The sequence below is a fragment of the Variovorax sp. Root318D1 genome, from assembly GCF_001424835.1.
Classification (GTDB): domain Bacteria; phylum Pseudomonadota; class Gammaproteobacteria; order Burkholderiales; family Burkholderiaceae_C; genus Variovorax.
Map to the genome: position 1 here is coordinate 114,657 of NZ_LMCQ01000002.1, position 103,128 is coordinate 217,784.

The 103,128-nt window shown below is 65.5% G+C and carries 98 protein-coding genes, 2 tRNA genes and 2 pseudogenes (1 of these 102 cut by a window edge); 70 read left to right on the forward strand and 32 right to left on the reverse strand.

Annotated elements, in window-relative coordinates; translation table 11 throughout:
* The 14 genes from uvrB to ASC78_RS03175 all read left to right on the forward strand — a co-directional run.
* Positions 1 to 2,085 carry the 3' portion of an excinuclease ABC subunit UvrB gene (uvrB, locus tag ASC78_RS03115; protein ID WP_055796231.1) on the forward strand. The gene continues 33 nt to the left of window position 1, outside the view, so 2,085 of the gene's 2,118 nt are visible here — the last part of the coding sequence; its start codon lies off the left edge, out of view; its stop codon occupies positions 2,083 to 2,085.
* Positions 2,086 to 2,323: 238 nt separating this feature from the next.
* Complete coding sequence (gene iscR / locus ASC78_RS03120; protein WP_007828186.1) at positions 2,324 to 2,860, forward strand: Fe-S cluster assembly transcriptional regulator IscR; 537 nt, start codon at positions 2,324 to 2,326, stop codon at positions 2,858 to 2,860.
* A gap of 88 nt (positions 2,861 to 2,948) precedes the next feature.
* Positions 2,949 to 4,169 (forward strand): IscS subfamily cysteine desulfurase, encoded by a 1,221-nt coding sequence (locus ASC78_RS03125; protein ID WP_055796234.1) that lies wholly within the window; start codon positions 2,949 to 2,951, stop codon positions 4,167 to 4,169.
* A gap of 59 nt (positions 4,170 to 4,228) precedes the next feature.
* On the forward strand, positions 4,229 to 4,636 hold the full coding sequence (gene iscU / locus ASC78_RS03130; protein WP_055796237.1) for a Fe-S cluster assembly scaffold IscU: 408 nt from the start codon (positions 4,229 to 4,231) through the stop codon (positions 4,634 to 4,636).
* A 1-nt stretch (position 4,637) separates the two neighbouring features.
* Positions 4,638 to 4,961, forward strand: coding sequence for an iron-sulfur cluster assembly protein IscA (iscA, locus tag ASC78_RS03135; protein WP_007828190.1), 324 nt, complete (start codon positions 4,638 to 4,640; stop codon positions 4,959 to 4,961).
* A gap of 153 nt (positions 4,962 to 5,114) precedes the next feature.
* Positions 5,115 to 5,633: a Fe-S protein assembly co-chaperone HscB gene (hscB, locus tag ASC78_RS03140; RefSeq protein WP_055796240.1), complete on the forward strand. Its 519-nt coding sequence runs from the start codon at positions 5,115 to 5,117 to the stop codon at positions 5,631 to 5,633.
* Between the two features lie 10 nt (positions 5,634 to 5,643).
* On the forward strand, positions 5,644 to 7,506 hold the full coding sequence (hscA, locus tag ASC78_RS03145; protein ID WP_055796242.1) for a Fe-S protein assembly chaperone HscA: 1,863 nt from the start codon (positions 5,644 to 5,646) through the stop codon (positions 7,504 to 7,506).
* A 7-nt stretch (positions 7,507 to 7,513) separates the two neighbouring features.
* Complete coding sequence (fdx, locus tag ASC78_RS03150; protein ID WP_055796246.1) at positions 7,514 to 7,852, forward strand: ISC system 2Fe-2S type ferredoxin; 339 nt, start codon at positions 7,514 to 7,516, stop codon at positions 7,850 to 7,852.
* On the forward strand, positions 7,852 to 8,559 hold the full coding sequence (gene dnaQ / locus ASC78_RS03155) for a DNA polymerase III subunit epsilon (protein ID WP_055796248.1): 708 nt from the start codon (positions 7,852 to 7,854) through the stop codon (positions 8,557 to 8,559). The genes fdx and dnaQ overlap by 1 nt, the downstream gene beginning before the upstream one ends.
* A 79-nt stretch (positions 8,560 to 8,638) precedes the next feature.
* A tRNA-Val gene (locus ASC78_RS03160) sits at positions 8,639 to 8,713 on the forward strand.
* A gap of 157 nt (positions 8,714 to 8,870) precedes the next feature.
* On the forward strand, positions 8,871 to 8,981 hold the full coding sequence (locus ASC78_RS26900; RefSeq protein WP_082517415.1) for a stereocilin: 111 nt from the start codon (positions 8,871 to 8,873) through the stop codon (positions 8,979 to 8,981).
* A gap of 32 nt (positions 8,982 to 9,013) precedes the next feature.
* Positions 9,014 to 10,117 carry an NAD(P)/FAD-dependent oxidoreductase gene (locus ASC78_RS03165; RefSeq protein ID WP_055796251.1) on the forward strand — a complete coding sequence of 368 codons (1,104 nt, stop codon included), beginning with the start codon at positions 9,014 to 9,016 and terminating at the stop codon, positions 10,115 to 10,117.
* Between the two features lie 143 nt (positions 10,118 to 10,260).
* On the forward strand, positions 10,261 to 10,557 hold the full coding sequence (locus ASC78_RS03170; protein WP_055796254.1) for a glycine zipper domain-containing protein: 297 nt from the start codon (positions 10,261 to 10,263) through the stop codon (positions 10,555 to 10,557).
* A gap of 51 nt (positions 10,558 to 10,608) precedes the next feature.
* A complete protein-coding gene (locus ASC78_RS03175) occupies positions 10,609 to 11,337 on the forward strand; it encodes a phage holin family protein (RefSeq protein ID WP_055796258.1) in 729 nt (242 codons plus the stop codon).
* 28 nt (positions 11,338 to 11,365) lie between these two features.
* On the opposite strand, the gene ASC78_RS03180 is transcribed toward ASC78_RS03175, so the two are convergent.
* A complete protein-coding gene (locus ASC78_RS03180) occupies positions 11,366 to 12,451 on the reverse strand; it encodes a quinone-dependent dihydroorotate dehydrogenase (protein ID WP_055796261.1) in 1,086 nt (361 codons plus the stop codon).
* Positions 12,452 to 12,491: 40 nt separating this feature from the next.
* Here ASC78_RS03180 and rpiA point away from each other — a divergent pair, with 40 nt between their 5' ends.
* A complete protein-coding gene (rpiA, locus tag ASC78_RS03185; protein WP_055796263.1) occupies positions 12,492 to 13,211 on the forward strand; it encodes a ribose-5-phosphate isomerase RpiA in 720 nt (239 codons plus the stop codon).
* 42 nt (positions 13,212 to 13,253) lie between these two features.
* Here rpiA and ASC78_RS03190 read toward each other — a convergent pair whose 3' ends face one another.
* From ASC78_RS03190 to ASC78_RS03210, 5 genes are all read right to left on the reverse strand, one after another.
* Complete coding sequence (locus ASC78_RS03190) at positions 13,254 to 13,898, reverse strand: glutaredoxin family protein (protein ID WP_055796264.1); 645 nt, start codon at positions 13,896 to 13,898, stop codon at positions 13,254 to 13,256.
* A 30-nt stretch (positions 13,899 to 13,928) separates the two neighbouring features.
* On the reverse strand, positions 13,929 to 15,977 hold the full coding sequence (locus ASC78_RS03195) for a M3 family metallopeptidase (protein WP_055796267.1): 2,049 nt from the start codon (positions 15,975 to 15,977) through the stop codon (positions 13,929 to 13,931).
* A 5-nt stretch (positions 15,978 to 15,982) separates the two neighbouring features.
* Complete coding sequence (gene folD / locus ASC78_RS03200; RefSeq protein ID WP_055796270.1) at positions 15,983 to 16,834, reverse strand: bifunctional methylenetetrahydrofolate dehydrogenase/methenyltetrahydrofolate cyclohydrolase FolD; 852 nt, start codon at positions 16,832 to 16,834, stop codon at positions 15,983 to 15,985.
* 76 nt (positions 16,835 to 16,910) lie between these two features.
* The gene (locus ASC78_RS03205) at positions 16,911 to 17,540 is read right to left on the reverse strand and encodes a response regulator transcription factor (protein WP_055796273.1); all 630 of its coding nucleotides are present in this window, start codon (positions 17,538 to 17,540) and stop codon (positions 16,911 to 16,913) included.
* Entirely contained in the window at positions 17,537 to 20,080 is a 2,544-nt protein-coding gene (locus ASC78_RS03210) for a PAS domain-containing sensor histidine kinase (protein ID WP_055796276.1), read from the reverse strand. The genes ASC78_RS03205 and ASC78_RS03210 overlap by 4 nt, the downstream gene beginning before the upstream one ends.
* Before the next feature lie 209 nt (positions 20,081 to 20,289).
* Here ASC78_RS03210 and aceE point away from each other — a divergent pair, with 209 nt between their 5' ends.
* From aceE to lpdA (ASC78_RS03230), 4 genes are read left to right on the forward strand one after another with little or no spacing between them, the layout of a single operon-like run.
* Positions 20,290 to 23,004, forward strand: coding sequence for a pyruvate dehydrogenase (acetyl-transferring), homodimeric type (gene aceE, locus ASC78_RS03215; protein ID WP_055796279.1), 2,715 nt, complete (start codon positions 20,290 to 20,292; stop codon positions 23,002 to 23,004).
* Positions 23,005 to 23,054: 50 nt separating this feature from the next.
* A complete protein-coding gene (gene aceF / locus ASC78_RS03220; RefSeq protein WP_055796282.1) occupies positions 23,055 to 24,713 on the forward strand; it encodes a dihydrolipoyllysine-residue acetyltransferase in 1,659 nt (552 codons plus the stop codon).
* The gene (locus tag ASC78_RS03225; protein ID WP_055796285.1) at positions 24,710 to 25,303 is read left to right on the forward strand and encodes an MFS transporter; all 594 of its coding nucleotides are present in this window, start codon (positions 24,710 to 24,712) and stop codon (positions 25,301 to 25,303) included. The genes aceF and ASC78_RS03225 overlap by 4 nt, the downstream gene beginning before the upstream one ends.
* Entirely contained in the window at positions 25,300 to 27,126 is a 1,827-nt protein-coding gene (gene lpdA / locus ASC78_RS03230; RefSeq protein ID WP_055796288.1) for a dihydrolipoyl dehydrogenase, read from the forward strand. Before ASC78_RS03225 ends, lpdA (ASC78_RS03230) begins: the two co-directional genes overlap by 4 nt.
* A gap of 98 nt (positions 27,127 to 27,224) precedes the next feature.
* Here the strand turns inward: lpdA (ASC78_RS03230) and ASC78_RS03235 are convergent, their stop codons facing one another.
* Positions 27,225 to 27,809, reverse strand: a complete 585-nt coding sequence (locus ASC78_RS03235; protein WP_055796291.1) for a C40 family peptidase — start codon at positions 27,807 to 27,809, stop codon at positions 27,225 to 27,227.
* Positions 27,810 to 28,050: 241 nt separating this feature from the next.
* Here ASC78_RS03235 and ASC78_RS03240 point away from each other — a divergent pair, with 241 nt between their 5' ends.
* Positions 28,051 to 29,181 (forward strand): PQQ-dependent sugar dehydrogenase, encoded by a 1,131-nt coding sequence (locus ASC78_RS03240; protein WP_055796294.1) that lies wholly within the window; start codon positions 28,051 to 28,053, stop codon positions 29,179 to 29,181.
* 8 nt (positions 29,182 to 29,189) lie between these two features.
* Here the strand turns inward: ASC78_RS03240 and ASC78_RS03245 are convergent, their stop codons facing one another.
* Complete coding sequence (locus ASC78_RS03245) at positions 29,190 to 29,987, reverse strand: alpha/beta fold hydrolase (protein WP_055796490.1); 798 nt, start codon at positions 29,985 to 29,987, stop codon at positions 29,190 to 29,192.
* Positions 29,988 to 30,055: 68 nt separating this feature from the next.
* Here ASC78_RS03245 and ASC78_RS03250 point away from each other — a divergent pair, with 68 nt between their 5' ends.
* The 7 genes from ASC78_RS03250 (at position 30,056) to ASC78_RS03280 (ending at position 40,310) form a co-directional block, all read left to right on the forward strand.
* Entirely contained in the window at positions 30,056 to 30,658 is a 603-nt protein-coding gene (locus ASC78_RS03250) for an isochorismatase family protein (RefSeq protein ID WP_055796298.1), read from the forward strand.
* Between the two features lie 130 nt (positions 30,659 to 30,788).
* Complete coding sequence (locus ASC78_RS03255; protein WP_268810380.1) at positions 30,789 to 32,726, forward strand: propionate--CoA ligase; 1,938 nt, start codon at positions 30,789 to 30,791, stop codon at positions 32,724 to 32,726.
* A 180-nt stretch (positions 32,727 to 32,906) separates the two neighbouring features.
* Positions 32,907 to 35,783 (forward strand): 2-oxoglutarate dehydrogenase E1 component, encoded by a 2,877-nt coding sequence (locus ASC78_RS03260; protein ID WP_055796303.1) that lies wholly within the window; start codon positions 32,907 to 32,909, stop codon positions 35,781 to 35,783.
* Positions 35,784 to 35,835: 52 nt separating this feature from the next.
* Positions 35,836 to 37,098, forward strand: a complete 1,263-nt coding sequence (gene odhB / locus ASC78_RS03265; RefSeq protein ID WP_055796307.1) for a 2-oxoglutarate dehydrogenase complex dihydrolipoyllysine-residue succinyltransferase — start codon at positions 35,836 to 35,838, stop codon at positions 37,096 to 37,098.
* Between the two features lie 14 nt (positions 37,099 to 37,112).
* Positions 37,113 to 38,543 carry a dihydrolipoyl dehydrogenase gene (gene lpdA, locus ASC78_RS03270; RefSeq protein ID WP_055796310.1) on the forward strand — a complete coding sequence of 477 codons (1,431 nt, stop codon included), beginning with the start codon at positions 37,113 to 37,115 and terminating at the stop codon, positions 38,541 to 38,543.
* A 4-nt stretch (positions 38,544 to 38,547) separates the two neighbouring features.
* Positions 38,548 to 39,648 (forward strand): cell division protein ZapE, encoded by a 1,101-nt coding sequence (gene zapE / locus ASC78_RS03275; RefSeq protein WP_055796313.1) that lies wholly within the window; start codon positions 38,548 to 38,550, stop codon positions 39,646 to 39,648.
* Positions 39,645 to 40,310, forward strand: a complete 666-nt coding sequence (locus ASC78_RS03280; protein ID WP_055796317.1) for a hypothetical protein — start codon at positions 39,645 to 39,647, stop codon at positions 40,308 to 40,310. Before zapE ends, ASC78_RS03280 begins: the two co-directional genes overlap by 4 nt.
* Before the next feature lie 50 nt (positions 40,311 to 40,360).
* On the opposite strand, the gene ASC78_RS03285 is transcribed toward ASC78_RS03280, so the two are convergent.
* Positions 40,361 to 41,131 (reverse strand): PP2C family protein-serine/threonine phosphatase, encoded by a 771-nt coding sequence (locus ASC78_RS03285; protein ID WP_055796318.1) that lies wholly within the window; start codon positions 41,129 to 41,131, stop codon positions 40,361 to 40,363.
* Between the two features lie 106 nt (positions 41,132 to 41,237).
* Here ASC78_RS03285 and ASC78_RS03290 point away from each other — a divergent pair, with 106 nt between their 5' ends.
* Together ASC78_RS03290 and ASC78_RS03295 are read left to right on the forward strand one after the other, a co-directional pair.
* Complete coding sequence (locus tag ASC78_RS03290) at positions 41,238 to 41,441, forward strand: YdcH family protein (RefSeq protein WP_055796321.1); 204 nt, start codon at positions 41,238 to 41,240, stop codon at positions 41,439 to 41,441.
* Entirely contained in the window at positions 41,438 to 43,495 is a 2,058-nt protein-coding gene (locus ASC78_RS03295) for an ATP-dependent DNA helicase (RefSeq protein WP_055796324.1), read from the forward strand. The genes ASC78_RS03290 and ASC78_RS03295 overlap by 4 nt, the downstream gene beginning before the upstream one ends.
* A 95-nt stretch (positions 43,496 to 43,590) precedes the next feature.
* On the opposite strand, the gene ASC78_RS03300 is transcribed toward ASC78_RS03295, so the two are convergent.
* A complete protein-coding gene (locus tag ASC78_RS03300) occupies positions 43,591 to 44,397 on the reverse strand; it encodes an outer membrane protein assembly factor BamD (protein WP_055796328.1) in 807 nt (268 codons plus the stop codon).
* Positions 44,398 to 44,453: 56 nt separating this feature from the next.
* Here ASC78_RS03300 and ASC78_RS03305 point away from each other — a divergent pair, with 56 nt between their 5' ends.
* The 20 genes from ASC78_RS03305 to ASC78_RS03400 all read left to right on the forward strand — a co-directional run bounded on the left by ASC78_RS03305 (position 44,454) and on the right by ASC78_RS03400 (position 64,965).
* Complete coding sequence (locus tag ASC78_RS03305; protein ID WP_055796493.1) at positions 44,454 to 45,437, forward strand: RluA family pseudouridine synthase; 984 nt, start codon at positions 44,454 to 44,456, stop codon at positions 45,435 to 45,437.
* Between the two features lie 127 nt (positions 45,438 to 45,564).
* Positions 45,565 to 46,416, forward strand: a complete 852-nt coding sequence (gene scpB / locus ASC78_RS03310; protein WP_055796332.1) for an SMC-Scp complex subunit ScpB — start codon at positions 45,565 to 45,567, stop codon at positions 46,414 to 46,416.
* Entirely contained in the window at positions 46,413 to 48,221 is a 1,809-nt protein-coding gene (locus ASC78_RS03315; RefSeq protein WP_055796335.1) for a pseudouridine synthase, read from the forward strand. Before scpB ends, ASC78_RS03315 begins: the two co-directional genes overlap by 4 nt.
* A gap of 150 nt (positions 48,222 to 48,371) precedes the next feature.
* Positions 48,372 to 48,797: a nucleoside-diphosphate kinase gene (gene ndk, locus ASC78_RS03320; protein WP_055796338.1), complete on the forward strand. Its 426-nt coding sequence runs from the start codon at positions 48,372 to 48,374 to the stop codon at positions 48,795 to 48,797.
* A 21-nt stretch (positions 48,798 to 48,818) separates the two neighbouring features.
* The gene (gene rlmN, locus ASC78_RS03325) at positions 48,819 to 49,970 is read left to right on the forward strand and encodes a 23S rRNA (adenine(2503)-C(2))-methyltransferase RlmN (protein ID WP_055796342.1); all 1,152 of its coding nucleotides are present in this window, start codon (positions 48,819 to 48,821) and stop codon (positions 49,968 to 49,970) included.
* Positions 49,971 to 49,974: 4 nt separating this feature from the next.
* On the forward strand, positions 49,975 to 50,829 hold the full coding sequence (gene pilW, locus ASC78_RS03330) for a type IV pilus biogenesis/stability protein PilW (protein WP_055796345.1): 855 nt from the start codon (positions 49,975 to 49,977) through the stop codon (positions 50,827 to 50,829).
* Complete coding sequence (locus ASC78_RS03335) at positions 50,822 to 51,814, forward strand: helix-turn-helix domain-containing protein (protein ID WP_055796346.1); 993 nt, start codon at positions 50,822 to 50,824, stop codon at positions 51,812 to 51,814. Before pilW ends, ASC78_RS03335 begins: the two co-directional genes overlap by 8 nt.
* Positions 51,811 to 53,088, forward strand: a complete 1,278-nt coding sequence (ispG, locus tag ASC78_RS03340; protein WP_055796349.1) for a flavodoxin-dependent (E)-4-hydroxy-3-methylbut-2-enyl-diphosphate synthase — start codon at positions 51,811 to 51,813, stop codon at positions 53,086 to 53,088. Before ASC78_RS03335 ends, ispG begins: the two co-directional genes overlap by 4 nt.
* A gap of 14 nt (positions 53,089 to 53,102) precedes the next feature.
* Positions 53,103 to 54,413, forward strand: coding sequence for a histidine--tRNA ligase (gene hisS, locus ASC78_RS03345; protein ID WP_055796351.1), 1,311 nt, complete (start codon positions 53,103 to 53,105; stop codon positions 54,411 to 54,413).
* Positions 54,414 to 54,418: 5 nt separating this feature from the next.
* On the forward strand, positions 54,419 to 55,111 hold the full coding sequence (locus tag ASC78_RS03350) for a YfgM family protein (protein ID WP_055796354.1): 693 nt from the start codon (positions 54,419 to 54,421) through the stop codon (positions 55,109 to 55,111).
* Between the two features lie 7 nt (positions 55,112 to 55,118).
* Positions 55,119 to 56,261: an outer membrane protein assembly factor BamB gene (gene bamB / locus ASC78_RS03355; RefSeq protein ID WP_055796357.1), complete on the forward strand. Its 1,143-nt coding sequence runs from the start codon at positions 55,119 to 55,121 to the stop codon at positions 56,259 to 56,261.
* 51 nt (positions 56,262 to 56,312) lie between these two features.
* Positions 56,313 to 57,659, forward strand: a complete 1,347-nt coding sequence (gene der, locus ASC78_RS03360; protein WP_055796360.1) for a ribosome biogenesis GTPase Der — start codon at positions 56,313 to 56,315, stop codon at positions 57,657 to 57,659.
* Between the two features lie 163 nt (positions 57,660 to 57,822).
* The gene (gene hfq / locus ASC78_RS03365; RefSeq protein ID WP_055796495.1) at positions 57,823 to 58,068 is read left to right on the forward strand and encodes an RNA chaperone Hfq; all 246 of its coding nucleotides are present in this window, start codon (positions 57,823 to 57,825) and stop codon (positions 58,066 to 58,068) included.
* Positions 58,069 to 58,122: 54 nt separating this feature from the next.
* Complete coding sequence (gene hflX, locus ASC78_RS03370) at positions 58,123 to 59,292, forward strand: GTPase HflX (protein ID WP_055796363.1); 1,170 nt, start codon at positions 58,123 to 58,125, stop codon at positions 59,290 to 59,292.
* Positions 59,293 to 59,366: 74 nt separating this feature from the next.
* On the forward strand, positions 59,367 to 60,734 hold the full coding sequence (gene hflK / locus ASC78_RS03375) for an FtsH protease activity modulator HflK (protein WP_055796366.1): 1,368 nt from the start codon (positions 59,367 to 59,369) through the stop codon (positions 60,732 to 60,734).
* Positions 60,735 to 60,750: 16 nt separating this feature from the next.
* The gene (hflC, locus tag ASC78_RS03380; protein ID WP_055796500.1) at positions 60,751 to 61,653 is read left to right on the forward strand and encodes a protease modulator HflC; all 903 of its coding nucleotides are present in this window, start codon (positions 60,751 to 60,753) and stop codon (positions 61,651 to 61,653) included.
* Between the two features lie 20 nt (positions 61,654 to 61,673).
* Positions 61,674 to 61,862, forward strand: a complete 189-nt coding sequence (locus ASC78_RS03385) for a DUF2065 domain-containing protein (RefSeq protein ID WP_055796367.1) — start codon at positions 61,674 to 61,676, stop codon at positions 61,860 to 61,862.
* Positions 61,863 to 61,906: 44 nt separating this feature from the next.
* Complete coding sequence (locus ASC78_RS03390) at positions 61,907 to 63,067, forward strand: ATP phosphoribosyltransferase regulatory subunit (protein WP_055796370.1); 1,161 nt, start codon at positions 61,907 to 61,909, stop codon at positions 63,065 to 63,067.
* A 23-nt stretch (positions 63,068 to 63,090) separates the two neighbouring features.
* Complete coding sequence (locus tag ASC78_RS03395; protein ID WP_055796373.1) at positions 63,091 to 64,422, forward strand: adenylosuccinate synthase; 1,332 nt, start codon at positions 63,091 to 63,093, stop codon at positions 64,420 to 64,422.
* An 18-nt stretch (positions 64,423 to 64,440) separates the two neighbouring features.
* The gene (locus ASC78_RS03400; protein ID WP_055796376.1) at positions 64,441 to 64,965 is read left to right on the forward strand and encodes a phosphoribosyltransferase; all 525 of its coding nucleotides are present in this window, start codon (positions 64,441 to 64,443) and stop codon (positions 64,963 to 64,965) included.
* A 27-nt stretch (positions 64,966 to 64,992) separates the two neighbouring features.
* On the opposite strand, the gene ASC78_RS03405 is transcribed toward ASC78_RS03400, so the two are convergent.
* Positions 64,993 to 65,442 carry a VOC family protein gene (locus ASC78_RS03405; protein ID WP_055796379.1) on the reverse strand — a complete coding sequence of 150 codons (450 nt, stop codon included), beginning with the start codon at positions 65,440 to 65,442 and terminating at the stop codon, positions 64,993 to 64,995.
* Between the two features lie 139 nt (positions 65,443 to 65,581).
* On the opposite strand from ASC78_RS03405, the gene ASC78_RS03410 reads away from it, so the two are divergent.
* Both ASC78_RS03410 and ASC78_RS03415 read left to right on the forward strand, forming a co-directional pair.
* Positions 65,582 to 66,775 (forward strand): cystathionine beta-lyase, encoded by a 1,194-nt coding sequence (locus ASC78_RS03410; RefSeq protein WP_055796382.1) that lies wholly within the window; start codon positions 65,582 to 65,584, stop codon positions 66,773 to 66,775.
* Between the two features lie 156 nt (positions 66,776 to 66,931).
* On the forward strand, positions 66,932 to 67,135 hold the full coding sequence (locus tag ASC78_RS03415) for a hypothetical protein (RefSeq protein ID WP_055796387.1): 204 nt from the start codon (positions 66,932 to 66,934) through the stop codon (positions 67,133 to 67,135).
* A gap of 80 nt (positions 67,136 to 67,215) precedes the next feature.
* Here ASC78_RS03415 and ASC78_RS03420 read toward each other — a convergent pair whose 3' ends face one another.
* On the reverse strand, positions 67,216 to 67,896 hold the full coding sequence (locus ASC78_RS03420; protein WP_055796391.1) for an arylesterase: 681 nt from the start codon (positions 67,894 to 67,896) through the stop codon (positions 67,216 to 67,218).
* Here ASC78_RS03420 and ASC78_RS03425 point away from each other — a divergent pair.
* Genes ASC78_RS03425 through rlmB form a run of 3 tightly spaced genes read left to right on the forward strand, consistent with a single transcriptional unit; the run spans position 67,895 to position 70,374 of the window.
* A complete protein-coding gene (locus tag ASC78_RS03425) occupies positions 67,895 to 68,617 on the forward strand; it encodes an ABC transporter ATP-binding protein (RefSeq protein ID WP_055796394.1) in 723 nt (240 codons plus the stop codon). The two genes, ASC78_RS03420 and ASC78_RS03425, sit on opposite strands and share 2 nt — an antisense overlap.
* The gene (locus tag ASC78_RS03430) at positions 68,614 to 69,594 is read left to right on the forward strand and encodes a hypothetical protein (protein ID WP_055796396.1); all 981 of its coding nucleotides are present in this window, start codon (positions 68,614 to 68,616) and stop codon (positions 69,592 to 69,594) included. The genes ASC78_RS03425 and ASC78_RS03430 overlap by 4 nt, the downstream gene beginning before the upstream one ends.
* Positions 69,595 to 69,627: 33 nt before the next feature.
* The gene (gene rlmB / locus ASC78_RS03435; RefSeq protein ID WP_055796399.1) at positions 69,628 to 70,374 is read left to right on the forward strand and encodes a 23S rRNA (guanosine(2251)-2'-O)-methyltransferase RlmB; all 747 of its coding nucleotides are present in this window, start codon (positions 69,628 to 69,630) and stop codon (positions 70,372 to 70,374) included.
* Positions 70,375 to 70,384: 10 nt separating this feature from the next.
* On the opposite strand, the gene ASC78_RS03440 is transcribed toward rlmB, so the two are convergent.
* From ASC78_RS03440 to ASC78_RS03450, 3 genes and pseudogenes are all read right to left on the reverse strand, one after another.
* Positions 70,385 to 71,497 (reverse strand): NAD(P)/FAD-dependent oxidoreductase, encoded by a 1,113-nt coding sequence (locus tag ASC78_RS03440; RefSeq protein WP_235504975.1) that lies wholly within the window; start codon positions 71,495 to 71,497, stop codon positions 70,385 to 70,387.
* A 206-nt stretch (positions 71,498 to 71,703) separates the two neighbouring features.
* On the reverse strand, positions 71,704 to 71,874 hold the full coding sequence (locus tag ASC78_RS27685) for a hypothetical protein (protein ID WP_021006995.1): 171 nt from the start codon (positions 71,872 to 71,874) through the stop codon (positions 71,704 to 71,706).
* Positions 71,875 to 71,988: 114 nt separating this feature from the next.
* Positions 71,989 to 72,300 (reverse strand): annotated as a pseudogene (locus ASC78_RS03450) (cupin domain-containing protein); the annotation flags it as partial.
* 57 nt (positions 72,301 to 72,357) lie between these two features.
* Between ASC78_RS03450 and ASC78_RS03455 the strand changes: the two are divergent.
* Complete coding sequence (locus ASC78_RS03455; protein ID WP_055796402.1) at positions 72,358 to 72,879, forward strand: GNAT family N-acetyltransferase; 522 nt, start codon at positions 72,358 to 72,360, stop codon at positions 72,877 to 72,879.
* A gap of 9 nt (positions 72,880 to 72,888) precedes the next feature.
* Here ASC78_RS03455 and ASC78_RS03460 read toward each other — a convergent pair whose 3' ends face one another.
* From ASC78_RS03460 to ASC78_RS03470, 3 genes are read right to left on the reverse strand one after another with little or no spacing between them, the layout of a single operon-like run.
* Positions 72,889 to 73,854: an aldo/keto reductase gene (locus ASC78_RS03460; protein WP_055796405.1), complete on the reverse strand. Its 966-nt coding sequence runs from the start codon at positions 73,852 to 73,854 to the stop codon at positions 72,889 to 72,891.
* A gap of 28 nt (positions 73,855 to 73,882) precedes the next feature.
* Entirely contained in the window at positions 73,883 to 74,491 is a 609-nt protein-coding gene (locus ASC78_RS03465) for a chromate transporter (RefSeq protein WP_200934253.1), read from the reverse strand.
* Positions 74,488 to 75,078: a chromate transporter gene (locus ASC78_RS03470; protein WP_055796408.1), complete on the reverse strand. Its 591-nt coding sequence runs from the start codon at positions 75,076 to 75,078 to the stop codon at positions 74,488 to 74,490. Before ASC78_RS03470 ends, ASC78_RS03465 begins: the two co-directional genes overlap by 4 nt.
* 82 nt (positions 75,079 to 75,160) lie before the next feature.
* On the opposite strand from ASC78_RS03470, the gene ASC78_RS03475 reads away from it, so the two are divergent.
* On the forward strand, positions 75,161 to 76,084 hold the full coding sequence (locus tag ASC78_RS03475) for a YihY/virulence factor BrkB family protein (protein WP_200934254.1): 924 nt from the start codon (positions 75,161 to 75,163) through the stop codon (positions 76,082 to 76,084).
* Here the strand turns inward: ASC78_RS03475 and ASC78_RS03480 are convergent.
* Complete coding sequence (locus ASC78_RS03480; RefSeq protein ID WP_055796411.1) at positions 76,081 to 76,632, reverse strand: DUF924 family protein; 552 nt, start codon at positions 76,630 to 76,632, stop codon at positions 76,081 to 76,083. The two genes, ASC78_RS03475 and ASC78_RS03480, sit on opposite strands and share 4 nt — an antisense overlap.
* Before the next feature lie 105 nt (positions 76,633 to 76,737).
* Between ASC78_RS03480 and ASC78_RS03485 the strand changes: the two genes are divergently transcribed.
* The 6 genes from ASC78_RS03485 to ASC78_RS03510 all read left to right on the forward strand — a co-directional run bounded on the left by ASC78_RS03485 (position 76,738) and on the right by ASC78_RS03510 (position 82,478).
* Positions 76,738 to 77,187: a CHRD domain-containing protein gene (locus tag ASC78_RS03485; protein ID WP_055796413.1), complete on the forward strand. Its 450-nt coding sequence runs from the start codon at positions 76,738 to 76,740 to the stop codon at positions 77,185 to 77,187.
* 123 nt (positions 77,188 to 77,310) lie between these two features.
* Positions 77,311 to 78,441, forward strand: a complete 1,131-nt coding sequence (locus ASC78_RS03490; RefSeq protein WP_443082704.1) for a patatin-like phospholipase family protein — start codon at positions 77,311 to 77,313, stop codon at positions 78,439 to 78,441.
* Between the two features lie 74 nt (positions 78,442 to 78,515).
* Positions 78,516 to 79,298, forward strand: coding sequence for a 3-hydroxybutyrate dehydrogenase (locus ASC78_RS03495; protein ID WP_055796418.1), 783 nt, complete (start codon positions 78,516 to 78,518; stop codon positions 79,296 to 79,298).
* A gap of 134 nt (positions 79,299 to 79,432) precedes the next feature.
* Positions 79,433 to 80,440 carry a tripartite tricarboxylate transporter substrate binding protein gene (locus tag ASC78_RS03500; protein WP_055796421.1) on the forward strand — a complete coding sequence of 336 codons (1,008 nt, stop codon included), beginning with the start codon at positions 79,433 to 79,435 and terminating at the stop codon, positions 80,438 to 80,440.
* A gap of 43 nt (positions 80,441 to 80,483) precedes the next feature.
* The gene (locus ASC78_RS03505) at positions 80,484 to 80,957 is read left to right on the forward strand and encodes a tripartite tricarboxylate transporter TctB family protein (RefSeq protein WP_055796425.1); all 474 of its coding nucleotides are present in this window, start codon (positions 80,484 to 80,486) and stop codon (positions 80,955 to 80,957) included.
* A gap of 15 nt (positions 80,958 to 80,972) precedes the next feature.
* Positions 80,973 to 82,478 carry a tripartite tricarboxylate transporter permease gene (locus tag ASC78_RS03510; RefSeq protein WP_055796427.1) on the forward strand — a complete coding sequence of 502 codons (1,506 nt, stop codon included), beginning with the start codon at positions 80,973 to 80,975 and terminating at the stop codon, positions 82,476 to 82,478.
* Here the strand turns inward: ASC78_RS03510 and ASC78_RS03515 are convergent.
* Complete coding sequence (locus ASC78_RS03515) at positions 82,465 to 83,427, reverse strand: bifunctional helix-turn-helix transcriptional regulator/GNAT family N-acetyltransferase (protein WP_055796430.1); 963 nt, start codon at positions 83,425 to 83,427, stop codon at positions 82,465 to 82,467. The genes ASC78_RS03510 and ASC78_RS03515 overlap by 14 nt on opposite strands.
* Before the next feature lie 148 nt (positions 83,428 to 83,575).
* Between ASC78_RS03515 and ASC78_RS03520 the strand changes: the two genes are divergently transcribed.
* Positions 83,576 to 85,954 carry a YgiQ family radical SAM protein gene (locus tag ASC78_RS03520; protein ID WP_055796433.1) on the forward strand — a complete coding sequence of 793 codons (2,379 nt, stop codon included), beginning with the start codon at positions 83,576 to 83,578 and terminating at the stop codon, positions 85,952 to 85,954.
* A 9-nt stretch (positions 85,955 to 85,963) separates the two neighbouring features.
* Here the strand turns inward: ASC78_RS03520 and ASC78_RS03525 are convergent, their stop codons facing one another.
* A complete protein-coding gene (locus ASC78_RS03525) occupies positions 85,964 to 86,638 on the reverse strand; it encodes a DUF1294 domain-containing protein (protein ID WP_055796435.1) in 675 nt (224 codons plus the stop codon).
* A gap of 270 nt (positions 86,639 to 86,908) precedes the next feature.
* On the opposite strand from ASC78_RS03525, the gene ASC78_RS03530 reads away from it, so the two are divergent.
* Both ASC78_RS03530 and ASC78_RS03535 read left to right on the forward strand, forming a co-directional pair.
* Positions 86,909 to 87,673 carry a hypothetical protein gene (locus ASC78_RS03530; protein ID WP_235504976.1) on the forward strand — a complete coding sequence of 255 codons (765 nt, stop codon included), beginning with the start codon at positions 86,909 to 86,911 and terminating at the stop codon, positions 87,671 to 87,673.
* A 78-nt stretch (positions 87,674 to 87,751) separates the two neighbouring features.
* Positions 87,752 to 89,857, forward strand: a complete 2,106-nt coding sequence (locus ASC78_RS03535; protein ID WP_235504977.1) for an esterase-like activity of phytase family protein — start codon at positions 87,752 to 87,754, stop codon at positions 89,855 to 89,857.
* Here ASC78_RS03535 and ASC78_RS03540 read toward each other — a convergent pair whose 3' ends face one another.
* A complete protein-coding gene (locus ASC78_RS03540; RefSeq protein ID WP_055796512.1) occupies positions 89,858 to 90,736 on the reverse strand; it encodes a CoA transferase in 879 nt (292 codons plus the stop codon).
* Positions 90,737 to 90,880: 144 nt separating this feature from the next.
* Between ASC78_RS03540 and ASC78_RS03545 the strand changes: the two genes are divergently transcribed.
* Both ASC78_RS03545 and ASC78_RS03550 read left to right on the forward strand, forming a co-directional pair.
* Positions 90,881 to 91,783, forward strand: coding sequence for an SDR family oxidoreductase (locus ASC78_RS03545; RefSeq protein WP_055796514.1), 903 nt, complete (start codon positions 90,881 to 90,883; stop codon positions 91,781 to 91,783).
* Positions 91,784 to 91,842: 59 nt separating this feature from the next.
* On the forward strand, positions 91,843 to 92,451 hold the full coding sequence (locus ASC78_RS03550) for a glutathione S-transferase (RefSeq protein ID WP_055796517.1): 609 nt from the start codon (positions 91,843 to 91,845) through the stop codon (positions 92,449 to 92,451).
* Between the two features lies 1 nt (position 92,452).
* On the opposite strand, the gene ASC78_RS03555 is transcribed toward ASC78_RS03550, so the two are convergent.
* Together ASC78_RS03555 and ASC78_RS03560 are read right to left on the reverse strand one after the other, a co-directional pair.
* Positions 92,453 to 92,842 (reverse strand): DUF488 domain-containing protein, encoded by a 390-nt coding sequence (locus ASC78_RS03555; protein ID WP_055796442.1) that lies wholly within the window; start codon positions 92,840 to 92,842, stop codon positions 92,453 to 92,455.
* 30 nt (positions 92,843 to 92,872) lie between these two features.
* A complete protein-coding gene (locus ASC78_RS03560) occupies positions 92,873 to 94,726 on the reverse strand; it encodes a PhoX family protein (RefSeq protein ID WP_055796521.1) in 1,854 nt (617 codons plus the stop codon).
* A 95-nt stretch (positions 94,727 to 94,821) separates the two neighbouring features.
* Between ASC78_RS03560 and ASC78_RS03565 the strand changes: the two genes are divergently transcribed.
* Both ASC78_RS03565 and ASC78_RS03570 read left to right on the forward strand, forming a co-directional pair.
* The gene (locus tag ASC78_RS03565; protein WP_055796446.1) at positions 94,822 to 95,649 is read left to right on the forward strand and encodes a crotonase/enoyl-CoA hydratase family protein; all 828 of its coding nucleotides are present in this window, start codon (positions 94,822 to 94,824) and stop codon (positions 95,647 to 95,649) included.
* Positions 95,650 to 95,913: 264 nt separating this feature from the next.
* On the forward strand, positions 95,914 to 96,225 hold the full coding sequence (locus tag ASC78_RS03570; RefSeq protein WP_055796448.1) for a hypothetical protein: 312 nt from the start codon (positions 95,914 to 95,916) through the stop codon (positions 96,223 to 96,225).
* Positions 96,226 to 96,252: 27 nt separating this feature from the next.
* Here ASC78_RS03570 and ASC78_RS03575 read toward each other — a convergent pair whose 3' ends face one another.
* Positions 96,253 to 97,395, reverse strand: a complete 1,143-nt coding sequence (locus ASC78_RS03575; protein ID WP_055796451.1) for a DSD1 family PLP-dependent enzyme — start codon at positions 97,393 to 97,395, stop codon at positions 96,253 to 96,255.
* A 123-nt stretch (positions 97,396 to 97,518) separates the two neighbouring features.
* Entirely contained in the window at positions 97,519 to 97,830 is a 312-nt protein-coding gene (locus ASC78_RS03580; RefSeq protein ID WP_157634372.1) for a hypothetical protein, read from the reverse strand.
* Positions 97,831 to 97,922: 92 nt separating this feature from the next.
* On the opposite strand from ASC78_RS03580, the gene ASC78_RS03585 reads away from it, so the two are divergent.
* Positions 97,923 to 97,999, forward strand: a tRNA-Arg gene (locus ASC78_RS03585).
* Positions 98,000 to 98,057: 58 nt separating this feature from the next.
* On the opposite strand, the gene ASC78_RS03590 is transcribed toward ASC78_RS03585, so the two are convergent.
* From ASC78_RS03590 to ASC78_RS27630, 6 genes and pseudogenes are all read right to left on the reverse strand, one after another.
* The gene (locus ASC78_RS03590; protein WP_055796457.1) at positions 98,058 to 98,588 is read right to left on the reverse strand and encodes a c-type cytochrome; all 531 of its coding nucleotides are present in this window, start codon (positions 98,586 to 98,588) and stop codon (positions 98,058 to 98,060) included.
* 231 nt (positions 98,589 to 98,819) lie between these two features.
* Positions 98,820 to 101,294 carry a heavy metal translocating P-type ATPase gene (locus ASC78_RS03595; RefSeq protein WP_235504978.1) on the reverse strand — a complete coding sequence of 825 codons (2,475 nt, stop codon included), beginning with the start codon at positions 101,292 to 101,294 and terminating at the stop codon, positions 98,820 to 98,822.
* A 106-nt stretch (positions 101,295 to 101,400) separates the two neighbouring features.
* Positions 101,401 to 101,592, reverse strand: coding sequence for a heavy-metal-associated domain-containing protein (locus ASC78_RS03600; protein ID WP_055796460.1), 192 nt, complete (start codon positions 101,590 to 101,592; stop codon positions 101,401 to 101,403).
* 32 nt (positions 101,593 to 101,624) lie between these two features.
* Entirely contained in the window at positions 101,625 to 101,885 is a 261-nt protein-coding gene (locus ASC78_RS28335; RefSeq protein WP_200934255.1) for a multicopper oxidase domain-containing protein, read from the reverse strand.
* Between the two features lie 42 nt (positions 101,886 to 101,927).
* On the reverse strand, positions 101,928 to 102,713 hold the full coding sequence (locus ASC78_RS03605; protein WP_055796463.1) for a TIGR04325 family methyltransferase: 786 nt from the start codon (positions 102,711 to 102,713) through the stop codon (positions 101,928 to 101,930).
* 161 nt (positions 102,714 to 102,874) lie between these two features.
* Positions 102,875 to 103,128 (reverse strand): annotated as a pseudogene (locus tag ASC78_RS27630) (methyltransferase, TIGR04325 family); the annotation flags it as partial.

The following is a 103,128-nucleotide window of genomic DNA, read 5'->3' on the forward strand; positions in this document are numbered from 1 at the left end:
AAGAAACTGGACCCGATCGGTCCGGCAAAACAGGGCGAATTCATCAAATACCCGGGTTCGCCTTTCGAACTTTTCCAGCCCTATCCGCCGGCCGGCGACCAGCCGAAGGCGATCGACGGGCTGGTTGAAGGCGTGCTGGACGGCGAGGTGTTCCAGACGCTGCTGGGCGTGACCGGCTCCGGCAAGACTTTCACCATGGCCAACGTGATCGCCCGGCTGGGTCGGCCGGCCATCGTTTTTGCGCCCAACAAGACGCTGGCGGCACAGCTCTACAGTGAATTTCGCGAGTTCTTCCCGAAGAACGCGGTGGAGTACTTCGTGAGCTATTACGACTACTACCAGCCCGAGGCCTACGTGCCGCAGCGCGACCTGTTCATCGAGAAGGACTCGTCCATCAACGAGCACATCGAGCAGATGCGGCTGTCGGCCACCAAGAGCGTGCTGGAGCGGCGCGACACGGTCATCGTGGCCACGGTGAGCGCCATCTACGGCATCGGCACGCCCGAGGATTACACGCAGATGCGTTTCATCATGCGGGTTGGCGACAAGATCGGCCAGCGCGACGTGATCGGGCGGCTGATCCGCATGCAGTACACCCGCAACGAGCAGGATTTCTCGCGCGGGACCTTCCGCGTGCGCGGCGACACCATCGACGTGTTCCCGGCCGAGCACAGCGAGCTGGCGATCCGCATCGAGCTGTTCGACGACGAGATCGAGACGCTGCAGCTGTTCGACCCGCTCACGGGCCGCATCCGCCAGAAGATTCCGCGCTTCACGGTGTACCCGTCGAGCCACTACGTGACGCCGCGCGACAAGGTGCTGGGCGCGGTCGAAACCATCAAGATCGAGCTCGCCGAGCGGCTCAAGGAATTTTTGTCGCAGGGCAAGCTGGTGGAGGCGCAGCGCCTGGAGCAGCGCACCCGGTTCGACCTGGAAATGCTGGCCGAGATCGGCCACTGCAAGGGCATCGAGAACTACACGCGCCACCTCTCGGGCGCCGCGCCGGGCGAACCGCCGGCCACGCTGACGGACTACATGCCGAAAGACGCGCTGATGTTCCTCGACGAGAGCCACCAGATGGTCGGCCAGCTCAGCGCCATGTACAACGGCGACCGGGCGCGCAAGACTACGCTGGTCGAATACGGCTTCCGCCTGCCGAGCGCGCTGGACAACCGGCCCCTCAAGCTGGAGGAGTTCGAAACGCGCATGCGCCAGTGCATCTTCGTTTCGGCCACGCCGGCGCAGTACGAAAAGGATCACGCCGGCAACGTGGTCGAGCAGCTGGTGCGGCCGACCGGGCTGATCGACCCCGAGGTCGAGGTGCGCCCCGCCACCCACCAAGTGGACGACGTGCTGGGCGAGATTCGCATCCGCGTCGAGAAGAACGAACGTGTGCTCATCACCACGCTGACCAAACGCATGGCCGAGCAGCTGACCGACTATCTGGGCGACAACGGCGTGAAGGTGCGCTACCTGCACAGCGACGTCGACACGGTCGAGCGCGTGGAAATCTTGCGCGACCTGCGCCTGGGCACCTTCGACGTGCTGGTGGGCATCAACCTGCTGCGGGAAGGCCTGGACATTCCCGAGGTGTCGCTGGTGGCCATCCTCGACGCGGACAAGGAAGGTTTTCTGCGCGCCGAGCGCTCGCTGATCCAGACCATCGGGCGGGCGGCGCGGAACCTGAGCGGCAAGGCCATTCTCTACGCCGACCGCATGACCGACTCGATGAGGAAGGCGATCGACGAAACCGAGCGGCGCCGCGCTCGGCAGATCGCCCACAACGAAGCCAATGGCATCACCCCGCGCAGCATCGTCAAGCAGGTGCGCGACCTGATCGACGGCGTCTACAGCGAAAAAACCGGCAAGGAAATGGCCAAGCTCGACCTGGAACGCGCCAAGGTCGAGGACATGAGCGAAAAGGACATTGCCCGGGAGATCAAGCGGCTCGAAAAGCTCATGCTCGAGCACGCTCGCAACCTCGAATTCGAGAAGGCGGCACGGGTGCGCGACCAGCTGGCACTACTGCGTGAACAGGCGTTTGGCGCCTCTGGCGGGGACAACATCGCCGTGCTGCCGTCGTAGGACGGGGTTTCGGTTTCTTCAAGGGGTTTTCGCTGGGGTTTACCCGAGCAAACCCCAGGGGCTTCTGTTATACTTGACCGAAATACTCAACAACAAAGAAAAAAGAACTTCGCGATGAAGGACCGATCCCACTGGCTGGTTCACCAGCGTCAGGGGTCGGGCAGGGCGGAGACGAAGTCACCGCGCGCCCCCGGGGCCACGGTGTCATTTCAACGGTAAGCACTTGAAGGAGCTTGCGATGCGTCTCACTACCAAAGGCCGTTTTGCGGTCACAGCAATGATCGATCTGGCGCTGCGTCAGAACACCGGTCCGGTCACGCTGGCCGCGATCAGCCAGCGGCAGCAGATTTCGTTGTCGTACCTCGAGCAGCTGTTCGGCAAACTGCGCCGTCACGAGCTGGTCGAGTCGACCCGCGGCCCCGGCGGCGGCTACAGCCTCGGCCGCAAGGCTGCGGATATCACCGTCGCAGACATCATTGTTTCCGTCGACGAGCCCATCGATGCCACGCAGTGCGGCGGCAAGGAAAACTGCCTCGGCGAAGCCGGTCGCTGCATGACGCACGAACTCTGGGCCTCGCTGAACCAGCGCATGGTCGAGTTCCTCGATTCCGTCACGCTGCAAAAACTGGTCGACGACCAGATCGCCAAGGGCGTGCAGATCGAGAATAAGCCGGTCGTCAAGCGCGCCATCTCCGCGCAGCCCGTGGTCAAGCCAATTCGCGTGAATGCGCCGAATTCGGTGTTTGCCCTGGGCAACGCGTTCGCGAAGTCCTGATGCCCTGAGTCGCAGGCGGCGCCTTGGGCGCCGCTGCGAAAAGCCGCCCAGATAAAGAAACAACCCCCCACGCCAGCCCGAGCCAGCCATGGACGTCACTCCTCATTTCCCGATCTACCTCGATTACGGCGCCACCACGCCGGTTGACCCCCGTGTGGTCGACGCCATGATTCCCTGGTTGCGCGAGCATTTCGGCAACCCGGCATCGCGCAGCCACGCCTGGGGCTGGGAAGCTGAAGAGGCGGTCGAGAAAGCGCGCGGCCAGGTGGCAGACCTGATCAGCGCAGATCCGCGCGAAATCGTCTGGACGTCGGGTGCCACTGAGTCGATCAATCTGGCGCTCAAAGGCGCGGCCCATTTCTACAAGGGCAAGGGCAAGCACCTGATCACCCTGAAGACCGAGCACAAGGCCGTGCTCGACACCATGCGCGAACTCGAGCGCCAGGGCTTCGAAGTGACCTACCTCGACGTCGAGGAAAACGGCCTCGTCGACCTGGAGAAGTTCAAGGCCGCGATCCGTCCCGACACCATCCTGGCCAGCGTGCTGTTCGTGAACAACGAAATCGGCGTGATCCAGGACGTGGTCGCGCTGGGCAACGTCTGCCGCGAGAAGGGTGTGATCTTTCACGTCGACTCGGCCCAGGCCACCGGCAAGGTTGAGATCGACATCACGAAGCTGCCCATCGACCTGATGAGCCTCGCTTCGCACAAGACGTACGGCCCGAAGGGCATCGGCGCGCTGTATGTGCGCCGCAAGCCGCGGATCCGCCTCGAAGCGCAGATGCACGGCGGCGGCCACGAGCGCGGCATGCGCTCGGGCACCTTGCCCACGCACCAGATTGTCGGCATGGGCGAGGCCTATCGCATCGCCAAGCTCGAAATGAAGGACGACATCGCCCATGCGGCCCGACTGCAGAAGCGTCTGCTCGACGGCCTGAAGGACGTGGAGCAGGTGTTCATCAACGGCGACCTCGAGCAGCGTGTGCCGCACAACCTGAACATGAGCTTCAACTATGTCGAAGGCGAGTCGCTGATCATGGGCATCAAGGGCCTGGCGGTGTCGTCGGGTTCGGCGTGCACGTCGGCCAGCCTGGAGCCCAGCTATGTGCTGCGCGCCCTGGGCCGCAGCGACGAGCTCGCCCACAGCAGCCTTCGCATGACCATCGGCCGTTTCACGACCGAGGAAGAAATCGACTACGCCATCTCGACCATCAAGCACAACGTGGCCAAGCTGCGCGAGCTGAGCCCCCTGTGGGAGATGTTCCAGGACGGCGTCGACATCAGCACGATCCAGTGGTCGGCCCACTGACGCATTGACGTACTGGCCCACCAGTGCTCCACGATTGAACAAAGTTTGAGAGGTACACCATGGCATATTCTTCCAAGGTCATCGACCACTACGAAAATCCCCGCAACGTTGGCTCCTTCGAAAAGGGCGACGACTCGGTAGGCACCGGCATGGTCGGCGCGCCGGCCTGCGGCGACGTCATGAAGCTGCAGATCAAGGTCAACCCGGAAACCGGCGTGATCGAAGACGCGCGCTTCAAGACCTACGGCTGCGGCTCCGCCATCGCCTCGTCCTCGCTCGTGACTGAATGGGTCAAGGGCAAGACGCTCGACGAAGCGGCTGCACTCAAGAACGCGCAAATCGCCGAAGAACTGGCGCTGCCGCCGGTCAAGATCCACTGCTCGATCCTCGCGGAAGACGCCATCAAGGCGGCCGTGAGTGACTACAAGGCCAAGCACGGCGTCAAGACCGCCGAAGCTGTTCACTGAGATGGCCGTCACGCTGACCGAAGCCGCTGCGCGCCACGTTACCCGCTACCTTGGCAAACGAGGCAAGGGCGTGGGCGTGCGGCTGGGCGTGAAGACCACCGGCTGCTCCGGCTTGGCCTACAAGCTCGAGTACGTGGACGAGTTCACGCCTGAAGACGTGGTGTTCGAGGACCATGGCGTGAAGGTGCTGGTCGATCCAAAGAGCCTGGCCTACATCGACGGCACGCAGCTCGATTTCGTGCGCGAAGGCTTGAACGAAGGCTTCAAGTTCATCAACCCGAACGAACGCGACCGTTGCGGCTGCGGGGAAAGCTTTCGCATCTGATGCGCCGTCGCTGACCGCGACAACAGCCGCCACCATGTCATGTGCTGGCGGTTTTTTCTTGATCCATATGAGCCCCCACGTTCGGCACTTTGTGTCCTCACTGCCCCCCGAGGGGGCGCAGACCGCCTTTGGGGCGGCCCGGCAGGCAGTCTGATGAACCTGAACGACACCGACTTCCAATTGTTCGCCGTCCCGGCCACGTTCGCGCAGGACCGCGCGGCACTCGATGCGCGCTGGAAAGAGCTGCAGCGCGAGGCCCACCCGGACCGCTTTGCCGCGCAGGGCGCTGCGGCGCAGCGCGTGGCCATGCAGTGGTCGGTGCGCATCAACGAGGCCTACCAGCGGCTCAAGGACCCGATCCGGCGTGCCAGCTACATCTGCGAACTCAACGGCGCGCCGCTGAATAGCGAGAACAACACGGCCATGCCGCCCGATTTCCTGATGCAGCAGATGGAATGGCGAGAGGAGCTCGACGATGCCGACGACATCGAAGCGATCGAGAAGCTGCAGGCCGAGGTCGAAGCCGGTCGCGCCCGCGCGCTGTCGTCGCTCGACTGGCTGATCGACGAGAAGGGCGACTATCTCGCCGCCGCGCAGCAGGTGAGAGCCCTCATGTTCATTGAGCGTTTCGGCCAGGACGTCGAAGCCAAGTTCGATCAGTTGGGACAATAGGCCCCTATATATGGCTCTTCTACAGATTTCAGAACCCGGCCAGGCGCCCGATCCGCATCAGCGCCGCATTGCCGTGGGCATCGACCTCGGCACCACGCATTCGCTTGTGGCCGCGGTGCGCAACGGTGTGGCCGAATGCCTGCCCGACGACCAGGGCCGCGTGCTGCTGCCTTCGGTGGTGCGCTACTTGGCCGGCGACCGCCGGCAGATCGGCTTTGACGCCGTGGCGGCGCGCGGGCAAGACCCCGCCAACACCATCACCTCGGTCAAGCGGCTCATGGGCCGCGGGCTCTCCGACATCTCGAACCGCGAATCGATGTCGTATCACATCGAAGGCAGCGAGGGCGGCATGGTGAAGGTGCAGACCCTCGCGGGCGAGAAGTCGCCGGTCGAGATCAGCGCCGAAATCCTCGCGACGCTGCGCTTCCGCGCTGAAGACACCTTCGACGACGAGCTCTACGGCGCGGTCATTACCGTGCCGGCCTATTTCGACGAAGGCCAGCGCCAAGCCACCAAGGATGCCGCACAGCTCGCGGGCATCAATGTGCTGCGACTGATCAGCGAACCCACGGCCGCCGCCATCGCCTACGGCTTGGACAACGCAAGCGAAGGCGTCTACGCCGTTTACGACCTGGGCGGCGGCACCTTCGACATCTCGATCCTGCGACTCACGCAGGGCGTGTTCGAAGTGATCGCCACCGGTGGCGACTCGGCCCTGGGCGGCGACGACTACGACCACGCGCTGGCCGGCTACGTGCTCGCGCAAACCGGCCTCGAGGCTGGCAGCGACAACGACAAGGCCGCCATGCTCGTGGCCGCACGTGCCGCGAAAGAGGCGCTGACCGACACCGAGTCGACCACCTTCCGCGCGGAGCTTGCCGGCAAGGCGGTTCAATTCGAACTCACTCGCCACCAATTCGACGCCGCCACCAAGCCGCTCACCGACCGCACGATTGCATCGGTTCGCAAGGCGCTGCGCGACGCCAAGCTCAAGCCCGACGACCTGAAGGGCATCGTGCTGGTGGGCGGGTCCACGCGCATGCCCCAGATCCGCCATGCTGTCGCCGAGTTCTTTGGCCGCGAGCCGTTGGTCAACCTGAATCCCGACGAAGTCGTGGCGCTCGGCGCCGCCATCCAAGCCAACCAATTGGCGGGCAATAACGGCGCGGGCGACCTGCTGCTGCTCGACGTGATTCCGCTGTCGCTGGGCATAGAGACCATGGGCGGGCTGGTCGAGCGCATCGTGCCGCGCAACCAGACCATCCCCACCGCGATGGCGCAGGACTTCACCACCTACCAAGACGGCCAGACGGCTCTCGCGCTGCACGTGGTGCAGGGCGAGCGCGACCTGGTGGCCGACTGCCGCAGCCTCGCGCGCTTCACGCTGCGCGGCATTCCGCCGATGGCGGCGGGCGCGGCGCGCATCCGCGTGACCTTCACTGTGGACGCCGATGGCTTGCTGAGCGTCAGCGCCAAGGAGCAGGGCAGCGGCGTGGAGGCCAGTGTCACCGTCAAGCCTTCGTACGGGCTCTCGGACGACCAGATCGCAACCATGCTGCAGGAGAGTTTTTCCACCGCGCAGCAGGACATGCAGGCGCGCGCGCTCGTCGAGGCGCGCGTCGATGCCGAGCGCTTGCTGCTTGCCACGCAGAGCGCGCTCGATGCGGACGGCGACTTGCTCGAAGCGCAGGAGCGCGCCGTCATCGACGCATCGATGTCGCGGTTGCGCGAGGCCGCGAACGGCAGCAACGACGCGGCGGCCATCGAGGCAGCCACCAAGGCCTTGGCCAACGATACCGAAGCTTTTGCCGCCCAGCGCATGAACGCGGGCATTGCGCGCGCGTTGTCGGGCCGCAAGGTCGAATCCCTCTAAGAACTACATGCCCACCATCAAGATTTTTCCGCATCCCGAGTACTGCCCGAAGGGTGCAGAAATCACGGCGCCGGCCGGCACTTCGATCTGCGAGGCGCTGCTGGAGAACCACATCAACATCGAGCATGCCTGTGAGATGAGCTGCGCCTGCACCACCTGCCACGTCATCGTGCGCCAGGGGTTCAGCTCGCTGAACGAAGCCGAGGAGGGCGAGGAAGACCTGCTCGACCGCGCCTGGGGCCTGGAGCCACAATCACGCCTCAGCTGCCAGGCCATCCTGGCGCAGCAAGACGTGACGATCGAGATTCCCAAGTACTCGATCAACCACGCCAAGGAAAATCACTGATGTCGCGCCAGATCGTCCTCGATACCGAAACCACGGGCCTTTCCGCCGAGAACGGCGACCGCGTGATCGAGCTCGGCTGCGTGGAGCTTTTTGCGCGCAAGCTCACCGGCAACGACCTGCACATCTATTTCAACCCCGAGCGCGAGAGCCATGAAGACGCGCTCAAGGTGCACGGCCTGACGACCGACTTCCTGCGCGACAAGCCGAAGTTCGGCGCGCTAGCCAACGACATCGTCGAATACCTGCGCGGCGCCGAGCTGATCATTCACAACGCGGCCTTCGACGTCGGCTTTCTCAACAAGGAGCTCGAGCTCGCGGGCCTGCCGCCCCTGCGCAGCTTCGTCGGCGAAGTGACCGACACGCTGGCCATGGCCAAGCAGGTCTACCCGGGCAAGCGCAATTCGCTCGACGCGCTGTGCGACCGCTTCGGCGTCGATCGCTCGAACCGCACCTTCCACGGCGCCAAGCTCGACGCGCAGTTGCTGGCCGACGTCTACATCAACCTCACACGCGGCCAGGACGCGCTCTTGATCGACGTGTCGTCCAACGAGCCGGCGCAGGGCGCCACCGTCATCACCATCGACCTGAGCCAGTTCGACCTGCCGGTGATCCTGGCGGGCGAGCAGGAGCTGGCGGCGCACGAGGCGCTGTTGTCGCAGCTCGACAAATCCAGCAACGGACGCACGCTCTTTCGCCAAAACGGCTGAAATGCTGTGGCATAATCGAAGGCTTCGCGCAACGCGATTAATTCCAAGGCACTGCACTTGCAGTGCCAAGGGGTTTGCAGGGCGGTTAGCTCAGGGGTAGAGCACAGCATTCACACTGCTGGGGTCGGAGGTTCGAAACCTCCACCGCCCACCAATTTCCTCGAAATGAAACTGCGACTTGGATTGTCCAAGTCGCTTTTTGCTTTGTGCGTGCCGCACTCAACTGTCGGCTCGTGCTGACGCCAGCTGCCGTCTCGCACCGGCTCAATTTGCTGGCGGAGCGCGTATACCCACGGGGAAGGAGACCGACCATGGCCACTCATCCCGACATCCCGCCCGACCTGCCCGTGGAACCTGACGAAGGGCCGAGCACGCCACCGGACGATCCGACCGATCCCGAGCCTCCTCCCACCACGTCGTGAATCTGGCGCGCGAGCCGCGATAAGCTCGCGCCATGGATGAACTTGATTGCGCTGTCATCGGCGGCGGAGTGGTGGGTTTGGCCGTGGCGCGCGCGTTGGCGCTCGCAGGCCGTGAAGTGGTGGTACTGGAGGCGGAAGGTGCCATCGGCACGGGCACCAGTTCGCGCAACAGCGAGGTAATTCACGCGGGCATCTACTACCCGAAGGGTTCGCTCAAGGCGCGCCTTTGCGTCGAGGGCAAAGAGGCGCTCTATGCGTACGCAGAGGAGCGCGGCGTGCCGCACCGGCGCTGCGGCAAGCTCATCGTGGCGACCTCGCCCGAGCAGGTGGGTGAACTCGAAACCATCCGCGCCAAGGCTGCAGCCAACGGCGTCGACGACCTCGTGCTGCTGACGGCGGAGCAGGCCATGGCGATGGAGCCGCAACTGCATTGCGAAGCGGCGCTGCATTCGCCGAGCACCGGCATTGTCGACAGCCACGCGCTGATGCTGAGCCTGCTGGGCGACCTGGAGAACGCGGGTGGAATGCTGGCGCTCAAATCACCCATCGCGCGAGCGGAATGCGGTACGGACGCCATCGTCCTTGCCGCGGAAGACGGCACGGCATTGCGCTGCAACTCTGTGGTCAATGCGGCCGGTCTTGGCGCCCCCGACCTCGCGAAGCGGTTTGAAGGCCTGCCCGCCGCGGCCGTACCGGCCGCCTACTTTGCCAAAGGCAGCTATTTCACCTTGTCGGGCCGCGCGCCTTTCAGTCGGCTTGTCTACCCGGTGCCCGAGCCGGGCGGCCTGGGCGTGCATCTGACCATCGACCTGGGCGGCCAGGCCAAGTTCGGTCCCGACGTGCAGTGGGTGCAGTCGGCGGACGACCTCGTGGTCGACCCGGCGCGCGGCGACGGCTTCTACGCCGAGGTGCGCAAGTATTGGCCGGCCTTGCCCGATGGCGGCCTGATTCCCGGCTATGCGGGCATGCGGCCCAAGATTTCGGGTCCGGGCGAGCCTGCGCGCGACTTCATGATCGCCGGGCCAAAGGAGCACGGTGTGCGCGGCCTGGTCAATCTTTTCGGCATCGAATCGCCGGGGCTCACGAGCAGCCTGGCCATCGGGCGCTACGTGGCGAGCCTGCTCGCGGATACTTGAGGCGAGCAATGAACGCCCTGTGTGCAGAAGTCTGCAGAACTGTCGCGCACGAGGGGCTTTTGTGCCTGTAACATGACACCACGCCATCCGATGGCGTGAAGCCGCCGGCGCGGTGCCGGTGTCATCACGGAGGAAAGATTCCAATGAGTGCATCCAACAACATTGAAGCGGCAGCCGAAGATATCGCGAGCGACGTGCGCGGCGTGCTGGCCAGCAAGGACCTGGATTCGGTTCCCCACATCAAGGCGCTGCGCCAGCGCATCGACACCAAGCTCGCCATTGCGCGCGAGCTAGCGGCAGAGAAGAGCAAACTTGCAGCCCAGAAGGCCCGCGAAGCGGCCAACAGCGCCAACGCCTATGCCCACGACGAGCCGTGGCAGATTGCCGGCGCAGCGCTGGCCGTCGGTGTGCTGGTGGGTTTGCTGCTTGGCCGCCGCTGACCTGAGCGCACACCGCCGCCGCGTCATCCATCGCCGACCGGGAGCCGGCGCATGAGGTTGCTGTCCCTGTTCGGGCTCGATGCCCGTCTGCGACGGCTGCGGATTGCTGCAGCCGAAGGCGCGCTGGCCGCCGAAGACCGTGTGCAGTTGCTGCGCATGGCCTGGGAGGACGAGAAGCAGCGCCTCAAGCTGATGCTGGTCCTCGTGGTGGCCGTGCTCGGCCTGACCACGGTGGCTGTGGCCCTGTTGTCGATGGCGGTGGTGGTGCATTTCTGGGAAACGCCTCACCGCATCGCGGCGGCGTGGGCCGTGGCTGGCGTGTGGATCGTGCTTTGGCTGGGCGCCGCATGGGGCCTGTACCTGAGCCTTCGCAATGCCTCGAACAGCTTCATGCCGGCCCGGCACGAGTTCGAACGCGACTGGGCCTGGGTTCAGGACAGCTTCGGGCTCGGCAAGGACCCGGACCAGGACGACGAAGCGCCGCGTCCGCCGCGGCCAGCCACGCGCGAAGAGCTGCTCGCGCGCATGGAGCGCCAGCGCGAACGCATCGCCACGATGCAGGGCGCAGGCGCGGCTCAGCAGTCTGCGGGCGCAGCAGGGGGTGCTTCTTCCGAAGCGCCTCCCGCCGATGAGTCGGCTGCCGCCGCGGCATTGCGCATCGCGCGGGAGCACCCGGTTGCTACCGGCGTGGTGGCCGCGGTCGCCGTGGTGGTGATTCGTCCCAGGCGGCTGCTGCGCTGGGCCGCGTTCATCGCGCCGGTGCTCTGGCGCATGCGCTGAACGAGAAGAAGAAGCGCCGAAAGAAGGCTCAGGCGGTGCTGCGGCTTTGCTGCAGCAGCGCCTGCGCCACATCGCGCACGAGGGCCGGGCCTCGATAGATGAGCCCGGTGTAGATCTGCACTACGTCGGCGCCCGCGGCAATCTTGGCCTTGGCATCGGCCGCGCTCAGGATGCCGCCAACCCCGATGATTGGAAAGTCCGGCCCCAGTGCGGCACGCAGCTGCGCAATCACTCGGTTGCTGGCCTCGCGTACAGGTGCGCCCGAGAGCCCGCCCGCTTCGCCGCCATGCGGCAGGCCCGCCACCGCATCGCGCGCCAGCGTGGTGTTGGTGGCAATCACGCCATCCATGCGGTGGCGCTGCAGCGCGGCGGCAATCACGTCGACCTGGGCCTGGTCGAGATCGGGAGCGATCTTCACGAACAACGGCACGCGCCTGCCGCTGCGTTCGGCCAAGGCTTGGCGGCGCTCGGCAATGGCGCCCAGCAGGGCATCGAGCGCCTCGTCGCTTTGCAGCGAGCGCAGGTTGGCCGTGTTGGGGCTCGAGATATTGATGGTCACGTAGTCGGCGTGCGCATACACGCCGTCCAGACAGGCCAGGTAGTCGTCCACCGCCCGCTCGATGGGCGTGGCGGCGTTCTTTCCGATGTTGAGCCCGAGCAGCATCGGCTTCTTGCCGGCGCTGCCGCCGCCGTTCTTGCGAAAGCGCGCTTTCTGCACGTTGGCAAGAAAGGCATCGAGCCCCTCGTTGTTGAAGCCGAGCCGGTTGATGAGCGCGTCGCGCTGCGGCAGGCGGAACATGCGGGGCTTGGGGTTGCCCGGCTGCGCTTTGGGCGTCACGGTGCCGACTTCGACGAAGCCGAAGCCCATGGCGGCAAAAGCGTCGATGCAGCGGGCGTTCTTGTCCAGCCCGGCCGCCAGCCCCACGCGGTTCGGAAAATCCAGCCCTGCCAGCGTGACTGGGTCGTCGACACGCGGCGCGGCGTAGGCGCAGGCGAGCGGCGTGTTCTGCGTACGGGCCAGGCCGTCTAGCGTGAGTTCGTGGGCGTGCTCCGGGTCGAAGCCGAACAGAAAGGGTCGGGCCAGGCCGTAGAGCGAAGAGGGGAGCAGGAGCATCGGATAATTCTCGACTTCAATGAGCCAAGGATTCTCCGCGATGACCGCACCCGTTTCTCCTTCTTCCGCTCCCGGCGCCGCCGCCATCTCCCAGGACGAGCTCAAGGCCCAGGTCGGCCGCGCCGCGCTGGCCTACGTGGTGAAGGGGGAAATCGTCGGCGTCGGCACCGGCTCGACCGTGAACAAGTTCATCGACGCGCTGGCCACGATCAAGGACCAGATCAAGGGTGCGGTGTCCAGCTCGGTGGCTTCGACCGAACGCCTCCGGGCACTCGGCATTCCGGTGTTCGACAGCAACGAGGTCGAGGAGCTCGGCGTCTACATCGACGGCGCCGATGAGATCGATCACCGCGGCTTCATGGTGAAGGGTGGCGGCGCTGCGCTCACGCGCGAAAAAATCGTGGCGGCGCAGTCGCGGCGTTTCGTCTGCATCGCCGATGCGTCCAAGCTGGTCGATACGCTGGGCGCCTTTCCGCTCCCCGTGGAAGTGATTCCGATGGCGGCGCGCCGCGTCATGCGCCAGTTCGAGGCCATGGGCGGCATTGCGCAGGTGCGGGAAAAAGACGGCTCGGCGCTCGTGACGGACAACGGCCAGCACATCGTCGACGTGACGGGACTGCGGATCAGCGATCCGCTGGATTTCGAATCCGAGGTGAGCCAGTGGCCCGGCGTGGTCACGGTCGGCGTTTTCGCGCACCAGAAGGCCGACGTGTGCCTGCTCGGTACGCCGACTGGTGTGCAAACGCTGCAGTTCGACTAATGCAAGTCCGCCGACGCGGACCGGCGGCCGCTTACAGATCGATCAGAACTTGATGCCGGCCGGGTTGCTCGGACTCAGGCCGCTGGGGGCGGGGGCGGTCTGCTGTGGCGCAGGCGCTGGTGCCGCGGGCTCGGGCGCAGCGGGTGCTGTCTGCTGCGCAACCATCGGACGAGCTGGCGGATTGCGGTAGCCCGCAGGCAGGCTGTTGCTCTTTGGGTAGCCCGCAGCATCGAGGTATTGCGACCATTCGGCGTCCGAGAAACCCTTGAGCTGCTGGGAGCCGATGGTCAGCAGCGGCAGCGAAGCCCGGCCGGTCAAGCGCTGCAGCGCCTCGACGTCCTGGTCGCTCTTGACGGTGCGTTCCTCGAATGGAATGCCGCGCGTGACGAGCAGCGACCGGGCCGTGCCGCAGGGCGCGCACTCCTCGCCGCTGTACAGCGTGACGGGGTAGCGCTGCGCTACCTGCCGCAGCTCATAAGGCAGCCCGGCGTTCGAGGGCTCGGCGCTGGCGGCCTGCGGCCCCTTGGCCGGCTCGGTGCTGGCGGCGGGCGCGCGGTCCGAGAAAGTGACCTTACCGTTCTTGTCGACGTTGCGATAGATCGGCTGGGCCATGGCACCCGCGGCAATCAGCAGCAGGGCGGTGGCGGACAGGCGATGCAAGGGAAATTTCTTGTGGATCGAAGGCATCGCCCGAGTATCGCAAGCTTCAGGCCCGCATCAAGCGGGCTGCGCCTCGGCCATGCCCTGGTGTCGCAGCAATGCATCAAGCTGCGGCTCGCGGCCGCGGAAGGCCTTGAACGAATCCATGGCGCTGCGGCTGCCGCCCGCTTCGAGAATGGCTTGGCGGTAGCGGCGGCCAGTTTCGATATTCGGCTGGCCGTCGGCGCCCACGGTTTCCTCGAACGCCGCATAGGCGTCGGCGCTCAGCACCTCGGCCCACTTGTAGCTGTAGTAGCCGGCTGCGTAGCCGCCCGAGAAGATGTGGCTGAAGGTGTTTGGCGTGCGGCTGAAGGGCGGCGAGGGCATCACGGCCACCTCGGCGCGCACCTTGCCCAGCAGCGCCAGCACACCGCCGGGCTGCGCGGTGGCGGCTTGGTATTCGGTGTGCAGCAGCATGTCGAAAAGCGAGAACTCGATCTGGCGCAGCGTCTGCAGCCCGCTCTGGAAGTTCTTGGCGGCGGTCATCTTGTCGAACAGCGCGCGCGGCAGCGGCTCGCCGGTGTCGACGTGGGCCGTCATATGCGTAAGCACGTCCCACTCCCAGCAGAAGTTTTCCATGAACTGGCTCGGCAGCTCGACGGCGTCCCACTCGACGCCGCTGATGCCCGAGACGTCGCGCTCGTTCACCTGCGTGAGCATGTGGTGCAGGCCGTGGCCGAATTCGTGGAAGAGGGTGGTCACGTCATCGTGCGTGAGCAGCGGCGGCTTGCCGTCCACGCCGCTCGCAAAGTTGCACACCAGCTGCGCCACCGGCGTTTGCAGCGCGCCGTCGTCCGGCCGCAGCCAGCGTGCGCGCACGTCGTCCATCCAGGCGCCGCCGCGCTTGGCGGCACGGGCCGAGGGGTCGAGGTAGAACTGGCCCACCTTCTGGCCGGCACGCTCGATGCGGTAGAACTCGACGCTCGAATGCCACGTGGGGGCGCTGTCGCGGCGAATGCTCACCTCGAATAGCGTCTCGACGATCTTGAACAGGCCGGCCATCACCTTGGGGGCCGGGAAATACTGCTTTACCTCCTGCTCGCTGAAGGCATAGCGCGCTTCCTTGAGCTTCTCGCCGATGTAGCTCCAGTCCCAGGCTTGTGGATCGGTGATGCCCAACTGCTCCGATGCGAACACGCGCAAGTCGGCCAGGTCGCGTTCGCCATAGGGCTTGGCCTTGGCCGCGAGGTCGCGCAGGAACTTGATCACCTGCTCCGGCGATTCGGCCATCTTGGGCACGACCGAGAGTTCGCCGAAATTCTTGTAGCCGAGCAGCCTGGCTTCTTCTTCCCGCAGCGCAAGAATCTCGTTGATCAGCGCCGTGTTGTCGAAGGCCGGATCACCGAGTTCGCTGGCGCGCGTGACGTAGGCGCGGTAGAGCGTTTCGCGCAGCGCGCTGCTTTTGGCAAACTGCATCACGGGCAAGTAGCAGGGCATCTTGAGCGTGAGCTTGTAGCCTTGCTTGCCTTCGGCTTCGGCGGCCGCGCGGGCAGCGCTCACCACGTCTTCCGGCACGCCCTCGAGCTCGCCCAGCGCTGCGTAATAGGAGAAGGCGTCGGTGGCGTCGAGCGCGTTCTCGCTGAATTTCTGGCTCAGCTCCGCCTGGCGTTCCTGGATCTCGGCAAAGCGCTTTTTCGCGTCGCCTTGCAGTTCCGCGCCGCCGAGCACAAAGTTGCGCACCGCATTGCGATGCGCCTGGCGCTGCTCGGCGTTGAGGGTGGCCACGTCGATGGCCTTGTACTTCGCATACAGGCGCTCGTCCGAACCCAGGCGGGTCCAGAAGGCCGTCACGCGCGGCATGGCTTCGTTGTAGGCGGCGCGCAGCTCGGGCGTATCGGCCACGGCGTTGAGGTGGCCAACCGCACCCCAGGCGCGGCTGAAGCGTTCGGACGCGACGTCGAGCACCTTGGAAATCGCATTCCAGTCGGCAGGAAAGTCAGCCGCGGTGACGGTCTGCAGCGCCGCCTCGGCATCGGCCAGCAAGATATCGACCGCGGGCGCAACGTGCTCGGGCTTGATGCGGTCGAACAGCGGGAGATCGGCGAAGTCGAGGAGGGGGTTGGTCATGGAAATCACTTTGCGGCGCGTTCCGCAGCTTCAAGGGTGTTGGCGAGCAGCATCGCCCGGGTCATGGGGCCGACGCCGCCCGGCACGGGGGTGATCCAGCTGGCGACTTCCTTGACGCCGTCGAAGTCGACGTCACCGGCGAGCTTGCCGTCTTCCTTGCGGTTCATGCCCACGTCGATCACGACTGCACCGGGCTTCACCATGTCGGCCGTGAGAATGTTGCGCTTGCCGACGGCGGCAACCACCACGTCGGCCTGGCGCGTGATGGCGGCCAGGTCTTGTGTGCCGCTGTGGCAGATGGTCACGGTGGCGTTTTTGGCCAGCAGCATCATGGCCATGGGCTTGCCGACGATGTTGCTGCGGCCGATGACCACCGCATGCTTGCCGCGCAGGTCGTAGCCAATGGATTCGAGCATCTTCATGCAGCCATACGGCGTGCAGGGCCAGAAGCCGGGCGCGCCGGTCATCAGCGCGCCGGCACTGGCCACGTGAAAGCCGTCCACGTCCTTGGCGGGCGAGATCGTCTCGATGACTTTCTGGCTGTCCATGTGCTTGGGCAGCGGCAGCTGCACCAGGATGCCGTGCACCAGCGGGTCGTCGTTGAGGGCGCGAATGCGGGTCAGCAGATCGGCCTCGCTCATATCGGCGGGGTAGCGTTCCAGCGTGGCCAGGAGGCCGGTTTCGGTGCTGTCGTTGACCTTGTGCTTCGTGTAGACCTGGCTGGCCGGATCTTCGCCGACGAGGATGATGGAAAGAGCCGGGTTCACGCCGCTGGCCTTCAGTGCCGCGGTGCGGCCGGCGACCTCGGCGCGGATGGTTTTGGCGAGGGCGTTGCCGTCGATCAGTTGGGCGGTCATCGGTTTCGATTTTCCAAGTAAAAACGCCCGCTTGCGCAGGCGTGGTGGACATGTATTGCTATCGGGACAATAGCTTCTAGGCTTTGGAGGGCGCCGCCTGCCCGAGGGCGATCTTGAGCAGATCGGCCACGGTGTTGGCGTTGAGCTTTTCCATGATGTTGGCGCGGTGCGCCTCGACCGTCTTGATGCTGATGCCCAGGTCGTCGGCAATCTGCTTGTTCAGGCGGCCGGCCACGATGCGTTCGAGCACCTGGGCTTCGCGGCCGGTGAGCTTGGACAGCAGCGCGTCGCGGCTGGCCGATTGCTGGTGCTGGGTGAAGGCGCCGCGCGCATGCTCGAGCATGCGCTCGACCAGCGTGACGAGTTCTTCGTCGTTAAACGGCTTCTGGATGAAATCCATCGCGCCCTTCTTCATGCTGTCGACAGCCATCGGCACGTCGCCGTGGCCGGTGATCACCACGATGGGCAGCGGGGAGCGCCGCTCGATCAGCCGGTCCTGCAGTTCGAGGCCTGTCATGCCGGCCATGCGGATGTCGACGATCAGACAGGCGACTTCGCGCGGGTCGTAGCGGGAAAGAAAGGATTCGGCGGAATCGAAACAGCGGACCCTGTAGTCCTTGCCTTCGAGCAGCCATTGCAGCGAATCTCGTACCGCCTCGTCGTCGTCGACGACATAGACAGTGCCCTTCTTCGGAATCAAACTCATGCAGGTACCTTTGCCTCGTCGCTTGCTACGGAACTGGGAGCATCCAACACCGGAATCCAGAAGGAAAAACGGCATCCGATCACATCCGGGCCATTGTAGATGTTCTCTGCCTGCATACGGCCGCGATGCGACTCGACGATGGTGCGGCAGAGATTCAGTCCGATGCCCATGCCTTCCGGCTTGGTAGAGAAAAATGCTTCATACAGCCGGTCCATCACTTCGGGCGCCAGGCCCTTGCCGGTGTCCTGCACCGAGAACTCGATGGCGTTGTGGCCCTCGATCACCTTCGGCAGCACGCGCAACTCGACGCTCCGGCGCGCCAGCGGGCGCTCGGCAATGTCGATCGCCTCGGCTGCGTTCTTCAGCAGGTTGACCATCACCTGCTCGATCAGGATCGGGTCCACCTGCACCACCGGCAACCGAGCCGCCACGTAGTGGTTGAGCCGCACATTGCGCCGGCGCAGCTCGATGCCCGCGAGCTCGACCGCTTCGCTCACCATGGTGGCGACGTCGGCGGCGGTGCGGTTGGGCTCGCTGCGTTTCACGAAGGAGCGGATGCGCTGGATGATCTGGCCCGCGCGCTGCGCCTGCTTCGAGGTTTTTTCCAGCGCCGCGAGCAGTGCATCGGAATCGATCGCCTGCCCCTTGATCCGCGACATCATCCCGTTGCAGTAGTTGGTGATGGCCGTCAGCGGCTGGTTGAGTTCGTGCGCCACGCTGGAGGCCATTTCGCCCATCGTGATCAGGCGGCTTGCGGCCTGCGCGCGGTCGGCCTGTGCGGCGGCCTGCTCCTCGGCGTCGCGCCGGGGCGTGATGTCGGTAGCAATCACCAGCTGGGCGAGCCGGCCGTCCACCCAAGTGAGGTAGCGCGAACGCACTTCGAGCCACTTGCCCAGGTGCGGCACGAAGATCTCGTTGTTGGCGGCCTGGGCGGCGGTCAGGGTGTCGATCGGCAGGCCGGCGTAGGGGTCGACGTCGTCCAGGCCCTCGTCGTGCGCATTGGAGGTGGGCACGCCGGCCTGCGCCACCATGCCCAGGTGGCCCACGGTGTCGGAGCCGAACCATAGGCGGTACAGCTTGTTCGCGAACAGCAGTTCCTCGCTGCCGATGGGCGCCACCGACACCGCGGCATCGAGGGCCTCGAGCACCGTGGTGAAGCGCTCGTAAGACGCCGACAGTTGCTCGCGGATGCGCGTGGGCTCGGTGATGTCGGTCATCGAGGTCATCCAACCCGTCTGGTGGCCGCGAGCGTCGATCAGCGGCGACACATAGAGCCGTGCATTGAACACGCTGCCGTTCTTGCGCTTCACGCGCACCTGGAAGCCGCCGGGCAGGGCGCGCCCGTGCAGTTCTTCCTCGAGCCGCTCGTTCATGACTTCGCGGTCCGATTCCAGCCAGTAAGGGAAGGGCGGAGACTGCCCCACCAGTTCGGCCTCGCTCCAGCCTGTCATGGCGCAGAAAGCGGCATTCACATAGGTGATGCGGCCCTGCAGGTCGAGCACCCGCATGCCGGTGAGCATGGAGTTTTCCATCGCGCGCCGGAAGTTGGTTTCGGCCACCAGCCGCTGCTGGGCCTGTTGGCGCCGCCGGGTGTGGCGCCAGGTGCCGATCAGCATCCAGCTCGTCAACACGCTCAGCGCGCAGACCAGCCAGAAGAGACCATTGCCGACCACGCCCTGCGACGTGCGGTAGGCCTGGGCCCGCAGCACCAGGGCGTTGCCGACGGGCGAGACCGGTACTTCGTATTCGTTGGTTCTCTCCGACCAAGGCAAGAGCCGCGTGCCCCCTTCCCGGGTGCTGGCGGTGGTGTTGCCTGCGATCACGTTGCCCTTGGCGTCGAGCAGCGAGACGGCATAACGCGCCTGCACCTCCGAGGGCATGCCGTAGCGCAGCAGGCCGTCGACCGAGAATTCGCCGAGCACCACGCCCGCGAACAGGCCCTGGTCGAAAAGCGGGATGTGCAGCTGCAGCATGGCCGTGGGGTCGCCGCCCGCCATCGGCTGCGAGAAAACCGGCTGGCGCAGCTCGCGCGCGAGCGCGTAGTTGCTCTCGATGTCACCAGGGCGCAGCACGTCCCCGATCAGGTGTTGTTGCGAGGGATGCACGCTGGGGGCGGAGTAGCCGGCCTTGAAGCGGCGCCGATCGTCTATCCAGGCGACGGTCTGCAGCTCGGGGAACTGACTCACCAGAGATTCGGCCCGGCTCGCGAACTCGACCGGGTCGATTTCCCGGTTCGAGGCGTCGCGCGCAATGCGCATCAGTTGCTCCTGGCGTTCCAGGAGGCGCAGGCGCATGCGCTGTTGCGCGTACTCCACATCCCGCCGCACCGACTCCTGCTCCCGCTCGACTTCTTCGGTGCGCAGATACCAGAACGACGAGACGATGGCGGCGAGAAACAGCAGCACTGCCGCGATGGGCGCGAGCATGGCGACGGCGTCCTGCAGCACAGGCGTTTGCCGGCGCCACCAGCGGCGCCACCACGAGAGGAGCGACACATTCACGGCGCTGCGGGCCGCCGCCAGCGGAGAGGGAAAAGGCATCTTCCGAGTTTAGGGGATGCCCCTTGCACGATAAGTGAAATGCCGCAGTGGCACTGGTTGCGGCGCGGTTGGCCGCCAGATCGGTCGGAATATCACATTAAGAAATCATCATGCGCCATTTGAAATATCGGAATTTCTGTGCGAAACTCGCCCGCGTTTATTGCAGAGCGCACTAAATTACAGCCACAGCCCTAAAAGGAGAGACAAGCATGTCGGCAAATCCAGAGAACCTGTTCGGCTCGGCCGCGAACGACGCGGACGCCCAGGAAACCCGTGAATGGATGGATGCACTGTCCTCCGTTATTCAAAGCGAGGGGCCTGAGCGGGCTCACTTTCTTCTGGAGCAATTGCTCGAGCATGCGCGGCAGCACAGCATCGACAAGCCGTTCTCCGCCAATACCGCTTACGTCAATACCCTGGAGCCCGACCAGGAAGAGCGTTGCCCAGGCAACCTCGAGATCGAAGAGCGCCTGCGCGCCTACATGCGCTGGAACGCCATGGCCATGGTGGTCAAGGCCAATCGCCATCATCCGCCCGAAGGCGGCGACCTTGGCGGCCACATCGGCTCCTTTGCCTCGCTGGCCAACATGTTTGGCGCCGGCTTCAACCACTTCTGGCACGCCGAGAGCGAAAACCACGGCGGCGACTGCCTCTACATCCAGGGCCACGTCTCGCCCGGTATCTATGCCCGCGCCTACCTCGAAGGGCGCCTGACCGAAGAGCAGCTGCTCAACTTCCGCCAGGAAGTCGACGGCAAGGGGCTTTCCAGCTACCCGCATCCGAAGCTGATGCCCGAGTTCTGGCAATTCCCCACGGTGTCGATGGGTCTTGGCCCTCTGATGGCCATCTACCAGGCCCGCTTTCTCAAGTACCTGCACGCCCGCGGCATTGCCAACACCGAGAACCGCAAGGTCTGGGTGTTCTGCGGCGACGGCGAAATGGACGAAGTCGAATCGCTGGGGGCCATCGGCCTGGCCGCGCGCGAAGGCCTCGACAACCTGATCTTCGTCATCAACTGCAACCTGCAGCGCCTGGACGGCCCGGTGCGCGGCAACGGCAAGATCATCCAGGAGCTCGAGGGCGAGTTCCGCGGTTCGGGCTGGAACGTGCTCAAGCTGATCTGGGGCAGCGGCTGGGACCCGCTGATCGCACGCGACAAGGAAGGTGCGCTGCGCAAGATCATGATGGAGACCAATGACGGCGACTACCAGTCGTTCAAGGCCAACGATGGCGCCTACGTGCGCAAGCACTTCTTCGGCCGCGATCCGCGTACGCTCGAAATGGTGTCCAAGATGAGCGACGACGACATCTGGCAGCTGCGCCGCGGCGGCCATGATTCGCAGAAGGTCTATGCGGCCTTCGATGCTGCCGTGAAGCACAAGGGCCAGCCCACGGTGCTCCTGATCAAGACGGTCAAGGGCTTCGGCATGGGCAAGATCGGCGAGGGCAAGAACACGGTCCACCAGACCAAGAAGCTCGGCGACGAGGACATCAAGGCCTTCCGCGACCGCTTCAACATTCCGATTCCGGACAGCCAGATTGCCGACTTGCCGTTCTACAGGCCGGCCGACGACACGCCGGAAATGAAGTACCTGCACGAGCGCCGCAAGGCCCTCGGCGGCTACCTGCCGCACCGTCGCACCAAGGCCGACGAGAGCTTCACGGTGCCGTCGCTCGATGTCTTCAAGTCGGTGATGGAGCCCACGGCCGACGGCCGCGAAATCTCGACCACGCAGGCCTACGTGCGCTTCCTCACGCAGCTTTTGCGCGACAAGGCGCTGGGCCCGCGCGTGGTTCCCATCCTGGTGGACGAAGCCCGCACCTTCGGCATGGAAGGGTTGTTCCGCCAGATCGGCATCTACAACCCCGCAGGCCAGCAGTACACCCCGGTCGACAAGGACCAGGTCATGTACTACAAGGAAGACAAGGCCGGCCAGATCCTGCAGGAAGGCATCAACGAAGCCGGCGGCATGTCGAGCTGGATCGCGGCAGCCACGTCGTACAGCACCAACAACCGCATCATGGTGCCGTTCTACGTGTACTACTCGATGTTCGGCTTCCAGCGCATCGGCGACCTGGCCTGGGCGGCTGGCGACATGCAGGCGCGCGGCTTCCTGCTGGGCGGCACCTCCGGGCGCACCACGCTGAACGGCGAAGGCCTGCAGCACGAAGACGGCCACAGCCACATCCTGGCCAACACCATTCCGAACTGCGTGAGCTACGACCCGACCTTCGCGCACGAAGTGGGTGTCATCCTGCACCACGGCCTGAAGCGCATGGTCGAGAAACAGGACAACGTCTACTACTACCTGACGCTGCTCAATGAGAACTACCCGATGCCCGGCCTCCAGCCCGGCACCGAAGAGCAGATCATCAAGGGCATGTACCTGTCAAAGCAGGGCCCGGCGCTCAAGGCCAAGTCGCCCACCGTGCAACTGCTGGGCAGCGGCACCATCCTGCGCGAGAGCTTTGCCGCGCAAGAACTGCTCGAGAAGGACTGGGGCGTGTCGGCTTCCGTGTGGAGCTGCCCGAGCTTCAACGAACTGACGCGCGACGGCCAGGACGCCGACCGCTGGAACCTGTTGCACCCCGACCAAACGCCGCGCGTGTCCTTCGTGGCCGAGCAGCTCGCTCCCACCGCCGGTCCGGTGGTGGCATCGACCGACTACATGAAGGCCTACGCGGAGCAGATCCGCCCCTTCATTCCCAAGGGCCGCACCTACAAGGTGCTGGGCACCGATGGTTTCGGCCGCAGCGATTTCCGCAACAAGCTGCGCGAGCATTTCGAAATCAACCGCCACTACATTGTGGTGGCCGCGCTCAAGGCGCTCTCAGAGGACGGCACGGTGCCGGTGGCCAAGGTGGTCGAGGCGATCAAGAAGTACGGCATCAATGTCGACAAGGTCAACCCGCTTTACGCCTGAACATCAACAATCAACGAACGAACGGCGCCTCACGGCGGGAGACAAACGATATGGCAGCAGTGGAAGTCAAGGTGCCGGACATCGGCGATTTCGATGAAGTCGCGGTGATCGAGGTGCTGGTGAAGGTGGGCGACACGGTCAAGGCCGAGCAGTCGCTCATTACCGTGGAATCGGACAAGGCGTCGATGGAGATTCCGTCGTCGACCGCCGGTGTGGTGAAGGAAATCAAGGTCGCAGTCGGCGGCAAGGTGAAAGAAGGCTCCGTGGTCCTCGTGCTCGAGGCCGAGGGTGCGGGTGCTGCTGCAGCACCGGCCCCTGCGCCTGCCGCGGCCCCTGCTGCGGCCGCTCCTGCACCAGCCGCAGCGGCGCCCGCACCGGCTGCCGCGCCGGCGGCCTCGGGTCCCGTGGAGGTCAAGGTGCCCGACATTGGCGACTTCAAGGATGTCGCGGTCATCGAGTTGCTGGTCAAGCCCGGCGACCAGATCGCGGCCGACCAGTCGCTGATCACGGTGGAGTCGGACAAGGCCTCGATGGAAATTCCGTCGTCGGCTGCCGGCGTGCTCAAGGAACTCAAGGTCAAGGTGGGCGATACGGTCAACATCGGGGACCTGATTGCTGTGCTGGAAGGCACCGCGGCCGCTGCAGCACCTGCGCCTGCGCAGGCCGCGGCAGCCGCGCCCGCCGCTGCAACCGCCAGCGCCCCCGCGCCGGCCACTGCTTCGCCGGCGCCGGCCGCTGCCGCACCGCACGAACCCACTGTGGCACCCACGGGCAAGCTGCCGCATGCGTCCCCCTCGGTACGCAAGTTCGCACGCGAACTCGGCGTGCCGCTCGAAGAGGTCAAGGGTTCCGGTCCCAAGGGCCGCATCACACAGGAAGACGTCCAGAGCTTCACCAAGGCCGTGATGAGCGGCCAGGCCAGCACCAAGGCCTCGGCGGCCAAGGCGCCGGCAGGCGGCGGCGCCGACGGCGCGGCGCTGGGTCTCATCCCGTGGCCCAAGGTCGACTTCACCAAGTTCGGCGCGGTCGAGCGCAAGGACCTGTCGCGCATCAAAAAGCTCAGCGGCGCCAACCTGCACCGCAACTGGGTGATGATTCCGCACGTCACCAACAACGACGAAGCCGACATTACCGAGCTCGAAGCCTTCCGCGTCTCCACCAACAAGGAGAACGAGAAGTCGGGCGTCAAGGTCACGATGCTGGCCTTCGTGATCAAGGCAGTGGTTGCGGCGCTGAAGAAGTTTCCCGACTTCAATGCCAGCCTCGACGGCGACCAGCTGGTCTACAAGCAGTACTTCCACGTCGGTTTTGCAGCCGACACGCCCAACGGGCTCGTGGTGCCGGTGCTGAAGGATGCCGACAAGAAGGGCATCCTGCAGATCAGCCAGGAAATGGGCGAACTCGCCAAGAAGGCACGCGACGGCAAGCTCGGCTCGGCCGACATGCAGGGCGGATGCATGTCGATCAGCTCGCTCGGCGGCATCGGCGGTACGCACTTCACGCCCATCATCAACGCCCCCGAAGTGGCCATTCTCGGCCTCTCCAAGGGCCAGATGAAGCCGGTGTGGGACGGCAAGCAGTTCGTGCCGCGCCTGACGCTGCCGCTCTCGCTGTCTTACGACCACCGCGTGATCGACGGGGCCCTGGCTGCGCGTTTCAACGCCTACCTGGGCCAGGTGCTCGCGGACTATCGCCGAATCCTGCTATGACCACCGTAGTGGCCGTCCGCAAGGGCGGCCAGGTCACGATGGCGGCGGATTCCCTGGTGACCTTCGGCGACACGCGGCTTTCGCACCGCGCCGAAGCCAACCAGAAGATCTTCACCGTCGAGGACGCGGCGGGGCAGAGCCTCTTTGCCGTGGCCGGCGCCGCAGCGCACTTCCTGGTGCTGCAGCATGCGCTGGCCGCGCAGCCGCGCGAGGCGCTGCTGTTCGGCAGCAAGCACGAGATCTTCCGCACCTTCACGCTGCTGCATCCGGTGCTGAAAGACTCGTTTTTCATGCAGACCAAGGAAGACGAGCACGAGCCCTACGAGTCGAGCCAGTTCACGATGCTGATGGCGAATGCCAGCGGCATCTACGGCATCTACAGCTACCGCGAGGTGTTCGAGTTCAAGCAGTTCTGGGCCATTGGCTCGGGACGCAGCTTTGCGCTCGGCGCCATGCACGCGGCCTATGACATGAAGTCGCGCTCCTCGCGCGACGTGGCGGAGGCGGGAATCGCCGCTGCCTGCGAATTCGATCGCAATTCGGCCCCACCGGTCGACGTTCTCACACTCAAAATGAAAGTGTCCAAATGAGCGAACAACAAATCAAGGTGCCCGACATCGGTGACTTCGACGAAGTCGCGGTGATCGAGGTGCTGGTCAAGGTCGGCGACGCGGTCAAGGCCGAGCAATCGCTGATCACGGTCGAATCGGACAAGGCCTCGATGGAGATTCCGTCGTCCGCCGCGGGCGTGGTGAAGTCGCTTGCGGTCAAGGTCGGCGACAAAGTGAAGGAGGGCTCGGTGGTGTTGACGCTGGAGGTCGATGGCGCCGCGGCGCCCGCGCCAGCTGCGGCTGCACCCGCGCCCGCGCCCGCCGCAGCGGCCCCCGCGCCAAAGGCGGCAGCCCCGGCTCCGGCCGCGGCGCCCGCGGCTTCCACCTATGGCGGCAAGGTCGACGTCGAGTGCGACGTCATCGTGCTCGGCGCCGGCCCCGGCGGCTACTCAGCCGCTTTCCGCGCTGCTGACCTCGGCCTCAAGGTGGTGCTGATCGAACGCTACGCCACGCTCGGCGGCGTGTGCCTGAACGTCGGCTGCATTCCTTCCAAGGCGCTGCTGCACGTGGCGTCGGTGATGGACGAGGTGAAGCATTTCGCCGACCTCGGCGTGAGCTTTGCCGCGCCCACGGTAGACCGCGCCAAGCTCCTCGGCCACAAGAACAAGGTGGTGGGCAAGCTCACCGGCGGCCTCACGGCCATGGCCAAGATGCGCAAGGTGACGGTGCTGCGAGGCGTCGGCAACTTCATCGATCCGTATCACCTCGAAGTCGAGGAAACCTCGGGCACCAGTTGGGACACGACCGGCAAGAAGCAGACCGTCAAGTTCCGCAACGCGATCATCGCGGCCGGCTCGCAGTCGGTGAGCCTGCCGTTCATGCCCAAGGGCGATCCGCGCATCGTTGACTCCACGGGCGCGCTCGAGATGGGCACCGACCCCAAGCGCATGCTGATCCTTGGCGGCGGCATCATCGGCCTCGAAATGGGCACGGTGTATTCCACACTGGGCGCGCGGCTCGACGTGGTCGAGATGCTCGACGGCTTGATGCAGGGCGCCGACCGCGACCTGGTGAAAGTCTGGCAGAAGATGAACACGCCGCGCTTCGACAACATCATGCTCAAGACCAAGACGGTCGGTGCTGAAGCCACGAAGGAGGGCATCAAGGTCACCTTCGAGGGCGAGCAGGCCCCGAAGGAACCGCAGGTGTACGACCTGGTGCTGCAGGCCGTGGGCCGCAGCCCGAACGGCAAGAAGATCGGCGCCGAGAAGGCGGGCGTCGCGGTGAGCGACCGCGGCTTCATTCCGGTCGACATCCAGATGCGCACCAACGTGCCCCACATCTTTGCCATCGGCGACATCGTTGGCCAGCCCATGCTGGCGCACAAGGCGGTGCACGAGGCGCATGTGGCGGCCGAGGTCATCGCTGGCGAGCAGAAGGGCGACAAGGAGCTTTCGAGCGCCGCATTCAACGCCCGCGTGATTCCGAGTGTGGCCTACACCGACCCCGAGGTGGCGTGGGTGGGCCTCACGGAAGACCAGGCCAAGGCCGAAGGCATCAAGATCAAGAAGGGCCACTTCCCGTGGACCGCTTCGGGCCGCGCCATTGCCAACGGCCGCGACGAGGGCTTCACCAAGCTGCTGTTCGACGCCGAGACGCACCGCATTCTGGGTGGCGGCATTGTCGGCACGCATGCCGGCGACATGATCGGCGAGATCGCGCTGGCCATCGAAATGGGTGCCGACGAGATCGACATCGGCAAGACCATCCATCCGCACCCGACGCTGGGCGAAAGCATCGGCATGGCGGCCGAGGTGGCGCACGGTACCTGTACCGATTTGCCGCCGGCAAAGAAGGCCTGATCGATTGGGTCGTGCCGCTACCGGGCAATCGGAGCGGCCACAAAAAATCCCGCCGCGGCGGGATTTTTTTGGTTCTGATTCGCGAAGGAGCGGGTGGCTCAGTTGCCGGTGTGCGCCGCGGCGGTTGCTGCGGCCTTGACTTCGTCGTTCGGAGCGCCACCAAGCACGCGGCGGGCGCCATCGAAGCGGCGGCTCCAGTAGCTGCCGTTCATGTCTTCCACGCGCACCTGGGCGCCGGTACGCGGCGAATGGATGAATTTGCCTTCGCCGACATAGATGCCGACATGGCTGAAGGCACGGCGCATGGTGTTGAAGAAGACGAGGTCGCCGGGCTTGAGCTGGCTGCGGTCGATCTTTTCGGTGGCGGCCGCTTGTTCCTCGGCACGGCGAGGCAGCAGGTGGCCGACCGTCTGGTTGTACATGGCGCGAACAAAGCCGCTGCAATCGAAGCCGGACTCGGCCGTATTGCCGCCGCGGCGATAGGGAACGCCGAGGAAACCGATGGCGGTCACGACCAGGTCGGACGTCCGTTCGGTGACGGTTTGGCGGACCTGCTGGAGTTGTCCGATCAGGCCCTTGTCGGCGAGCAAGCGGGCAAGTTCGTCATCGGTTCGGTCCTGTTGGGGGGCGGCCTGGACGGCGACGGCAAACAGGAGAGACGCGGGTAGGACGAAAAAACGCATGGCGCGTAGGATATTGATGACGCGCGGTTATGTCAACCTCATCCGAATTAACGAATGTATCCGCAACATGTTGATCTACAAAGTATTTTTCGATTCCGGCGTAGAAAAAATGTAACGGTCAACCTTTATGAACCATAAGCGATTGCTCGAAAGTTAACTTTTGTACTCATCCTTGGTGAGCGAACAGCGTGGATTTGCATTGCAATACGCGTCAAGATTGGTTCAACAACCTGGAAAAGACATGAACTTGCGCATTCGCACGCTCCTTCGGCTGTTGGGAAGCGGTGCTCTCGTTGCCGGTTTGAGTTTCTCGGGCACCGCCTTTGCTCAGATTCGGCCGGAGACTGTTTCCTCCGGACTAGAGAATCCGTGGGGCTTGGCCTTTCTGCCGGGCGGTCGTTTTCTGGTCACCGAGCGTCCGGGACGGTTGCGACTGATCGGCACGGACGGAAAGATCGGTGCACCCATCGCCGGCCTGCCTGCGATCGCCGCGGGAGGCCAGGGCGGCTTGCTCGACGTCTTGGTCGATTCAGGCTTCGAAAAGAATCGCACCTTGTATTTCTGCTTTTCCGAGCCAGCGGCCAACGGGTCGACCAACAGCACGGCGCTGGCGCGCGCCCAACTCTCCGAAGACGGCGCGAAGCTGGAGAACCTCAAGATCGTGTTCAGTCAGCAACCCAAGGTGGCCAGCCGCCATCATTTCGGATGCCGCATCGTCGAGGCGCGCGACGGCACGCTATTTCTCACGCTGGGCGATCGATTCAGCCGCAAGGAAGATGCGCAGAAGCTCGACAACCATCTGGGGAAGATCGTGCGCATTTCCAAGGATGGCACCGCGCCCAAGGACAACCCGTTCATCGACAAGGCCGGCGTGCTGCCGGAAATCTGGAGCTACGGCCACCGCAACGGGCAGGGCGCGACGCTCGCACCCGACGGCCGCTTGTGGATGACCGAGCACGGCCCCCAAGGCGGCGACGAGATCAATGTTCCGCAAGCTGGCCGCAACTACGGCTGGCCGGCAATCACCTATGGCGAAAACTACGGCGGCGGCAAGATCGGCGACGGCATCACCGCCAAGGAGGGCATGGAGCAGCCGCTGCACTACTGGGTCCCGTCGATCGCGCCATCGGGCATGGCCTTTCTCACCAGCGACCGCTATGGCGCGGGATGGAAAGGCAATCTGTTCGTCGGTTCGCTGAAGTTCGGCTATCTCGACCGAATCGAGCTGAAAGACGGCAAGGTGGTCGCCGAACACAAGCTGATGGCTGATGGCAGGGCCCGCATACGCGATGTGAAGCAGGGGCCGGACGGATGGCTCTATGTGCTGACCGATGAGTCCGATGGCAAGTTGCTGCGGCTGCGTCCGAACTGATTTTTCGTTCAGCCGGGACAGCCCGGCAGTGGCAGCGTCGGCAGCATGCGCCGCCAGAGCCGCGTCCACTCGGGCCAGTCGTGGCCGCCCTCGGTCGTGAACACGCGCTCCTTGGGCAGCGCGGCGGCCAGCAATTGGTGGCTGAAAGCAAAGCGATCGTCGGTGCCGTAGCCCAGGTAGAGCGGCGGCCGAGCGCCGAAGGTGGCAGTGGTGCCCACGTAGCCGCGCAGCCATTGCCAGAGCTGTGTCTCGTTCGGGGCTCGCGGGTCGCTGCCTGGCAGATCGCCCAGCGGCCCGGTCCAGCGCGCCAAGCCGCCGGCATTGGCGATGTCGGTGCTGAGCGTGCGCTCGCCGAGGTAGGGCGCAAGGGCCACGAGGCCGGCAAGTTCGCCCGGATGCGTTTGCGCATAAAGCAGTCCACCAAACCCGCCGACCGAGATGCCGACGATCCAGATCGACTTGTAGCCTTTGCCGCGAGCCTGCACCATCACGTCACGCTCCAGGCGATCGAGGATGGTCTTGCCTTGGTAGTAGCCCAGATGCGCGTCGACCAGCATCACGTCGACTGCGAGCCTGTTGTCGTTCAGCGCCTTCACGAAGCCTTCGCGCGTGAACTCGTCGGGGTGCGAGTACGCGCCCGGTAGCAACACGAGCAGGGTGTCGGCGTTCGGCGTGCAGCCGCTCTTTTCGAGCGTGCTCTCCAGCGGCGCCTTGGCGGTGCGCAGCCCGCCACATCCGGTCACCACGAGCGCCGCGCCAAGGGCCAGAATCCGCAAATGAAGCCGGGTCGGAAAGAAGATCTGCATCCGCTCGGAGTCTAGTTTCGGTGGTACGGTCTGGCCCATCAATTCCATCTGAATGAAAGAAACGGTTCATGCTGCTCGACGCCTCGCAATCCCAACTCGTGCTGGTCGACTATCAGGCGCAACTGATGCCTGCGATCTTCGAGGCCGATGCCGTGGCGCAGAACGCAGTGCGCCTGGGCAAGATGGCGCGCCTGTTCGAGGTGCCGGTCTGGGGGACCGAGCACAACCCTTCGAAGCTCGGCGAAAACGTGCCCGACATTCGCGCGCTGTGCCAGCGCACCTTGTCCAAGATGCATTTCAGCGGCATGGAGGAGGGCCTCGGTGAATGGCTGCGCGTACCGGCCAAGGCGCCGCAGGGTAATGCCCGCAGCCTGCCCAAGCACCTGCAAAAACCAGCGGCCGCCGCCGAGGAGCGCAACATGATCGTGATTGCCGGCTGCGAGGCTCATGTCTGCCTGCTGCAGACGGCCCTCGATCTGTTGGAAGACGAGTTCGAAGTGTGGGTGGTGACCGACGCGTGCAGCTCCCGTACCGAGCGCAACCGCGATGCCGCCTTCGACCGGCTGGCCGGCGCGGGCGCCGAACTGGTGACCACTGAAATGGTCGGCTTCGAATGGCTGCGTACCGCCGAGCATCCGGCATTCGCCGAGGTGCTGAAACTCATTCGCTGATGTGAAGCCGGCTCGATAGGCGTCTCGCGCCCGGGGCAGGCGCGGGCGGAACCCGATTGTTCGGCCCGTCAGCTTGCTGCAAGATCGATCTCCATAATTATGAATTCAGTTTTGGCGTGGCCGCCGGACGATTCAATATAAGGAGACAACGCAGATGAGCCGCTACGAAGAGTTCTATCGCCAGTCCGTCGACGCGCCCGAGGCCTTCTGGGCTGAGCAGGCGAGGCTGATCGACTGGCAGGCGCCCCCGGCCCAGGTCCTGGATGCCAGCCGCCCGCCATTCGCCCGCTGGTTCGTGGGCGGCACAACCAATCTGTGCCACAACGCGGTCGACCGGCACCTGGCCGATCGCGCAGACCAGCCGGCGCTGATCTTCGTCTCGACCGAAACCGGCACCGAAAAGACCTACAGCTTTCGCGAGCTGCACGCCGAGGTGCAGCGCACCGCCGCCAGTCTGATCGAGCTTGGCGTGGGCAAGGGCGACCGCGTCCTCATCTACATGCCGATGATTCCCGAGGCCGCGTTCGCAATGCTGGCCTGCGCCCGGATCGGTGCCATCCATTGCGTGGTGTTCGGCGGTTTCGCAAGCGGCTCTCTGGCCACGCGCATCGAGGATGCCGAGCCCAACGTCGTGGTGAGCGCCGATGCCGGTTCACGCGGCGGCAAGGTCATCGCATACAAGCCGCTGCTCGACGAGGCCATCCGGCTTTCGAAGCACAAGCCCTCGGCGGTGCTGCTCACCGACCGCGGCCTGGCCTCCATGGATCTGACGGCCGGGCGCGACCACCTGGCTGCCGAGCTGGGTCGGAAGCACCACGATGCCGAAGTGCCTTGCACCTGGCTGGCTGCCACGGACATCAGCTACACCATCTACACCAGCGGCACCACTGGCAAGCCCAAGGGCGTTCAGCGCGACGTGGGCGGCTACGCCGTGGCGCTGGCCGCCAGCATGAAGCACATCTTCGACGGCCGACCCGGCGAAACGTATTTCTCGACCAGCGACATCGGCTGGGTGGTGGGACACAGCTACATCGTCTATGGCCCGTTGATCGCCGGCATGGCGACCCTCATGTATGAAGGCCTGCCGACGCAGGGAATCGACAAGCAACCCGACGGCGGCATCTGGTGGCGCCTGGTGGAGAGGTACAAGGTGACGGTGATGTTCAGCGCGCCCACTGCGGTGCGCGTGCTCAAGAAGCAAGACCCGGCGCTGCTGAAAAAGTACGACCTGTCCAGCCTGCGTGCGCTGTTCCTCGCGGGCGAACCGCTCGACGAGCCCACCGCGCGCTGGATCAGCGACGGACTGGGCGTGCCCATCATCGACAACTACTGGCAGACCGAATCGGGCTGGCCGATGATCACCATCGCCAATGGCGTCGAGGCCAAGCCGAGCAAGTTCGGCAGCCCGGGCGTACCGATGTACGGCTACCGCATCAAGATCCTGCACGAATCGACCGGTGAGGAATTGACCGCGCCGAATGAGAAGGGCGTGGTCGTGGTCGAGGGGCCGACTCCGCCCGGATTCATGCAGACGGTGTGGAAGGACGACGAGCGCTTCGTGAACACCTACTGGAAGAGCGTGCCGGGCAAGATGGTCTATTCGACTTTCGACTGGGGCATTCGCGACGAGGACGGTTACTTCTACATCCTTGGCCGCACCGACGACGTGATCAACGTGGCGGGCCACCGCCTCGGCACGCGCGAGATCGAGGAAAGCATCTCGGGTCATGCCAGCGTGGCCGAAGTGGCAGTGGTCGGCGTGGCCGATGCGCTCAAGGGCCAAGTGGCCATGGCCTTCGTCGTGCCGCGGAACGGCCAGGCCCTGACAGACGCCGACGAGGCCCTGAAGCTCGAGGGCGAGATCATGAAAGTGGTGGCCGACCAACTCGGCGCGCTGGCGCGGCCGGCCCGTGTCCGATTCGTGAGCGGCCTGCCCAAGACCCGCAGCGGAAAGCTGCTGCGGCGTGCCATCCAGGCCGTTTGCGAACAGCGCGATCCCGGCGACCTGACCACCATCGACGACCCCGCCACGCTGCAGCAGATCAAGCAGTTGGTTTCTTCGGTCTGAATGAGCAAAAGCGCGCCTTGCGAAGGCGCGCTCCGTCGCCACATGTTCGACGTGGCACAATGCGAAGGTACTCAGGCCCTTCCCCAGCCACAGTCGCATCCGCCAATCGGTTCAGCCGTGTCGCGGAAGGTTTCTTAAACCAGCTAGTGCTTCCTTCAGGGAAGCGAAGGTCAGCGGAATATGAGCGATTCTTCTACGCCATCGGCGTACACCGCCTATCAAGGCAACACCTACCTCTTCGGCGGCAATGCGCCCTATGTCGAGGAGATGTACGAAAACTACCTTGCCAACCCCGGCAGCGTTCCAGACAACTGGCGCTCGTATTTCGACGCGCTGCAGAACGTGCCCGCGGTCGACGGCACCAACACCCGAGATGTACCGCACCAGCCGGTCATCAACGCCTTCGCCGAACGCGCCAAGCAGGGCACGACCAAGGTCGTGCAGGCCAGCGGCGCCGATTCCGAGCTCGGGCGCAAACGCACCTCCGTCCAGCAGCTGATTGCCGCTTACCGCAACGTCGGCGCACGCTGGGCCGATCTCGACCCCCTCAAGCGCGCCGAGCGCCCGGCCATTCCGGAACTCGAGCCCTCGTTCTACGGCTTCACCGATGCCGACCTCGAGACGGTGTTCAACACCAGCAACACCTTCTTCGGCAAAGAGACCATGTCGCTGCGCGACCTGCTCAATGCCTTGCGCGAAACGTACTGCGGCACCATGGGCGCCGAGTACATGTACACCACCGACCAGAACCACAAGCGCTGGTGGCAGCAGAAGCTCGAAAGCGCGCGCACCAACCCGCAGCTGACGACCGAGCAGAAGAAGCATGTGCTCAACCGCCTGACTGCCGCCGAAGGCCTCGAGCGCTTCCTGCACACCAAATACGTCGGCCAGAAGCGTTTCTCGCTCGAAGGCGGTGAAAGCTTCATCGTCTCGATGGACGAGCTCATCAACCAGGCCGGCGCCAAGGGCGTGCAGGAAATCGTGATCGGCATGGCCCACCGCGGCCGCCTCAACGTGCTGGTCAACTCGCTCGGCAAGATGCCGGCCGACCTGTTCGCCGAGTTCGACCACACCGCACCCGAAGACCTGCCCAGCGGCGACGTCAAATACCACCAGGGCTTCAGCTCGGACGTGACCACGCCTGGCGGCCCGGTGCACCTGAGCCTCGCGTTCAACCCCTCGCACCTCGAGATCGTGAACCCCGTGGTCGAAGGCTCGGTGCGCGCGCGCATGGACCGCCGTGCCGACCCGTTGGGCAAGCAGGTCCTGCCCGTCATCGTGCACGGCGACGCCGCCTTCGCAGGCCAGGGTGTCGTGATGGAAACGCTGGCGCTGGCCGAGACCCGTGGCTATTCCACCGGCGGCACGGTGCACATCGTCATCAACAACCAGATCGGCTTCACCACCAGCGATCCGCGCGACAGCCGCTCGACGCTGTACTGCACCGACATCGTCAAGATGGTCGATGCGCCGGTGCTGCACGTGAACGGCGACGACCCCGAAGCCGTGGTGCTCGCCACCCAGCTCGCCCTCGAATTCCGCATGGAGTTCCAGAAGGACGTGGTGGTCGACATCATCTGTTTCCGCAAGCTGGGCCACAACGAGCAGGACACCCCCTCGCTCACCCAGCCGCTCATGTACAAGAAGATCGCCAAGCACCCCGGCACGCGCAAGCTGTACGCCGACAAGCTGGCCGCTCAGGGCCTGGGCGAGACGCTCGGCGACGACATGGTCAAGGCGCAGCGCGCCGCCTTCGACGAAGGCAAGAACACCGTCGATCCGGTGCTCACCAACTTCAAGAGCAAGTACGCCGTCGACTGGAGCCCATACCTCAACAAGAAGTGGACCGACGCCGGCGACACCGCCATTCCAACCAGCGAATGGAAGCGACTGGCCGAGAAGATCACCGCGGTGCCGGCCGGCTTCACGGTGCATCCGCTCGTGAAGAAGGTGCTGGACGACCGCGCCGCCATGGGCCGAGGCGACGTGAACGTCGACTGGGGCATGGGCGAGCACATGGCCTTTGCTTCACTGGTGGCCAGCGGCTATCCGGTGCGCTTGTCGGGCGAGGACTGCGGCCGTGGCACGTTCACGCACCGCCATGCCGTGCTGCACGACCAGAACCGCGAGAAGTTCGACGAAGGCACCTACACGCCACTGCAGAACGTGGCTGAAAACCAGGCTCCGTTCGTCGTCATCGACTCGATCCTGTCGGAAGAAGCCGTGCTCGCATTCGAATACGGCTACGCCTCGAACGACCCCAACACGCTCGTGATCTGGGAAGCCCAGTTCGGCGACTTCGTGAACGGCGCCCAAGTGGTGATCGACCAGTTCATCGCCTCGGGCGAAGTGAAGTGGGGCCGCGTCAACGGCCTGACCATGATGCTGCCGCACGGCTACGAAGGCCAGGGCCCCGAGCACAGCTCGGCACGCCTGGAGCGCTTCATGCAGCTGAGCGCCGACACCAACATGCAGGTGGTGCAGCCGACCACGGCCAGCCAGATCTTCCACGTGCTGCGCCGCCAGATGGTGCGCAACCTGCGCAAGCCACTGATCATCATGACGCCGAAGTCGCTGCTGCGTAACAAGGACGCGACCTCGCCGCTGTCCGAGTTCACCAAGGGCAGCTTCCAGACCGTCATTCCAGACAGCAAGGGCCTCAAGGCGGAGAAGGTCAAGCGCCTGGTCGCCTGCTCGGGCAAGGTCTACTACGACCTGGCCAAGAAGCGCGAAGAACGCGGCGATGACGACGTGGCCATCATCCGCGTCGAGCAGCTCTATCCGTTCCCGCACAAGGCGTTTGCCGCCGAGATCAAGAAGTATCCCAATCTCAGCGACGTGGTGTGGTGCCAGGACGAGCCGCAGAACCAGGGCGCCTGGTTCTTCGTGCAGCACTACATCCACGAAAACATGCAGGAAGGCCAGAAGCTCGGCTACTCCGGTCGTGCCGCTTCGGCATCGCCTGCGGTCGGCTACTCGCACCTGCATCAGGAACAGCAGAAGGCGCTCGTCGATGGCGCATTTGGCAAGCTCAAGGGCTTCGTGCTGACCAAGTAAAACAATTTCTTTTCACACGAACACCTGAAGAAAAAAGCGGAGCTCACTCCAAATGTCTATCGTAGAAGTCAAAGTCCCCCAGCTTTCCGAATCCGTGGCCGAAGCCACCATGCTCACCTGGAAGAAGAAGGCCGGCGAAGCCGTCGCCGTCGATGAAATCCTGATCGAGATCGAGACCGACAAGGTCGTGCTGGAAGTGCCCGCGCCCTCGGCTGGCGTGCTGGCCGAAATCGTGCAGCCCGATGGCGCCACCGTGGTGGCCGATCAGCTGATCGCGAAGATCGACACCGAAGGCAAGGCCGGCGCGGCAGCCCCTGCGGCAGCACCCGCCGCCGCACCGGCACCGGCGGCAGCAGCGCCTGCAGCAGCCGCTGCTGCCGCCACCGGCGGTTCGAAGTCGGACGTTGCCATGCCCGCAGCCGCCAAGCTGCTGGCCGACAACAACCTGAAGACCAGCGACGTGGCCGGCACCGGCAAGGACGGCCGCGTGACCAAGGGCGACGTGCTCGGCGCAGTGGCTTCGGGCGCCAAGCCCGCGGCCACCATTGCCGCACCCGCTGCCAAGCCCGCGCTGCCGCAAGTCGCCGCGCCCGCCCGCGCGCCCGACCTGGGTGAGCGTCCGGAGCAGCGCGTGCCAATGAGCCGCCTGCGCGCCCGTATCGCCGAGCGTCTGATCCAGTCGCAGTCGACCAACGCGATCCTGACGACCTTCAATGAAGTGAACATGGCGCCCGTCATGGAACTGCGCAAGCGCTTCCAGGACAGCTTCACCAAGGAACATGGCGTGAAGCTCGGCTTCATGAGCTTCTTCGTGAAGGCCGCGGTGCATGCGCTCAAGAAGTACCCGGTGATCAACGCCTCGGTCGACGGCAACGACATCCTCTACCACGGCTACTTCGACATCGGCATTGCCGTCGGTTCGCCGCGCGGCCTGGTGGTGCCCATCCTGCGCAACGCCGACCAGATGAGCTTTGCCGACATCGAGAAGAAGATTGCCGAATACGGCAAGAAGGCCCAGGACGGCAAGCTCGGCATCGAAGAGATGACCGGCGGCACCTTCTCCATCTCGAACGGCGGCACCTTCGGCTCGATGCTCTCGACGCCAATCATCAACCCGCCCCAGTCGGCCATCCTGGGAGTTCACGCCACCAAGGACCGCGCCGTGGTCGAGAACGGCCAGGTCGTCGTCCGCCCGATGAACTACCTCGCCATGAGCTACGACCACCGCATCATCGACGGCCGCGAAGCCGTGCTGGGCCTGGTCGCCATGAAGGAAGCGCTGGAAGACCCGTCGCGTCTGTTGTTCGACATCTGAGGAGAAAGAATCAGATGGCAAACAAACAATTCGACGTCATCGTCATCGGCGGCGGCCCCGGCGGCTACATCGCCGCCATCCGTGCCGCGCAACTCGGCTTCAACGTCGCCTGCATCGACGAATGGAAGAACGGCAAGGGCGGTCCGGCACCGGGCGGTACCTGCACCAACGTCGGCTGCATTCCGTCGAAGGCGCTGCTGCAATCGTCGGAGCACTTCGAGCAGGCCGGCCACCATTTTGCCGACCACGGCATCAAGGTCGAAGGCCTCGGCCTTGACATCGACAAGATGCTGGCCCGCAAGGACCAGGTCGTGAAGCAGAACAACGACGGCATCCTGTACCTGTTCAAGAAGAACAAGATCACCTTCTTCCATGGTCGCGGTTCGTTCGTGAAGACCGACGCAACCGGCTACGAGATCAAGGTGGCGGGCGCCGCCGAAGAATCGATCAGCGGCAAGCACGTCATCCTGGCCACGGGCTCCAATGCCCGCGCATTGCCCGGCACGCCGTTCGACGAGGAGAACATCCTCTCGAACGACGGCGCGCTGCGCATCGGCGCGGTGCCGAAGAAGCTGGGCCTGATCGGCTCGGGCGTCATCGGCCTGGAAATGGGCTCGGTGTGGCGCCGCCTCGGCGCCGAGGTCACGGTGCTCGAAGCGCTGCCGACCTTCCTGGGCGGCGTCGACGAGCAGATCGCCAAGGAAGCCAAGAAGGCCTTCGACAAGCAGAAGCTCAAGATCGAACTCGGCGTCAAGGTCGGCGAGATCAAGTCGTCGAAGAAGGGCGTGAGCGTGGCGTGGACCAATGCCAAGGGCGAAGCGCAAACCCTCGAGGTCGACAAGCTGATCGTCTCGATCGGCCGTGTGCCCAACACCATCGGCCTGAACGCCGAAGCCGTGGGCCTCAAGCTCGATGAGCGCGGTGCCATTGCCGTGGACGACGACTGCAAGACCAGCCTGCCCAACGTCTGGGCTATCGGCGACGTGGTTCGCGGCCCGATGCTCGCGCACAAGGCCGAGGAAGAAGGCGTTGCCGTGGCGGAGCGCATTGCGGGTCAGCACGGCCACGTCAACTTCAACACCGTGCCGTGGGTGATCTACACCAGCCCCGAGATCGCTTGGGTTGGCCAGACCGAGCAGCAGCTCAAGGCCGCGGGCCGCGCCTACAAGGCCGGCACCTTCCCGTTCCTTGCGAACGGCCGCGCACGTGCGCTGGGCGACACGACCGGCATGGTCAAGTTCCTGGCCGATGCGGCAACGGACGAAATCCTCGGGGTGCACATCGTGGGCCCGCAGGCCAGCGAGCTGATCTCCGAAGCCGTGGTGGCGATGGAGTTCAAGGCCAGTGCCGAAGACATCGCGCGCATCTGCCATGCGCACCCGTCGCTGTCGGAAGCCACCAAGGAAGCGGCACTTGCCGTGGACAAGCGCACGCTGAACTTCTGATCCTTTGACAAGCGTTAAAGAGGCCTATGAGGCGGAACTCGCGGTGCGCGGGTTCCAGAGCGATCCCGCGCAGCTGCGTGCCGTAGAGGCGCTGGATCGCTGCGCGCGGGAATGGGGCGAATACAAGTCCCAGCGCTCCAACGCGCTGAAGAAGTTCATCAACCGGCCCGAGCTGCCGCGCGGCGTCTACATGCATGGCGGCGTCGGGCGGGGCAAGAGCTTTTTGATGGACTTGTTCTTCAACGCGGTGCCGCTCAGGCGCAAGACGCGGCTGCACTTTCACGAGTTCATGCGCGAGGTGCACCGCGAGTTGCGCGAGCTGCAGGGCACGGTCAACCCGCTCGACGAGCTGGGGCTGCGCATCTCCAAGCGCTATAAGCTGATCTGCTTCGACGAGTTCCACGTGGCGGACATCACGGACGCGATGATTCTTCATCGGCTGCTGGTGGCGCTGTTCGAGAACGGCGTGGGCTTTGTGACCACGTCCAATTTCAAGCCCGACGACCTGTATCCCGGCGGGCTGCACCGGGACCGCATTCTTCCGGCGATCGCGCTCCTCAACGAGAAGCTCGAAGTGCTCAGCGTGGACAACGGCACCGACTACCGCCGCCGCACGCTCGAGCAGTTGCGCATGTACCTGACGCCGAACGATGCAGGGGCTGAAAGGGAAATGCGCAAGGCTTTCGAAAAGCTGGCCGAAACGGCCGACGAGAGCCCGATCCTGCACATCGAGGCGCGCGAAATCCGCGCCCGACGCAAGGCCGGCGGCGTGGTCTGGTTCGATTTCAAGACGCTCTGCGGCGGACCGCGCTCGCAGAATGACTATCTGGAGATCGCCAGCCAGTTCCACACCGTGCTGTTGTCCGACGTGCCGCACATGCCGGTGCGCATGGCCTCGGAAGCACGCCGTTTCACCTGGCTGGTCGACGTCTTGTACGACCGGCGCGTGAAGCTCATCATGTCGGCCGAGGTACCGCCGGAGGCGTTGTACACCGAGGGGCCGCTTGCGCACGAGTTCCCGCGCACGGTTTCCAGGCTCACAGAAATGCAATCGAGCGAGTTTCTTTCCCTGGAACGCCGCATCGTCGACACTCGACTGACATGAAACATACCGTTCTCGCCGTGCTGATGACATTGGGCAGCCTGCCTTCGTGGGCGCAGTCCACCGCGGCCGCGGGCAATGCCAATTTCGAGGCCGAGCGCAGCAGGCTCACGGCCGAACGCGCAGCCATTGATGCGCGCTTCGAAAAGGAGCGCGCCGCCTGCTACCAGAAGTTCGCGGTCGAAGATTGCTTGCGCGACAGCCGCAGGCGCCGCCGCGCCGAGACCGATCACATCAAGCGGCAGGAAACTGCCATCAACGACATCGAGCGCCAGCGGCGCGGCGCGGCCGAGCTCGAGAAGCTCGATCAGAAAGCCGCCACGCGGCGCCCGCAAGATGCGCCCGAGAAGCAGAACGAGTCGCGCCAGACTCAGAAAGATCGCGAGCAGCGCGCGGCCGACCACGCGGCGAGCCGTGCCGCCACCGCCGCCGAGGCGGACGCGCGCCGGCGCGAGCTGGAAGAGAAACAGAAAGCGCACGCCGACGACCAGGCCAAGGCGGCCCAGAAGCGCGCCGAAGCCCCCGCGGCCGCCGAACGCTTCGAGAGCAAGCAGAAAAAAGCGGCCGAGCACCGCGCCAGCCGCGAGCGGCAGAACGCCGAACGCACCAAGCCGCGCGGCGCACCCTTGCCTCCGGCATCGCCGGCGTCGGCACCAGCCCGTTGAAGCCCTCGGAGCCTTGCGCTCGAAAGGCGCCGGGAGGCGAGAGGTGCCGTTCAGGCTTCTGCGGGCAGCGCCTCGAGCTTTAGCACTGCAATGGAGATGTTGTCGCCCGTGCCGCGGGCGCGGCGGCGCGCTTCTCCCACCAGGATTTCCACCGCTTCGCGCGGCGGCTCTGCGTAGAGAACACTCGCCAGCTCCTCGGGGCTGAAGTAGTGCCAGAGCCCATCGCTGCATGCCATCAGCAGGTCGCCGGGCTGCATCATCGGAATGTAGTGGGGCTCGATGGGAGGCGGCATCGAGGTCATCCCGAGGCAGCCGAGCAGGATGTTGCCCTTGGGATGGACGTTGGCCTCGGCTTCGCTGATTTCGCCGCGGTCGATCAGCACCTGCACGTAGGAGTGGTCGCGCGTGCGCGTGACGAGTTGGCCGTCCTGGAAGTGATAGATGCGGGAGTCGCCGGCGTGAATCCACGCGCAATCGCCCTTGGGGTTCATGAGGAAGGCCGCCAGCGTGCTGTGCGGCTCTTGCTCGCTCGACAGGGCCGTGAGCTTGATGACCGTGTGCGCATCTTCCAGCAGCTGCCGCAGCACTGCCGTGGAGCTGTCGCGCTCGGGGCTGTAGCGGGCGAACAGCTGGCGCGCCGTCATCAGCACTTGGTCTGAGGCCTTGCGCCCGCCGCTGCGGCCGCCCATGCCGTCGGCAATGACGCAGAGCATGCAGCCGGGCATGCGCGGATGGCTCATCATCAGCACCTGGTCCTGCTGATAGGTCCGGTCGCCCTTGTGGAGTCCGGTGGCGGCGGCAAGTCGAAAGCCTTGGGTCATGAGCGCAAATGCGCCAGCGGCGCGCTTTCTATCTTCTCGGGAGGTCGAACCAGGACGTATTATCGAGTGAACACGAGCTGCGGCGGAATAGGTCGCATCGCCAACGTTGGACTCCAATCTTCATTCCCTTTCCCGCCAATTGATCGAGCTGCGCATGGAGCATGCCGATCTCGACGCCACCATCGACCGCCTGGCCGAGGCTTCGCCGCAAGACGAGCTGCTGCTGCGCCGCCTGAAAAAACGCCGCCTTGCGCTGCGCGACCAAATCGCACGGCTCGAGAACGTGCTCGATCCAAGAGAACCCGCGTGACCGAAACACTCGAGGACAAGGTGCGCGACGCCTTCGCGCAGGGAGGCGTCCTGTCCCGCGCGGCCGAGCAGTTCCGCGAACGCTCAGGGCAGACCGAAATGGCGCTGGCCGTTGCCCGCACCATCGAAGAGGGCGGCGTGCTGGTGGTGGAGGCCGGCACCGGCGTCGGCAAGACCTTTTCGTACCTCGTGCCGGCCCTTCTGAGCGGCGAGCGCGTGCTGCTCTCCACCGCCACCAAGACCTTGCAGGACCAGCTTTTCGGGCGCGACCTGCCGCGCCTGGTCGAGGCGCTCGAACTGCCGGTTCGAACGGCGCTGCTCAAGGGTCGTGCGAGCTATCTGTGCCTGCACCGGCTCGACTTGGCGCGCCACGACGCCTCGCTCCCCGAGCGGGGCAGCTTGCGAACGCTCGCCAAGATCGAGCAATGGTCCAAGGCCACCCGGACTGGCGATCTGGCCGAGTTGCCGGGGCTGGACGAGCGCTCGCCGCTCATTCCCCTCATCACTTCGACGCGCGAGAACTGCCTCGGCGCGCAATGCCCGCAGTTCAAGCCCTGCCACGTCAACCTGGCGCGGCGCGAGGCGCTCGCGGCCGACGTGGTGGTCATCAATCACCATCTGTTCTTCGCGGACCTCGCGGTGCGCGAAACCGGCATGGCGGAGTTGTTGCCCACGGTGAGCGTGGTCGTGTTCGACGAGGCCCATCAACTCAACGAAACCGGCGTGCAGTTCCTGGGCGCGCAGCTCGGCAGCGGGCAGGCGCTCGATTTCGCGCGCGATCTGCTCGGTGCCGGCTTGCAGCATGCGCGGGGGCTGGTCGACTGGCAGCAACTGGTGGCGGACATCGAGCGCGCCGCGCGCGAGTTGCGCCTTGCGGTCGGCAAGCAATGGCCCGGGACCAAGCTGCGCTGGGTGGGCCCAGCGCCCGAAGGCATCGACCCCAACCTCTGGCAGGGTGCGCTCGATGCCCTGCAGCATGCGTTCGAGCTGGCGGCGGAAGGGCTCGATACCGTCAGCGAAATATCGCCGGATTTCGTGCGCCTGCACGAGCGAGCCCAGCAACTCGCCAAGCGTGCGGCGCGTTTCGCGCTGCCCTGCGAGGTGGAGTCCGTGCGCTGGGTCGATGTGGGGACGCAGCTGCGCTTGGTCGAATCGCCGCTCGACATTGCCGAAGCCATGCGCACGCGGGTGCTCAAGATCGATCGGGACAACCAGAATGCCTACGGTGAAGAGGAGGACAGCCGTGCGGCGTCGGAAGACAGCGGCCGCGCCTGGGTCTTCACCTCCGCCACGTTGGGCGACGAGCCCACGCTGCGCTGGTTCACTGAGCCGTGCGGCCTGCGCGATGCCGAGGTGCTGCGAGTGCAGAGCCCTTTCGACTATGCGGCCCAGGCCGGGCTCTATGTGCCTCGTGTGTTTCCCAAGCCCAACGATGCCGCGCACAGCGTGCGCGTGGCCCAGCTGGCCGCGCGCGGCGCCGCCGAGCTTGGTGGCCGCACGCTGGTGCTGACGACCACGCTGCGTGCCTTGCGAACCATCGGCGACGAGATGAAGCAGCAGTTCGAGCGGCTCGAAGCCGACGTGCGGCCCGAGGTGCTGGTCCAGGGCGAACTGCCCAAGCGCGTGCTCATGGACCGCTTCCGCGAAGGCGCGGAAGGCGGCCGCAACGGCTGCGTGCTGGTGGCCTCCGCGTCGTTCTGGGAAGGCTTTGATGCGCCGGGCGATGCGCTTCAACTGGTGGTAATCGACAAGCTGCCGTTTCCTCCACCCAATGACCCGCTGGTCGAGGCTCGCTCGCAGCGGCTCGAGGCACAAGGGCGCAGTTCGTTCAGCGACTATTCGCTGCCCGAGGCGGCCGTGGCGCTGAAGCAGGGGGCAGGGCGCTTGATTCGCCGCGAAACCGACTGCGGGGTGCTCGCGATCTGCGACACCCGCCTGGTCGCCATGGGCTATGGCCGGCGGCTGCTGGCGGCGCTGCCGCCGATGCGGCGGCTGGAGAGCGAAGCGGATTTTGAGGCGGCCATCGCCGAACTGAAGAACTCCCTGTCGGCCTGAGAAACACAAGGAGAAGGCGTCGGGCTCGACGCAGGCGCGCCTGGCCCGGTCGAGACGAAGAAAAAGCCCCGAAGGGCTTTATTCTTTTTACCGGATTACCAGACCTTCCACCACGGATCGTCCTTGCCCTTGAAGCCGCGCGCCAGGTACTCGCTCTGCGGGTAGTTGGTGGTCAGCACGCGCTGGGCGTCATCGCGCAGGTCCTTCATGCCGAGCGCATCGTAGGAGCGGACGATGATGTACAGGGCTTCTTCCAGCGCAGGCACTTCGCGGTAATCGGACAGCGCAAGCTGCGCCCGGTTGATGGCTGCGAGGTAGGCGCCGCGCGAGTAGTAGTAGCGCGCCACGTGCACTTCATACTGGGCGAGCGAGTTCACGATGTAGTTCATGCGCTGGCGCGCATCTGGCGTGTAGCGCGAATCGGGGAAGCGCGTCACCAGTTCCTTGAACGACTCGAACGATTCCTTGGCGGCCTTCTGGTCGCGTTCGGACAGGTCCTGGCGCGTCAGGAAAGCGAACATGCCAAGGTCGTCGTTGAAGTTGATCACACCCTTCAGGTAGAGCGCGTAGTCCAGCGCCGGGCTGGCCGGGTGCAGCTTCAGGAAGCGATCGATGGTGGCAATGGCATTGGCCTTTTCGCCCGACTTGTACTGGGCGTAGGCCTTTTCGAGCTGGGCCTGCTGCGCGAGCGGCGTACCGGCGGCGCGGCCTTCGAGCTTTTCGTACAGAGGCACGGCCTTGTCGTAGGCGCCGGAACCCGCTTCGTCCTTGGCTTCCGCGTAGATGCGGTTGGGGCTCCAGTTCGCGGTCTTGTCGACGCTGGTGGAGGAGCAGCCGGCTGCAAGCAGCGCTGCCGCGCTGAGCGCGATCCAGGAGGGGACCGATAATTTGGCGCGAAACATCACATACGGCTTTCGTGAAACAGTTGCCTTCAATTATATCGACCGACCCCCTGGACATTGCCCCTGACACGGCCGAGGTCGATGAGGGCGCGGATCCGGTCGAGCCCAGCGAGTTGCGGCCCTTCGCCATAGGCGAGGCCCACCACGGCCTGCGACTGGACCGCGCGCTGGCTGCGCTGGTGCCGGAATTTTCTCGCAACTATCTGCAACAGCTGATAGAAGCGGGCGCCGTGGAGCTCCAGGGGCGCACGGTCCTGAAGGCTTCCGCCACGGTGCGTGCCGGCCAGGCCGGGCGCATCGAACTGCGGCCCACGCCCCAGAGCCAGGCTTTCCGGCCCGAGGCGATGGAGATCGTCACGGTGCACGAGGACGAGCACCTGCGCATCGTCGACAAGCCGGCCGGCCTGGTGGTGCACCCGGCGCCGGGTCATTGGAGCGGCACGCTGCTGAACGGACTGCTGGCGCTCGACCCCAAGGCGTCCCTGCTGCCGCGCGCGGGCATCGTCCACCGGCTCGACCGTGACACCAGTGGGCTGATGGTCGTAGCGCGGACCCGTGCCGTCATGGACGCCATGGTGGCGCTGATCGCGGCGCGCGAGGTCAAGCGCCAGTACCTTGCCATTGGGCACAAACCCTGGACGGGGGCCGCGGCCCGCCAGGTGGACGCGCCCATCGGGCGCGATCCGCGCAACCGTTTGCGCATGGCCGTCGTCGATCTGGAGCGCCACGCAGGAAAGACGGCGCGCACGCTCATCGAACGGCTGGACAGCAATGCCGACGGCTGCGCCGTGCGGTGTACCCTCGAAACCGGCCGGACCCACCAGATTCGCGTGCACATGGCGTCGATCGGGCATCCGCTGGTTGGTGACGCTCTCTACGGAGGGGCGCCGGCCGCGGGTCTGGAACGGCAGGCGCTGCACGCCTTCAGGCTCGCGTTCGTGCATCCCGTCACCCAGGCGCCGATGGAGTTCCGCTCTCTTCCTCCCGCCGATCTCGTTCATGCGTTGCAGGCCTGGGGGCTGGATTACAATCGCGTCTGACGGCCCGAGGGCCGCGCCGGCCACCCCGATGCCGGCCTTGCGTTGCACTCGCCGCGTGCCGGCAGCGCCTTCTTCCATCCTTCTGAACAAGCGTCCCTGAGACGCCTTTTCCCGGATAACGCGAACCATGAATACGGCGGATGCCAAGCGCATTCTCGAAACCGCCTTGATCTGTTCGAGCCAGCCGCTGCCAGTGCGCGAAATGCGCGTGCTGTTCGACGACGAGCTGGGTGCGGACACCATCAAGGTGCTGTTGCTTGAACTGCAGGAAGACTGGGCGCAACGCGGCCTGGAACTGGTGAACGTCGCCAGCGGCTGGCGCTTTCAAAGCCGGCCCGAGATGCGCGACCATCTCGATCGCCTGCACCCCGAAAAGCCGCCGCGCTACACGCGTGCCGCTCTCGAGACGCTGGCCATCATTGCCTACCGCCAGCCGGTCACGCGCGGCGACATGGAAGACATTCGCGGCGTCACCATCAACTCCCTCATCCTGAAGCAGCTCGAAGACCGCGGCTGGGTCGAGGTGATCGGCCACCGCGAAACCGTCGGGCGGCCCGGGCTCTACGCCACCACGCGCCAGTTTCTCGACGACCTCGGCCTCGGCTCCCTCGACCAGCTGCCTCTGATCGAAACTCCGGCTCAACAAGCGGCGCTGGTCGATGCGCTCGACCAGGCCTCGGGCAACCAGCAAGGCTTGCCGATGGAAATCGCCGGCGAGGCCGATGACGATGCTTCCGCTGTCACCGAACCAGACCTGGAAGCGGACACTGAACTTGCGCTGCCTCCTGCCGAGGCTCCCGAAGCGGTCGAAGCCCTCGAGGCCGCTGCTGCGCAATTCGCCGAAGACGCGGCTCGCACCGAAGAGCCTGCAGAAATCCCGGCCCTCCCGGACGTCGAGCTTCCCGCTGAGCTCGAATCCGAAGTCCCGTCGTCCGACGAGACCGATCCCCACGCTGTTTCTCCCGGAAAAAACCAATGAGCTCCTCCGACATCGACGACGCGGCCATCGTGCCGGTCCCGCCCGAAGCCGAGAAAAAAGAAGCGGAGACGACGAAAGCGTCCGGCCAGTCTTCGGATGCTGGGGCCGAAGCCCTGCCCGGGTCAGCCGGCGAGGGGGAAGCTCCAAAGAAGCGGCGTCCCCGCCGCAAGAAGACAGCCGAGCAGGCCCTGGAGGGTGAAGCCGCGGCACCCGTGGCGGCCGAGGCTTCCGAACCTGTGGTTGACGCCGCCCCGGATGTTGTGCCAGTCGCCGAGGCTCCGGCCGAGGTTGCCGCTCCCCCTGTAGCCGCCGAACGACAGGAGCCCCGGGAACGCCGCGCGGAAGAGCCTGTCCGCACCAGCAGCCAGGACGACGGCGACGAAGAGGAAGAAGAAGAGCCCGACGAGGAAGAGGACGACCTCGACCGCGCACGCCGGGCCGCCGATCGCGAGCAGCGCAATGCGCCGCCGCCCGAGCCCATCCGCTTCGCGGACGTCATCTCTGGCCAGTTCGACGCCGACGAAGAAAGCCCCGAGGTCCCGCCGCTCAAGCGCGTGCTGCTGCCCGAAGCCGACTCACCCAAGCTGCACAAGGTGCTGGCGCAGGCGGGACTGGGCTCGCGGCTCGAGATGGAGCAGCTGATTCTTCAGGGCCGTATTTCCGTCAACAACGAGCCGGCCCACATCGGGCAGCGGATCCAGTACGGCGACCAGGTCAAGATCAACGGCAAGCCGATCCGCTACCGCATTGCGCCGCCTCCGCCGCGCGTCATCGCGTACCACAAGCCTGTCGGCGAAGTCGTCACGCACGACGATCCGCAGAACCGACCCACGGTGTTTCGCAAGCTGCCGCGCCTGCAACAGGGCAAGTGGCAATCGGTCGGCCGGCTCGACCTGAACACCGAAGGCCTGCTGCTGTTCAGCAGCTCCGGCGACCTGGCCAACCAGTTGATGCACCCGCGCTTCGGCCTGGAGCGCGAATACGCCGTGCGCGTGCTGGGTGCGCTCGATGCCGAGGAAAAGAAGCGCTTGCTCGAAGGCGTTCGGCTCGACGACGGCATGGCCCAGTTCGGCACGATCGAAGAGGGCGGCGGCGAGGGTTCCAACCACTGGTACCGCGTCACCATTTCCGAAGGCCGCAACCGCGAGGTTCGGCGGCTGTTCGAGTCGGTGGGCCACGCGGTCAGCCGACTGATCCGCATTCGCTACGGGGCCATGGTGCTGCCACGAGGCCTGAAGCGCGGCGCCTGGATGGAGCTGGACGAACGCGACATCAACGCGCTGTTCCAGGCTTCAGGCGGCGGTGCACCGCGTCCCCCGCAGCAGCAACAACGCGGCCCGGGCGGACAAGAGGGCGTCGGCGGCGGCCGGAACGGCCGCAACAAGAAGCGGCGCGGCAACCGCAATGCCGGCGGTGGCCAAGCGCCGCGCGATGAAAATCGCGAGGCACCCATTCCAAATCCGCTCGGCGACGGCCGTCCGCCGCGGGGCGAGCGCGGAGGCCGCGCCAACCGCGGCGGCGGTGGCGGTGGCGGTGGGGGCAACGCCGGCCAGCCGCCGCAAGGACGCCGTGGCAACAACAACAACAGCAATCGCGGCAACCGTCAGGGCGAGGAGCGTCCGCCAAGCGGCGCGAACCAACCTGATCCGATGAAGACCTCGCTCGGTTACATCGGCGCCGACAGCTTTTCGCGCCAGCGCAAGGAGCAGCGGCAGGGGCCAGGGCGCCGAGGCGGCGGCCCATCGGGAGGCGGTTTCGGCGGCGGTGGCGGCGGCCCCGGCGGAAATCGGCGCCGCGGACGCTGAAAGCCAGATGCCAGCGCAGCCTTTCGCGGGGTTTTCACCAACCCCGGGGGTTGCGCCGGTTAAAATCAGAGGCTTTGTCGACGCCCGACGCAACAAATTCGTCGCAGTTGTGACAAAACACTTCAAAATCAAAGCTCAGGAAGCATTTCAATGGCTATCGAACGTACCCTCTCCATCATCAAGCCCGACGCCGTTGCCAAGAACGTCATCGGCAAGATCGTTTCCCGCTTCGAAGCTGCCGGCCTCAAGATCGTTGCCGCCAAGCTGGTGCATCTGTCGCGCAACGAAGCCGAGCAGTTTTACTCGGTCCATAAAGAACGCCCGTTCTTCAAGGACCTGGTCGAATTCATGATCTCCGGCCCCGTGTTCGTGCAAGTGCTCGAAGGCGAAGACGCCATCGCCAAGAACCGCGACCTGATGGGCGCCACGGACCCCAAGAAGGCGGCTCCCGGCACCATCCGCGCCGACTTTGCCGACAGCATCGACGCCAACGCCGTGCACGGCTCCGACGCCCCTGAAACCGCAGCGAACGAAGTCGCCTTCTTCTTCGCCGGCCTCAACGTCTACGCGCGCTGAAGCCGCACCCCGGCTGATTTCATGACCACGGCCAACCTGCTCGAATTCGATCTCGAGGGGCTGGCTGCGTTCTGCGAAAAGCTCGGCGAGAAGCGGTTCCGCGCCACGCAGCTATTCCGCTGGATCCACCAGCGTGGCGCCAGCGACTTCGCCCAGATGACCGATCTGGCCAAGTCGCTGCGCGAAAAGCTCGCCACCACCGCTCGCGTCGAGGCCCTTCCTGTCCTCACGCAGCACGAATCCAAGGACGGCACGATCAAGTGGCTGTTCGACGTCGGCGACGGCAATGCCGTCGAAGCCGTATTCATTCCCGAAGACGACCGCGGCACGCTGTGCGTGTCGTCCCAAGCCGGCTGCGCGGTGGGATGCCGCTTCTGCTCCACGGGGCACCAGGGCTTCAGCCGCAACCTGAGCACGGGCGAAATCGTCGCCCAGCTGTGGTTTGCCGAGCACTTCCTGCGCAAGCACCTGAAGCGCGATGAGCGCGTCATCTCCAACGTGGTGATGATGGGCATGGGCGAGCCGCTGCAGAACTACACCGCGCTGGTGCCCGCGCTGCGCACCATGCTCGACGACAACGCCTACGGCCTCTCGCGCCGCCGCGTCACCGTGTCGACGTCCGGCGTAGTGCCCATGATCGACCGGCTAGGCACCGACTGCGCCGTGGCCTTGGCGGTGTCGCTGCATGCGCCCAACGACGCGCTGCGCGACGACCTCGTGCCGCTCAACCGCAAGTATCCGATCGCCGAATTGATCGAGGCCTGCAAGCGCTACCTGGCGCATGCGCCGCGCGACTTCATCACCTTCGAGTACTGCATGCTCGATGGCGTCAACGACCAGCCCGAGCATGCACGGCAGCTGGTGGAACTCGTCCGTGCCCATGGCATTTCGTGCAAGTTCAACCTGATTCCGTTCAACCCGTTTCCGGCCTCGGGCCTCCTGCGTTCGCCGCAGCCGCGCGTGCTGGCATTCGCCAGGACGCTGAGCGAGGCCGGCCTGGTGACCACCGTGCGCAAGACGCGCGGCGACGACATCGACGCCGCCTGCGGACAGCTGGCCGGCGACGTCAAGGACCGTACCCGCGCGGCCGAACGCATGGCCCAGCGCCGCATCGTGTCGGAGCGCCCCATTGTTTTGCATCCGGTTCGCAAGACCTTCCCCCAGGAGCATTGACCCCATGAGCATGGCCTTTCCGATGGCGACCGCGAGCGCACAGCGGCTGCTGGCCGCAAGCGTTGCCGGTGTCGCCGTGGCGTTTCTGCTCGCGGGCTGCGTCAATACGCGGACCACCACCACCAGCCTGGCCGATACCAGTTCTGGCAAGGGCACGGAGATCGTCACCGAATCCGACGAAACCAGCCGGCAACGCCGCGCTCGGCTGCGCATGGAACTGGCCTCGGGCTATTTCGAGCACGGCCAGAACACCGTGGCGCTCGACGAGATCAAGCAGGCCCTGGCTGCCGACCCCAACTACGCGGATGCCTACAACCTGCGAGGCCTGGTCTACATGCGGCTGGAGGATGCCGGCATGGCCGAAGACAGCTTCCGCCGTGCCATTGCCATCAACCCGCGTGATCCCAACGTGCGGCACAACTACGGATGGCTGCTGTGCCAGCAGAACCGCTATGGCGATGCGACCCAGCAATTCACCTCTGCGCTTGCGGTGCCGAGCTACACGGACCGCGCCAAGACGCTCATGACGCAGGGTGTCTGCCAGCTCAGGGCCGGCCAGCGTGTGGAGGCGGAGCGCACTCTCATGCAGGCCTACGAGATCGACGCCGGCAATCCGGTGATCGGGCTCAACCTGGCCTCGATCCTTGCGCAGCGCGAGGAGTGGCAGCGTGCGCAGTTCTACATCCGCCGCGTCAACAACAGTCCTTCGGCCAATGCGGAGACGCTCTGGCTCGGCCTCAAGATCGAACGACGGCTCAACAACCGCGAAGCTGTTGCGCAGTTGGGAGGGCAACTGCAACGGCGCTTCCCGCAATCCCGGGAGGCAATCGCGTACGAGCGCGGGAATTTCAATGACTGAACGGGTTTCGGAGTTCGGCACTTCCGCGGCACTGCCGCTCGAGGAAGGCGACAACACGCACAAGACAGCCGGCGACATGCTTCGCGAAGCACGCGAGGCGCACGGTCTGCACATCGAAATGGTGGCCGCGGCCCTCAAGGTGCCGCCGCAAAAGCTCATGGCACTCGAGGCGGACGACATTGCGTCGTTGCCCGACCCGGTCTTTGCCCGGGCCTTGGCAAGCAGCGTCTGCCGGGCCCTGCGCATCGATCCCGCCCCCGTGCTCGCAAAGCTGCCGGGCGCACAGCGCACGCCGCTGGCGTCGGCCGACCGCACGCTGAAGGGCAAGGTCGTTTCCGGCACGCCGCGCTGGAGCGGCGGCCGCTCCAGCGGACTTCCGTCGCGCCCGCTGTGGACGGTCGTGGCGCTGCTTCTCGTTGGCGCTGCCATCCTGTTCTGGCTGCCCCAATCGGTGTTCGACCAGGTCGGTGCTTCGGTGTCGCGCTGGACCGCGCGCGGCGAGGGTGAAACGAATTCGGCGGCCGGGGCGCCCGCAGCCGCACCAGCGCCAGGCGCACCATCCGTCGTCGTCGAAAACACACTGGTCACGCCGGTGGCCCCTACAACGACTGCGCCATCCGCGACAGCTGCCGCGCCCGCGGCAGGCGCCGTTCCGCAGGCGGCGTTGCCCCCGTCCGGCACGAGCGCCGCCGCCGCATCGGCATCGCCCACATCTGCCACGGCCGTTGCTGCTGCAGCCGGCAACCAGCCGCTTGTCTTCGTCGCGCGCGAAGAATGCTGGATCACGGTCACGGAAGCCGGCGGCAAGCAGCTGCTGCGCCGCAGCCTGAAGGCTGGCGAAACTGTCGGTTTGTCGGGCGCGCTGCCGCTGTCGGTGGTGGTGGGCCGGGCCTCGGCGGTCGATGTGCAGGTGCGCGGAAAGCCCTACGATCTGAAGCCTGTCACGCGCGGCGGCGGCGTGGCGCGTTTCGAGGTGACATCGTGACCGACTGCACTCCGCAACCCATCGAATCTGCGGCGCCCAAGGCGCGCCGCTCGCGCCAGGCCCAGGTGGTCTGGGGCGCACGTACCGTCACGGTGGGCGGCGACGCGCCCGTGCGGGTGCAGTCGATGACCAACACCGACACCGTCGACGCGATCGGCACGGCCATCCAGGTGAAGGAGCTGGCCACAGCGGGTTCGGAGATGGTGCGCATCACGGTCAACACGCCGGAGGCCGCGGCCCAGGTGCCCTACATCCGCGAGCAACTCGACCGCATGGGCGTCGACGTGCCGCTGATCGGCGACTTTCACTACAACGGACATCGACTGCTGACCGACTATCCGGCCTGCGCCGAAGCGCTCAGCAAGTACCGCATCAATCCGGGTAACGTGGGCAAGGGCGACAAGCGCGACCGCCAGTTCGGCCAGATGATCGATGCGGCCATGCGCTGGAACAAGCCCGTGCGCATCGGCGTCAACTGGGGCAGCCTCGACCAGGAACTGCTAGCCAGCCTGATGGACATCAACAGCCAGCGCGTCGAACCGTGGGACGCGAAGCAGGTGATGTACGAGGCGCTCATCACCTCCGCCATCGAATCCGCCAAGCTGGCCGAGTCGATGGGCATGGCCGGCAACCAGGTCATCCTGTCGTGCAAGGTGAGCGGCGTGCAAGACCTGATCTCGGTGTACCGCGAGCTTGCCAAGCGCTGCGACTATCCGCTGCACCTCGGCCTCACCGAAGCCGGCATGGGCACCAAGGGCACGGTGGCTTCGGCCACGGCGCTTTCCATCCTGCTGCAAGAGGGCATCGGCGACACGATTCGCGTGTCGCTCACGCCGCAGCCGGGCGAGTCGCGCACGCAAGAAGTGCTGATCGCCAACGAAATTCTCCAGGCTCTGGGCCTGCGCGTGTTCGTGCCGAGCGTCACGGCCTGCCCGGGCTGCGGCCGCACCACGAGCACCACGTTCCAGGAGCTTGCCAAGCAAATCGACGATTACCTGCGCATGCAGATGCCGGTCTGGCGCAAGAAATACCCAGGCGTCGAAACGATGAAGGTGGCCGTCATGGGCTGCATCGTCAACGGCCCCGGCGAGAGCAAGCATGCCGACATCGGCATCAGCCTCCCCGGCACCGGCGAGGCGCCGGCCGCGCCGGTCTTCATCGATGGCGAAAAGGCCCTCACCCTGCGCGGCGACAATATCGCCAACGAGTTTCACCAGCTCGTCGAAAACTACATCGAAAAGCGCTTTGGCGGCGAACACGCTGCCCTGGCCTGAACCTCCGCAGACTCATGGCTGAAAAACTGAATGCCGTCAAAGGCATGAACGACATATTGCCGCCCGAATCGGCGCGCTGGGAGTGGCTCGAGGCCACCGTGCGCGACCTGATGGGCCGCTTTGCATACCGCAACGTGCGCACGCCGATCCTGGAGCACACGGCGCTCTTCGTGCGCGGCATCGGCGAGGTGACCGACATCGTCGAGAAGGAGATGTACTCCTTCCAGGACCGCTCCGACAAATACGGCGACAACGACCACCTGACGCTGCGGCCCGAGAATACCGCCGGCCTCGTGCGCGCGGTGATCGAGCACAACATGCTGTACGACGGCGGCAAGCGCCTCTGGTACACGGGCCCGATGTTCCGGCGCGAGAAGCCCCAGCGCGGACGCTTTCGCCAGTTTCACCAGATCGGCGCCGAGGCGCTCGGCTTTGCCGGACCCGACGTCGATGCCGAACTGATCCTGCTGGCCAACGCCCTGTGGAAGGCCATCGGGCTGACCGACGTTCGTCTGGAGCTCAACAGCCTGGGACAGCCCGCCGAGCGCGCGCTGCACCGCGCCCAGCTCATTGCCCACTTCGAGAAGCATGCCGACAAGCTCGACGAGGACGGCAAGCGCCGCCTGCACAGCAATCCGCTGCGCATTCTCGACACCAAGAATCCGGCGATGAAGGAGGTGGTCGAGTCCGCCCCCCGGCTCATCGACTTCCTGGGTGCCGAATCGCTGGCCCACTTCGACGGCCTCAAGGCCATCCTCGATGCCAACGGCGTGGCCTACACCATCAACCCGCGGCTGGTGCGCGGCCTCGACTACTACAACCTCAGCGTGTTCGAGTTCGTCACTGATCGCCTCGGCTCGCAGGGCACGGTGTGCGCCGGCGGCCGCTACGACGACCTCATTGCGCAGATCGGCGGCAAGCCGGCGCCCGCGGTGGGATGGGCCATCGGCGTCGAGCGCGTGCTCGACCTGATGAAAGAGCAGGGCGCCGCCATTGCCGCGCCAGTGCCCGACGTCTATGCCGTGGTGCCCGATGCCGCGGCCATGCCGGTCGTGCTGCGCACTCTGCAGCAGTTGCGCGACGCCGGTGTCCGCGTGCAGATGCATGCGGCCACCGTCGACGGCATGGGAAGCTTCAAGTCCCAGTTCAAGAAAGCCGACGCCAGCGGCGCCGCCTATGCGCTGATTTTCGGCGCCGATGAACTTGCGCGCGGCGAAGTGACTCTCAAGTCGTTGCGCGACGGAAGCGGTGCGCAGAGCGCCCGCACTCTTGCCGAGGTGGCCACCTGGGCCGCCACCCTACAATCGCCGGCTCCCAACATCTGATACGCATGGCAACCCATCTCGATCTCGACGAACAGGAACAGCTCGACCAGCTCAAGCATTTCTGGAACACCTACGGCACCCTGATCACCTGGGTGGTGCTGCTCGTGGCCGGTGCCTTCGTGGCCTGGAACGGCTGGCAGTATTTCCAGCGCAACAAGGCGGCGCAGGCCGCGGCGCTCTACGACGAGGTCGAGCGCAGCACGCAGTCCGGCGACGTGGAACGCATCCAGCGCGTGCTGGGCGACATGAAAGAGCGCTTTGCCGGCACGGCCTATGCGCAGCAGGCCGGTTTGCTCGCCGCCAAGACGCTGTACGAGAAGGGCAACCTCGAAGCCTCGCGCGCAGCCCTTGGCTGGGTAGCGCAAAGCGCCGTCGATCCGGGCTACCAGGCGATCGCCAAGCTGCGGCTCGCGGCCGAGTTGCTGGACAGCAAGTCCTACGACGAAGCGCTCAAGCAGCTGTCGGGCAACGTGCCCAAGGACTTCGAGCCACTGGTGGCCGACCGCAAGGGCGACATCTACATGGCCCAGGGCAAGCGTGCTGAAGCGCAGGCCGAATACCGCAAGGCCTGGACCGGCCTTGGCGCGACATCCGATTACCGGCGCCTGGTGGAATTCAAGCTCAACGCGGCCGGCGTCGACCCGAAGAGCCTGGCACCCGTGATCACCGTCACGCCAGCAGCCCCCAAAACTTCCTGATCGCATTATGAATTTCAAGCGTCTCATGCCTGAATCGTCCGCCCTGCGTGCGGGCTCGGCCCTTCTCCTGGCAGCAATGCTGGCCGCCTGCTCCGGCACCAGCAAGCCCAAGCCGGTCGAACTGCCCGCCAACCCCGCGTTGTTCGGCGTGCGTCAAGCATGGAGCGTTCGCATTCCGGCCGTGAGCTTCCCGCTCGCCACCGACGTCAGTGGCGACATCGTCACCTTGGCCGGTACCGACGGCACTGTGGTTGCCATCGATGCGCGTGCCGGCCGCGAAACCTGGCGCGCCAACGTGGGCGCCAAGCTGGCGGCGGGCGTCGGCAGCGACGGCTCGCTGGCGGCTGTGGTCACCACCAACAACGAGCTGGTCGCCATCGAAGGCGGCAAGGTTCTGTGGAAGCAGCGGCTCTCGGCCCAGGCCTTCACAGCGCCGCTGGTGGCTGGCCGGCGCGTTTTCGTGCAGACCGCCGACCGCAGCATCACCGCCTGGGATGGCCAGAGCGGCCGCCGCCTGTGGCTGCAGCAGCGCACCGCCGAAAACCTCGTGCTGAAGAAGTCGGGTGTCCTGGTTGCGGTGGGCGACACGCTGGTGTCAGGCATCGGCGGCCGCCTGGTCGGCATCAATCCGGCCAACGGCACCTCGCGCTGGGAAGCCCCGATTGCAGCACCCCGCGGCACCAACGACGTGGAGCGCCTGGTCGATCTGACCGGAAGCGTGAGCCGTGTCGGCGACACGGTCTGTGCACGGGCCTACTACGCCAACGTGGGCTGCGTCGACACCGCGCGCGGCCAGCTGCTCTGGAGCAAGCCCGCCGTGGGCGCCGAGGGCGTGAGCGGTGACGAAAGCTTTGTCTACGGCACCGAGAGCGACGGCAGCGTCGTGGCCTGGCGTCGAGCAGACGGCGAGCGCGCCTGGCAGTCGACCCGCTTCAAGAACCGCGTCTTGACCGGCCCGCTGGCCGTGGGGCGTTCGCTGGTCATCGGCGAAAGCACGGGAACACTGCACTTCGTTTCCCGCGAAGACGGCGCGCTGCTCAACCGCGTCACGCCCGACGGTTCCGCCATCGGCGTGACCCCGGTGATGGCCGGCAACACGGTTGTCGTCGTGACTGCGAATGGCGGTGTGTTTGGATATCGCCCTGAATAATTACTTCCTGCAAGGCCCGACCATGAAAACCGCGCCCATGAAAGGCCGGCCATGAAGCCGGTCGTGGCCCTGGTCGGGCGTCCGAATGTCGGCAAGTCGACCCTGTTCAACCGCCTGACGCAGACGCGCGACGCCATCGTTGCCGACTTTGCCGGGCTCACGCGCGACCGCCATTACGGCAATGGCCGCCTGGGCAAGCACGAATTCATCGTGATCGACACCGGGGGCTTCGAGCCCGATGCCGGTAGCGGCATCTACAAGGAAATGGCCAAGCAGACGCGCCAGGCCGTGGCCGAGGCCGACGTGGTGATCTTCGTGGTCGATGCCCGCGAGGGCCTTTCGGCGCAAGACCACGACATTGCCAACGAGCTGCGCCGGCTGGGCAAGCCTTGCGTGCTGGCGGCCAACAAGGCCGAAGGCATGCACGACGGCACCAAGCTGGTCGATTTCTACGAGCTCGGCTTTGGCGACGTGCACGGCGTGTCCGCAGCGCACGGGCAGGGCATGCGCGACCTGGTCGAACTGGCGCTCGCTCCGCTGAACCTGCCTGATCCCGACGACGAGACCGACGAAGACGATGACGTCAACAAGCCGATCAAGCTGGCGGTGGCCGGCCGGCCCAACGTGGGCAAGTCCACGCTGATCAACACCTGGCTTGGCGAAGAACGCCTGGTGGCCTTCGACTTGCCGGGCACCACGCGCGATGCCATCTCGGTCCCGTTCGAACGCAACGGACAGCGCTTCGAGCTGATCGACACGGCTGGTCTGCGCCGCAAGGGCAAGGTGTTCGAGGCAATCGAGAAGTTCTCGGTCGTCAAGACGCTGCAGGCCATCGAGTCGGCCAACGTCGTGCTGCTGCTGCTCGATGCCACTCAAGGCGTGACCGACCAGGACGCGCACATTGCCGGCTATATCCTGGAAAGCGGGCGGGCAGTGGTGATTGCCATCAACAAGTGGGACGCGGTCGACAGCTATCAGCGCGAGCAGATCCAGCGCCAGATCGAAACCCGGCTGCCGTTCCTCAAGTTCGCGTCGCTGCACTTCATCTCGGCCATCAGGCGCCAGGGCCTGGGTCCCGTGTGGCAGGCCATTGCGCAGGCCCACAAGTCGGCCACGCGGAAGATGTCGACCCCCGTCCTGACCCGGCTGCTGCTGGAAGCGGTGCAGTTCCAGGCGCCAAAACGTGCGGGCATGTTCCGGCCCAAGCTGCGCTATGCGCACCAGGGCGGCATGAATCCGCCGGTGATCATCATCCATGGCAACTCGCTGGAGCATGTCACCGAGGCATACAAGCGCTTTCTCGAAGGGCGTTTTCGCAAGGAATTCGATCTGGTCGGCACGCCCTTGCGCATCCAGTTCAAAAGCTCGCAAAATCCATTTGCGGACAAGGACGATTAACGGGCTTGGCGGCTGATGGCAGCCAATGAGCTACGGCTGCGATAGAAGTTCAACCTTTTGAGAACCGTTATTTTTCAAAGGCTTTTGACCACGATTGCTGCTGTGCAGAAACCCTGTGTTAAGGTCATCTCTCCAACAACTACTCTTGAACACGGAGAATATCGTGAGCAATAAAGGGCAACTTCTACAAGACCCGTTTCTGAATACCCTGCGTCGCGAGCATGTGCCGGTTTCCATTTATTTGGTGAACGGTATCAAGCTGCAGGGCCAGATCGAGTCTTTCGACCAGTACGTCGTATTGCTTCGCAATACGGTGACGCAAATGGTCTACAAGCACGCCATTTCCACTATCGTGCCGGGTCGTGCCGTCAACTTCTCGGCTGCCGAGAACGAAGACGCCGCAGCCTGATCGCGCGGAGCGCGGCGGTAACCACCGCCGCGCTTTTTCCATATTTGATCCCGCTTGTCTGAACTGAACTCCCGCCAGGAAGGCGCCGCCGTTCTCGTCGGCGTCGATTTCGGGCTGCCCCATTTCGACAGCGAACTCGAGGAACTCGGCCTGCTTGCGCAGACCGCAGGCCTCGCGCCTGTCGCGCGCCTCATCTGCAAACGCAAGGCGCCTGACGCGGCGCTCTTCGTTGGAAGCGGCAAGGCGGACGAAATCAAGGAACTCGCCGCGCTGCATCAAGCCAGCGAGGTCATCTTCGACCAGTCACTGAGCCCCGCGCAGCAACGCAATCTCGAGCGCCAGCTCGACATTGCTGTCTACGACCGTACGTTTCTCATTCTCGAAATTTTCGCGCAGCGTGCGCGCTCCCATGAAGGCAAGCTGCAGGTCGAACTTGCCCGTCTGCAGTACCTGAGCACACGGCTGGTTCGCCGCTGGTCCCACTTGGAGCGCCAGACCGGCGGCGCAGGCGTTCGCGGCGGCCCGGGTGAAAAGCAGATCGAGCTCGACCGCCGCATGATCAGCGAATCGATCAAGCGAACGCGCGAGCGCCTGGCCAAGGTGCAGAAGCAGCGCGGCACGCAGCGCCGCCAGCGCGAGCGCCGCGAGACCTTCAACATATCGCTCGTGGGCTACACCAACGCGGGCAAGTCGTCGCTGTTCAATGCGTTGGTCAAGGCACGCGCCTATGCGGCCGACCAGCTCTTTGCCACGCTCGACACCACCACGCGCAACCTTTATCTTGGCGATGCCCGCCGGCAGGTCTCCATCTCGGACACCGTCGGGTTTATTCGCGACCTGCCGCACGGCTTGGTCGATGCATTCAAGGCCACGCTCCAAGAGGCGGTCGATGCCGATCTGCTGCTGCACGTGGTGGATGCATCCAACCCGCATTACCCCGAGCAGATGGCCGAGGTGCAATCGGTACTTCGCGACATCGGCGCCGACACTGTTCCGCAGCTTTTGGTATTCAACAAGCTCGATGCTCTTGAAACTGCGCAGCATCCGCTGCATCTGCAGGACGACATGGAAGTCGACGGCGTGCGGGTCCCGCGTATCTTCCTCAGCGCCCGCAGCGGCGAGGGCGTGCCCTTGCTGCGTGCCGAGCTGGCCCGGCGCTCAGGCTCCGTGGGCGATACGATGACCCCAGAAGCCGACACTGAATTGCACGATACCGCCAATTGATTGGGCACAATCCCGCCACTGACAAGAGAACGAAGCGAATGAATGCAAAGCCAGCGTGGAGAGGGTTTCTGGGCATGTTCAACCTGAACGACGGCCGTTGGGGCCGTGGCGACGAGCCCGCCTCCAACGGCGATCGCCCAACCGGCAATCGACCCCCTGACGCCGATCCCCCGGGCGCGCCGACGCCACCGCCTTCGGGCAGCAACAACAACGGCAACCGCCCGCGCGGTCAAGGCCCCAACCAGGGACCGCCCGACCTCGATGAACTCTGGCGCGACCTCAATCGCAAGCTGGGCGGCTTTTTTGGCGGCAAGGGCGGCGGCAATCGGCCCAGCGGCGGCAGCAATGGCGGCGGTGGCAACGGCTACAGGCCCGATATGAAAAATGCCGGTTTCGGCCTCGGGCTGGTGGCGGCAGTGGCCGTCCTCATCTGGCTCGGCACCGGCTTCTTCATCGTGAACGAAGGCCAGCAGGCCGTGGTCACCCAGTTCGGCCGCTACAAGGCGACCGTGGGCGCGGGCTTCAATTGGCGCCTGCCATACCCGATCCAGCGCCACGAAGTGGTCGTGGTCACGCAGATCCGCTCCACCGACGTGGGCCGCGATGCCATCGTGCGGACCACCGGTCTGCGCGAGTCGGCCATGCTGACCGAGGACGAGAACATCGTCGAGATCAAGTTCGCCGTGCAATATCGCCTGAGCGATGCGCGCGCCTACCTGTACGAAAGCAAGTCGCCGAGCGAAACCGTGGTGCAGGTGGCCGAAACTGCCGTGCGCGAGGTGGTCGGCAAGATGAAGATGGATGCGGCCCTTGCCGAGGAGCGCGACCAGATTGCACCGCGCGTGCGCACGCTGATGCAGACCATCCTCGACCGCTACAAGGTCGGCGTCGAAGTCGTCAACATCAACTTGCAGCAGGGCGGCGTGCGTCCGCCCGAGCAGGTGCAGGCCGCCTTCGACGACGTGCTCAAGGCCGGCCAGGAGCGCGAGCGCGCCAAGAACGAAGCCCAGGCCTATGCCAACGACGTGGTGCCGCGCGCTACGGGTACCGCATCGCGGCTCAAGGAGGAGTCCGAAGCCTACAAGGCGCGCATCGTCGCGCAGGCGCAGGGCGATGCCGGCCGCTTCAGCGCGGTGCTGGCCGAATACCAGAAGGCGCCGCAGGTCACGCGTGACCGCATGTACACCGATGCCATGCAGCAGATCTATGCAAGTACCACCAAGGTATTGGTCGACACCAAGCAAGGTTCCAACCTGCTCTACCTGCCACTCGACAAGCTCATGCAACAGAGTGGCAGCAACTCCGTGGCGACGCCGGTCGATGCCGCCAGCCCCAGCGTGGCCGGCACTGCACCGGCCCAGTCGTCGGTGATTCCGGTGGCGCCGGCCACGGGCGACAACCGTGCCCGCGACGGCCGCTCGCGCGACCGCGACGTGCGTTGAAAAGGCCAAGAAGAACATGAACAGAATCGGATTCATCGCCTCGTCGATCCTCGTGCTGCTGGTGCTGCTGAGCTCGACCCTCTTCGTCGTCGACCAGCGCCAGTTCGGCGTGGTGTACGCCCTCGGCCAGATCAAGCAGGTCATCACCGAGCCGGGGCTGAACTTCAAGCTGCCGCCGCCGTTCCAGAACGTCTCGTACATCGACAAGCGGCTGCTCACGCTCTCCAGCCTCGACACCGAGCCCATGCTCACGGCCGAGAAGCAGCGCGTGGTGATCGACTGGTATGTGCGCTGGCGCATCACCGATCCGCAGGCCTACATCCGCAACGTCGGTCTCGACGAGAACGCGGGCGCCACGCAGCTCAACCGGGTGGTGCGCAACGCCTTCCAGGAAAACGTCAACAAGCGCACCGTGCGCGACCTGATCTCCGTGCGCCGCGAGGCCCTCATGGCCGACGTGCAACGCGAAGTGCTGGCCGTGGTGAAGGGCGCCAAGCCCTGGGGCGTGGACGTGGTCGACGTGCGCATCACGCGTGTCGACTATGTGGAAGCCATCACCGAATCGGTCTATCGCCGCATGGAGGCCGAGCGCAAGCGCGTTGCCAACGAACTGCGCTCGACCGGCTATGCCGAAGGCGAAAAGATCCGCGCCGATGCCGATCGGCAGCGTGAAGTGATCGTGGCGAACGCCTACCGCGACGCCCAGAAGATCAAGGGCGAGGGCGATGCCCAGGCCGCGTCCGCCTACAGCGAAGCCTTCGGCCGCGATGCGCAGTTTGCGCAGTTCTACCGCAGCCTGGAGGCCTACAAGCAGAGCTTCAACAAGAAGAGCGACGTGATGGTGGTCGACCCGTCATCGGACTTCTTCCGCGCCATGCAGGGCGCCGGCACGCCGGCAGGCAACGCGCCGCGCCGCTAGGGCTCCGGGGCGGGCCTTTCGTGAGCGCCGAAATATTCTGGAGCGCGCTGGCGCTGGTCCTGGTGATCGAAGGCATCCTGCCTTTCGTGTCGCCGGGCGGCTGGCGGCGCGGCTTTACCCAGCTCATGCAGCTGCGCGATGGCCAGCTGCGTTTCTTCGGACTTTGCTGCATCTTGGTGGGTTTGCTCCTTCTTTGGGTTTTGGGGTAGCTCGGTCCCGGTAGAATCCCGGTTTAACCAAGCCCCCGATCCCCATGTCCGCCTGGGTCCTCCCGGATCACATTGCCGATGTGCTGCCCTCCGAGGCGCGCCACATCGAAGAACTTCGACGCCAGCTGCTCGATACCGCCCGTGGCTATGGCTACGAGTTGGTGATGCCGCCGCTGCTCGAGCACCTCGAGTCGCTGCTTTCGGGCACCGGCGAGGCGCTCGACCTTCAAACCTTCAAGCTCGTCGACCAGCTCTCCGGCCGCAGCATGGGCCTGCGAGCCGACACCACCCCCCAGGTGGCGCGCATCGATGCCCATCTGCTGAACCGCGAAGGCGTGGCGCGCCTGTGCTACTGCGGGCCGGTGCTGCACACCCGCCCCGACCGGCCGCATGCCACCCGCGAGCCGCTGCAGTTCGGGGCCGAAATCTATGGCCACGCCGGCCTTGAAGCCGACACAGAGGTCCTGCTGCTGGCGCTCGACTGCCTCCATGCGGCGGGCATTGGCGAGGGCCTGATCGTCGACCTGGCAGATGCGCGCATCGTGCGGGCGCTGTTCGCCGGGGTGTCGGTCGACGCATCGGTGCTGGCGCGCGTGCATGCGGCGCTGGTGGCCAAGGACGCGAGCGAGCTGCATGCGCTCACGCGCGATTTCCCGGCACCGTCGCGCGACGGTTTGCGCGCGCTGGTCCAGCTTTACGGCGATGCGTCGGTGCTCGACGAGGCCGCCAAAGCCCTCAAGGGCACGCCCGCCGTGAGCACGGCGCTGGCCGGACTGAAGCAACTGGCCGACAGCCTGCAGGGCGATTCGGCACGGCAGATCAGCTTCGACCTGGCCGACCTGCGCGGCTACGCCTACTACAGCGGCATGCGCTTTGGCATCTACGTGCCGGGCGCGGCCGATGCGCTGGTGCGCGGCGGCCGCTACGACGAAGTCGGCGCCGTGTTCGGACGCAACCGCCCGGCTGTGGGCTTCAGCCTCGACGTGCGAGAGCTGGTCGGCGTGCTGCCGGCACGCCCGCTGCGCGCCGCCATCCGCGCCCCGTGGAGCGACGCAGCCGGGCTGCGCCAGGCCATTGCCGGGTTGCGCAAGGCCGGCGAAACCGTGGTCTGCGTGCTGCCGGGCCACGGCAGCGAGATCGATGAATTCCATTGCGACCGCGAGCTCGTCGAGCAAGCAGGGCAGTGGCAAGTCCGAGCCATCTGAATTTTTGAAGTAATGGAACGAGCATGAGCGTAACCACCGGAAGAAACGTGGTCGTCGTCGGCACCCAATGGGGCGATGAGGGCAAAGGCAAGCTGGTCGATTGGCTGACCGAAAGCGCCCAGGGCGTGGTCCGCTTCCAGGGCGGCCACAACGCGGGCCACACGCTGGTCATCAACGGCGTGAAGACGGCGCTGCACCTGATCCCCAGCGGCATCATGCGGCCAGGGGTCAAGTGCTACATCGGCAACGGTGTGGTGCTGTCGGCCGCCAAGCTGTTCGAGGAAATCGAAGGGCTGGAGAAGGCCGGCGTCGAAGTGCGCTCCCGCCTGCGCATCAGCGAGGCCTGCCCGCTGATCCTGCCGTTTCACGCCGCACTCGACATCGCACGCGAGACCTACCGCGAAAAGGGCGGTGTCGAGAAGATCGGCACCACCGGCCGCGGCATCGGTCCGGCCTACGAAGACAAGATTGCCCGCCGTGCGCTGCGCGTGCAGGACCTGAAGCACCCCGACCGCTTTGCGACCAAGCTGCGCGTGCTGCTCGATCTGCACAACCACGTGCTGACCCAGGTGCTCGGCGCTCCCGCCATTGACTTCGACACCGTGTTCGACGAGGCCATGCGCCACGCCGTGCTGCTCAAGCCGATGATGGCCGACGTCTCGCGCGAGTTGAACGATGCGCACAAGGCCGGCGCCAACCTGCTGTTCGAAGGCGCGCAGGGCACACTGCTCGACGTGGACCACGGCACCTACCCGTACGTTACCTCGAGCAACTGCGTGGCCGGCAACGCCGCCGCCGGCTCGGGCGTGGGCCCGGGCATGCTGCACTACATCCTGGGCATCACCAAGGCCTACTGCACCCGCGTGGGCGGCGGTCCGTTCCCCACCGAGCTCGACTGGGCCACGCCGGGTACGCCCGGCTACCACATGAGCACCGTGGGCGCCGAAAAGGGCGTGACGACCGGCCGCAGCCGCCGTTGCGGCTGGTTCGACGCGGCGCTGCTGAAGCGCTCGGCGCAGGTCAACGGCCTGTCGGGCCTGTGCATCACCAAGCTCGACGTGCTGGACGGACTCGAAAAGCTCGAACTCTGCACCGGCTACGAACTCGATGGCGAAACCACCGACATCCTGCCGATGGGAGCCGACGAGATCGAGCGCTGCACGCCCATCTACGAAACCCTCGAAGGTTGGACCGAAAGTACGGTCGGCGTCACGCAGTACGACAAGTTGCCGGTTAATGCGCGGCTCTACCTGCAGCGCATCGAGCAAATCACGGGCGTCCCGATCCACATGGTGTCGACCAGCCCCGATCGCGACCACACGATCATGATGCGCCACCCCTACCTTGCTGACTGACCAGGAACGAACCCCACCATGTTGACCGAAGACGGCAAGCATCTCTACGTCAGCTATGACGAGTACCACAACCTGATCGAGAAACTCGCGATCAAGATTCACCAGTCGGGCTGGCAGTTCGACACCATTCTGTGCCTGGCACGCGGCGGCATGCGCCCCGGCGACGTGCTTTCGCGGATCTTCGACAAGCCGCTGGCGATCATGTCGACCAGTTCGTACCGCGCCGATGCCGGCACGGTGCAAGGCCACCTCGACATCGCCCGCTTCATCACCACGCCCAAGGGCGAGATCGCGGGCAGGGTGCTGCTGGTGGACGACCTCGCCGATTCGGGCCACACGCTGCACGCCGTCATGGACATGCTGCGCAACAACTACAAGCCCATCAGCGAGCTGCGCAGCGCGGTGCTCTGGACCAAGGCGCTCTCGACCTTCACGCCCGACTACTCGGTCGAGTACCTGGCCACCAACCCGTGGATCCACCAGCCGTTCGAAGGCTACGACGCGCTCGGCCCCGAGAAGCTGCTCGAAAAGTGGTCGGTCTGACCTGATCCACGCACGCCGGTTGCCCGCTCAGCCGGCCGAATCGAACATCGCGGTGTAGCGCCGCTGCATCTCCTCCGGCGTCAGCTGCTCGATGCTGTGGCCCACGTTCCAGCGATGCCCGAAGGGGTCGCGGAACACGCCGGAACGCTCCCCATAAAACTGGTCTTGCGGTGCCATGTCGAGCGTGGCACCGGCCGCGACGGCGCGGGCTACCACAACGTCCGCGTCGTCCACATGCAGGTGCAGCGTCACCGCGGTGCCGCCGAGCGTCTTGGCGCTGCGGATGTTGTATTCGGCAAACTCGTCCGACAGCATGAGGATGGCGCCGTTGTGAAAGTCGAGTTCCGCATGCCCGATGCGGCCGCTGGGCTCTACAAGGCGGAAGATCTCCTTCACCTCGAAGACCTTGCAGTAGAACTCGATGGCGGCGCCGGCATCGTCGACACAGAGGTACGGGAACAGTTCGTGGATTGCCATGTGGATTGCCTTTCCGGACAAAGAAGAAGCGGGGCAGGGCGACATTCTGGGCTCTGCACGGCTGCTTTCTCAAGCCTTGGGCCGCGGGGGTGCCCCAGGTCGGTCGTTCGCCGGGCGGCGGCCGCGCTAGCATCTGCACATGAGCAAGCCTTCCACGACCCTGATCCACCATCCCTACACCCCGCCCGCCAACTTTGCGGCGCCGCAGCCGGGCATCTACAAGGCCTCGACCGTGTTTTTCGCCGACGTGGCTGCCATGCGCGCACGCGACTGGAAGACCAAGGCCGGCTACACCTACGGCCTGCACGGCACGCCAACGACCTTCACGCTCGAGGAGCGCCTGGCCACGCTCGAGGGCGGGACCGAATGCCTGCTGGTACCGAGCGGGCTCGCGGCCATTTCGCTGGTGTCCTTTGCCTTCCTGAAAAGCGGCGACGAGGTGCTGATTCCCGACAACGCCTACGGCCCCAACAAGGCGCTGGCCACTGGCGAACTGGCCAACTTCGGCATCACGCACCGCATGTACGACGCAATGAACCCGGCCGACCTGGCTGCCAAGCTGTCGGACCGCACGCGGCTGGTGTGGGTGGAGGCGGCGGGCTCGGTGACCATGGAGTTTCCCGATCTGCCGGCGCTCGTGAACGTCTGCCGCGCGCGCGGGGTGGTCACCGCGCTGGACAACACCTGGGGCGCCGGCCTGGCCTTCGCGCCTTTCGATTTCAACGGCAGCGGGCAGGGCGTGGACGTCTCGGTGCATGCGCTCACCAAGTACCCGAGCGGCGGCGGCGACGTGCTGATGGGCAGTGTCGTCACCCGCGACGATCGCCTGCACCGCGCGCTCAAGCTCACCCACATGCGCATGGGCTTCGGCGTGGGCGTGGGCGACGTGGAGACGCTGCTGCGCTCGCTGCCAAGCATCGGGCTGCGCTATGCCGCGCACGACCGTTCGGCGCGCGAACTGGCGCGCTGGCTCAGCGGCCGCGACGAGATCGCCCAGGTGCTCCATCCCGCGCTCGAAGAATCGCCCGGCCATGCCAACTGGCGTGCGCTGTGCGGCGCGTCCGACCTAGCCGCCGGCCTCTTCTCGATCGTGTTCGACGAGCAGTTCAGCACCGAGCAGGTCGACCGCTTCTGCGACAGCCTGAAGCTCTTTCGCCTCGGGTATTCGTGGGGTGGCCCGGTCAGCCTGGTGGTGCCCTACGACATCGGCCTTATGCGCGACCAGGCCGTGGCACGCTGGCCGCACAAGGGCACGCTGGTGCGATTCTCGGTCGGCCTCGAAGACGTGGAAGACCTGCGGGCCGACTTGCAACAGGCGCTGGCGCGGCTCTAGGGGCCGTTGGGCTGGGTTCATGTTCCAGCGCTATCCGGTTTGAAAGGTGTGTTCGAGTTCGAAACGGCACCCCGCCCGCCGCCTTGAGACCGCACCGTTATCGCTTACAGTAGGCGACGCACAGTCACCGGGACTGTCTCGCCTCAAGGAGAAGCAGTGGCAACACCAAATTACGGCTACGAAAAGCGCCAGAAAGAACTGGCCAAGAAAAAGAAGAAGGAAGAAAAGCTCCGCGAGAAGGCCAATCGGAAGCTATCTCCAAGCAGCGATGGCCTTGCGCCGGGCGACCCGGAAACCGATGTCGCGTCGCTGGAACGCGATCCGCCCACCGTCCCCGAGCTGCCCACCAAGAACGGTTGATTCTTCGAAACCGGGCTCTCGACGAAAAAAGCCGCCGCAGGCCTTCGGGCTTGCAGCGGCTTTTTGCTTTTGAGCCCAGCCTATTTGGCCGCCAGCAGCTTGCGCAGCTCCGGCCAGACGTTGTCGAGCAGCTGCGGCTGGGCCGCGGCGGTGGGATGGATTCGGTCCGCCTGGAACAGCGAGAGCGCATCGGGCGCGTCGGCGACGCCCTTGAGCAGGAACGGCACCAGCGCGGCCTTGGTGGCGCCGGCCACCTTGCCGAACACGGCCTCGAAGCGCCGTGTGTAGTCGCCGCCGTAGTTTGGCGGCACCTGGATGCCGACGATCAGCACCTTGGCGCCCGCCGCCTGCGCGGCCTTGGTGATCTGCAGCAGGTTGTCCTCGGTGTTCTGCAGCGGCAGGCCCCGCAGCGCGTCGTTGGCACCCAGCTCGACCACCACGTGGCTGGGCTTGTGCTGCGCCAGCAGCGAGGCAAAGCGGGCCCGCCCGCCCGAGGTGGTGTCGCCGCTGATGCTGGCGTTGACCACCGTGGCGGGGATCTTTTGCGCCACGAGGCGCTTTTCGAGCAGGGGCACCCAGCCTTCGCCACGCTTGAGGCCGTACTCGGCGCTCAGCGAATCGCCCAGCACCAGAATCACCGGCTGGCGGGGCGCCGCAGCCTGTGCGGCCTGGGCGTGCGCCAGCCCCGATGTCCCTGCGCTGCCGAATGCGGCCGCGGTCAAGATAAAGTCACGTCGATTCAAAACGAAAAGCCTTTTCATGTCCCAACCCTCGCCTGATGCCATTGTCGCTGTCGAGCACGTGTTCAAGTCGGTGACCGACTCGACCGGCACGCTCGACATTTTGCAGAACATCGATTTCACCCTGGGGGCGCGGGAAACTGCCGCCATTGTCGGCGCCTCGGGCTCGGGCAAGAGCACCTTGCTGTCGATCATCGCCGGCCTTGACACGCCCACCCGCGGCACGGTCAGGCTGGCGGGGGACGACATCTTCGCCATCGACGAGGACGAGCGCGCCGCGCTGCGTGCCCAGCGCGTGGGTTTCGTGTTCCAGAGCTTCCAGCTGCTGGGCAACCTGAGCGCCCTGGAAAACGTGATGCTGCCGCTCGAGCTGGCCGACCGCAAGGACGCCCGCAAGGCCGCCACCGAGATGCTCGGGCGCGTCGGGCTCGGGCAGCGCCTGGGGCACTACCCCAAAGTGCTGTCGGGCGGCGAGCAGCAGCGCGTGGCGCTCGCACGGGCCTTCGTGGTGCAGCCGGCCCTGCTGCTGGCCGATGAACCCACCGGCAGCCTCGACTTCGCGACCGGCGAGCAGGTCATGCGGCTGATGTTCGACCTCAACCGCGAGCTTGGCACCACGCTCGTGCTCGTCACCCATGACCGCGGCATCGCGGCCCAGTGCGAACGCCGCATCACCATCGAGGCCGGGCAAATGGCGCTCAACGAGTCCAGGCCCGTTCTGGTGGCCTCGCTCGAAGCATGATCGTCCCCCGGTTCTGGGCCGAAGGCCGCATTCAGGAGCAGGTGGCGGGCAAGCAGATTACCGTGCGGCGCTACGGCTGGTCCGACGACAGCCCGATCGCCGCGCAGGCGCATGCCGACGAGCGCACGAGAGAGGCGTTCGATCGCATTGCCAGTGGCGAGAAGCTCAACCGCCGCGAGCGAAAGCTGGCCTACAACGGGGCCGAAGGCGTGCCCATCCGCGAAGAGATCATCGAGCGGCAGGGCGACACCGTCATCACCCGCAACAGCTACGGTGCGCGCTGCCTCAACACGCCCGACGTGCTGTTCGTCGACATCGATTTCGACGAGCCCCTGCGCGGCAGCCTGTTTGCCTTTGCAATTGCGCCCGCACTCATCGCCGGCGTCGTCGGCGGCTGGACTGCCAAGACCTGGGAGGGCGGGCTCATCGCCGCCATCGTGGTCTTCATCGTCGCCTACCGCATCGGCCTGGCCAAGAAGCGCGGCGAGGCCAGCAGCAACCCCGCGCCCGAGAAGCGCGCGGCCGACCGGATCGGGCGCTTCGTCCATCAGCATCCCGACTGGCACCTGCGCCTCTATCGCACGCCGGCCGGCTTCCGGGTGCTGGCCATGCACGACGTCTTCAGCCCGGCCGACATGGCGGTTGCGGACTGCTTCCACGCGCTGGGCGTGGACAAGACCTATGCGCGCATGTGCCGCAACCAGAACTGCTTTCGCGCCCGCCTGAGCGCCAAGCCCTGGCGCATCGGCATCGGCGAGCACATCCGGCCGCGGCCGGGCGTGTGGCCCGTGTCGCCCGAGAAGCTGCCCGTGCGCGATGCCTGGGTTGCGCACTACGAAAAGGCCGCAGAGGGCCATGCCGCCTGCCAGTACCTGGAGAGCGCCGGCAACAGCGCGCGCGTGCATCCGAATGCGCTGGCCGTGCAGGAACTGCACGACGAACGGACCCGGGCGCACAGCGGATTGCCTATTGCATGAAGGAGAGGGCGCGCAGCCCTCGATAATCGACAGATGTCTTCCCCCAAAGTGATCTTCGGCTTCCATGCCGTGGGCGTGCGCATCAAGACCGCGCCCAAATCGGTGCTCGAAGTGATGTTCGACACCAGCCGGCGCGATGCGCGCATGAAACAGTTCATCGCACGCGCGCAGGAAGCCGGCGTGCGGCTGGTCGAGGCCGACGGCCTCCGGCTCGCCAAGCTCAGCGGCAGCCATGGCCACCAGGGCGTGGTGGCCCGGGTCGAACCCATCGCGCAGGTCCGCTCGCTTGACGAATTGCTCGAAGGCCTCGAGGAGGCCGGCACCGTGCCCCTGTTGCTGGTGCTCGACGGCGTGACCGATCCGCACAACCTCGGCGCCTGCCTGCGCGTGGCCGACGGTGCCGGGGCGCATGCGGTCATCGCCCCCAAGGACCATGCAGCCGGCATCAACGCGACGGTCGCCAAGGTGGCGAGCGGCGCCGCGGAAACCGTGCCGTACTTCATGGTGACCAACCTGGCGCGCACGCTGAACGAACTCAAGGAACGCAGCATCTGGTGCGTCGGCACGAGCGACGATGCGCCCGGCACCCTCTACCAGAGCGACTTCAAGCGGCCGCTGGCGCTTGTGCTCGGCGCCGAAGGCGAGGGCATGCGGCAGCTCACCCGCAAGACCTGCGACGAGCTGGTGAGCATTCCGATGGCGGGTGCAGTCGAGAGCCTGAACGTTTCCGTGGCCAGCGGGATATGCCTCTATGAGGCGATGCGGCAGCGCGGCGCCTGAAGACGCGCTGCTAGCCCCTGGGCAAGGGGCTGGCCTTGCGGTGGAAGTACACGAGTTCCGCCATGCGCCGCATCTGCGGCGTACCCAGCAGGCGGTTGAACATCCAATCGCTCTGGAAATGATCGAAAGCCCAGCGCAACGCGCGCTTGAGCCGGAAGCGCGGATAGCTGCGCGCGAACCAGCTCGCCGGGTCTTCCACCTCGCCACGGACGAACTGTGCAATGGCCTCGCCGGCGCGCTCGCCGTGCTGGAGCGCCGTATGAATGCCGCCGGCCGTGACCGGCGACACCATGCCGGCCGCATCGCCCACCAGCAGCGCGCGTTCGCGTGCGACCACGGGCAGCACGCCGCCGCACGGAATCATTCCCGCGCGAATCGCCACGGGCGGCGCATCGCCGGGCGAGACGACCGAGGCAATCTTTTGCAGTAGCGGGTCGATCCGAAGCCCCGACGCCGCCTGCGTACCCATTCGGCGTGCGAGGCCAATCTGGCTCACGCCGACGCCGTCGAGCGCCCATCCGATGTAGCCCGGCGCCAGTTGGCGGTCGACGAAGCAATGCAGAAAGCCGGGCGCCATGCGCGCGCCCCGGTATTCATGCTCGATGCCGTAGAGAAAGCGCGTGTTGCGCGACAGCCCAAGGGCCTTGGCAACGCGCGAATGCGGGCCGTCTGCTCCCACGATGTAGCGGGCTGAAATGCAGGTGCCTCGGCAAGGGCCGTGGGCCAGCGGGATCTCCCAGCGGTCATTCATCCACAGCGCCTGTTCGAACAGCGCACCAAGCTGCACGTCAACCCCACTGGCACGGGCGGAATCGACCATCCAGTCGAGCAGGGCGGGCGCGTCGGTGGCCCAGAACCAATATCCCGGCGCGTGCAGGTCCACATGGCGCATGTCGGGCGCATAGAGCCGCACGCCGTCGATGCGGCGCACCAGGGCGGGCGGCACTTCCGCGAGCCAGGGCACAGTGTCGACCGCATCCTTGACGATGATCCCGGTGGTGTGGAGCTTGGCGCCGGCGCTGGACTTTTTCTCCAGCACCATCACGCGGAGCCCGGCCAATGCAGCGGCGCGGGCGCAGGCCAGCCCTGCGAAGCTCGCTCCGACCACGAGCAGGTCGACCACGGTATTCGAGCTGCGCTCCCCGACCGCCGGAGGGGCAGGGCAGGCGGCGAAAAAGGGAGGGGTGTCGAGGCGAGAAAAGGAACTTGAAGCGGACATGGGCGAGCTGACTTTGGCGTTGTGCACCGCGACTTGCGGTGCGCACGCGAAAGTTAGCTACGCCATGTGCGCGTGGCGTGAAGCCTGTGTGAACTCGAAGCGCGACGGCTTCAGGACGGGTCTTTGCTGCGCGTGCGCGCCACCGCGCTGAAGATGCCAATGCCCAGGATGATGAGCGCGCCGATGCCGATGTAGAGCGTGGGCACGCCGGCCACCGAAGCGCCCCAGGCGACGCCAGCCAGGAAAATCAAAAAACCGATCATGTAGAGCGCAAAGGACATGCTTGTTCCCCCGGAAGCTTTGGATGCCTTGCAGTATCCCGGGCGATGCCGTGGCCAGCAGAGGCCGTCGTCCCCAGTCGCTGTGGGAACTTACCTACTGCTGCTCGTGCGCCTTCATGCCGGGGAAGCGACCAGCAGGTAGCGGCAGCCGGTGCGGCCGAGCGCTTTGAAGACCAGCGGCCGATCGACGCCGAAATCCAGGCAATCACCAGTCGCCAGTTCGAATCGCTCGTCGCCGTAGTCCACCCGCAGCAGCGCGCCTTCGAGCATCCACAGGCATTGCCGATACGGCTTGCCGCTCCACCGCGGATAGCCGAGCTGCGCCGAGCGCGGCAGTTCGATCTCGACCATCTCGACACCGCTGGCGGCGTCGCGCTCCGCGACCTGGCGCCGCAGGTAACCGGCCTCGGGATCGCGCCACACTTCTCCTATATTGGACGATCTATTCAGAACGTAATCCGTCGCTTGTCGAAAGGAACACCCATGCGCCTGATCCCCTGCACCGAAGAAGCCCACGCGGGCGCCATCCTCGCCATCCTTAACGAAGCCATCGTCAATTCGACGGCACTTTACGACTACAAGCCGCGCACGCCAGAGAGCATGGCCGCGTGGTTCGCCACCAAGTGCGCCAACGGGTTTCCAGTGATCGGCGCGGAAGACGACAACGGCAAGCTGCTGGGTTTTGCAAGCTACGGCGCCTTCCGCGCCTTTCCCGCCTACAAGTACACGGTGGAGCATTCGGTGTACGTCGAGGCCGGCCACCGCGGCGCGGGCCTGGGCCGCACGCTCATGGAGGCGATCATTGCCGAGGCGGTTGCGCGCGACGTGCATGTCATGGTCGGCGCAATCGACGCCGCGAACGCGGGCAGCATCGGCCTGCACGAGCGGCTGGGCTTCGAACATGCCGGCACAGTGCGGCAGGCCGGATTCAAGTTCGGACGCTGGCTCGACGTGGCTTTCTACCAGCGCATTCTCTCGACGCCGCTGAATCCGGTCGACGGTTAGGCGACGGGCTCAGGCCGGGTCTTCGGCGCTGGCCCGATCCAGCATCTGGATGGTGCCCGCATCGAGCTTCAGCTGGGTGGCCACCACCAGCTCCTCCAACTGCGCGATGGAGCTGGCGCTGGCGATTGGCGCCGTGATCGAGGGCCGCGCGATCTGCCATGCAATGGCCACCTGGCCCGGCTTGGCGTTGTACTGCTGCGCGACCTTGTCGAGCGCTTCGAGGATGCGAAGGCCGCGCGGGTTCAGATACTTCTTGGTGGTGTTGGCGCCGCGCGCGCTCTTGGAAGCATCGGCGTCGGTGCGGTACTTGCCGGTCAGGAAGCCTGCGGCCAGTGCATAGAAATTGATGACGCCCACTTCGCGCTTCACGCACAGCGGCTCCAGCGCATCTTCGAACACTGCGCGGTCGTAGAGGTTGTAGAGCGGCTGCAGGCTTTCGTAGCGCGCAATGCCGAGCCGTTCTGAGATGTCGAGAGCCTCGGCCAGTCGCGGTGCGCTGTAGTTCGAGGCGCCGATCGCGCGCACCTTGCCGGCTTTGATGAGATCGTCGAAGGCGCCCAGCGAGTCTTCGAGCGGCGTGGCGGCATCGTCGTCGTGCGACTGGTACAGGTCGATGAAATCCGTCTGCAAGCGCTTGAGCGAAGCTTCCACCGCTTCGCGGATGTAGGCCGGCGAGAGGCCCGACTTGCCTTCGCCCATCGGCTTGCCGACCTTGGTGGCCAGCACCACGCGGTTGCGCTTGCCGCTTTGCTTGAGCCACTTGCCGATGATGGTCTCGGACTCGCCGCCTGTGTGGCCCGGCACCCAGCTCGAATAGACGTCGGCGGTGTCGACGAAGTTGAATCCGGCATCGAGCCAGGCGTCGAGCAGGCGGAACGAGGTGGCTTCGTCCACCGTCCAGCCGAACACGTTGCCGCCGAAGGCGAGGGGCGAAACCAGGAGGCCGGAGCGGCCGAGGGTGCGGAGTTGCGACATGAAGTTGTTTCCCTAAAGAGAGCGAGGATCAGACGAAGCCCACGGCGCCGAGCAGCGCACCCGCGCCCAGCAGCCAGAGCAGGTGGACGCGCGTGCGCCAGACGATAAGCGCGGCCACCGCGCTCAGCAGCCACAGATGCCATGCGGGCGCATCGCCGGCATGGTTACCCGCCGCCAGCACCCAGCCGGTGGCGATGAGCAGGCCGACCACCACCGGCGCCATGCCCTGCTTGAAGGCGCGCACGCCGCGCCGGTCGCGGTTGCGATGCCCCCAGCGCGTGGCAAGGTAGGTGAGGGTGGTGCTCGGCAGCATGATGCCGAGCATGGTGACCAGGAGCCCGAAGAAGCCGAGCAGCCAGGCGCCCGGCCCGGCGCCAATGCCGCCGCCGGCGTTGAGCCCGACGTTCCAGCCCATCAGCGCGACGAAGAGCACGTTCGGTCCCGGCGCAGCCTGGGCGATGGCGACCGACGAACTGAACTGCGCGTCGGTGAGCCAGCCATGCTGCGCGACCAGGTAGCGGTGCATGTCTGGAACGGTGGTGATGGCGCCGCTGATCGACAGCAGCGAGAGCAGCATGTATTGGCCGAAGAGCGCGAGCCAGTCATGCCATTGCATGGCGATGGCAATGTGGCTCATGGGCTAATCCTCCGCCAGGTCCATGCGCAAGCCACGCCGCCCACTGCCAGCAGCACCCAGCCCAGCGGCATCTTGAAGATGGCGATGGCGCCGAACACCAGCGCGACGAACGCCAGGCAGGTGGCAAAGCCCAACGGGTGCTTGCGCAGTTGTGGAATCAGCTTGATGCCGGTGGCGGCGATCAGCCCGCCCGATACCGCGCCCATACCGCGCAGCGCCGCCGCCACCTGCGGGTTGGCGGCGTAGTGGGCGTAGAGCACGGCCAGCACCAAAATGACCACCAGCGGTATCGCGAGCATGCCGGCCACCGCGGCAATTGCGCCGCGCAGGCCGAAGTAGCGGTCTCCGATCATCAAGGCCAGGTTGATCACGTTCGGGCCCGGCATGACCTGGGCCACTGCCCAGTCCTCGAGAAACTGCTCAGGCGTGAGCCAGCGCTTTTTCTCGACCATCTCGCGCTGGACGATGGCCAGCACGCCACCGAATCCTTGCAGCGCAAGCCAGGTGAATGAAATAAAAAGGTCGCGTGGCGACGTCGGTTGCGGCGGGGTGGTCGGCGCTGCCGCGCCTGGAGGGGACGGATGCATGTGCGAGCGATTATCGTAGCCATGCCTGCAATGTGCCGGGCATCGGGCTGACATGCCCCTGCATCACTCGACGGGAGACTCCATGGTCATGCAACTTCGCGCGCTGTTCGATCTCTGCAAGGAGGCGGTCGCGTCGTGGTCGAACGACTACGCGCCCAGCATGGGCGCGGCGCTGGCCTACTACACGGTGTTCTCGATTGCACCGCTGCTGCTGATCGTGATTGCCGTGGCGGGGCTGGTGTTCGGCCAGGAGGCCGCGCGCGGCGAGATCTTCCTGCAGCTTTCCGACCTCATGGGCGCGCAGGGCGCCGCCGCGGTGCAGGGCATGCTGCAAGCGGTCAACAAGCCGGCCGAAGGCATCGTGGCCACCTTGGCCGGCGTCGGCCTGCTGGTGATCGGCGCGACCACGGTCTTCGGCGAGCTGCAGGATGCGCTGGACCGGATCTGGCGCGCGCCGGCACGCGCCAGGAACAAGGGCCTGTTCACGCTGCTGCGCGTGCGGCTGCTGTCGTTCACCATGATCATGGGCATCGGCTTCCTGCTCATGGTGTCGCTGGTGGCAAGCGCAGCGCTGGCGGCGCTCGGCAAGTGGTGGTCGCCGGTGTTCGGCGCCTGGGCCACCCTCGCGCAGGCGGTGAACTTCGTCTTCAGTTTTGCCATGGTGACGGCGATCTTCGCGATGATCTACAAGATCATGCCGCGCGCCAAGGTGCAGTGGCGCGACGTGTGGGTGGGCGCCGCGGTCACGGCGCTGCTCTTCACGGTCGGCAAGCACCTCATCGGCCTCTACATCGGCAAGAGCAGCGTGGCCTCGGGCTACGGCGCCGCGGGCTCGTTGGTGGTGGTGCTGGTGTGGGTGTACTACTCGGCGCAGATCTTTCTCCTGGGCGCCGAGTTCACCTGGGTCTATGCCAAGACCTATGGCTCGCTCAAGCATGCCAAGGACAGCGGCGAAGCGGCCAACCCATCGCCGACGCGCGAGGCGCCGCTGCCCCGAAAGGACTAGCCCGCGAAGCCGCCTTCGTCCAGGAAGCGCTGCTCCTCCGCCGTGGTGGCGCGGCCGAGCAGCGCGTTGCGGTGCGGAAACCGGCCGAAGCGCGCAACGATGTCCCGGTGCAAGACCGCAAAGCGCTGGGTGTTGGCATCGAGCGCGGCGTTCAGCTCGACCGAGCGCTCCTGGTCCGCCAGCAATTCGGAGTGCATGAAGGGCAGGTAGAAGAAGCGCCGGAGCGCTTCGTCGATCTGGAAGTCGAGGCCCGCCTCGATGGCTTCCCGGGCGACGGCCCGCGCCTTGAGATCGGTCGCGAATGCGCGCGCGTGGCCGCGAAAGGTGTTGCGCGGAAACTGATCAAGCAGCACCAGCAGGGCCAGCGCGCCTTCGGGCTCCTTGGCCCAATGGTCGAGTTCGCCTCGGGCGGCCGCTTCGTGCGCGGCGAGAAAGCGCGCGCGGAACTCGGCATCGAAAGCATCGTTCTTGGCAAACCAGCGTTCGGGTCCGGCGTTGCGCCAGAAGCTGACGATGTCGCGGGCAGCGGGGAGGTGGGAAGAGGTCATCGCCGCATTTTCTTTCACCCCGCAAAGTCGCGGTGGTGGCCGACAACGCCTTGCGCCCAGGCTGCCTATGCTGTAGCGGTCCTCATAACTCAGGAGATACAGCTCATGAACCGATATGGCACCTTTTTGCGCGCAACCCTCATCGCCGGCGTGGCCACTGCCGCGCTCGCCGGTTGCGGAATGATGTCGAGGTCGAACACCGCGAGCTTCAGCGGCGCCATGAATGCCGCGAGCGAAGTGCCCCCCAACATGACGCGCGGCAGCGGCATGGCGGAGGCCTGGCTCAACAAGGACACCAATGTCCTGAAGTACAAGATTACCTACACCGGCCTCAGCGGCCCGGCCACGGCAGGTCACTTCCACGGCCCTGCGGCAGCGGGAGCGAATGCCGGCGTAGTGCTGCCCTTTGCCAGAACAGAGAGCCCGATCGAAGGCCAAGCCACTCTCACGCCGGCGCAGGCGGCCGACCTGATGTCGGGCAAGTGGTACGCCAACATCCACACTGCCGCCAATCCTGCGGGGGAAATCCGGGGACAGATGCTGCCCAAGATGTAAGGCGGCTGGTCAGCTTGCGGCTGGGGCGCTGGTGTCAAATGACACCCTATGACGACGAAGCCCCAGAAGACCCGGACCGACCGCAAGAACAACCCCAACAATTTCGAGGCGCGCCGCGACGACATGCGCGCCGCGCGCAAGGCCCTGGTGCTGCAGGGAGGAGGCGCGCTTGGCGCCTACCAGGCCGGCGTGTATGCCGCGCTCAGCGAAACCGACTTGCAGCCGCACTGGATTGCCGGTGTATCGATTGGCGCGATCAACGCGGCGCTGATCGCGGGCAATGCGCCCGAGCAGCGGGTCGACCGGCTGCGCGAGTTCTGGCACCTGGTGTCCTCCGGACCGGCGCAGCGCCTGCCGGCCTGGCTGGGTGATCGCGCGACGCAAAACCAGTGGAGCGCCACGATGGCGTCGCTGGTGGGTATCCCGGGCTTCTTCGAACCCCGCTACTCGCCCGCATTGCTGTTGGGCGGCGCGGCGCCCCTTCTCAGCTACTACGACACCACGCCGCTCAAGCTCACGCTCGAGCGCCTGATCGACTTCGACCGCATCAACGCGTGCGAGGCGCGATTCAGTGTGGGCGCGGTCGATGTGCGCACCGGCAACTCGGTGTACTTCGACAACACGCGCCAGCGCATCGGGCCGGAGCACATCATGGCCAGCGGCGCGCTGCCGCCAGGCTTCGCACCCGTCCACATCGACGGCGACGACTACTGGGATGGCGGCATCGTCTCGAACACGCCGCTGCAATACGTGCTCGACATCCATCCGCGCTCCGAGCCTCTGGTGGTGCTGCAGGTCGATCTTTTCAACGCACGCGGCGAGATGCCGAGCACGCTGTCGGGCGTGATGGAGCGGCAGAAGGACATCACCTACTCGAGCCGCACCCGCATGAACACGGATGTGCTAGCCGCCAACCTGAATCTTCAGCAGGCGATTGCGGACCTGATCTCCAAGCTGCCCGTGCACCTGCGCAACGACCCTTCGGTGCTCGCGGTGCAGGCCGAGCTCACGCACCATCCGATCGACATCTTTCACCTGATCTACCGCGACAAGCCCTACGAGATCGAAACGAAGGACTACGAGTTCTCGCGCGCCGCCGTCGAAGAGCACTGGGAAGCCGGCGCGCGCGACATGCGCAAGACACTGGCGCACCCCGAAGCCTTGCGCAGCGATGCCACGGTGAACGGCGTGACCACCTTCGACCTCGGCGAGCCCGGTTTGGGGCGTGTCAAGCGTCCCGGGCTGTCGCCCTGAACGCAAGGCGCGGCCCGCCCGGTTCTTGCATTCCCGTTTCCTTTCTTCACTTTCCAATCCCGAGGACATTCACCATGCAACTCAAGGACAAGGTCGCGTACATCACCGGTTCGGCCAGCGGCATCGGCAAGGAAATTGCCATTCTGTTTGCGCGTGAGGGGGCCAAGGTCGTCATCGCCGACCTCAACAAGCAGGCCGCCGACGCCACCGCGGCCGAACTGCAAGCCACGGGCGCGCAGGCAATCGGCGTGGCGGTCGACGTGACCAGCGAAGAGCAGGTCGATGCCTCGGTCGAAGAGGCCGCCAAGGCCTTCGGCGGCATCGACATCCTGATCAGCAATGCCGGCGTGCAGATCGTCCATCCGGTCGAGGAGTTCAGCTTTGCCGATTGGAAGAAGATGCTCGCCATTCACCTCGACGGCGCCTTCCTCACCACCAAGGCGTGCCTCAAGCACATGTACGCCCAGGGCCGCGGCGGCAGTGTGATCTACATGGGCTCGGTTCATTCCAAAGAGGCGTCGCTGCTGAAGGCGCCTTACGTCACCGCCAAACACGGCCTCATCGGCCTGGCCAAGACGGTCGCCAAGGAAGGCGCGAAGCACGGCGTGCGCGCCAACGTGATCTGTCCCGGTTTCGTGCGCACGCCACTGGTCGAGAAGCAGATTCCGGAGCAGGCCAGGACGCTCGGCATTACCGAGGAACAAGTCATCAAGAACGTGATGCTCAAGGAAACGGTCGACGGCGAGTTCACCACCACCGACGACGTGGCCCGGGTGGCGCTGCTGTTCGCGGCTTTTCCGACCAATGCACTGACCGGCCAGTCGTTGGTCGTGAGCCACGGCTGGTTCATGCAGTAGCAGTAACGGAAAGCGCACCCGCTTCGGACGGGACACGATGGTTCACCCTAATGTCTCTGGTGAGCGAACTGTGAGAAAAACCTTTCTTGCAGTTCAATCGTCATACCAATGACATTTGCAAGGAGACAAAGACCATGCGTGTTCCTTCAGCCCGCTTCTTTTCGCGACGCTCTTTCGTGGCCCATGCCGCAGCTGTGGCTGCGGGGCTCGCCATGTTCGCGGCGGCGGCGCCCGCGGCTGCCCAGGCTTATCCGAGCCGGCCCGTCACGCTGATCGTTCCGTGGGGTGCAGGCGGCGGCACCGATGCCACGGCCCGCATCATCGCGAGCCTGCTCGAAAAGGAGCTCGGCCAGCCATTCACGGTCGTCAACCGCACGGGCGGCAACGGCGTGGTCGGCCACGCGGCCATTGCCGCCGCGCCGCCCGATGGCTACACCATCGGCATGGCGACAGTCGAGATCGGCATGATGCATTGGCAGGGGCTGACTCAGCTCACGAGCACGTCGTACACCCCTATCGGCCTTGCCAACATCGACCCGGCCGGCATCCAGGTGCGCGCCGATGCACCCTACAAGACCGTGGCCGAACTGCTCGCGGCCATCAAGGCCAGCCCCGGCAAGCTGAAGGCCTCGGGTACGGGCCAGGGCGGCATCTGGCACCTGGCCATTGCGGGCCTCTTGCGCGACCAGAAGATCGATCCCGCGGCCGTGCCGTGGGTGCCGAGCAACGGCGCAGCGCCGGGGCTGCAGGACGTGGTGGCCGGCGGTGTCGACATCGCGCCGGTTTCGCTGCCCGAGGCGCGCTCGCTCATCGATGCCGGCAAGGTCAAGAGCCTTGCCATCATGAGCGACAAGCCTTCGGCGCTGTACCCCAACGTGCCCACGCTCAAGGCCGCCATCGGCAGCGACTGGTCGATGGCGGCCTGGCGGGGCATTGTTGCGCCCAAGGGTCTTCCGGCCGACGTGCGCGACAAGCTCGCGGGCGCCCTCAAGAAGGTGGTGGCAAGCAAGGAGTACACCGACTTCATGGCTTCGCGCGGCTTTGGCGTGATCTATGCGGGCCCCGACGACTTCGCCGCCTACATGGCCAAGTCCGATGCCGAGCTCGGCGCAACCATGAAGGCCGTGGGTATCGTCAAGTGAGCGCCGCGCGGCGTGCGTGCGAGCCCGGCGAGGGGGCTGCGCAATGAAGTTCAACGACGCGGTCTTCGGGCTGATTCTGCTGGTGCTCGGCGCGCTGGTGCTGGCCGTTGTGCGCAGCTATCCAGGCATACCAGGCCAGCAGGTCGGGCCGGCGCTTTTTCCGGGGCTGATTGCAGTGGGGCTGTGCGTCTGCGGCGCCATGCTGCTGGTCAAGGGCTGGCGAGAGCGGCATGCCGCAGCATGGGTGCGGCTTGGCGACTGGGCCGCTTCGCCGCGTCACGTGCTGTCGGCCGCGCTGGTGATCGGCGCGGTGCTGTTCTACATCTTTGCCTCGGAGCGGCTCGGCTTCTTGCCGACCGCGGCGATTTCGCTGCTGGCGCTGATGCTTGCCATGCGCGTGCCGGCGGGCCGCGCGGTGCTGGTTGCGCTCATTGCCTCGCTGCTCATCCATGCTGCGTTCTACAAGCTGCTGCGCGTTCCTCTTCCCTGGGGTGTGCTGACGCCCGTTGCCTGGTAACCGGGGCCCATATTCATGTCGGCAGCACTCTTGCAGGCTTTCTCGATGGTCTTCGAGCCGTACACCATCCTCGTGATGGTGCTGGCCTCACTCTATGGCCTGTTCGTTGGCGCGGTACCGGGGTTGTCGGCGACCATGGCAGTTGCGCTGCTGGTGCCGGTCACTTTTTTCATGCCGCCCATTCCGGCCATCGCGGCCATGGTGACGGCCACTGCAATGGCCATCTTCTCGGGCGACATTCCCGGCTGCCTGCTGCGCATTCCGGGCACACCCGCATCGGCCGCCTATACCGACGAAGCCTTTGCAATGACGCGCAAAGGCATGGCCGAAACCGCACTCGGCGCGGGGCTGGTGTTCTCCGCCGTGGGCGGGCTTTTCGGCACGGTGGTGCTCATCGTGGCGGCGCCTGCGCTGGCCGACTTTGCGCTCAATTTCAGTTCCTTCGAGTACTTCTGGCTCGTGCTGCTGGGGCTGACCTGCGCGGTGTTCATTACTTCGGACCGGCCGCTCAAGGGCATGGTCACACTGCTGCTCGGCCTGCTGGTGGCTTGCGTGGGGCTTGGCAACCCGGCGGGCTTTCCGCGCTTCACTTTCGGCAATGCCGAGATGACGGGCGGCATCGGCATGATCCCGATGATGATCGGCATGTTTGCCATCTCGGAGGTGATCCGCTTCGCCGTCGATACGCTGCCGCCGGGCGAGATCGTGGTCGAGAAAGTGGGCCGCGTGCTCTCGGGCCAATGGGCGTTGGCGAAGAAGTACCCGGTGCAGATATTGCGCGGCAGCGTGCTGGGCACGGCGGTTGGCGCGCTGCCGGGCGCGGGCGCCGACATTGCGGCTTGGATGTCGTATGCCATGAGCAAGAAATTCTCGAAGGAACCCGAGAAGTTTGGCACTGGCCATGTCGAAGGCATTGTGGAGTCGGGTTCGGCCAATAACAGCGCGCTGGCCGGCGCGTGGATTCCGGCGCTGGTGTTCGGCATTCCCGGCGACTCGATCACGGCCATCGTGATTGGCGTGCTCTACATGAAGAACCTGAATCCGGGGCCGACCCTGTTCACCACGAACCCGCAGAACATCTACGCGGTGTTCATGCTGTTCATCATTGCCAACATCATCATGATTCCGCTCGGCATCCTGTGCATCAAGGTGTCCAAGCGCATCCTGCGGGTGCCGCGCAACGTGCTGATGCCGCTCATCCTGCTGTTCTGCATCGTCGGCGCATTTGCCATCAACAATTCACTGTTCGACGTGGGCGTGATGCTCGCGGCCGGTATCGTGGCCTATCTGCTCGAGGAGAACGGTTTCCCCATCGCGCCCGCCATCCTTGGCGTGGTGCTCGGCGGCATGCTCGAGGAGAACTTCATCACCTCGATGATCAAGTCCGACGGCAACCTGGCGGGCTTCGTGTCGCGGCCCATTGCCGCATCGCTGGCCGTGGTGGTGCTGCTGGTGTGGCTCGCGCCCTTGCTCCGAAAGCTGTGGGTAAGAAGCCGGCGCGCCGCGTCTACTGCAGCTTGAGGGACCAGGTCTCGCCCACGAGTTGCTGGCCGAAGCCTTCGTAGGGCTCGGACTTGTCCAGCTTGAAGCCGCGCTTGGCATAGATGGCGCGGGCGGCATCGAGGCAGCTGTTGGTCCAGAGCACCATCTTCCGGTAGCCCTTGGCGCGTGCGAAGGCAATGCATTCATCGGTGAGGCGGCCGCCCAGCCCCAGGCCGCGTGCCGAGGGCGCAAGCAGCAGCAGCCGCAGTTGAGCCGTGGTGGCCGATTTGCGCACCACGAAGATCGCGCCCACCCGTTCGCCGTCGAGCTCCGCAATCCAGCACTTCTCCCACGCCGGCTGGAACTTGCGGACGAACTGGGCCACGATTTCGGCCACCAGGGCCTCGAACTCGCTGTTCCAGCCGTATTCGCGCGCATACAGCTCGCCGTGCTGCTGCACCACCCAGCCCATGTCGCCGGGCACGGGATCGCGCAGCAACACGGTGCGGGTGCGTGCCGCAGGGGCGGCGGCCGGATCGAGCAGGCGCTCGATGCGCGCCATGGCATCGACCACCTGCTGGCGGGCGTGCGGCGGCAAGGGGGAGAGCAGGGCAGCCGCCTCGTCGCGCGACTTTTGTTGCAGCGGCGCAAATGTGGCATGGCCCGCTTCGGTAAGGCGCAGCACGCTTTGCCGCGCGTCGCGGGCATGGGGCTGCCGCGTGAGCCAGCCCTCGGCTTCGAAGCGGCGCAGGATGCGGCTCAAGTAGCCGGCGTCGAGCCGCAAGTCGCGCCCGATCTCGCTCGCCACGGGCGTTTGCCGGTGGGCCAGCTCGTACAGCACGCGGACATCGGTCAGCGACATGTTGCTGCCAAGGTACGGGTCGAGCACGCCGATTCGGCTTGTATAGAAGCGGTTGAACTGCCTGATAGCCTTGACGGCGGCGGCATCGGGAGTGGCCAGGTTGCTCGGCATGATTGCCATTGTCATGTTGATGATTGACTTTGGCAATTAATTAAAGGCCTTGCTCCGGTCGCGCCAACGACGCTGGACGCGACAGAAGTGATGGAAAACCCTAAAATCGTGGGTTGCCCACTGCTGCGCCGAGCCCGCCAAGCCGCGCTGCCATATCCCACTGATGAACGCCCCCGTCGACGTCTCCTTTTTTGCGCGTGCCGCCAAGCCGCTGACCAGCTACCGCAAGTACTGGGCGGCCCGTTTCGGCACGGCCAAATTCTTGCCGACCACACGCAAGGAAATGGACGCGCTCGGCTGGGACAGCTGCGACATCATCGTGGTGACGGGCGACGCCTACGTCGACCACCCGAGCTTCGGCATGGCCGTGATCGGCCGCATGCTCGAGGCGCAGGGCTTCCGCGTGGGCATCATCGCCCAGCCGGACTGGCAGAGCGCCGAGCCCTTCAAGGCGCTGGGCAAGCCGAACCTGTTCTTCGGCGTGACCGCCGGCAACATGGATTCGATGATCAACCGCTACACGGCGGACCGGAAGATCCGCAGCGACGACGCCTACACGCCCGGCGACGTCGGCGGCTCGCGGCCCGACCGCGCGGCCATCGTGTATTCGCAGCGCTGCAAGGAAGCCTGGAACGACGTGCCGATCATTCTCGGCGGCATCGAAGGGTCGCTGCGCCGCATTGCCCACTACGACTACTGGCAGGACAAGGTCCGCCGCTCGATCGTGGTCGATTCGAAGTGCGACCTGCTGCTGTACGGCAACGCCGAGCGCGCCATCGTCGAAATCGCGCACCGACTGGCGGCCCGCGAAGCGGTGCACGAAATCACCGATGTGCGCGGCACCGCGTTCGTGCGCCGCGAAACACCCGAAGACTGGTTCGAGATCAACTCGACCAGCGTGGACGAGCCCGGCCGCGTCGAGGCGCACGTCAACCCCTACCTGATGGTGTCGGAGCAGGCCAAGGCCAATGGCGCCACCTGCGCGAAGGAAGACGAAGCCCAGGCCGTGGCGCAAGCCGCCGAAGCCGGCGCCGCGGTGAACCCGGTGAATCCGGCGATCAAGCCGCTGACTTTCATGCCGAACCCCGCGCTCGCGCAGCGCACCAGAATCAAGGTGCCGCCGCGCGACCGCAGCGTGATCCGCCTGCCTTCGTACGAGCAGGTGCGCGCCGATCCGGTGCTCTATGCCCACGCCAACCGCGTGCTGCACCTCGAGACCAACCCCGGCAACGCCCGCGCGCTGGTGCAGGCGCACGGCGAGGGCACCACGGCGCGCGACGTGTGGATCAATCCGCCGCCCATTCCGCTCACCACGGCCGAGATGGACCACGTGTTCGACCTGGCCTATGCGCGCAGCCCGCATCCGCGCTACGCCGACGAAAACGGCAGCCACGACGGCGCCACCAAGATCCCCGCGTGGGAAATGATCCGCTTCAGCGTGAACATCATGCGCGGCTGCTTCGGCGGCTGCACCTTCTGCTCGATTACCGAGCACGAGGGCCGCATCATCCAGAGCCGCTCGGAAGAATCGATCATCAAGGAAGTCGAGGCCATTCGCGACAGCGTGAGCGGCTTCACCGGCACCATTTCGGACCTGGGCGGGCCCACGGCCAACATGTACCGGCTCGGTTGCAAGAGCCCCGAGATCGAGTCGGCGTGCCGCAAGCCCAGCTGCGTGTACCCCGGCATCTGCCCGAACCTTGGCACCAACCACGATCCGCTCATCAAGATCTACCGCCGGGCGCGTGCGCTCAAGGGCATCAAGAAGATCCTGATCGGCTCGGGCCTGCGCTACGACCTGGCCGTGCAGTCGCCCGAGTACGTGAAGGAGCTGGTGCAGCACCACGTCGGCGGTTATCTGAAGATCGCGCCCGAGCACACCGAGCAGGGCCCGCTCACCAAGATGATGAAGCCCGGCATCGGCAGCTACGACAAGTTCAAGCAGATGTTCGAGAAGTTCTCGGCCGAGGCGGGCAAGAAGCAGTACCTCATTCCGTACTTCATCGCCGCGCATCCGGGCACCAGCGACGAGGACATGATGAACCTCGCGATCTGGCTCAAGAAGAACGGTTTCCGCGCCGACCAGGTGCAAACCTTCTACCCGAGCCCGATGGCCACGGCCACGACGATGTACCACACCAACAAGAACCCGCTGCGCAAGATCACGCGCGAAAGCGAGACGGTGGACATCGTGCGCGGCGACAAGCGCCGCCGCCTGCACAAGGCCTTCCTGCGCTACCACGACGCCAACAACTGGCCTCTGCTGCGCGAGGCCTTGAAGAGCATGGGCCGCGCCGACCTGATCGGCAACGGCAAGCACCACCTGATCCCGACGTGGCAGCCGCTAACCGACGGCGGCTACACGAGCGCGCGGCGCAAGAACTCGACCAGCGCGCCGGCTGTCGCGACGAAGGCATCGGCGCCGGTCAGGCTGGCACCGGTGAAGCCGTCCAAGGGCCGCATCCTCACGCAGCACACCGGCCTGCCGCCGCGGGACAATGGCAGCAAGCCGATCGGCAAGCCCTCGCGCAAGGTGCGCTGAGCGGGGGGCCTAACGCCAGAGCGCTGGCGAAGCACCCGCCAGCCAGAAAACCCAAGCCAGCACTGCGGCGCAGTGAACGGCGACTGTGACGCGATATACAGTCAGGAAACTCCGCTTGCTCGACTTGTGGCGCAACACCCTTTGCGCGGCCCAGGCTCCTGGCCAGCCGCCTGTCAGCGCGAACAGGTGCAGGGTGTTCTCCTTCGTTCGCCAGCGGCCCGTCTGGGCCGCGTTCTTGTCGAGCGCATAGGCGCAGAAGGTCAGCAAGCTCAACGCTGGAACGACACCGAGCGCCACGGGTGACAAGCGGCCGGACCAGACGGCTGCGCCAAGCAACACACCGTAGGCCAAGATGAAAAGCACGCCCCACAAAGCAGGTGATTCGGACGCACTCGCGCGACGCGGAGTTGCGCGAGATGCAGGACGGCGGCTGCTGTTGATCGGCGCAGGGCTCGGTGGCGGCCGCGAGGCACCGGCCGACGTCGCCTGCACGGCCACGGCGCGTGGTCCCTTGCCCCCGACGTGGATCTCTTCGAAGCTCAGGTCCATGCCGACCTGCGGTTTCAGCTGCCGGTCGCTGAAGTCGCGCAGGTGCACGAACACATCCGCCGACCCGTCCGGGCTGCGGATGAACCCGAAGCCGCGCTCGGCTTCCCAGCGTACGAGTCGGCCTTGGCGCTTCATGATCGGTGGCGAGCAGGGGTGGGGCACATGCGTCCGATTCTCCCTTGCCGCTGACGTGCCTGGCTTCTGTGCGGCGCACTGATACCACTCGTTGTATGGTGTGGCCCTATGAGCAGTCCCATTTTTCTGCCGGCATCTTGGTTGCGCACCTTGGCAGGGGCTGTTCTGTTTGCGGCTTCGGCTCATGCCCTGGCGCTGCCATCCGAGCCTGCAGGCAATTCCGCTTCTGCTTCCGCCGCCGCCGATGCCTTGCGCGCCGCGCATCAGCGCATGAGCGGCAAGCTCGCGCGCAGCAGTTTCGGGCGGCCTATCCAGCTCGATTCGCAAGAGACCCCGACTGGGCTGCAGGGCGACATCCATGCGGTGGTGGACCATCCGCTGCCTGCGATCAGTGCCGCACTCAAGCAATCGTCTCATTGGTGCGAATTGCTCGCGCTGCACGTCAACAATCGCCGCTGCCGCACGGGCACGACGCCGCAAGGCCAAGACATGCTGACGCTGTTCGTCGTGCGGCGCTACGACAAGCCGGTGGAGCAGGCCTTTGAGTTGCCTTTCGTTTATCGCGTGGCCAGTGCAACGCCGGAGTACCTGTCGGTCGAGATGAACGCGGCCAGCGGCCCGCTGGGCACCAGCAACTACCGCGTCACGCTCGAAGCGGTGGCGCTCGACGATCGAAGGAGCTTCCTTCATTTCAGCTACAGCTACGACCACAACATGATGGTTCGCATGGCCACGCAGGCCTACCTCGCCACCTTCGGCCGCGACAAGGTGGGCTTCACCGTGGAGGGCAAAGGCGCGGACGGCCAGCCCGAATACATCCGCGGCCTGCGTGGGCTGGTCGAGCGCAATGCCATGCGCTACTTTCTCACTCTGGATGCCTATCTCTCGTCCGGGGCCGGCGCATCCGCCGAGCGGCGGGAGCGTGCCTGGTTCGCAGCCGCCCAGCAGTATCCGCGGCAGCTGCACGAGATCGACCTGGACACCTATCTGGCGATCAAGCGAGAGGACCGGCAGCGCGACGGCACCGGCCGCTGAATTCACGGGCTTGTCACATGCCGCGGCGCTAATCGCCGGGCCTGTACCTGTTGTGCAGGTGCACGACAAGGACAAGCAATGAAAAGAGGATCGAGGATGGGGTGGCTGGCACTGGTGGGTGCCGCCGCTCTGGTCACTGCCTGCGGTGGCGGCAGCGGCGGTGGAGGGGGATGGGCGTTTCCCGTTGCAGGAAATGGCAATGGCAGCGGCGGTGGCACGAACCCACCGCCAGTGGCCCAGTCCAAGACCGGCATCTTCCTCGACGCGGCCGTCGAGGGGCTTGACTACACGGCAGGCAGCAGCGCCAAGGCCAGCACCAATGCGAACGGCGAATTCACCTGCAACGAAGGCGAGACAGTGGCTTTCAGTGCCGGCGCGCTCGTTCTGGGCAGCGCTGCCTGCGGTACGGCGATCACGCCGTTGAACCTGGCCGGCGGCGCCGACGTGAAGGCCGATCCGGTCGTCAACCGCCTGCTCGCGCTGCAGAGCTTCGACGAGGACCGCGATCCCTCGAACGGCATTCGCCTGACCTCAGCGCTGAAGGCTGCGCTCACGGCCGGGGCGCTCGATTTCAGCGCCGCGGCCGACAGCTTCAACACCGCGCTCAATGCGGTGCTCGCGAGGCTGCCCGCTCCCTACAATGCCCGCATGGTCGATTCGAGCCGCCGCATGCTGGCGCGGGAACATTTCGAGAATACGCTGGCTTCGCGCCTCGCCGCACCGGCGGTCGAAGCCTCGACGCAGACCAACGCCCTTGGCACCATCGGCATCGACGTCACCCGCTACCAACTGCAGGCCGATGCCAGCTTCAACGTGCCCTACGAAGGCGACAACGAGAAGACCAGGGCCGACTTCCTCACCGGCTTCCTGCCGGCCTACGGCTCGGGCCTGGCGTTCAAGGGCAAGGCCGACGACGGCACGCTCGAGTTCTATGCGATCACCGACCGCGGCCCGAACGGCGACGGCCCGACCGCGCCTGTGCCCAACGGCGGCGGCGCCACCAACATCAGCAAGGTGTTTCCGGCCCCGTCGTTCGCGCCAAGCTTCGGCATCGTGCGCATCGGCAAGACCGGTGCGGTGCTCGCATCGAGCCTGCCGCTCAAGCTCGATGCCGGCAAGAAGATCACGGGCCTGCCGCCGCAGTCCGGCGTGGGCTCGACGGGCGAAACGCCCTTGACCGATCGCTACGTGTTCGATGCCGCCAGGGCGAACTACGACGCCAACGGCCTCGACCCCGAGACGCTGGTGCTCGACAAGGCGCGCAACGTGCTCTGGACCAGCGACGAATACGGCCCCTTCATCGCACGCATCAACATCGCAACCGGCGTGATCGAGAAGAAATACGCCCCCGGCAGCGGCGCCGCCGACCTGCCGTTGGTGCTCGCGCAGCGCCGCGCCAACCGCGGTATGGAGGGGCTGACGCTCGACGCGGCGGACGGCAAGCTGCATGGCTTCCTGCAGAGCCCGATCGACCCGAAGGACGGTGCGGGCAAGTCGATCCAGGCCACGCCGCCGGGCGGCAGCAAAACCGACGTGCGCCACATCGCAAAGTTCACGCGCTGGCTCGCATTCGACCCGGCCACCGAGACATCGAAGCTCTACGCCTACCCGATCGACGGCAGCCAGTACGACAAGAACCGCACCGGCAATGCCAAGCTCGGCGACGTGGTGAGCCTGGGCAACGGCCGCTTCATCGTGATCGAGCAGGGTGCGCGCAAGAGCGACGGCAAGGTGTTCAACAAGCTGATGCTGGTCGAGCTGCCGGCCGATGCAACCGACATCGCGGCCTTCGACCACAACCTGGAGGTCAGCAGCATCACGCAGGCGCCTTCGGGAGCTGCTGATTACTCCGCGGTGGTGACCATGCGCAAGACCGAGCTGCTCGATCTCAACGCACTGGGCTGGCTGGCCGAGAAGGCCGAGGGCCTGGCCGTGGTGGACGACCAGACGCTGGCGCTGGTGAACGACAACGACTTCGGCCTGAGCACGATCCTGCTCGACGCCGACGGCAAGACCGTGGCCGGCAGCATCGAGGACTGCACGGTGGATGCGGCCGGCGCGATCATCGCCAAGTGCCCGACCGGCGTGACGGGCGCGCGCATCACGCGTGGCAGCGACCTGGAGCGGCCGACGCGCATCTGGCTCATCAAGCTCGATCGCAAGCTGAGCGAACTGCGCCTTTGATCAGTCGGCCAGCGTGAGCAGCGGCACGTCGCGCTCGCGGCCCATGGCCTCGAGTTCGGCGCGCGTGCGGGCCGCCAGCCAGGCGGCCAGGGCCTCGTGCGTGGCCGCCGCCATCATGTCGGGCGGCGCCACGCCCGCCGCTTCGCAGAGGCGGGCTGCGAAATGCGGCTCCAGTGCCGCCACCGCCACGCGGCCATCGGCACAGGGATAGACGCGGTAGCCAGCGTGCGCCCCGCCGACCGCACCTTCGGGCCGGGTGAGGCCCCAGGTGCGAGGCAGAGCCAGCCAGTCTGCCGAGGCATTCAGCGCCACTTCGAGGTAGATGCCTTTTGCGCCTGCGGCCGAACGTGCGTGCAGGGTCGCTTGCAGCACCGCTTCCGCTGCGAGCAGGGCGCCGCCCATGTCTGCGTACAGCGTCGGAGGCAGCTCGGTGCCGGTGACGAGTCCGCTTTCGGCGACATAGGTCAGGTCGTGCCCCGGCTCTTCGGCGCGCGCACCGGGGGCACCGACGATCGCGACTTGGCACAGCGAGGGATGACGCGACTGGAGCGAGGTCCAGTCCAGCTTCAGCTTGCCGAGGGCGGAGGGCCGGAAGGAAGTCAAAAGCACGTCGGTCCGGGCGAGTTCGGCGTGCAGTTGCGCCTGTCCGGCGTCGGTCTTCAGGTCGGCCGTCTGAACGGCAATGCCTTCGTGCATGGCGGCATACGCGGCCTTGTTGTAGAGGGCCATCGGGTCGCCGGCGGGCGGCTCGAGCTTCACGCAGGTGGCGCCCATTCCGTGGCAGCGCAACAGGGCGGCGGGGCCGGGAAGGTTGAGCGCCAGGCTCAGGACGCGGACGCCCGCGAGCGGCTGAAAAGAGGAGGCGGCGGGACTTGGCATGGGCATAGTTCCAGAGTACAGGGCTACAGCCATTTTCACTTGACGGGGGAGCCAGATTTCGCAAGCCATGTCACCCGCTGCGGCGTAGCATGTGCCATGGCAGACCCGCCTCTTGCCGCTGTTGCAATGACCAAGGAGACCACCATGTTTGAAGCTTCCCTCATGAGCGGCCAGCGCATTCTCGTGACAGGCGGCGGCACCGGCCTGGGTCGCGCAATGGCCGAGCGCTTTCTGGGCCTGGGGGCCGACGTCGCAATCTGCGGACGCCGCCAATCGGTCTGCGATGAAACCGCCGCCGAGTGGCGGCAGCAGTTTCCGGGGCGCCGCATCGATACCTTCGGCGTCGACATCCGCAATGCGCAGAACGTCGACGAAATGGTGGAAAGTCTGTTTCAGGATGGCGGACTCACCGGGCTCGTCAACAACGCGGCGGGCAACTTCGTGGCGCCGACCGAGAGCCTGTCGCCGCGTGCCTTCGATGCCATTGCGAACATCGTCTTTCACGGCAGCTTCTACGTCACGCAGGCGGTGGGCAAGCGCTGGGTGGCCGAAGCCAAGGCCGGCAAATGGAAGGAGGGCGACGCGCTGCGCAGCGTGATGAGCATCATCGTGACCTGGGTCGACAACGGCAGCCCCTACGTGGTGCCTTCGGCCATGAGCAAGGCCGGTATCGAGGTCATGACCAAGTCGCTTGCGGTGGAGTGGGCGCGCCACGGCATTCGGCTGAACGCCGTGGGGCCGGGCGAGATTCCGACCGAAGGCATGAGCAAGCGCCTGAATCCCGGCGAAGAGCCCGGCGCGCGCAGCAAGAAGACCAACCCGATGGCGCGCACCGGCCGCATGAGCGAGCTGCAGAACCTGGCGGCCTTTCTCATGGCGCCGGGGCAGTGCGACTGGCTCACCGGCCAGAGCATCATGATGGATGGCGGCAATGCGCTGGCCACGGGCGGCAATTTTTACGAGCTGCGCCAATGGAGCGACGACGACTGGCAGGCCGCACGCGAGCGCATCGAGGCGCAGAACCAGAAGGACAAGGCGCAGCGCTGACGAGCACAGCGGGCCAGAGGGTATCGTTGCGCTTCGACAAGAAATTCAGGAGAAAGAAGATGCAACTCGTCGGCATGCTCGATTCGCCCTATGTGCGCCGCGTGGCCATTTCGCTGCGCCTCTTGGGCCTTCCGTTCGAACACCGCTCGGTCTCGGTGTTCAGCACCTTCGAACAGTTCCAGGCAATCAATCCCGTCGTCAAGGCACCGACGCTGGTGTGCGACGACGGCACGCTGCTGATGGATTCTTCGCTCATCATCGACTACGCGGAGACGATCGCCGACCGTAGTCTCATGCCCTCGGACGCCAATGACCGGAAGCATGCGCTGCAGGTGCTGGGGCTCGCGCTCGCAGCGTGCGAGAAGACGGTCCAGATCGTCTACGAGCGCAAACTGCGCCCGCTCGAAAAGCAGCATGCCCCGTGGGTCGACAGGGTGCGCAACCAGCTGGCCGCCGCCTATGCCGGGCTCGAGGCCGAGATACGGAAACTGCCCGCGGTGGCCGATGAAGCCTCCATGGGGCAGGCTGCCCTGACGAGCGCCGTGGCATGGAGCTTCACGCAACTGGTGATTCCCGACGTCATTGCGCCGGCCGATTACCCGTCGCTTGCTGCCTTTGCCGCCAATGCGGAAAAGCTGCCGGCCTTGCTGGCGCTTCCGCAGGTCTGATTCAGTTCGCGATGTCCGCCCCGCGCTCGGCCAGCAGGCTGCGCAGCAGCGAGCGATGGCAGCGCGATTCGTCCTCGCAATAGCAGCCCACGGAAAGCGCCGCACTGTGTGAAAGGGCGGCCAGCAGGTCGAGGCTGCGGCTCGCGTCGGCTTCGGCCATCTCGGCCTTGTACTTGCGCATGAAGGCGTTCCATTGCGCGGGCGTTTCCGCTTCCTGGCCCAGCTTCATGGTCTCAGCGGAAGGTGCGAGATTGGGGTACCACACGTCATACCAGTTCTGCGAGGCGAACTCGGTTTTGGGAACCCCGCGCGGCGGCCGGCGCACGGTGCCGATGCGAAGGCCCTCGCCGCTGGCGCGCGGCGTACCGAGGCGAACGATGCGGATGCTCATGTGCAGCTCCTTCTCTTCTTGCGATGAACTTCAGGTGCCGACGATCCCGCCGTCGCGCCGGCGAATGGCCAAGGTCGCCGAGCGCGGGCGCGCGCTGCCGGGTGCCGTGCCATCCGGCCATGCGCTGTTCGGTGTGGCGGTGCCATCGTCGCGCGACTCGCCCGGATGCTGGATGTTGACGAACAGCGTGCGCCGGTCCGGCGTCACCACGCAGCCGGTGACCTCGCTGCCGTTCGGCGCAGTCAGGAAGCGCTTGATGCGGCCCGTCGCCGGATCGGCACAGAGCATCTGGTTGTTGCCGAGCGACGCATACGGAGGCTTTCCGATCAGCTGGCCGCTCATGTCGGTCTGGATCCAGAGCAGGCCGCCGCTGTCGAAGTGCAGCCCGTCGGGGCTGCCGAAGATGTCGGCATCGACGGACGGATAACGCGCGCCGCTGCTCTCTTGCGCGGAGTCGCCGGCCAGCGCGAAGTGCGCCCACGCAAAGCCCGTGCTGCCGGCATCGGCGTCGTCCTCGCGCCAGCGCAGGATGCCGCCAAAGAAGTTGTCGGCACGCGGATTGGCGGCATCGGGCGCCGGCTTGCCGGGGTTGCCGCGCTGGCTGTTGTTGGTGAGGGTGACGTACACCTCGCCCGTCTGTGGATGCACCGCGATCCACTCAGGCCGGTCCATCCGGGTGCCGCCCACCACGTCGCCGGCCAGCCTGGCGTGGATCAGCACCTCGGCCTGGTCTGCAAAGCCGCTTCCCGCGTCGACACCGTTGCGGCCATGCACGAGTTCGAGCCATTGGCCGCGGCCGTCGGCATTGAAGCGCGCGACGTAAAGCGTGCCTTCGTCGAGGAGGCGGCTGTTGGCTGCACTTCCGCCTCGAGCCGAAACCTTTCCCTGGCTCACGAACTTGTAGATGTATTCGAATCTTGCGTCGTCAGCCGTGTAGACCACCACGCGTCCGTCTTTGGCAAGCGTGCAGGTCGCACTTTCCTGGCGCTTGCGGCCGAGTGCCGTGCGCTTGACGGGCTTGGCCGCCGGATCGAAGGGGTCGATCTCCACCACCCAGCCGAAGCGATGGGCCTCGTTCGGATGACGACTCAGGTCGAAGCGATCGTCGAAGCGCCAGTACTCCACCCATTGCGAGCCCGGCACGGTGCCGTAGCGGCGCTGCGCGGGCGACGCGTCCTTCGCCGCTTCCTTCGGACCGCCGAAGTAGCCATGGAAGTTTTCTTCGCATGTCAGGTAGGTGCCCCAGGGCGTGACGCCCATCGCGCAATTGGCAAAGGTGCCGAGCACCTCGTCGCCGGCTGGATTGGCCGCGGTGCGCATCAGCGGCGTGTTGGCGGCGGGGCCGGCGATGCGCATTGGCGTGCGCCCGTGCACGCGACGCGCATAGGTTGAAGGCCGTACCTGGCGCCAGCCTTCGCGCGTCCACTGGATCTCGATGACAGAGACGCCCATCGCGTGCAGCGACTTGCGCACCTTGCCTGCGTCCCACTCCTTGATGCCGTCCGTGTGCAGCAGCTGTTCATCGGTGTACTCGTGGTTCATCACCAGCAGTGCGCGACCCCGTGCTGTGAGCGGGAAGAAATGCATCCCGTCGTGATGCATGCCGGCCTGCAGTGCCTGGTCTTCCGCACTGTTGCTGCCGTCGGGCGCAAAGGCCGGCACCGGCTGGCCCGCCGTGCCGGTCGGCGTGCCCCAGGGGTAGAGCAGCTGCCATTCGTATTCGGGCGGCACCACGACGGCATCGCGCAGCGACGCCGGCACGCCGGTGAAGCCGAGCACGGCCTGGCTCGGAGGGAGGGGCGACGCCATCGCGCCACTCCGGTGAAGCAGCGCCACCACGGTGGCAGCGCCCGATTGCAGAAAGATGCGACGGTCCAGGGGCATGAGCGAGGGTGGTGTTGGGTAGGCGACAGCCGCCATCATCGCCCAGCGCCTGCACGGGGCGATACTGGGGTGAAGAAAACCGAAGGAGACACCGAATGGCCGAACGAATCGAATGGACCCGCCACTCCGACGGCGTGGTGGAACTGCAGCTTGCGCGCGCCGACAAGATGAACGCGCTCGACCCCGCGATGTTCGACGCGCTGATCGACGCAGGCAAGGCGCTGTGCGGCGACGCCACGGTGCGCGCGGTGGTGATGTCGGGTCAGGGCAAGGCCTTTTGCGCCGGCCTGGACATGGCCTCATTCGAGCGCATGGGGCAGGGCGCCGCGAGTTCGGTGCTGGGTGCGGCGGCGGGCGGTGCCGATCTGTCGACGCGCACGCATGGCATCTCGAACGCAGCCCAGTACGTGGCAATGGCTTGGCGCGAGGTGCCGGTGCCCGTCATTGCCGCTGTGCATGGCGTGGCGTTCGGCGGCGGCCTTCAGGTGGCGCTGGGTGCCGATATCCGCATCGTTGCGCCCGACACGAAGCTGTCGGTGATGGAAATCAAATGGGGCCTTGTGCCCGACATGGGCGGCATGGTGCTGATGCGCGAGCTCGCCCGCAGCGACGTGGTGCGCGAGCTCACGTTCACGGGACGCGTCTTCTCGGGCGAGGAAGCGCTGCAACTCGGCTTTGCCACCAGGCTGGCTGCCGATCCGCTGGCGGAGGCGCTTCAGATGGCGCACGACATCGCCACCAAGAGCCCTGACGCCATCCGCGCCGGCAAGCGCCTTCTCAATGCGTCGCTGTCGCTCGGCGCGCGCGATCTGCTGATCGCGGAGTCGGTGGAGCAGCAGGCGCTGATCGGCAGCCGCAACCAGGTCGAGGCAGTGACGGCGAACATTGAGCGGCGTCCGCCGAATTTCAACGCGCCGGCCTGATCGGTGCCCCCGATGGGGCGCACTAGAGGGTGTTTGCGGCATTTTTTGGCGCTTTTGCAGCCCAATAAACCGCGCGGCAGGCCCAAGTCGCTCAAAATGTAAGAATTAAGTATCTCTATTTCAGGCGTGTGTCCTTCGCCACAGAAAGATCTGTCTTTGTGTGAGGAAGGTCACCTCTGCCGTGAATTAGGGGGAGGCGAGGGGTGGCGGCGCCTGTCACATTCCTTAACAATTATTTCTTTTTGACTGCGACGGCGCTACTGCATGTCGACCACCTTTTTCTGCAACTTCAGTGTGCCTATCCTGGTGGCCGAGGATCGCTACAAATACGTCCCTGTCGTTGGGGTGTTCCGCAGCATCCCGGTCGACCAGATCGACAAGTGGGTGATGCACCCCGGCGGCGGCCCGCGCAGCGACCGCGAGCTGGCATCTGAAGTCCTTGTCGAGGTCCGCAAGCCGCTTGGAACGAGCGGACGCACCGTGCCGCATTCGTTCGAGGTGGCCGATGTGCTTCATCTGGACCGCGCAGCGGCCATCGTGGTGTCCACCTTTCTTGCGGCATTGCCCCGCGCCTGAACGGCAGACCCGCCGGCCGCGTGCCGCTCAGTGCCTGCCGCGGGCGTCTACCGGCCAGATTGCCACCAGGGTATCGCCGTCAACCACGTGGTACGCATCATGCAGATTCACGGTGGGGTCGCAGTGCGGCGTGACAAATTCGATGCGGTCGCCAAGTGCAGGCCGTTCCCCGGCAAACAGCAGCTTGCCGTGTTCGTCGCCAAAGAAGGCGTAGCGGCTCGCCGGATCGGCACCACGCGCCACCAGCGGAACGCCGCTGTCGGTTGCAAAACACTTGGTACCGCCGTCCACCGTGACCCAGTCCACCGCATGGGTGCTCACCACCGCAGTCTGCACGAACAGTGACACCTCGAAGGGCGAAGGCTGCCCCGGGCCGGCGAGCACTTGGGTGTATTCGGCGTCCATGAAGACGTAGGAGCCGGCCTGCAGTTCGGTGAATGCGTCGCGTCCTGCATCGAGATCGTGGGTGCCGGTGCCCGCGCCCGTGACGATCTCGAAATGAATGCCGCCGCGTTTGGCCTCGGCCACAATGTGCGCAATGGTTTCGCGCAGGCTGGCTGCCGCGGCGCTGCGCTGTTGCCGGTCGGCTATGTGCTGCAGATTGCCGGCATAGGCCTGCAGGCCGCGCAGCTTCAGGCGTGGCTCGGCCGCAATGCGGCGTGCGAGGTCGAGCACCTGCGCCTCGCTGACGGCGCCGGTGCGGTTGTAGCCGGCGCCGTAGTCAACCAGCACCTCGAGCGGGTGCGGCAGGCCGAGCGTGGCTTCGGCAAGGTCGGCCGCGTTGCGCGGATCGTCGACCACCACCATCATTCCGCCGGGGCCCGCCAGCCTGGCCAGCTTGACCACCCGCGCGATCTTGCTCGGAGTGACGGCAGGCGAGGTGATCAGCACCCCCGGTATGCCGGCCTTGACCATCACCTCCGCCTCGCCCAGCGTGACGCAGCTCACGCCCAAGGCACCCGCAGCCACTTGGCGGCGCGCGATCTCCACGGACTTGTGCGTCTTGACGTGCGGCCGGAGGCCCACGCCCCGCGCCTTGGCAAACGCGGCCATGCGCTCGATGTTTCGCGTCAGCGCGCCAAGGTCGAGCAGGAGCGCGGGTGTATCGAGCGACTGCCGGCCGCCGGCAAGGCCGATCAGGGGTTTATTGACTTGGGTATCAGGAAGCATGACAAGCTTTCGAGGGCTGGGTTGGGCGCGAGGGTTGGCCGGGCCGCGAAATCGAACAGCGAAATGATCGCACCGAAAGGCATTCGGGTGCCAGTTCGCGCAGTCGCGCGAACGCAGGGATCTTCAGTCGTCCTGCGGCGACGCCCGAGACGCGGAGCGCCTGAGCGCCAGCCACCAGAGGAGCGCCGCATTGATGGACCAGCCTGCTGCAAGCACGGCGAGCGCGGTCTGCGCCACGCCCGGCGCCAGATCGAGCGCCAGCAGCGCCAGCGACCACGGCAAAGCCCCCGCGATGGCCGCGAGCAGGGCCGTCTCGCTGTCGGGAAATGCTGCCGATGAAACCACGCACAACACCCCCACGGCCGTATAGGCGAGCGCCCCGAGGCGCCACCACGAAGGAATGAGCGGTCGAGGGGCGGGTTCAGCAGTGTGCATATGCGGAAGATCGCAGTTGGCAGCATCATGCCTCGACAGCCGCTCGCGCGTCATGTGTGGGTAGAATTCGGCCTTCCTTTCCGGCCCGGAATCTGCCCGTAGCTCAGTTGGATAGAGCACCTGCCTTCTAAGCAGGTTGTCGGGGGTTCGATCCCCTCCGGGCAGGCCACCTCACACCTTCACGCAAGCACTGGCTCTCCCGCAGGCCTTCCTGCGGCGAAAGTCATTCATCCCGGAAACTGCACCACCGGACCGCCAGGCTTGGTGCCCGGCGGAACAAACGCGGGCGCCGGATCGCCGCCGCGGCCGAGCGAGCGGGTGTACGTGTAGATCGCCTTCAAGTCTGCGTCGGTCATCGCGCGCACGTTGAACCATGGCATGGGCGGGCGCGGCGTCATGGTTCGCGCATATTTCACCCACTGCTGCTGGCTCATGTCAGCCATGAGCAAGCGCAGATTGGCCGCGTAGGTGGTGCCCCATGGGCCGGACCAGCCCAAGGCGTCACCGGTGAGCCACAGCTTCTCGTCGACCTCCCCGTTCTTTGGGGCGTAGCCGGGCGTGTGGCAATCGTTGCAGCCCGCGATCATCACCAGGTAGCGGCCGCGCTGGATCTCGCTCTTGTTCGCCTTCTGGCCGCCGCCTGTTTGCGCCCCAGCCAACGCCGAGGACAGGAGGATGGCCAATACGGCGGTGGAGCGTGCAACGCGGCGAATCAGGTGGGCAGTCGGGGCGGCATGTGGATATGTGCAATCCTTCATTGGCTGGCTCCTGGGTATGGTGTTCATGTCGAAGTAGACATGGCACCACGGTAGCCACCGGTGGCGGGCCGCGCATGGGCGCTTCAACCATTTGTGCCTGGGGCTTTTGTCATGGGGTAGCCCAAAAGCAAAACGCCTGCAACAACTTACGTCATTGCAGGCGTTCACATTTTTGGTCGGGCGAAACCGATCTAAAGAGGGGCTACAACCCCCGTGGATCCTAAGGGTCAATCACACGCGCCCTCCTTTGTACCCCCGTTTGTACCCCCGCTTTGTCCTTGCTGGCGACATCACCGTTCCCTGGGCATCGCTTTTTGCTCTTCTCAACCGCAACGCATTCGTAATAACAGACGCCGAACTCAGGCTCATCGCCAGCGCCGCGATCATCGGCGACAGCAGCCACCCTGTGAATGGGTACAGCACGCCGGCGGCAAGGGGGACGCCCAGCGCGTTGTAGACGAACGCGAAGCCCAGGTTCTGCTTCATGTTGGCAATGGTCTGCTCGGAGACGATGCGCGCCTGTGCGATGCCGCGCAGGTCGCCCTTGACCAGCGTGACCTGCGCGCTGTTCATGGCCACGTCGGTGCCGGTGCCCATTGCCACGCCCACGTCGGCCTTGGCGAGCGCGGGTGCATCGTTGATGCCGTCCCCGGCCATGGCGACGATGCGTCCTTCGCGCTGCAGCTTGTCCACCAACGCCAGCTTGTCGGCGGGCTTGACTTCGCCGTGCACCTCGTCGATGCCCAGCCGGGCGGCAACAGCGCGGGCCGTGGTCAGGCCGTCGCCGGTGGCCATGATCACACGCATGCCCGATGCCTTCAGCGCCTGCAGTGCTTCCATGGTCGTGGCCTTGACCGGATCGGACACGGCGAGCAGGCCCGCCAAGCGGCCATCCGCAGCGAGGAACATCACGCTGGCCCCTTCGGCGCGCAGGGCTTCGGCCTGCGGCTTGAGGTCGCCGACCGCGATGCCCAGCTGATCCATGAGCGCGGTGTTGCCCAGCGCCAGCTTCCTGCCGCCGACGCTGCCGCTCACGCCGATGCCGCTGGCGGATTCGAAGTCGTCCGCCGTGGCCAGCGCAAGGCTGCGCTCGCGCGCCGCCTGCACGATGGCATGCGCCAGCGGATGTTCGCTCCCCTGGTCCAGGCTTGCCGCGAGGCGCAGCACTTCGTCCTCGGTGAAGCCGGGCAGGGCCGCCGCGCGTTCGAAGCGCGGCTTGCCCTCGGTCAACGTGCCGGTCTTGTCGACGATGAGCGTGTCGACCTTGCGGAAGTTCTCGATGGCGGCCGCATCACGAAACAGAACGCCCTGCGTGGCCGCCTTGCCGGTGGCGACCATGATCGACATCGGCGTGGCCAGGCCGAGCGCACAGGGGCAGGCGATGATGAGCACCGCCACGGCATTGATGAGCCCGTGGGTCCAGCTCGGGGCCGGCCCGAAGAAGCCCCATGCAAAGAAGGTCAGCACCGCGATGCCGATGACGGCCATGACGAAGTAGCCGGCCACCCGGTCGGCCATGCGCTGCATCGGCGCCCTGGAGCGCTGGGCCTGCACCACCATCTGCACGATGCTTGCGAGCACGGTCTGCGAGCCGACCTTCTCCGACTGCATCACCAGCGACCCGCTGGTGTTCAGTGTCGCGCCGATGAGCTTGTCGCCGACGCGCTTGGTGACCGGCAGCGGTTCGCCCGTGAGCATGGATTCGTCGACAGCGCTGGCACCCTCGACCACCACGCCGTCCACCGGCACCTTTTCGCCGGGCCGGACGCGCAGCTTGTCGCCGACATGCACATGCGCGATGGGAACATCTTCTTCAACGCCATCGGCCTTGATGCGGCGTGCCGTCTTGGGTGCAAGGCCCAGCAGCGACTTGATGGCCGCCGAGGTTTGCGAGCGCGCCTTGAGTTCCAGAATCTGGCCGAGCAGGGTGAGCGATATGATCACCGCGGCCGCCTCGAAGTACACCGCCACGCGGCCCATCGACATGAACGACTCGGGAAACACGCGCGGAGCCGCGGTGGCCACCACGCTGTAGATGAAGGCCGCGGCGGTGCCCAGGCCGATGAGCGTCCACATGTTCGGGCTGCGGTTCACCGCGGATTGCACCGCACGCTCGAAGAAAGGCCACCCGGCCCACAGCACCACGGGAACGGCAAGAACCAGTTCGATCCAGCTTTGCGTCGCCATCTCGAACCATTGCAGGCGGTGTCCCGCCATGGCGAGCACGGTGACCGCGATGGTGAGTGGCAGAGTCCAGAAGAAGCGCCGCTTGAAGTCGCGCAGTTCGGGATCCTCGCCCTCATCGAGGGTCGGCATCACGGGTTCCAGCGTCATGCCGCACTTGGGGCAGTTGCCGGGATGGTTCTGCCGGATCTCCGGATGCATGGGGCAGGTGTAGATGGTGCCTGCCGACTCGGTTGGCGCCGCGGCCGCGGGCGCAAGCACGAGCGGGGCCGTCGGCTGCGCGCCGCCCTTCGCATACCTGGCCGGGTGGGCCTCGAATTTGGCTTTGCACCCCGCACTACAGAAATAGACCGAGCCGCCGTCGTGCTGCAAGACGTGTGCGGACCGCGTGGTCACTGCCATCCCGCATATGGGATCTTTCAGAATCGAATCGGTCTCCTGCGAAGGCTCTCCAGAGGTGGGCGAGTGCGCTCCGTGATGCCCCTGGTGGTGTTCATGCAGGTTGGAAGGCGTAGGGTTCATTCGAGTTCTCCAACGAAGAATTGGCTGCATCCCACGCGGCGGTGCGCTCAGTTCACACACGCTCGCCAAGGCCATTCAGCCGACTGAAGCCGCTGTCCCGGGTGAATCACTTCGGCGGGTAGCCCGCTTCCGTCAGGGCCGCAGCCACAGACTCACGGTCCTCTGCGCTGTCGACACGCAATCTTTTGGTCGGTAGGTCGACTTCGATCTTCGCCGTAGCGTCCAGATTCTTGACGGCCTGAGCAATCCGGCTGGCGCAGCCACCGCAGGACATTGACTGGATGACGAACTCTTGCATGAGAGACTCCTTGATTGAAAGTGATCCCAGTGTCAGGCTTGACATCGTGTGAAGGTCAAGCGTCTGGCGCAAGATCCTCCAACCTCGTGTTGTTCCTTGCTTTCAGGCTTCCACCTCCAGGACATCATCAGCCCGCCGCCTTCGTCCTGCTCGACGTTGTTGTCGGTCGTGAGGTGCGGGATGTGGCAGTGGACCAGCCATTTTCCAGGCCGCAAGGTCTTCCAGATCACCTCGTAACGCTGGCCGGGTCCTACATTGACGCTGTCGGCCTCTTCACATCGCTCTACCATCACTCTCCTGGGCTTCGACCGGGACAACGTGTTGAGAAACTTCGCCTAGCTGGTGGCTACAACGGCCAAATCGAAGCAACAACCCACGTAGTACGGCTTGTCGCCACCCTCGACAAATGGCACTTCGATCGGCTTGCCCTCGTTGCGCCAGGCATCCCGACGCTTGTAGCCAGCGTTCCTGAGCTCGGCCCACAGTTCCTCGACGTGCTGAATGCGATAGGGGCAGAACGCAATGCCGATGCTGTTGATCGTGTAGAGCGTGCGCTCGGGGTGCACCGCCGTCGTGTTCAGCACGATCCGTTTCGGCTTTACCGCGAGATTGGCCAGGATTTCGCCGATGCGCTGCGGCAAATACTGCAGGCTGCCGGAGGCATACAGCACGTCACAGCCGCTTGCATCGCTGTAATTGGTGGTGAAGTCCATCTGGGCGGTTGCGTCGCGCTGAACGGCCAGTTCTCTCCCTGTTTGCACCACCCCGGGAACATCGCAGACGGTCCAGCGAAGATCTTCGGGAAAAGGCAGAACACGGCGAAATGCGTAGTACTTAATTCCAACGTGACCACCGAGGTCGAACACGCTTCGCATGCCATCGTCGAACGATCTTCCGAGCCAGAAAAGGCCCGGGTAGTCGTAGAAATAAATCTGATGGCTGTAGAGCTCACCAGCCGCCTTGGCGTTGCTGTAGCCGACAGCCTTCGAAGTTGGCGCGCCAGCCTCCGCGGCCGCAAAGCTCTCGAACGAGCCCATGAAAAGGTTCTCCGTTTCATTGACCAGAAACTTGCGCCGATAGGCTTCGACGCGGTAACGCAAGGGCAGCAGATCGGGGAGCATGAGTTAGTTTCCTCTTTGGCTGAAAAATCACACTTCGCGACGCCTTACCGGCGCCGCTACGGGGAGCTGCGATTTCTGATCCAACCAGTCCGGCCCAGGCGGATCAGCTTTTTCGCGTCGCATAAGGCAAGGCACTCCGACTTTCTTCGGGTTGCGCCGCTTCACCTTTTGAAGTACAGGCCGCTGAAGGTCGGAACAGTGCGCTCGGCAAACCCTGGCAGGTATATCGAACGCTCATGGACCTCCCACTGGTCTTGAAGGGTGTAGCCCAGTGTCTCGATCTCCTCGATGAAGTGTTTGCGGTTGTAGACGTACACCGGCGCGAAGCAGCCGGCGCCGATGTTCTGCGTCGTGACGTAGTCCTCGCCGCCATACAGCGGAACCTTGTTCAGGAGAATGTGCCGCGGACGCTCCT

Bases quoted from the DNA above. Each gene is read 5' to 3' on its own strand.
- ASC78_RS03210 (WP_055796276.1), bottom strand. From the start codon at position 20,080: ATGCCTTTTCCCTCTCCGCTGGCGGCGGCCCGCAGCGCCGTGAATGTG.
- hscA (WP_055796242.1), top strand. From the start codon at position 5,644: ATGGCTCTTCTACAGATTTCAGAACCCGGCCAGGCGCCCGATCCGCAT.
- ASC78_RS03350 (WP_055796354.1), top strand. From the start codon at position 54,419: ATGGCAACCCATCTCGATCTCGACGAACAGGAACAGCTCGACCAGCTC.
- iscU (WP_055796237.1), top strand. From the start codon at position 4,229: ATGGCATATTCTTCCAAGGTCATCGACCACTACGAAAATCCCCGCAAC.
- scpB (WP_055796332.1), top strand. From the start codon at position 45,565: ATGAATACGGCGGATGCCAAGCGCATTCTCGAAACCGCCTTGATCTGT.
- ASC78_RS03455 (WP_055796402.1), top strand. From the start codon at position 72,358: ATGCGCCTGATCCCCTGCACCGAAGAAGCCCACGCGGGCGCCATCCTC.
- ASC78_RS03535 (WP_235504977.1), top strand. From the start codon at position 87,752: ATGAAAAGAGGATCGAGGATGGGGTGGCTGGCACTGGTGGGTGCCGCC.
- ASC78_RS03400 (WP_055796376.1), top strand. From the start codon at position 64,441: ATGTTGACCGAAGACGGCAAGCATCTCTACGTCAGCTATGACGAGTAC.
- dnaQ (WP_055796248.1), top strand. From the start codon at position 7,852: ATGTCGCGCCAGATCGTCCTCGATACCGAAACCACGGGCCTTTCCGCC.
- ASC78_RS03485 (WP_055796413.1), top strand. From the start codon at position 76,738: ATGAACCGATATGGCACCTTTTTGCGCGCAACCCTCATCGCCGGCGTG.
- odhB (WP_055796307.1), top strand. From the start codon at position 35,836: ATGTCTATCGTAGAAGTCAAAGTCCCCCAGCTTTCCGAATCCGTGGCC.
- ASC78_RS03580 (WP_157634372.1), bottom strand. From the start codon at position 97,830: ATGCACACTGCTGAACCCGCCCCTCGACCGCTCATTCCTTCGTGGTGG.
- iscR (WP_007828186.1), top strand. From the start codon at position 2,324: ATGCGTCTCACTACCAAAGGCCGTTTTGCGGTCACAGCAATGATCGAT.
- ASC78_RS03550 (WP_055796517.1), top strand. From the start codon at position 91,843: ATGCAACTCGTCGGCATGCTCGATTCGCCCTATGTGCGCCGCGTGGCC.
- ASC78_RS03600 (WP_055796460.1), bottom strand. From the start codon at position 101,592: ATGCAAGAGTTCGTCATCCAGTCAATGTCCTGCGGTGGCTGCGCCAGC.
- ASC78_RS03525 (WP_055796435.1), bottom strand. From the start codon at position 86,638: ATGAAGCGCCAAGGCCGACTCGTACGCTGGGAAGCCGAGCGCGGCTTC.
- ASC78_RS03410 (WP_055796382.1), top strand. From the start codon at position 65,582: ATGAGCAAGCCTTCCACGACCCTGATCCACCATCCCTACACCCCGCCC.
- ASC78_RS03285 (WP_055796318.1), bottom strand. From the start codon at position 41,131: ATGACCCAAGGCTTTCGACTTGCCGCCGCCACCGGACTCCACAAGGGC.
- bamB (WP_055796357.1), top strand. From the start codon at position 55,119: ATGAATTTCAAGCGTCTCATGCCTGAATCGTCCGCCCTGCGTGCGGGC.
- ASC78_RS03505 (WP_055796425.1), top strand. From the start codon at position 80,484: ATGAAGTTCAACGACGCGGTCTTCGGGCTGATTCTGCTGGTGCTCGGC.
- ASC78_RS03595 (WP_235504978.1), bottom strand. From the start codon at position 101,294: ATGAACCCTACGCCTTCCAACCTGCATGAACACCACCAGGGGCATCAC.
- ASC78_RS03195 (WP_055796267.1), bottom strand. From the start codon at position 15,977: ATGACCAACCCCCTCCTCGACTTCGCCGATCTCCCGCTGTTCGACCGC.
- ASC78_RS03175 (WP_055796258.1), top strand. From the start codon at position 10,609: ATGAGGTTGCTGTCCCTGTTCGGGCTCGATGCCCGTCTGCGACGGCTG.
- ASC78_RS03530 (WP_235504976.1), top strand. From the start codon at position 86,909: ATGAGCGGCAAGCTCGCGCGCAGCAGTTTCGGGCGGCCTATCCAGCTC.
- ASC78_RS03510 (WP_055796427.1), top strand. From the start codon at position 80,973: ATGTCGGCAGCACTCTTGCAGGCTTTCTCGATGGTCTTCGAGCCGTAC.
- ASC78_RS03565 (WP_055796446.1), top strand. From the start codon at position 94,822: ATGGCCGAACGAATCGAATGGACCCGCCACTCCGACGGCGTGGTGGAA.
- ASC78_RS03430 (WP_055796396.1), top strand. From the start codon at position 68,614: ATGATCGTCCCCCGGTTCTGGGCCGAAGGCCGCATTCAGGAGCAGGTG.
- ASC78_RS03540 (WP_055796512.1), bottom strand. From the start codon at position 90,736: ATGCCAAGTCCCGCCGCCTCCTCTTTTCAGCCGCTCGCGGGCGTCCGC.
- ASC78_RS26900 (WP_082517415.1), top strand. From the start codon at position 8,871: ATGGCCACTCATCCCGACATCCCGCCCGACCTGCCCGTGGAACCTGAC.
- rpiA (WP_055796263.1), top strand. From the start codon at position 12,492: ATGACCGCACCCGTTTCTCCTTCTTCCGCTCCCGGCGCCGCCGCCATC.
- ASC78_RS03460 (WP_055796405.1), bottom strand. From the start codon at position 73,854: ATGTCGCAACTCCGCACCCTCGGCCGCTCCGGCCTCCTGGTTTCGCCC.
- ASC78_RS03590 (WP_055796457.1), bottom strand. From the start codon at position 98,588: ATGAAGGATTGCACATATCCACATGCCGCCCCGACTGCCCACCTGATT.
- ASC78_RS03480 (WP_055796411.1), bottom strand. From the start codon at position 76,632: ATGACCTCTTCCCACCTCCCCGCTGCCCGCGACATCGTCAGCTTCTGG.
- ndk (WP_055796338.1), top strand. From the start codon at position 48,372: ATGGCTATCGAACGTACCCTCTCCATCATCAAGCCCGACGCCGTTGCC.
- ASC78_RS03240 (WP_055796294.1), top strand. From the start codon at position 28,051: ATGAACTTGCGCATTCGCACGCTCCTTCGGCTGTTGGGAAGCGGTGCT.
- hscB (WP_055796240.1), top strand. From the start codon at position 5,115: ATGAACCTGAACGACACCGACTTCCAATTGTTCGCCGTCCCGGCCACG.
- ASC78_RS03245 (WP_055796490.1), bottom strand. From the start codon at position 29,987: ATGCAGATCTTCTTTCCGACCCGGCTTCATTTGCGGATTCTGGCCCTT.
- ASC78_RS03520 (WP_055796433.1), top strand. From the start codon at position 83,576: ATGAACGCCCCCGTCGACGTCTCCTTTTTTGCGCGTGCCGCCAAGCCG.
- ASC78_RS03605 (WP_055796463.1), bottom strand. From the start codon at position 102,713: ATGCTCCCCGATCTGCTGCCCTTGCGTTACCGCGTCGAAGCCTATCGG.
- ASC78_RS03470 (WP_055796408.1), bottom strand. From the start codon at position 75,078: ATGCATCCGTCCCCTCCAGGCGCGGCAGCGCCGACCACCCCGCCGCAA.
- pilW (WP_055796345.1), top strand. From the start codon at position 49,975: ATGAGCATGGCCTTTCCGATGGCGACCGCGAGCGCACAGCGGCTGCTG.
- folD (WP_055796270.1), bottom strand. From the start codon at position 16,834: ATGACCGCCCAACTGATCGACGGCAACGCCCTCGCCAAAACCATCCGC.
- ASC78_RS03190 (WP_055796264.1), bottom strand. From the start codon at position 13,898: ATGCCTTCGATCCACAAGAAATTTCCCTTGCATCGCCTGTCCGCCACC.
- ASC78_RS03260 (WP_055796303.1), top strand. From the start codon at position 32,907: ATGAGCGATTCTTCTACGCCATCGGCGTACACCGCCTATCAAGGCAAC.
- ASC78_RS03405 (WP_055796379.1), bottom strand. From the start codon at position 65,442: ATGGCAATCCACGAACTGTTCCCGTACCTCTGTGTCGACGATGCCGGC.
- ASC78_RS03280 (WP_055796317.1), top strand. From the start codon at position 39,645: ATGAAACATACCGTTCTCGCCGTGCTGATGACATTGGGCAGCCTGCCT.
- ASC78_RS03425 (WP_055796394.1), top strand. From the start codon at position 67,895: ATGTCCCAACCCTCGCCTGATGCCATTGTCGCTGTCGAGCACGTGTTC.
- ASC78_RS03395 (WP_055796373.1), top strand. From the start codon at position 63,091: ATGAGCGTAACCACCGGAAGAAACGTGGTCGTCGTCGGCACCCAATGG.
- ASC78_RS03180 (WP_055796261.1), bottom strand. From the start codon at position 12,451: ATGCTCCTGCTCCCCTCTTCGCTCTACGGCCTGGCCCGACCCTTTCTG.
- ASC78_RS03225 (WP_055796285.1), top strand. From the start codon at position 24,710: ATGACCACCGTAGTGGCCGTCCGCAAGGGCGGCCAGGTCACGATGGCG.
- ASC78_RS03205 (WP_055796273.1), bottom strand. From the start codon at position 17,540: ATGAGTTTGATTCCGAAGAAGGGCACTGTCTATGTCGTCGACGACGAC.
- aceE (WP_055796279.1), top strand. From the start codon at position 20,290: ATGTCGGCAAATCCAGAGAACCTGTTCGGCTCGGCCGCGAACGACGCG.
- rlmB (WP_055796399.1), top strand. From the start codon at position 69,628: ATGTCTTCCCCCAAAGTGATCTTCGGCTTCCATGCCGTGGGCGTGCGC.
- ASC78_RS03335 (WP_055796346.1), top strand. From the start codon at position 50,822: ATGACTGAACGGGTTTCGGAGTTCGGCACTTCCGCGGCACTGCCGCTC.
- hflK (WP_055796366.1), top strand. From the start codon at position 59,367: ATGTTCAACCTGAACGACGGCCGTTGGGGCCGTGGCGACGAGCCCGCC.
- ASC78_RS03490 (WP_443082704.1), top strand. From the start codon at position 77,311: ATGCGCGCCGCGCGCAAGGCCCTGGTGCTGCAGGGAGGAGGCGCGCTT.
- ASC78_RS03555 (WP_055796442.1), bottom strand. From the start codon at position 92,842: ATGAGCATCCGCATCGTTCGCCTCGGTACGCCGCGCGCCAGCGGCGAG.
- ASC78_RS03170 (WP_055796254.1), top strand. From the start codon at position 10,261: ATGAGTGCATCCAACAACATTGAAGCGGCAGCCGAAGATATCGCGAGC.
- hisS (WP_055796351.1), top strand. From the start codon at position 53,103: ATGGCTGAAAAACTGAATGCCGTCAAAGGCATGAACGACATATTGCCG.
- iscA (WP_007828190.1), top strand. From the start codon at position 4,638: ATGGCCGTCACGCTGACCGAAGCCGCTGCGCGCCACGTTACCCGCTAC.
- ASC78_RS03465 (WP_200934253.1), bottom strand. From the start codon at position 74,491: ATGAGCCACATTGCCATCGCCATGCAATGGCATGACTGGCTCGCGCTC.
- ASC78_RS03495 (WP_055796418.1), top strand. From the start codon at position 78,516: ATGCAACTCAAGGACAAGGTCGCGTACATCACCGGTTCGGCCAGCGGC.
- ASC78_RS03165 (WP_055796251.1), top strand. From the start codon at position 9,014: ATGGATGAACTTGATTGCGCTGTCATCGGCGGCGGAGTGGTGGGTTTG.
- hflC (WP_055796500.1), top strand. From the start codon at position 60,751: ATGAACAGAATCGGATTCATCGCCTCGTCGATCCTCGTGCTGCTGGTG.
- ASC78_RS03235 (WP_055796291.1), bottom strand. From the start codon at position 27,809: ATGCGTTTTTTCGTCCTACCCGCGTCTCTCCTGTTTGCCGTCGCCGTC.
- ASC78_RS03500 (WP_055796421.1), top strand. From the start codon at position 79,433: ATGCGTGTTCCTTCAGCCCGCTTCTTTTCGCGACGCTCTTTCGTGGCC.
- ASC78_RS03475 (WP_200934254.1), top strand. From the start codon at position 75,161: ATGGTCATGCAACTTCGCGCGCTGTTCGATCTCTGCAAGGAGGCGGTC.
- ASC78_RS03560 (WP_055796521.1), bottom strand. From the start codon at position 94,726: ATGCCCCTGGACCGTCGCATCTTTCTGCAATCGGGCGCTGCCACCGTG.
- lpdA (WP_055796288.1), top strand. From the start codon at position 25,300: ATGAGCGAACAACAAATCAAGGTGCCCGACATCGGTGACTTCGACGAA.
- ASC78_RS03125 (WP_055796234.1), top strand. From the start codon at position 2,949: ATGGACGTCACTCCTCATTTCCCGATCTACCTCGATTACGGCGCCACC.
- ASC78_RS03420 (WP_055796391.1), bottom strand. From the start codon at position 67,896: ATGAAAAGGCTTTTCGTTTTGAATCGACGTGACTTTATCTTGACCGCG.
- fdx (WP_055796246.1), top strand. From the start codon at position 7,514: ATGCCCACCATCAAGATTTTTCCGCATCCCGAGTACTGCCCGAAGGGT.
- ASC78_RS03315 (WP_055796335.1), top strand. From the start codon at position 46,413: ATGAGCTCCTCCGACATCGACGACGCGGCCATCGTGCCGGTCCCGCCC.
- ASC78_RS03575 (WP_055796451.1), bottom strand. From the start codon at position 97,395: ATGCTTCCTGATACCCAAGTCAATAAACCCCTGATCGGCCTTGCCGGC.
- ASC78_RS03515 (WP_055796430.1), bottom strand. From the start codon at position 83,427: ATGACAATGGCAATCATGCCGAGCAACCTGGCCACTCCCGATGCCGCC.
- ASC78_RS03545 (WP_055796514.1), top strand. From the start codon at position 90,881: ATGTTTGAAGCTTCCCTCATGAGCGGCCAGCGCATTCTCGTGACAGGC.
- ASC78_RS03300 (WP_055796328.1), bottom strand. From the start codon at position 44,397: ATGTTTCGCGCCAAATTATCGGTCCCCTCCTGGATCGCGCTCAGCGCG.
- aceF (WP_055796282.1), top strand. From the start codon at position 23,055: ATGGCAGCAGTGGAAGTCAAGGTGCCGGACATCGGCGATTTCGATGAA.
- ASC78_RS03250 (WP_055796298.1), top strand. From the start codon at position 30,056: ATGCTGCTCGACGCCTCGCAATCCCAACTCGTGCTGGTCGACTATCAG.
- der (WP_055796360.1), top strand. From the start codon at position 56,313: ATGAAGCCGGTCGTGGCCCTGGTCGGGCGTCCGAATGTCGGCAAGTCG.
- rlmN (WP_055796342.1), top strand. From the start codon at position 48,819: ATGACCACGGCCAACCTGCTCGAATTCGATCTCGAGGGGCTGGCTGCG.
- ASC78_RS27685 (WP_021006995.1), bottom strand. From the start codon at position 71,874: ATGTCCTTTGCGCTCTACATGATCGGTTTTTTGATTTTCCTGGCTGGC.
- ASC78_RS03390 (WP_055796370.1), top strand. From the start codon at position 61,907: ATGTCCGCCTGGGTCCTCCCGGATCACATTGCCGATGTGCTGCCCTCC.
- ASC78_RS03570 (WP_055796448.1), top strand. From the start codon at position 95,914: ATGTCGACCACCTTTTTCTGCAACTTCAGTGTGCCTATCCTGGTGGCC.
- lpdA (WP_055796310.1), top strand. From the start codon at position 37,113: ATGGCAAACAAACAATTCGACGTCATCGTCATCGGCGGCGGCCCCGGC.